This window comes from Chryseobacterium sp. T16E-39 (assembly GCF_002216065.1).
Taxonomy (GTDB): domain Bacteria; phylum Bacteroidota; class Bacteroidia; order Flavobacteriales; family Weeksellaceae; genus Chryseobacterium.
On the sequence record NZ_CP022282.1, the window covers coordinates 2710290 to 2825632 of the forward strand.

A 115343-nucleotide genomic window follows, 5' to 3' on the forward strand; every position below is an offset into this window, starting at 1 on the left:
TATGATGGAGATATTAAATATGTGCAAAAAGAACGTTGGAAGCTGGCTAGAAAAGCCTTTAAAAGGAGAGATTTTTCTTTGGCTAAAGCATATCTCAAAGGTATTATCGACGGAGTTTATTCAAAATTGTAAATTCAAATAAAGTTATTCATTAATATTAGGAACAAAAATATGATTAAAGCTGGTTATCTTTTATCTTATGACTATTCATACATTTTTACATCTATTAATCAAATTTATGATGAAGTTGATAAAATTGTTATAAGTTATGACTCAGATAATAAAACTTGGGCAGGCAATGATGTTTTCATTCCTGAAAGTTTTTTTACAGATCTTAAAAAAATTGATATCCATAATAAAATTATCTTTTATAAAGACTCATTTTATATTGCCGGCATGAAGCCTATGGAGCTTGAGACTAGGCAAAGAAATATGATGGCTGAAAAATTAGGCTTAGATGGATGGCATATGCAAATAGACAGTGATGAATATGCGTATGATTTCAAAAAATTGGCAAGTTTTTTAAGAAAAAACAATTTTTTACTTAAAAAAGCAGAAAAATATCCCATCAATTTCCAGGTAAACTTTGTAACATTATTTAAGAGTAATGACAATGGTTTTTTTGTGGTAGCTCCTTTTAAAGAAAAATGCATGCTCATTACCAATTATCCCAAATATGAATATGCTAGAAATACAAATAAAGGACAAACTCTTCCCTTAGACTATTATTTGATTCATCAATCATGGGCACGAGATGAAAAAGAGATTGTAAAAAAAATAAACAACTGGGGACATAAAAATGACTTTGACACGAATAAATTCCTCGATTTATGGAAAAATCTAGATGCCAATAATTATTCGGAATTTCAAAATTTTCATCCAATATATGATAGTCTTTGGAAAGAATTATCTTTTTTTCCATCAAAAAACATAGATGACTTTATCACTTTATTTTCAGAAAAATATCCCCAGGAAAAAATAAAACATCCTCTTAAATTCAAGAAAAGAATTAAACTTTATTTAAAGTCCCTTTTCTAACCTTATTCTATAAAAACATTCTTAAATTTTTCCATAATAACATTTGGATTAAAAAATTCAGAATAGCAGTCCCAGTTTAGATTTTTATCAGGATTAAAATTGTTTAATATTGCCGCTAGATCTTTTTTATCCTGATATAAAAATGCTTTTTTTCCTAAAATTTCAAGATGTGATTTTTCATCAGAACCTGCCCATGTTATTATAGGTTTATTTTTGATGGAAAATTCACCTATTGCCATTCCAAAGCTTTCACCCTGCCTTCTCGCATGTAAAAAGGCATCTGAAGTATTAATGAACTTTACCTTTCTTTCAATACTTGTTGTGGGAGGAAGGAAAATAATATTTTTATAAGGTCTGAAAAAGCCTCTCTTAACAAATTGATCAGTGCCCATAAAAATAAAATAAATATTTTTATTTCGAAGCGCTGTTTTTTTCACCACTTCATTGACAAAATCAATATCAAAAGTTTCAGCTCCTCCATATCTAGCAAATACAACTGCATCCTTTGGAATATTAAGTTCACCTCTTAAATCCCCAGCAATTTCCGGAAGATCTACTATATGTGGTACAAAAGGGAGCTCGCCATTACTCATCGTTTTTGCCAACCATTCTGATACATATGCATATACATTTCCATAAGGTTCATTATATTTAAAAACAGCATGGATAGCTGTTTTAATAAGATCAGTTGGAGCATCATCTTCTTTCTGCCCTGATTTTATGGCATAAAACAAATCAGCATTCGATTTTTTAATCAATAAATCCCGATGAGCTATATCAGTATATCCTAGTACATTAAATCTTTTTTCAAATCTTTCAATGGCTTCAGGGATATTATTACTGCTGTCTTTTGGATAGAGAATTAAAGATTCATTATTTAGGATTTCTTCATTATATCGCGCATAGTCAAAAATTGCGTTGGAAGTACCTCTATAACATAATTGGTTTTCGTGAAAGATAATTTTCATCTTATTGATAATATTTATTCATTGTATTCAATTCTAACATTTGCTCTGTTTAACTAAACTATTTCTTAGCAAAAAATATTTTACTGTTCTAAGATAAATGTTCAAATCAATTTATTTGATCATAAATCTGCAAATGTATAAATTAAGATTAACTAAGTAAAAAAGCCCAAGGTATCTTGGACTTTTTTTACTTATCTGTTTATGTGTTTATTGAATATCAGAGCCTATTATATACCCTCCTGTTCCATTAATTTTACGAACAGCATTATTGTTAAATCTATATTTATTATATATAGTAGAATTAGGTATCCATCTCAAAGTATTCCCTTCTCTCATATAGATCTTAAGTGTATAATTGTCCTGTTTAAGGTCATTATCAGGTGTTAAATCTTTACCTTTTTTCACTGTTGAAAGGTTAGTGGAGCTAACATCAAAAATATCTGCATTGCTTATGTTAAATAATCCAAAAAGGGTATCTGGGCTTTGAATATAACGTAACTGATTTTCAAACATAAAGAACACTTCTCCTGTTATAGGGTTTCTAACAAAGTTTCCATTAACTAGGTTTGCTGTATTAGTATATTCAATATTAACTCTATTATCTATAAGATACTGATCTACATAAGCTTTAAGTTGTGACTTTTTTACAGGATCTTTAACAACGTCATAAATAAGAATCAAACCATTCGAACCAAAATCCACCAAAACAGAATTATTTGCAGTAGAACTGTTTTGCCAGTTGGCTATATTAATTTTAGGATTATTTTGATCCAGATTTAATTCATTCATTAAACCTTTTGAAGGATCTCCTCCCCTTGTTTTATAAGATAATTTTTTTGAATAGTTTTGATTAGAACTTGATGTATTGACGTCATTTGTAACATCTACATCAAATATAGCCTTCATTCCAGCTTTAACCCCAACTCTAGCAGCATGCTCTCTATTTCTATTGGTAGTTTCAGATTGAAATAAAATATCCATTTTTGCTCCAGTATAGATATCTACCAATATATGGGTACCATAATCATTAACAATTTGTTGCGGGCTCTTTGTTTGAAGGTCTTGCACAAATTCAGGGGTTAAATAGTCTGACAAGGCAGAAGCCGTTGCATTAATCCTAAATCTTCTCTGCTTAATAGTTAAATTATAACTTCCGTAAATGTATTTAGCATCAAATTTATTCGAATTGGTAATCGTAGTATTAAAAGCAACTGAAAGTGTTTTTTTAAATAATGGTATTCCGGCAGTTACTCCTACTTTTGTTGAAACCATTTTAGAATAAGACTCTGCATTTTCACCATATTCTTCCACATATTCCTGAGAAAATGTATTATCAGTTACTAATCTTGAAGCCTGCTCAACTTTAAACCTTGCAATATCAATCACTTGAAATCCTGCGGAATTTGCATTAGCATATTCTCCTGCCGCATCAAATCCATGCCCCAGTACATCATATTCTCCATCTCCTGCGGATTTCCCTGCCTTTGAACGGCTCGTACGGCTCAAGTTCTCCGGAGCGCCCTCATTGTTAAGTTCTTCTGTAGAACATGAGGTTACAAAAAGCATCAGAATCATACTAATGCAAAACGAAAATTGTTTTTTTATCATATTTAAAATTTTTTGCGCAAAAATAGGTTTTTACCTATCATTTAAAAAAATAAAAAACATGATACAAATCACAAACTAAAGAATTGTTTATAACACATAAACCCTTTAAATAAAGAGATACAACATCCCAATATATTGAATTAAATAAATAAAAATCTATTTTTTAATTATTTATTCAAATCGTTTTCATCTATTGAATTATTAATTTCAATCACAACTATTTATTATAATAAATACTTTAGCCAATTCTAAGCATACTTTCTCATACCTAATTATAACAACAAGAATTTATTCAAAAGAAAATAACAGAATCACAAAATACCTGTTAACCATATAATTTTAACTAAATTTGCACAAAATTTAAATTGATAATGGAGAAAGTAAGAGTACGTTTTGCTCCAAGTCCTACAGGACCTTTGCATTTGGGAGGTGTAAGAACCGCATTATATGATTATCTTTTTGCTAAAAACCAGGGTGGCGAATTCGTTTTGAGGATCGAAGATACCGACACGGCAAGATATGTAGAAGGTGCTGAAGAGTATATTGAAGAAGCTTTAGAATGGTGCGGAATCATTCCTGATGAAAGTCCTAAAAAAGGAGGAAAGTATGCTCCTTACAGACAATCTGAAAGAAGAGACATTTACGACAGATATACGGAACAAATTCTAAAAACGGATTATGCTTATCTTGCTTTTGATACTCCAGAAGAATTGGATGCTATCCGTGCAGAATATGAAGCGAAGGGAGATGTTTTTTCTTATGATAATAAAACAAGAAATCGCTTAAGAAATAGTCTTGCACTTTCTGAGGAGGAGATTGAAGTATTATTACTTAACAAAACACCATATGTCGTTCGATTCAAAATGCCAGTTGACAGAACGCTTAATCTTGAAGATATTATCCGTGGCAGATCATCTGTAAACACCAATACTTTAGATGATAAAGTTTTAGTTAAACATGATGGAATGCCTACTTATCATTTTGCTAACGTAATTGATGACCATGAGATGAAGATCACCCATGTCATCCGCGGAGAAGAATGGTTGCCATCTTTAGGTCTACACACATTATTATATGAAGCAATGCAGTGGGATGCTCCCCAGTTTGCTCACCTTTCATTGATTCTAAAACCAGAAGGAAAGGGTAAATTAAGTAAAAGAGATGGTGACAAATTTGGATTCCCTGTTTTTCCATTAGATTTCAAAGATCCCGAAACAGGTAACATTTCAAAGGGATATAGAGAAAATGGATATCTTCCCGATGCATTTATCAATATGGTAGCTTTACTTGGCTGGTCACCCGCAAATGACAGGGAAATTCTTCCCCTGAAGGAAATGATTAAAGAATTTGACCTTCATAAAGTTCACAAGGCAGGAGCCAGATTCAGCAAAGAAAAATCCGAGTGGTTTAATCACCAGTATATCCAGTTAAAATCGGATGAAGAGCTTTTAAAAATTTTGAAAAATACCGGTTTAGAATTATCCCATGTTTCAGATGAAAAATTAATTAAGATTATTCATCTTATGAAAGAAAGAGCTACATTTCCTCAAGACATCTATGAAAACGGAAAGTTTTTCTTTGAGCCCCCTACTTCTTATGATGAAAAGGCAGCAAAAAAAGCATGGAATGAAGAAACTTCAACAATACTAGCTGATTTATCTGACACCCTGGAGAACACCCAGGAATTTAACAGCGAAGTATTAAAGCAAACTGTTCATGATTTTGCCGAAAATAAAGGGCTCGGAATGGGAAAAGTGATGATGCCTCTTCGTTTAGCATTAGTAGGAGAATTAAAAGGACCAGATGTTCCTGATATTCTGGAACTGCTTGGAAAAGAAGAAAGTATAGCTAGAATGAAGAATGCTATTAATAATTTTAAATAGAGTTTCATAATTTTTCATAAATTTGAACGATATAATTTACTTCAAGAATGGAATATTTAAGTTTCGAACTTCCTATAAAAGAATTAATGGATCAATACCAAACGTGTTCTTTAGTAGGAGAAGAAAGCGGTGTTGATGTAAAATTAGCATGTAGTCAGATTGAGGATAAGATCATAGAAAAGAAAAAAGAGATCTATGGAAACCTTACCCCTTGGCAAAGAGTACAACTATCTCGTCATCCCGATCGTCCTTATGCTTTAGACCATATTAATGGCATTGCTGATAAAGGTAGTTTTCTAGAACTTCATGGAGACAGAAATTTCGCTGATGATCCGGCTTTAATTGGTGGACTAGCTACATTGGATGGTCATAAAGTAATGATCATAGGAACCCAAAAAGGGAGAACGACAAAAGAAAGACAATACAGAAGATTTGGAATGCCAAATCCTGAAGGATATAGAAAAGCTTTAAGGCTAATGAAATTGGCTGAAAAATTCCATATTCCTGTTGTAACTTTAGTTGACACCCCTGGAGCATATCCCGGATTAGAGGCTGAAGAGAGAGGACAAGGAGAGGCCATTGCAAGAAACATCTTTGAAATGGTTCAGCTTAAAACTCCTATTTTCACTTATATTATTGGTGAAGGAGCTAGTGGTGGAGCTTTAGGAATCGGTGTAGGAAATAAAGTATATATGTTAGAAAACACATGGTATACCGTAATTGCACCTGAAAGCTGTTCATCGATATTATGGAGAAACTGGGATCATAAAGAAGATGCAGCTAATGCATTAAACCTTACTCCAAAGGATGCTTTAAGAGAAAAATTCATTGATGGTATTATAGAGGAACCTCTTGGAGGTGCTCATTATGATCCGGAAACTGCTTATTTGAATTTAAAGAGTTCTATCTTACAAAATATCAAAGCTTTCTCTAAGTTCACAGGACAAGAATTAGAAACCCAGCGACAAGAAAAGTTTATCGCAATGGGACAATTTAAAGGATAAAAGAAAAAGGTTAAGAGAAAACTCTTAACCTTTTTTATTTTTTTAATACATAAACAACACCCTACTCAGATACATTCAATTCTAATTCAATATCCTTATTTATTCTTTTTAGTGATGAGTATTTTGCATCACATACCATTGTAGTCAAGACATATTCTCCTTTATCGATTAGAATAAAATTTTGTCCTTTTGCAGGAACACTAAGATTATAGTATTTCTTTCCACTAATTTTCACAATCAGATTACAACTGGATCTGTTTTTAATATTAATATATGCCTCTTTTAGATTATCGTCATTACTAAAAATATGAGTCAACATTGCAGCTGTTCTTTTACTTTCTTCACTTGGCTCAGATTTCTTGCTACTACTATTATTACTATTGCTTAAACTTGTATTACTATTGCTTACACTTGCATAGTTCACTTTCTTCTCAATCGCAGCAGGCGAAGAGTTTACAGCCATTGTTTTAGCATTGTTTAATTCATTGTTTTTAACAATTTTTTCAATCTTCTCTTTACTAATAGGTTTAATAGTAGGCTTAGCTTCCGGAGAATTATCAGCCATAATGATCTCGATCAGCTTTCTTTTAAAATAATCTGTTTTTGCATGGTTAGGATTCTGCTTTAAAAAGCCAGCAATAATCCGTGCCTCCTTCGTGCTTTCTGCATCCTGCTCGGTATAGATGATAAGTGTTTCCTTTTCCACCACAGCTTTAGATTTGGTCTTTTTCTTTTTTTGGGAAAAGCCTAATGTAAAAATGCATAAAATATAAGGAGAAATTTTTTTTTCATTAACTAAATATTTAAAAATTATGAACTAACAAAATAACGTGAAAAGTCATTTTTTAGTTTATCATTAAAATCATTATCTTTGCAGTGCTCAAAAATAAACTAAAAAATCAAAACTAAATCTTAATAAAAAAAATAATAGATATTATGTCTTATACACCAGCTGCTGCAGACGTAGCAAAATTAAGAAACCAAACAGGTGCAGGTATGATGGACTGCAAAAAAGCTTTAGTTGAAGCTGAAGGAGATTTCGAAAAAGCGGTAGATATCCTTAGAAAAAAAGGACAAAAAGTTGCTGCTAATAGAGCTGATAGAGAGTCTAGTGAAGGGGCAGTTATCGCAAGAGTAAATGAAGATAACACTTTAGGTGTTGTTATTTCTTTAAACTGTGAAACTGATTTCGTTGCTAAAAACGAAGCATTCATTGAGCTTGCTTATGAATTAGCTGAAATGGCTATTTTTGCTGCTACTAAAGAAGAACTTCTTGCTACTGACTTCCACGGAATCACTGTTGCTGAGAAACTTATCGAACAAACAGGGGTTATCGGTGAAAAGATCGAAATCGGTTCTTTCGAAAGAATTCAGGGTCCATTCTTAGGGGCTTATATCCACGCAGGAAATAAAATTGCTGCAATCACTTCTCTTTCTTCTAAAGTAGATGGAGCTAATGAAGCTGCTAAAGCTGTTTCTATGCAGGTTGCTGCAATGAACCCTATCGCTCTAGACGAAACTAAGGTTTCTCAGGAAACTATCGATAAAGAATTAGAGATCGAAAGAGAACTTCTTACTAAAGAAGGTAAGCCTGAAAATATTATTGATAATATTCTAAAAGGTAAAATGCAGAAATTCTACAAAGAAAATACATTGGTACACCAGGCTTTTATTAAAGACGGAAGCCAATCGGTTGCTGACTATGTAAAATCTGTAAATGCAGACTTAAAAGTTACAGGATTTGTAAGAGTAAGCTTAAGCTAATTCGACATTTCAAAAAGAACATAAATCCCGATGAAAATTTTCGTCGGGATTTTTATTATACCTAAGACTTAAATAAATAATGTTTAAAACTTTGCCATTACAAAAAATGGAAAGAAGCCTGAAACAAAATTATAACTTTTATATCCCATTTCCATTTTAATAAAGAATTAAGGATTATTTTTTTATTTTCACTTGTAAATTATTAATAATATATCAAATATTATTTTAAATTTGTAGAAATCCTAATTCCCAAGTTTATGAAAAGATTTCTACTTAGTTTAGTATTGCTTTTTTTTACAATTAATACTCTTTTTGCTCAAAGAGATACCGAGCACTGGATAGCACCTTTTTATGCTAACGCCAATGTTGGCACATATACCAACGCACTTTATCTCTCTACAGACTCAGTGACTCCTTTTGATGTAAAAGTTTACAATAACAATGCTTTAGTGACCACTATTACAATCAGCAAGGGAGATCCAAAGGTCTATACACTGACTGATAATGGCTTAATTTCCGCCAGTACAACTGCAGATGGTTTTAAAGTTATTACCAAAGGATTATATCTTAAAGCAGACAAACCCTATTATTGTAGTTTAAGATTGGCACAGACTGCACATGGTGAAATCATTACAAGTAAAGGAAAAGCAGGTATTGGAAAGGAATTTTTTGTAGCAGCCAGCCCAAATACCTCAACCAATACACTCTATAATTTTACCGCAGGGGTCCTTGCCACAGAGGATAATACAACAGTAACCGTTTCCTGGAATGGTACAGGTGTAACATTTTTTGGAGGAACCGCCACTGGTAATTCACACACTTTTACTTTAAATAAGGGAGAATCCTTTTTATTTGCAGGTGATGGAGGAGTCAGCGCCAACCTTACCGGATTTATTGGTGCTAAAATTGTGGCCGACAAGCCTATTTCTCTAACCAATGGAAGTTGTAACGGGAATTTTGGAATTGGCGGATCAGATGGATCAGACTCTATTCTTGATCAATCAGTTCCAGTTGAAAGGTTGGGTAATACCTTTGCTATGGTCAAAACCAAATCGACTGTTCCCAGTGAAAATATGGAAGGCGGAATTATTATTGCAGTAGAAGATAACACAGACATATTCTTAAATGGCTCTTCAACAGCTGCTGCGACCATAAATGCAGGACAATGGTACAGGATTAACGAAACCGACTATGTCGTACAGACTGGTGCCGGAACGCATTCAAACATGTTCATTTCCACCTCCAAAAAAGTCTATTTATATCAATTTATAGGTGTAGGAGATAGTAATGCAACCTGTGGTTTCAACTATATACCTCCACTCAACTGTTTCTTACCAAGAAAAATTGATGAGATTGGAAAAATTAATGAAATGCCAAGCATCTCATCCCCTATTTCACTAAAATTAAATATCCTGACAGAGACTGGTGCAACAGTCTTAGTAAATGGAGTAGCTCCTACAGCAGCACAGGGACCTTATCCTCTAACAGGAAACACCCAATGGCAAACTTATGCTATTGACGGAATTTCGGGAAATATATCGATAACCTCTACAAAGGCGGTAACCGCTGGAGTTAATGGCGGATTTAACACCGCGGGATATGGAGGATATTTTGCTGGATTCTCATCTGTTCCTGTAATTTCTAAAAAAACTGGCGAATGTATCCCGGGTATTGTACTAGAAGTTGATGACGGATATGAAACCTATCAATGGTACTTGAATGGTGTTGCAATTCCTGGGGCTACAACGAACACCTATACTCCTACACAAGCCGGAAATTACACCGTAACGGTAGGAATGGGAACATGTAATCCGGTAACCACACCAATATATAAGGTTTTTAACTGTATTAAAAATACAACGAGCAACATCAATGCGTGTGCTACTAAAGTTATCACTCCTCATTTTTCTAGCTCAACACAAACTCCGGTTCCTAGTACTGTGTCTATCTTAACAGCACCTACCCATGGAACAGCTGTATTAAATCCTTCAACAGGTGTAATAACTTATACTCCAGTACCTGGCTATTTAGGCCCAGACGTCATTGTTTACACGTTCTGTGGAAACGCTCCTGAATTTATTGACTGCGAAACAGTAACTTTAAATCTAACGGTAGTTCCTTTTATTGTAAAGGATGCCACATTGGAAGCATGTCAATATGAAGATAAAGCTTATTTCAATTTAACGACAGCTAATGTTATTGACCTCAACCCAGTAGGTAAAAAGTTCTATCCAACTTTAGCTGATCTGAATGCAAATACCAATGAAATCACAACACCTCAAAATTATGGTTCTGCCGGAGGCGTGGTTTATGTTAAAATAACCAGTACTGAAGGATGTACAGGAATTGCAAAAATTACATTAATCGCGAAACCCATTAAAAAATCTCCGATACTGCTTGATAAGTATATTTGTATAGATGCAAGAACTAACCTGGATGCCGGCCCTGGATATGATTCATATCAATGGAATACAGGAGCTACTACACAAGCTATTGAAGGTGTTGGAGTGGGTGAATACACCGTTATTCTTGGGAAAGACGGATGTTTTGTAACGCAGACCGTAAAAGTATTTAAAAACCCGGATCCGGTTATTACTGAAATCGAAATTTCCAATACTACAGCAACAGTCCATGTAAGTGGAGGAACACAGCCCTATAAATATGCTGTAGATGGAACTGCAAACTGGCAGGATTCTAACGTATTCACAAACCTCACTAGAGGTCAGCATATTTTCTATGTAAAAGATGTCAATAACTGCGCTCCAATATCAGTGGAAATTACAGTACCTAATCTTATTAATGCAATCACCCCGAACGGTGACAACATTAATGATTATATAGATTATAGCGAACTTTCATATAAAGAAAACCTCAGCTTTGTTATTTATGACAGATATGGTAACAAAGTATTCACCGGAGATAAATTCAACAACTACAAATGGGATGGGAAACATTTCGACAAGAAAATTCTCACCGGAACTTATTGGTATCATATTAATTGGAATGAACCCAATAAGGATAAAACACCTATAAAATATACGGGTTGGATTTTAGTAAAAAACAGAAATTAGTATTAAATAATTATTAAATTATTAAACCACGATTATAAAATCGTGGTTTTTTATTGTTATAATACTATTATTTTAAAAAAGATATTAAATAATCTACTATTTTTGTATAAATTATAATTCCCTATACCATGAAAAAAATCATTTTTAGTTTTCTACTGGTCTTTTTTATAATTAATACACTTTTTGCACAACGGGATACTGATCACTGGATAGCACCATATTACAGCACTATTGAAGGATATAATAATGCTTTATATTTATCCACAGATTCCGTAAATCCATTTGAAGTTAAAGTCTACAATAACAATTCTGTTATTGGAACAGTTATCATAAGTAAGGGAAACCCACAAACATATACGCTTAACAATAGTCTAATAGTAGCTTCTAATCCAAATGATGGCTTTAAAGTTATTAATAAAGGACTATACCTTAAAGCAGATAAACGTTTTTACTGCAGTTTAAGAATGGCACAAAGTGCACATGGTGAAATCATTACAAGTAAAGGGAAAGCAGGTATTGGAAAGGAATTTTTTGTAGCATCCAGTCCAAATACTTCCAACAGTGCAATTTACAATTTCACAGCTGGTATTCTTGCCACAGAGGATAATACAACAGTAACCGTTTCATGGAATGGCACAGGCTTAGTTTTTTATGGAGGAGCATCTATCGGAAACTCCCATACTATCACTTTGAATAAAGGACAATCATTTTTATTTGCTGGCTCGGGAAGCACGAGTGCAAATCTTACCGGATTTATTGGAGCTAAGATTGTTGCCAACAAACCAGTTTGTCTCACCAATGGAAGCTGCAACGGAAATTTTGGAATATTAAGTTCAGGAGGATCAGACCCTATTCTTGACCAATCTGTACCAACGGAAAGACTGGGTAGTACCTTTGCCATGGTTAAAACCAAATCTACTTCTCCAGCTCAAAATATGGAAGGTGGAATTATTATTGCAGTAGAAGATAACACAGACATATTCTTAAATGGCTCCACAACGGCTGCTGCAACCATAAATGCAGGACAATGGTACAGGATTAACGAAGCCGACTATGTCGTACAGACTGGTGCCGGAACACATTCAAATATGTTTATTTCCACCTCCAAAAAAGTCTATTTATATCAATTTATAGGTGTAGGAGATAGTAATGCAACCTGTGGTTTCAACTATATACCTCCACTCAACTGTTTCTTACCAAGAAAAATTGATGAGATTGGAAAAATTAATGAAATGCCAAGCATCTCATCCCCTATTTCTCTAAAATTAAATATCCTGACAGAGACTGGTGCAACAGTCTCTGTAAATGGAGTAGTTCCTACAGCAGCACAAGGCCCCTATCCTTTAACAGGGAATACCCAATGGCAAACTTATGCTATTGACGGAATTTCCGGGAATGTGTCCATTACCTCTACAAAAGCTGTAACTGCAGGAATCAATGGAGGATATAGCACTGCAGGATATGGAGGATATTTCGCTGGATTCTCATCTGTTCCTGTCATCACAAAAAAAGCAGGTGAGTGCGTTCCTGGTATCGTACTCGAAGTTGATGACGGATATGAAGCATATCAATGGCATTTAAATGGCACTCCCATAGCTGGAGCTACAACTAGTACTCACACCCCACTTCAACCAGGAAATTATACAGTCTATGTAACTATGGGTAGCTGCCCAATAACCACACCGATATATAAAGTTTTTAACTGTATTAAAAATACAACTACCAGTATTAATATCTGTGCTCCTAAAATTATCACTCCTCATTTTTCTAGCTCAACACAAACTCCCGTTCCTAGTACTGTATCTATCTTAACAGCACCTACTCATGGAACAGCTGTACTAAATCCTTCAACAGGTGTAATTACTTATACACCAGTATCCGGCTATTTTGGTCCAGACGTCATTGTTTACACATTTTGTGGAAACGCTCCTGAATTTATTGACTGCGAAACAGTAACTTTAAACCTAATGGTAGTTCCTTTTATTGTAAAGGATGCCACTTTGGAAGCATGCCAATATGAAGATAAAGCTTATTTCAACCTAACAACGGCTAACGTTATTGATTTTCCCCAAGCAATTAAAAAATTCTATCCAACTTTAGCTGACCTGAATGCAAATACGAATGAAATCACAACTCCTCAAAATTATGGTTCTGCCGGAGGAATGGTTTATGTTAAAATAACAACCACTGAAGGGTGTACAGGAATTGCAAAAATTACATTAATCGCAAAACCTATTAAAAAATCCCCAATACTGCTCGATAAGTATATCTGTATCGATTCAAGAACCAACCTGGATGCCGGTCCTGGATATGATTCATACCAATGGAATACGGGAGCTACTACACCATCTATTGAAGGTGTTGGAGTGGGTGAATACACCGTTATTCTTGGGAAAGATGGATGTTTTGTAACACAGACTGTAAGAGTATTTAAAAACCCGGATCCGGTAATTACACAGATCGAAATTTCCAATACTACTGCAACAGTCCATGTAAGTGGAGGAACACCTCCTTATAAGTATGATGTAGATGGAACTGCAAACTGGCAGGATTCTAACGTATTCACAAATCTCACTAGAGGTCAGCATACTTTCTATGTTAAAGACACTAATAACTGCGCTCCAATATCAGTAGAAATTACAGTCCTTAATCTCGTTAATGCAATAACCCCAAATGATGATGGACACAACGATTATATAGATTACAGTGCATTAGCCTATAAATCAAATCTTAGTTTTGTTATCTATGACAGGTATGGCAATAAAGTATTCACCGGAGATAAATTCAACAACTACAAATGGGATGGGAAACATTTTGATAAAAAGATCGCAACCGGCACCTATTGGTACCATATTAACTGGAATGAACCCAATAAAGATAAAACTCAAGCCACCTATACGGGTTGGATTTTGGTAAAAAATAGAAATTAAATTTAATCCTAACATTTATAAACCACGATCTAAAAATCGTGGTTTTTATTATTTATTCATAAGTATTTTTTTAAAATATATGATGATATATTAAATAATCTTTTATTTTTGCAAACAATCCTAACTCCCATATCAATGAAAAAATATCTACTCAGTTTATTCTTTATTTTATTTACAATCAATCTACTATTTGCACAACGAGATACTGACCATTGGTTTGCCCCTTATTTCGACAGCTCATCAACATCGGCCACCAATTATGCGCACGGTTTATACTTCTCTACTGATTCTGTAACACCATTTGAGGTTAAGATATACAGTAACAATGCCGTAATCGGAACAGTGACCATAAGCAAAAACAATCCTCAGTCCTTCACGTTGGGCGCACAGTACATAAGAACAACAAGCTCTTCAAGTGCGGCCGTTCCAACCAATCTTGGTGTTTATACTAAAGGTGAAAAACCTTACTTTGCTTCATTAAGAATTTACAATATCTCTCACGGAGAAATCATCACTTCTAAAGGAAAGGCAGGTATTGGAACCCAGTTCTATGCTGCAGCCACTCCAATGACTGTGAATTCTACTTCTAATAACTTCACCACAGGTATAATGGCAACGGAAGACAACACTAGTGTTACTATTTCTGGATATGACCCTAACATACAATTCATTAACAATACAGCCCCTCCTCTATCTCTAACTGTAAATTTAAATAAAGGACAATCATATATCCTGGCAGGTATTGGAAATACAGCAGCAAATCAAACTGGATTTATCGGTTCTAAAATTGTAGCCACAAAACCTATTTCAGTTACAAATGGTAATTCCAATGGATTTTATGCGACTATTGGAACAGGCTTTCCAGATGGATCAGATTTAATTATGGATCAATCAGTACCTACTGATCGTCTTGGAAACGAATTTGCAATGGTAAAAAGTATCTCCACCAGTGGGGATAATATGGAAGGCGGAATTATAGTTGCTACTGAAAACAACACTGAAATCTATCTTAATGCAGGAACAACGCCGGTTGCAACTATTAACGAAGGAGATTATTACAGAATCCTGGCTAATGCTTATGCAACTCAGGCAGGAGGACATTCAAATATTTACATAAGAACTACAAAAAATGTATACTTATATCAATTAATTGGTGCTGGTTCCGCAAATAATACCGGAGGATATAATTACATTCCACCATTAAACTGTTTTTTACCTAGAAAAATTGACGAGATTGGCAAAATCCAGGAAATGCCAACTTATACCGGCACGGTTAATTTAAAACTTAACATACTCACCGAAGCAGGGGCTGCTGTAACCGTAAATGGAACAACTCCCACTGCTGCACAGGGACCTTTTCCTCTTACCGGAAACACACAATGGGTAACTTATGCAATACAAGGAATTTCAGGAAACGTTACGATCACATCTACCAAAGCTGTAACGGCTGGGATCAACGGAGGATACAGTACAGCGGGTTATGGGGGATATTTTGCAGGATTCTCTTCTATCCCTGTAATCGCCAAACAAACCGGAGATTGTATTCCAGGAATAGTATTGGAAGTAGATGACAGTTTTGAAACCTATCAATGGTCACTGAATGGAAATCCAATTCCAGGGGCAACCACTAACTCTTATACTCCAACTCAGGCAGGAAATTATACCGTAAGAATAACAGTGGGAAGCTGTCCTCCTGCAACAACACCAATATATAAAGTTTTCTCTTGCCTTCAAAAATCCACCAAGTCACTGATCATGTGTGAGGGCTTTCAAGCAATTGTACCTGAGTTTACAAACTCAACACAGGCCTACGTTCCAGGAACCGTAACTATTGTTACTCCACCGACAAATGGAACAGCAAGTATCGACCCCGTAACAGGTGTTATTACCTATGTCCCGAACTTCGGTTTTTTTGGTCCGGATAAAATTGTTTACAAATTTTGTGGAAATGCTCCCGAATTTATTGATTGCGAAGAGATAACTCTTAACTTAACTGTTTCTTCAACACCTGTTGTTAATAACGCATTACTAAGAACCTGTTTCCTTGAACAAAATCCAGCAACGGGTCTTTTTAACCTAACCTTAGCTTCTGTAACCACACAGACAGGGATAACAAAGAAATATTATCCATCACCAACTGATGCTGTAAATGGAACAAATGAAATCACTAATCCAACGACATATGTCGCACCAACCGGAGTTGTATATATCAAAGTAAGTAATGCAAATGGTTGCTATAAAGTTGCTGAAGTCACACTTATTGTTCTTGCTCCAGTAAAATCTGCTGTATTAGTAGACAAGATTATATGTATGGAAGACAAAACAACTTTGGATGCAGGGCCTGGTTTTGCTTCTTATTTATGGAGCACCGGCGCTACAACTCAAGCTATAACAAACGTCGGAGTTGGTACTTATTCTGTAAAACTGAAAACCGGAGAATGTATTACCACGCAAACAGTAAATGTATACGCTGCTGAACAGCCGGTTATTTCTAATGTTGATATAACCAGTAACTCCATTACTGCTTACGTCTTAGGAGGAACACCTCCTTACAAATATTCCATCGATAATATTAACTGGCAGGATTCTAATGTATTTAATAATATTCCGAGAGGTGATGCTATTGTATATGTAAAAGATGCTTATGATTGTGATCCAATCAGTGTTGCCGTTACTATTCCAAACCTGGTGAATGTAATTACTCCAAACGATGATGGTGTAAATGATATCATTGATTATTCATCTCTATCATTCAAACCTAATCTGACATTCAATATTTATGACAGATATGGGGCTAAAATTCATCAAGGTGATAAAAGCAACGGATACAAATGGAATGGAACAACCAATGGAACAAAAAAAGTATCTACTGGAAATTATTGGTTTGATATAAGCTGGAATGAGCCTAATAAGAAGCAAACACCAATAAAATACACTGGCTGGATCTTAGTAAAAAACAGAGAATAGTCATTTAAAAATATTTCTGCATAAACCACGATTTGAAATCGTGGTTTTTTTATTATTTTTTCAACACACTACTACTTTTTATTATTAAATTTGCGTTAAAAGCTAGCAGTATATGAAGAAAATTCTATCTTTTTTATTTATATTTTGTATTTTCATCTCTGCATTTGCCCAATTGGACAGAGAACATTGGTTTGCCCCAATGGTAGACCGAACCGGAAATCCAAATCCTTACCAAAAATTATATTTATCTACTAACCGGACTACATCATTTCCGGTAAGTATTTACAATAATAATGTTTTAATCGGAACCGTAAACATCAGCAAAAACAACCCTCAAAAATTTGATGTATTACGGGATTATATTATTACCACCCAACAGGTGGATTTATTTACTCCAACGACAAAGGGACTATACTTAAAAGCAGAATTCCCATTTTACGCCAATTTAAGATTCTCGGTGTTTAACCATGCCGAAATTATTACTTCGAAGGGGATTCCCTCTACCGGAAAAACCTTCTATGCTGGGAATGCCCCTATAAGCGTAAGTAATTTTATTTTAAATTTCATGACCAGTATTTTGGCAACTGAAGACAATACAACAGTTACCATATCAGGATATAAACCCACGGTACAATTCTCAAATGGAACAACAGGGACTACCAACCCCACCATGACCTTTACCCTAAATAAAGGTAATTCATATATTATTGATGGTATTGGTGATATCACAGGAAATTCCGATGGTTTTATTGGAGCCAAGATAGTTGCTAATAAACCTGTGAATATTACAAATGGTAATTTTAATGGGCAGTATGCCGGAAATCATCCTACAAGCTCAGACATTTTAATGGACCAGGCTGTTCCGGTTGACAGGCTTGGAAATGAGTTTGCTCTTGTAAAGGGAAATGGAAGTATTGGTGCAAATATGGAGGAGGCTATGATCATTGCAACAGAAGACAACACTCAGGTTCTCGTCAATAATGAAGTAGTTCCTATTGCAACATTAAATACGGGCCAATATTTCATTATTCCAGACAGTAAATATCAACTCCAGGGAACCAATCATTACAACCTCTATATAAAAACATCAAAAAATGCTTATGTATATCAACTGCTGGCAGGAGATTCTACTGCGGGAAATGAGGTCGCTACAGGTGGTTTTAATTTTATTCCGGCTTTAAATTGTTACCTGCCAAAGCAAATCAATGAGCTTGGTTTTATTAATGAAAATTTTGTCCATTCCAATAATAACCCAAATGGAATTCTTACTATCCCGACAAAACTTAATCTTATTACAGAAAGGGGAGCAAATGTAACTGTAAATGGTGTTACCCCTCCTACTACAACTGGTCCTTTTAATATGACAGGAACCAATAACTGGGTTACTTATGGAATCCCAAATGTAACCGGAACAATTACTGTCGTAGCTGATAAAGCAATCACAGCTGGGATCAATGCGGGAAGTGATGCAGTTGGATATGGAGGCTTTTTTGCAGGATTCCCTACCCAGCCGGTAATTCTAAAATCTGGTGGAGATTGTGTTCCCGGAATTGTTCTCACTGTGGACCCAACCATATACAATGGATACCAATGGTACAGAAATGGAATTCTCATTCCTGGAGCCACCTCTATATCATATACTCCTACACAGTCGGGAAATTATACCTGTGCGGTGATTATGGGAAGTTGTGCCCCATTAATAACTTTACCTTATAAAGTTTTAAATTGCACCAAACTTAGTACGGCAACATACGATGTCTGTACAACCCATACAATAGTTCCTAATTTTAGCAGTTCCACTCAAGTGCCAGTTGTTTCCACAATAGCAGTCACCACACCTCCTACTTTAGGGACCGCCACGATTAATCCAACAACCGGCGTTATTACCTATACTGTTACTAATCCCGGAACAGCAGGAACAGACACTTTCACCTATACGTTTTGTGGAAACGATCCTGATTTTCCAGACTGTGAAACTGTTACTGTAACCATAAATATCAAGGTCCTTACCGTAAATGATGCGACTTTATCCGCCTGTGATATTAACGGACAAGGAACTTTCAATCTTACTTTAGCGAATGTAACGACTAATAACCCGGTGATAATCACCTATTATCCAACTTTAATAGATGCACAAACAGAAAATGCAGCTGCATTGATAAGTACTCCCACCACTTACACTGCACCAAACGGAACCATTGTCTATGCTGTAGTGAAAAATGCAGCAGGCTGTAAAAGTATCGCTAAAATCACCCTCAATCTGTATCCTGTTGCAATCGTCCTGCAAAATTATACAGGAACCTTCTGTGATGATAATTTTGATGGCATTGTAACGGTCATCTTACCCAACATTACACCATTAGTATTAACCAATAGTACTTATTTTACCAATGTAAGATATTATGCAAACCTGGCTGATGCCGATGCCGGTAATGCAAATAATCTACCTAATGCATGGAGTTTTAGCGCTACAACAACCATTTATATACGAGTAGACTCTCCAGATGGATGTGCAAAAGTTATTCAGCCTTTGAATTTCACTTTAGGTGCGAGGATTCAATTAATTAAAAACACTATAACAGAAAGCTTTTGCGACAATGATTTAGATGGAATAAAGCAAGTTGATTTAAGCCAGTACCTGAGCCAGTTTACCACTGATCCATTGGTAACTGCAAGTTTTCATGCCTCCCTTAGTGATGCACAAAATGATATCAATCCCCTAAACAACCCTGTAACTCTAACTGGTACTCAAACAATCTATGTGAGATTTGAAAAACCCGGAGTTTGTCCTCAAATAGGAACAATTATTATTACAATAAAAACTCCGAGAAGATCTGATCTGCTTTCAGACCTGATCATTTGTCCCAAAACGACAACTACCCTAGATGCAGGTCCTGGTTTCGAAAGTTATCTTTGGAGCACTGGCGCAACCACTTCTTCTATTTCAAACATTCCTGCCGGAAACTATTGGGTAGATTTACAGTATAATGGCTGTATTTACAGACAATATGTAAATATTACTGAATCTCAATCCCCTGTTATAACCTCAATAGACATCAATGGAACTACAGTAACTATAGGAGTTAGTGGGGGTACACCTCCTTACGAATACTCCCTTGATGGAACTACATGGCAAACTTCAAATGTCTTTCAAAACTTGCCTAGGGGAAGCTACATTATTTATGTAAGAGATTCCAGAAGATGTAACGAGGTGCAAAGACCTTTTACCATTATTAATCTCATTAATACAATTACCCCTAACGATGACGGCCACAACGATGGTATAGATTATTCAGCATTAATGACGAAAGATAATATTGAGTTCAGGATATATGACAGATATGGTGCAGAGATTTTCAGAGGGACTTCATCTAACCGCTATACCTGGGATGGAAAATTAGGGGGCAGACCAGTAAACACAGCAACCTATTGGTACACCATAAGTTGGACTGAATATGGAGCAACTACAGTAGTAAAATATTCAAGTTGGCTATTAGTGAAAAACAGATAGGCAAATACCTCCGTTTTCATAAAAAGTGAGTATAAGGCTAATGTTATAACATTCATTAACAGTTATGAAGTAAAGTTTAATATAACTTTAACCTGTTTTCACTATCTATATAGGTATAAATTGTTGTAATTCTATGTAATTTTGCCCCAGTATATGAAGAAACTTATTACTCTCTTGCTATTGGTTTTTCTTGCAAAGATCAACGCCCAAGTTTATTCGGGGGAAGTATTCCTCAGAGATAATTCAATATTATATCTCAATCAGGTTTATGTTACCAATCTTAACACCCAGAGAACTGTACTTACAGATTACAATGGTGATTTTAATATTCAGGCAAATCCTGGAGATGTGATCCGTTTCACTTCTATTGTTACAGAAAGAAAGGATATCCAGCTAAGCCCACAAATGTTTGGTCCTAAAAGTTTAATTGAACTAAAAATTGCTTACCATGATATTCAGGAAGTCGTTATCAGCAGGTTTAAACCTACTGGGAACCTAAGGTACGACGTCAATGCAATTGCAAAAAAGGATAAGGCTCTTGAATTGAAAAAAGTGATCGGTCTTCCTGAACCTAAGGGAGATGGCAACCCGCCTCAACTTCCTGTGGCAGGTCTTCGGGATGGAGGATTAACTTTCAGTCTGGAAAGCATTTATGATATTCTATCAGGGGAAAGAAAGAAGAAACAACGGTATGTTGCTTATGAAAACATGAACAATTCTGTTACACAAATAAAAAATTATTTAGGAAAGGATTATTTCACGAAGTTTAAAATCCCGGAAAACCTGATTGATAACTTTTTACAGTTCGTTTATTCATCAGAAAACATTCAGCCTTATGTGCAGGTTGGTAATTTCGAGGCTGTAAAAATTCCAATAGAAAAATATTTACCTATCTATCAAAGACGATTAAGAAACTCTCACCTTCAGGATGTTATAAAATAATTAGTGATTATTATAGATATTATTTAAAATTTTTGCGTCAATAAACAATATATTCTTAATTTTATATCACGAGCCCGTGTTAAATAAAAACGGCACTATTTCGTTATTACAGTAAAAACTAACTCGCCTGAACACAAATTAAGGAGAAACACCAAATTTTTAACTTAATATTTGTTAGATGAAAAAGTTACTTTTATTCTTTTACACCGTTGTATTCTTTAGTCTTTCAGCTCAGAAAAAGGGAAAGGACTATACCAACATTATCAAAAGTAAGAACATTTATGAAATCAATGCCTTTTTAAGGGATGCTCATCCTGATGACCCACGCAGATCGGTTCTAAAACCTAAAGTGATGGACATGATGAGAGAATATATCAAAGATGCCCACCCAGAGGATCAAAAAGTAAAAGAAATGCAGGAAATGCTCGCTTTGCTAAAAAGAAGACCTTCTACAAAAATTACTTTTGATGAAATGAATGCTATCATCAAACAAAAACAGATCGCAAAATACAAAGCAGAATTAGCCGCTAAGCAATCTACCGTAGTCTATACTCCAAGTAACGCAAAAAATGCAGTGGTGATCAATACATCATCAAATACCGTAGCCATTCCCGATGCTGAAGCTGAGGAATTTAATATGCTAATGGCTGTTTCTCCTACTGAACATAAAAACAAAACCGTCCAGATATTAAATTCACTCTTCGATAATGATCCGATGAGTAAAGAATGTATTGTTCTTATTGAAAATAAATCTGATTGTAATATTATTGTAAGAATGGAAGGTATAGGTACCACTAAATACAGGCTGGCAGTACCTGCACATAACGAAAGTTCACTTGTTTTACAAAAGGGAGATTATCTTTTTACAAGCATTGTGTGTGGTGCCCAATATGCTTCTCAAAAAACCATCCAGAAACCACTCATGGTTGCCTTAGGTTCATCTGATAGTAAATAATCTAAAATCCAAAATGTCATTTCTTTTATGGCTAAATCAGCATATTGTAGTCAAAATTTGCTATTTTTGCCAGATTTTCATTTATACTCATGGGCAAAAATAAATTAGCAAGATTCGCAGAAAACAAAATATTACCTAATGTAATTCAACCGACAAGAGAAGAAGCTTTAACCGGTTTTAACCTTAAAGGAAAATGGAGAACAGATTTCTTTAAAAACGATAATCCCATTGTTCTTGAGCTTGGGTGTGGAAAAGGGGAATACTCTGTAGGTTTGGCTAAGGCTTTTCCTGAAAAAAATTTCATAGGAATAGACATAAAAGGAGCAAGATTTTGGTTCGGAGCTAAAGAAGCTGTCGAAAACAATATGTCTAATGTTGCTTTTCTAAGATCTCAGATAGAATTAGTAGATAACTTTTTTGCAGAAAACGAAGTAGACGAGATATGGATCACGTTCCCAGATCCACAGATCAAATACAGACGCACAAAGCATAGGTTAACTCATCCTGATTTTCTTGACCGTTATAAAAAATTCCTAAAACCTGGTGGTATCATCCATTTAAAGACTGATTCTGAATTTTTACACGGATATACCCTTGGTTTCCTGCAGGGAGCAGGCTATGAAATCATCACCGCACACCATGATATTTATGGTGCTCCGGAATATGATCCTGATACTAAATATTTAAGAGATATTAAAACATACTATGAAGCACTTTTTTCCGCTAAAGGAAAGACCATCACTTATATAAAATTCCGAATAAGTTGATCCCCTAAACACACTTGATGAAAAAAAAAATTTTAACACTCTTATTCTTCTCTTTCTTAATTCCCAATTTTATTCCTGCTCAAAAGAGCAAACAAAATATTCTAAAAAGCACAAACATTAAAGAAATTGAAGAATACCTTAAAAATGCACATCCGGAAGATCCCAAAAGAAGCGTTTTAAAACCTAAGCTTATTGCCTTAAAAAATCAGCAATGGACACTTGGCAGGAAGAATGCAAAACCCATGGAATCACGACCCGTTATTGCTGAAATACCTCGTAAAAATTCGCACGATGCTGAGGAATTTAAGCGACTTATTTTAGAAAGCTCACAAAAGCATAAAGACAAAACAGTCAAACTTCTCAATGCATTGTTTGATGAAGACCCTACACGCAAAGAATCTATTCTTTTATTCAAAAACAATTCTGAATGTAATTTAGTATTAAGAATTCAGGGGGATAATTTCTATCATATGGCCGTTCCTGCTCATGATGAAAACTTCATCGTTGTAAAAAAAGGAACTTATTCTCTTGAAAGCACCATCTGTGATTTAAAATATAATACTAAAAAGGATATCAGAAAGAACATTATTCTAACAATAAATAATACTGAACAGGTAGGGACTAATAATTTTAAAAATAAAAAGTAAAATCTTACATTTACCATTCAAAAATTTATATGAAAAAGAAATTGATATTTCCAAGCATTATCATATCATTGGTATTGGTCAGTTGTAGTGTTAATTATAATAATTATCCAATGAAGAGAACCTATCCTTCTAATTCAAATAATACCTCCTCACCGGCTAGTACAGAAAGAGAATATAATGAGTTGATAAAAACACATAAACCGGAGACCACTGATGTACTTAATGATTTACTCAATGACTCTTCAGGAAATACCAAAACATCATTCTCTGTAGAAAACAAATCTCCATGCAATATGGTTCTTACCATCAGTGGAAATAATTATTTCAAAAAACTTCCTATTGGTGCCGGTAAAATAGGGTATGTAATGCTTCCAAAAAACCAGAGTTATAAACTGTCAGGAATGCTCTGCAATTCAGTATATCAGTCTACAAAATTTATCTCAAGTTCGTATTCAATAACTTTATCAAACTAGACATAAAACAAAAAACCACTAATTAAAATTAGTGGTTTTTTTATAGTAAAGAAAATCCTTTAATTATTCTGCATCGAAATCAGCATCTGTATCAGCAGATACTTTTTCTCCTTCTTCTTTAGATTTTTCTTTGTCAGCTTTTCTTTGAGATTGACCATCTCTGATAGAATCAGAAACAACATTCAAAATCATATCGATAGACTTAGAAGCATCATCATTTCCTGGAATAACGAAATCTACTTTTCTAGGGTCAGAGTTAGTATCAACGATACCGAAAACTGGAATACCTAATTTCTTAGCTTCAGTTACTGCGATATGTTCTCTTAAGATATCAACTACAAATATTGCAGAAGGAAGACGAACCATGTCAGAAATAGAACCTAAGTTCTTTTCAAGGTTAGCTCTCTGTCTGTCTACCTGAAGTCTCTCTTTTTTAGATAAAGTTTCGAATGTTCCATCCTTCTTCATCTTATCAATAGAGTTCATTTTCTTAACAGCCTTTCTGATCGTAACAAAGTTTGTTAGCATACCTCCTGGCCATCTTTCTGTAATATAAGGCATATTAAGTTCTGAAGCGTGCTTAGCAACAACTTCTTTTGCTTGCTTTTTAGTAGCAACAAAAAGAACTTTTTTACCTGCAGAAGTAAGTTTTTCTAAAGCGTTACATGCTTCATCTAATTTTACTGCTGTTTTATGTAAGTCTACAATGTGAATACCATTTTTCTCCATAAAAATGTATGGAGCCATATTTGGATTCCACTTTCTAGTCATGTGACCGAAGTGTACACCAGCCTCTAGGAGGTCTTTTACATTTGCTTTTGCCATGTTTTCTGTTTTTGTTAGTTTACTTTCCGTCTTTTAAACAATCAACAACTTCTTTAGATGGGAGAAGCGTTTGGATGCTAAACGTAACGGGCAATTGGCGGTTGGCTTTTTGCTTGTCGCAATTGGCTTTTCGCCGAGATTAAGTTTAAATAAAATTTAATACATTTCTGTAGCCAATAGCGATAAGCCATTTGCCAACAGCAAATCTTAACGTTTTGAGAATTGGAATCTCTTTCTTGCTTTTTTCTGACCTGGCTTCTTTCTTTCCACCATTCTTGCGTCTCTTGTAAGTAAACCAGCTGGCTTTAATGCTAATCTGAACTCAGCGTTGATTTCGCATAAAGCTCTTGAAATACCTAATCTGATAGCTTCTGCTTGTCCTGTATTTCCACCACCGAATACATTTACGGTAACGTCATACTGACCAACAGTTTCAGAAAGGATAAATGGTTGATTTAATTTGTAAACCATTACGTCTGTAGAGAAATAATCTTTAGCATCTTTACCGTTTACTGTAATAGTACCAGTACCTGGCTTTACGTAAACTCTTGCTACAGAAGTTTTTCTTCTACCAATTTTATGAACTGTAGACATATTAATTATTTAAATTCGTTAATATTAATTGTTTTAGGCTGTTGAGCTTCATGCTTATGCTCAGTTCCTTCATATAAATAAAGGTTTTTGAATAAAGCAGAACCTAATCTGTTTTTAGGTAACATACCTTTTACAGACTTTTCTAATACTTTCAAAGAATCTTTCTTTTGAAGTTCAGCCGCAGTCATAGATTTTTGACCTCCTGGATAACCTGTATGCCAGATGTAAGTCTTATCTTCCCATTTGTTTCCGGAAAGCGTAATTTTCCCAGCATTCAAAACAATAACGTTATCACCACAATCTACGTGAGGTGTAAAGTTTGTTTTGTGCTTACCTCTCAAAATCTTTGCAACCTGAGAAGCTAGTCTTCCCAACGGTTGTCCTTCAGCGTCTACCACAACCCATTCTTTATTAGCAGTAGCTTTGTTCGCTGAAACAGTTTTGTAACTTAATGTATTCACACGTTTTAGTTAAAGATTAAACATAATTTTCCCTCTAAGGGTGTGCAAAGATACAAATTAATTTTGTAACAGGAAAACATATTTTATTTAATATGCAGGTTATGGCTTTTGCTTAAACGATTCGACAGATTTTATCTATGAATAATTATTCTTGGCACAGATATTGCAAAATCAAATACGATGAAAAAAAAGTTTTAGAAGATTCTAAAAACACAGGTGATAAAGTAAAGAGTTTAGTTGCTAAACTCTTACTTTATTAACTCTTCTACAAAAATTACCCAATACGCTTATCGAATAATCATTCGTAAAATTAGATTTTACATTAAATTCATGTAAAAAATTATTTTTCTTTCCCGAAATAATTATATTTGCCGCAAAGCCTTATTAATCATGAGCCACGGAAAAATAAGAGAAGAAAAAAACTGTCTTAATTGCGGACATACGGTAGAAGAAAGGTTCTGCCCCCATTGTGGACAGGAAAATATTGAACCCCGACAACCTTTTTATTTTCTTTTCACTCACTTTATTGAAGACTTCACCCACTATGATGGACAATTCTGGAAAACGATAAAATATCTTCTTTTTCAACCCGGAAAGCTAACCAGGGAATATCTTTCAGGGAAAAGACAGCTCTATGTCGCTCCAGTTAAATTATATATATTCATCAGTTTTATTACTTTTTTCGTTCCTACTTTGTTTCCTCATTCCGAAGATAATGATAATGAAACGACTGAAAAGCATTCAATACAAAAACAAAAAGAAGATAAAAAGGAGCAGATTGCAAAAATAGTTGACAGTATAAAAAGTGGGATTGCTTCAGATAGTCAGAATAAGAATGACAGTATCTTTATTGGCGGTAATGGTGTTTCAAAAATCCAGGTGCTTGAAGAGGTAATATCCAAGAAAAAAATACTAAGCACCCACAAGGATCAATTTGCCATCCTGGGAGCAACCTCTATGAAACAGTATGACTCACTGAGTAAAACAGGAGGACGAAACTATGCTTCTTTAAGACCTTTTGCGAAAAAAATATTCTATTTACAGGACAGGGGACTTAAAAGAAAAGAAATAGTCGGCCGTTTTGTAGAGACTTTTATACATACATTTCCTAAAGCTCTTTTTGTCTATTTACCCATATTCGCTTTTTTCCTCTGGCTTTTTCACAGTAAGAAGAAATGGTGGTATTTTGACCATGGTATATTTACCCTTCATTATTTCTCGTTCCTTTTACTAAGTACATTAATTTTTATCCTGGGAAGTCACTTGACCTCAACATTCCCGAGCTATACTATTTTAACAGTTATTACGGGATTATGCTATACTGCATTATTCTTTTATACCTGTGCTTATTTCTTTATCGCTCATCACAGGGTTTATGAAAACAGTAAGAGAATAAGTATTATTAAAGGATCAATACTGTTTATCGTCAATTTTATCGGACTACTTCTTATGCTTATGATCTTATCATATATAAGCTTTATAACCATGCATTAGTTCCGTAAAGACTTGCTTCCTCTAAAACTGGCAATCAGATAATACGCAACAAATACGGTAGAAAACTTAAGTATAGATGGAATTGCAAGTTTCAAATCAAAAATAAGTGCTCCAACCAGTACCAAAACACCCATTGCCGCAAATGACAATCCCAGTTTTTGTGGCAATGTAAAATTCGGTGTATCTAAATAATATGCTAATCCCCATGCAAACCCAAAAGCTATAGCATAATATAAATCAAGGGCTATATTTTCACTGCTCAGGAAGAAGTAATTAATAAGAAAACTGACGACAGTTCCTATTGCAAAATAAATTGAAGCTTTCTTCATATCATTATATATAATGCAAAAGTAGATAAATTACTTCTTATTTATCTATTGAATATTAATCAAACGGCGAATCTTCAATTCCACTAAAACACCTAACCAACTGAGTTAAAGAAGCATAAAGTTAAATCCTATGTTCCATATTATTGTTATATTTGGAAATTCAGAAATTTTCTAGATTTTTTTATGGAAACCCAAAAATATACTCCTAAAAACAAAGTAAGAATTGTAACAGCAGCGTCATTATTTGACGGACATGATGCAGCAATTAATATTATGCGTCGTGTAATTCAGGGAACTGGTTGCGAAGTCATCCACCTTGGTCACGATAAATCAGCTGAGGAAGTTGTAAATACAGCAATCCAGGAAGATGCTAATGCTATAGCTTTAACCTCTTATCAGGGAGGTCACAATGAATATTTTAAATATATTTATGACCTTCTGAGAGAAAAGAACTCTCCACAGATCAAGATCTTCGGTGGTGGGGGCGGTGTTATTCTACCGGAAGAAATTGAAGACCTTATGTCTTATGGAATAGACAGGATCTATTCTCCCGATGACGGAAGGGAGCTTGGCCTTCAGGGAATGATCGATGACCTGGTCAACAGGTCGGATTTTGCGACGGGAAAAGAGGTTACTGCCGGAGACCTGGATTCAATAAATTTTGAAAACTCAACCAGCATTGCTAAAATTATCTCAGCGGTCGAAAACTTCTCTGACGAAAAGCCCGAATTAGTAAAGGCAATCGATGAAAAAGCTAAAGATCTAAATATCCCGATTATTGGTATCACAGGTACCGGTGGTGCTGGAAAATCTTCATTGACGGATGAATTGGTAAGACGTTTTCTTCGTTCTAATACAGATAAGAAGATTGCTATTATTTCAATTGACCCTTCTAAAAAGAAAACAGGAGGAGCATTACTTGGAGACAGAATCCGTATGAACGCGATCAATGATTCAAGAGTCTATATGCGTTCAATGGCAACGAGGGAAAATAATGTCTCCGTTTCTCCATTTATCCACTCTGCACTGAATGTTTTAAAACTGGCTCATCCTGATGTCATCATTTTGGAAACTTCAGGAATTGGACAATCTGGATCTGAAGTTTCAGATTTTGCAGATGTTTCGATGTATGTAATGACTCCTGAATATGGAGCATCCACCCAGTTGGAAAAGATCGACATGCTAGATTATGCAGATTTAGTAGCTTTAAATAAATCAGACAAGCGTGGTGCTTTAGATGCATTACAAGCTGTAAGGAAACAGTTCCAGAGAAACCATCTTTTGTGGGAAACCCCATTGGATGACATGCCTGTTTACGCTACGAAAGCATCTCAGTTCAATGATCATGGAACCACTGAACTTTACAACAGGTTAATTTCTAAGGTTAATGACAAGTTCTCAGAACTAAAACTCAATACATTCGTAGAACAGGAAATTACAGATGAAGTAACGATTATTCCTCCAAAGAGGGTTCGTTACCTTTCTGAAATTGTTGAAAACAATAAACATTATGATGCAAATATCGTAAAGCAAGCTGAACTTGCCAGAAAAATGTATCATATTGAAGGAGTAAAAAACATTCTATCTAATGAAGTTCTTGATGCTGAATATCAAAAAGCTGAAAAGGATCTTCAACAGGAAAATATCGATTTCCTTAAAAACTGGGATGATACTAAAAAAGCTTTCCATCAGGAATTCTATTCCTATTTCGTTCGGGGAAAAGAAATTAAAGTGGAAACCTCAACGGAATCTTTATCTCACTTAAAGATCCCTAAAATTGCTTTACCTAAATATAATGACTGGGGAGATCTTATTTTATGGAAAGGTCAGGAAAATCTTCCTGGAAGCTTTCCATTCACTGCAGGAATTTATCCATTCAAAAGAACCGGAGAAGATCCAACAAGGATGTTTGCCGGAGAAGGAGGCCCTGAAAGAACGAACAGAAGATTCCACTATGTTTCCGCTGAAATGCCAGCTAAACGTTTATCAACAGCTTTTGACTCGGTAACATTATATGGTCAGGATCCTGCCCTTCCGCCAGATATTTATGGTAAAATTGGAAATGCCGGAGTTTCTATTGCGACTCTTGATGACGCTAAAAAACTGTATTCAGGTTTTGACCTTATCAATGCAATGACTTCAGTTTCTATGACGATCAACGGTCCTGCTCCAATGCTGTTAGCGTTCTTTATGAATGCTGCAATTGATCAGAACGTAGAAAAGTATATTGCTGAACATAAGCTGGAGGATAAAGTTGAGGCAGTTCTTAAAGCAAAATTTGATGACAAAGGACTGCAAAGACCTCAATACAATGGAGAACTTCCTCCTTCCAATAATGGTTTGGGATTAAAGCTATTAGGAATCACGGGAGATGAAGTTATTCCTAAAGAGGAATATGAAAAGATCAAGGCACACACTATTGCAACAGTTCGTGGAACTGTACAGGCAGATATTTTAAAAGAAGACCAGGCTCAGAACACCTGTATTTTTTCTACGGAATTTGCTTTGAGATTAATGGGGGATGTTCAGGAATATTTCATTACTGAAAAAGTAAGAAATTTCTATTCTGTTTCTATTTCAGGATATCATATTGCTGAAGCCGGAGCCAACCCTGTTTCACAGTTGGCATTCACATTGGCTAATGGATTTACTTATGTGGAATATTACTTAAGCCGTGGAATGGATATCAATGATTTTGCTCCCAACTTATCATTCTTCTTTTCAAATGGTATCGACCCTGAATATTCAGTGATCGGACGTGTCGCAAGAAGAATCTGGGCAAAAGCAATGAAAATAAAATATGGAGCAGATGAAAGAAGCCAGATGTTGAAATACCACATTCAGACTTCAGGACGTTCTCTTCACGCCCAGGAAATTGATTTCAACGATATCAGAACAACACTTCAGGCATTGTATGCAATCTATGACAATTGTAATTCACTTCATACAAACGCATATGATGAAGCTATTACAACCCCTACCGAGCAATCTGTAAGAAGAGCAATGGCCATTCAGTTGATCATTAATAAAGAATTGGGATTAGCTAAAAACGAAAATCCTCTTCAAGGTTCATTTATCATTGAAGAATTAACGGATTTAGTGGAAGAAGCCGTATATGCAGAATTCGACAGAATTACTGAGAGAGGTGGTGTACTTGGTGCCATGGAAACGATGTATCAACGCTCAAAAATACAAGAAGAATCGATGCACTACGAGTGGCTGAAACATACTGGAGAATACCCTATTATCGGGGTAAATACTTTCTTAGGAAAAGATGGTTCCCCAACCGTTCGCCCTGGAGAGGTTATCCGTTCTACAGAAGAAGAAAAACAGGTTCAGATCGAAACGCTTCATAATTTCCAGCAAGCGAATCAAGAAAAATCTGAAGCAGCATTACAGCAGCTACAGTATGCAGCTATTAATCAGCAAAATTTATTTGGTGTGATGATGGATGCTGTAAAGTACTGTTCTCTAGGACAGATTACCAATGCTTTATTTGAAGTAGGTGGTAAATACAGAAGAAATATGTAGTTAGCACAGAATATAATTAATAATAAAGCCGTAGAAATATTGATCTACGGCTTTTATTTTAAACTAATTAAAATTGACGCCTTACAGCGAGCGAAAAATAGCATTATTATTTAATGAAAAAACCTAAAGCCATATTCAACTGGAGCAGTGGAAAAGATTCTGCCCTTGCCTTTTATAAAACTGTAGCAGAAAACAAACTTGATGTGACCTGTCTGCTTACCAGTATTAATGAAGAGTATCAACGAATTTCAATGCACGGTGTTCACGTTTCTCTTCTGGAGCAACAGGCATTAAGTATAGGACTTCCTTTAGTTAAAATGGAAATTCCTAAAGAGCCTTCGATGGAGCAATATCGTAATATAATGAATAAAACCATGACTGAAATAAAATCACAGGGCGTTACTCATTCTATTTTTGGAGATATTTTTCTTGAAGATCTAAGAAAATACAGAGAAGATCAACTGAATGCTATTGGCCTGGAAGCTGTTTTTCCATTATGGAAGAAAGATACTCTGAATCTTATCCATGAGTTTCTTAATTTAGGTTTTAAAACGATCGTCACCTGCGTGAATGAAACTTATTTGGATAAAAGTTATGCCGGAAGAATTATCGATGAAAAGTTTATAGCAGATTTACCAAGCAATGTAGATCCTTGTGGCGAAAATGGAGAGTTTCATACATTTACCTTTGATGGGCCAATTTTTAAAACTCCTATTTCATTTGAAGTTGGTGAGATTGTAAAAAAAACATATCCAAAACCAAAGTCGAATGATATTGAAAACGATGAGGACTATGTATTTTGGTTCTGTGATCTGATTTCAAAATAAAACCCCGTGATTATTTGTCAACGGGGCTTTTGTATCCTATTGTTTTAAAGTTTCAATGATTTCATTCATCACATTAAATACCAGCTCAACATCTTTCTCAGTGGTTCTCCAGTTTACAAATGCAGCTCTTACTCCCTTATGCTTATTATAGAATGTAGGTGTCATAAATACTTTTCCCGTATTGTTAAGCTTCTCTAAGAATATATTGACTTTTTCCTGATCTGCTGTTTCTTTTAAAGTAAAACAAACTGTATTCAGCCGAACAGGAGCTAAAAGTTTAAAATTATTGCTATTTTCAATAAGTCTCCCAAATTGCCGGGATAAGGTTACATTACTTTCAATAATTTCCTGATATCCTTTTTTCCCATACGCCATTATCGAAAACCATGCTGGCAGCGCCTTCAGTCTTCTTGAGTTTTCGGGAAGAAAATTGAGATAACTAAAGTTCTCCAAAGGGTCTCCCAAATAAGGAGCATTAGAATTCTGAAAAGTTTCTACCTGTAGAAGTTTGTATTGCTCTTTTATAAAGAAAACAGCACTTTCGTACGGAACATTCAGCCACTTATGACAGTCTACCGTAATACTATCTGCAAATTCCCATCCTTCTACAAGGTGTTTGGTTTCGTCTGAACACGCAGCAAAACCTCCAAATGCAGCATCAATGTGCCACCAGAATGGATATTTATTCTTAAGCCTAGCAATAGCTTTGAAATCATCAAAGTCTACTGTATTTACCGTTCCCCCACTTGAAATCAAAATAAAAGGTTCTCCCTTTAATTCCTTAATCTGGCTTTCGAGATCTTCCATACACATAGCTTCTCTATTCCCTTCCATGATCTTAATTTTCACAATATTTCCGCTTCCTATTCCCAAAAGAGACAGCGATTTCAGACTTGAAGAATGGGGTGTGGCAGTAAGTATTTTAAAAGGTATTGAAATGCCATCTTTTGCAATGTCTTTTCCTTTTTCTTTTCCAATCCATTGTCTTGCAACCGCCAAACATGTAAAATTAGACATGGTTGCTCCTGTTACAAAACCTCCTAAAAACCTTTCCGGAAGGCCTAAAAGATCGAGCATAAGCCTTATCGTTTCAAGTTCTACGCCTGCAGAAATATCTCCCTGCCCTTTCGTAGATTGGGTATTCTGATCATATACTGAAGCCAGCCAATCCCCAGCAATAGAAGCAGGGGTAGATCCTCCGGTAACAAATCCCCAATACCTTGGGCCTGATGATCCAACAATAATGGGCTCAAATCTTTCATTAAAAATTTCCAATACTTTTTCCGTTCCGTAACCAGATTCAGGTAGTTTTTGTTTTTGCAAAGAGATCTCCTGATCAACAGATGTCTTTCTTTCAGACAATGCATTCAAATATGATAACCCCTGCACTTTTATAGTTTCTAACAAATTGCCAATTTCTGACAAGTCATTTTCAAGATGTTTTTCCATTTTTCAATTAATAATCTATTCAAAAATATTACTTTATAAGATACTTTATCTTATATAATTTAAAGGTTCTCGATAATATTATGGAACTTTAATCCACATTATGCGAATTCAAAAATTAAACCTGGACTTCCCGCATTATTTTTTCTAATCTAATTGCAGTTTTTGCATCCTTTTTGATGCTGTAGCATTAAACAAAAACAAATGCTGAAAATTTCCCACTTATTACTCTCTCTATCCGTCGCGGCCCTTTCTTTAACAGCGTGTAAAAATACAGCTGAGTCTTCTGTTAAAATTGTTGACAGAAATGCCATTGTAGATTCTACAATACTTGCATTCGAGAAAAAATTATTAGAAAAACAAATTGATTCTGTATTCAGCAAATATCAATTTAATGGAAGCGTAGCCGTTTTCAAAGATTCCATTCAACTGTATCAAAAAGAAAATGGGTTTTCAAATTTTGAAAACAAAACAAAAATTAATGACAGTACTATTTTCGCGATTGGATCGGTGAGTAAACAATTCACCTCGGTCCTGGTACTGCTTGAGATGGAAAAAAATAAACTGAATATCGAGGATAAAGCATCAAAATATCTGAAGGAATTTCAAAATAAAGAATATGAAAACATTAGTATTCATCAACTTTTAAATCACACCTCTGGTTTAAATACTTTAGGCGGAAAGTTACTTTTTAAAAGTGGCTCTGATTTTTTCTATTCAAATGATGGATTTAATACATTAGGAAAAATTGTTGAAAAAGTGTCAGGAAAATCTTATGACGAAAATGTTCAGGAATTATTTTCAAAAGTGGGAATGAAAAGTTCTTCAACGGGAAATATATTCAAAGGCAAAAATTTCGCAAGTGCCTATCTTGGAAATCCAAAGAATGCTGAAAAGATTCAAAACATGCCTAAAAGATTAGGAGGAAAAGAAATTGGAATTCCAGCCGGAGGTATACTGTCTACGATCGATGACTTGCATTTATGGAATGATGCTTTATATGGAGGTAAAATCTTAAAGCCCGAGACACTTCAAAAGTTTATTTCCAAAAGTTCAGAAAGACATCATGCAATTTTAGGAAAAATGGGTTATGGCTATGGAATTATGCTCAATATCGGGAAACCTCCTGCTTATTTTCATAGTGGTTATATAAAGGGTTCTCCGTCACTCAATATTTATTACCCCGAAACTAAAACTTCAGTGATCATTCTATCTAATATTGCTGATGAAGCGAAGGGTAAAGGTTTTATTTTTAAACCACATATTGAGGTAAAAAGAATTACAGATGCGATTGAGAATACAGTGGCCGATCTGAGAAAACAAATGATGAAGCCCAATAGTAACACCCAGCTATGAAAAAGTTATACTTTATAGCCATCTATCCTCCTCAACATATTATTGACGAGGTAAGAACTTTTAAGCTAGATCTGGCCAACAATTACAATAATTCAAAGGCTCTGAAAAATGATGCTCATATCACTCTATTCCCGCCGTTTTCAAGAGAACCTGAACGGGAAAGCGATATCACTGATGCATTTGGAAGAATAAATACTGATCTGGCTCCATTTGAAATTGAACTCAATGGATTTGGAAGTTTCCCCAATCCCAAGAGTCCTGTTCTGTTTGTTCATCCTGAAAACAATGAACAATTAATGGATCTTCATGATAGGGTAAAACAACAATTTAATTTTATAAAATATTCTTTTACACCTCATATGACCATTGGATACAGAGATCTTAGTTATGAGAATTATTTAAAAGCCTGGGAAGTCTATAAAAACAAGGTTTACAAAACTAAATTTATAGTCGATAGGATATTGGTTTTGCGTTATGATGGGAAATGGATACCTATAGCAGAAAAGAAACTCACATAAAAAAATCGGCTTTGCAGCCGATTTTTAAATAAGTATACTCTATAAATTATTCTTTCATAATTTTCTCAGAAATGATCAAACCTTCATCATCTGTTACGCTTAAAATATAGGTTCCTGTTGGGATAGTTGTGATATTAACACGAACTGTTGACGTATCTTTCATCTCAAATTTCACAGGAATTAACCTGCCAGCTCCGTCATACAACACCACTTTAACATTCTTTGAAAAATCCTGTTTTCCTTTGATGTAAAATTCATTCTCTGCCGGATTAGGATATATTCCAAATCTTCTTTCTTCAGCCTTAATATCAGACATTTTCAATGAAGATTTATTCAGTTTCCAGGTTACTGTAGCAAAATGAACAGTACTGTGACTATTGACTTTTATTAATGAGCTATTATCGGTTACTGAAAAGATCAGCGTATTAAGTCCGCTTGCTAACTGGCTTGGAGAAACAGTTAATGTATTACTTGTTGAAGAAAGAGCAGTTCCATTAAGTTTCCATGAGTTGACTAATGTATTAGGTATTGGCAACACTTCGTTTACAGTAAATGTGATGGCTGCGTTACCATTTAAATTACTGCTATTGGCCGGAGTGTAAGAATCAATTGGTGACACCAATGAATGTATTCTCTCAATAATTGCTTCTTTACAAACGGAGCAGAACTGTCTGTCAAGATATCTCATTTCACAGTTTTGATGTGGACGATACCATGAAGGGCTTTCAGTATAAGGATACACTCCTACACTATTCAAGCCTACCCAATTTTTCCATTTCACTGTAGCTGTATTGGAGTTCTGTGTTTTATTAGGAGACTCCCCTGTACCTGCAAACCAATATTCATCAGCAAGTTTACCAAAAGAATGTCCCAACTCATGCACGACAATTTCATTAGCCGCATTATTTAAAGATGCAAATGCATAAGTTCCCCCGCAACCACCATATTCTGTAGAATTTCCGAGAACATAGGTAATATCATAATCCGGTACGTTTGCTGCTAAAACCTGTCCTACGGTATTGGTAGAATTACTGTAAATACATCGGTGGACCCCAAAATCAAAAGAAGATCCCAAATAATTCGTAGGATTAGAAACAGGAATTACAGGCTCAGTCACATCGGTTGCCGTTCCCGGATGTTTCACACCGGTTTGCGTTGAAACAACTTTTACCGCATAAGCGTTAAAGTAATTTTTGTATTCTGTATAAGGACTTTTAGTAAAAAGATAGTTGATGGTGGATTGCGCTGAGGTAACAAAATTATTCTGTTGCGCCGAAGTAAACCCATCCCCTAAAACCGCAATATTGATCCGGTTGGCATTCGGTCCGTTATTTAGGAGAGATACAGTCTGAAAAGTCTGCGAAAAGCAGAACGAACTAATCAATAAGAGAAATAAAGTTTTTTTCATGGCTATAGTTTTTGGTTAAATAATAATTGATTTCCGGCAGTGGTAATTTTTTCTACCTTCACCACCTGGATTTCTGCGGAATGCGAATACCGAACACTGAACTCAGCATTCTCCGTAGAAACTTTGTGCCTGCTGATCCCTTCTTTGTCAAAGCTTTCGAGGTTTTGATTTAATGGATCTTCTACAATCTGTTTTACAAATTCTTTTCCGTTGGAATCAGTAAGAGAAACTATAAAATCTCCGACACCTCCGGAATTTCTATCAAAAGTAGGTGTTGATTTAAGTTTTCCATCAGTGATTTTCTTTGACTCTAAAGTAATTTTCTCCAGACCGGATTTGGTCTTTTCCACTTTAAAAAACAGGTAACCAATCTGGTTATTGTCCTTTGAGGAATTTTCAATCTTAAGCGATCCCCCAGGACTTAAGTCTTTAATTTGCAGAAAGCTACAAAAAACAAATACTGGAACAATAAAAAGGTTTAATAAGTTTTTCATAATCAATTTTTGATGAAGTTAAGAAGATTTCACTTAAAATAGATTTATTTTTATTATTTTTTTTACTCAGGAAAAAATTCAGAAAGTCATATCTTTGACCCAATGATTGCAGAAAAGATAATTTTAGGTATTGACCCGGGAACTGCCATAATGGGTTTTGGGATTATTTCCGTTAAAAAAGGTAAGATGGAAATGGTGTCCATCCATGAGCTTATTCTTAAAAAATATCCTAATCATGAAACGAAACTTAAATATATCTTTGATAAGACCTTGGCATTGATCGATGAGTACCATCCTGATGAAGTCGCTCTTGAAGCCCCCTTCTTTGGAAAGAATGTTCAAAGTATGCTAAAGCTGGGTCGTGCACAGGGTGTTGCCATGGCTGCAAGCCTCCATAGAAACATTCCAATTACAGAATATTCCCCGAAAAAAATAAAAATGGCAATTACCGGGAACGGAAATGCCAGTAAAGAGCAGGTGGCAGGAATGCTTCAAAATCTTTTAAAGCTGAAAGAATTTCCCACCAAGTATCTTGATGCATCTGACGGTCTTGCCGTAGCTGTCTGTCATCATTTTAATTCCGGAACTATTACAGATACTAAATCATATTCCGGTTGGGAGAGTTTTTTAAAACAAAACCCTGATCGGCTAAAATAATCAACAATTATTGTCTTTCATAAATATCTTCTATATCAGTAACTTTTCCAAACATGATATCACTATACATAATGGAAAATTTATTCTTTGAAATAATTTTAAATTGTTTACTCTCCTTCAGGTCTCCATCCATATATTGAAGGGAGCTTCCTTTTATGGTAAGCAAATTCCGTCTTGACGAGCTTTTTATTTCGCAGTTTTCACCACTTACAAAGTTCTTAGTGAAAAACATATTTTCTTTTTCTTTCTCAAACAACAAAGTATATTGCTTCATACATTTCTTAAGCGGGTATTCTTTGTTTACTTCGCCATCTTTGTATGTTTCCCCAATGAACTTCCATTTTCCTACAAAATAATCTTTTTCATTTTGTGGATCCTGAATTTTCACTGTTTGAGATTGTGACTGGCAGTTCAAAACGAAACCACAACATAGCATAAAAACGAATATCTTCATCATTCCAATATCTTTTAAGTTAAAATAAAAAAGCCCTTAAAAAAGGGCTTTTAATATGATTAGTTATTTACGAATTTCTTCGATTCTTTTTTATCAGAGTAGTTGATAATGTATACTCCTTTTGGTAATGTCTGGTCGATTTGAACCACATTCGTCTTAGAAGTACCTTTTTGCAATATCTTTCCACTCATATCGTAAATCTGGTAATCTCCAAATGCAGCATTCTTCCCTCCAACAAGTTGAAGTTTATTATCAGCCTTAGTGTACACGATCTTAGCATCAGAACTTTCTTTTACCTCAGATGTTCCTAATGCACTTACAATTCTTACAGCATAGTCTTCCATCTGACCATATTGTACTTGAGAACAAGCTGTAAAATCAGGAAGGTTTGTAGAAGAATACGTTGCCGCATCTACACCAACTCTCATTCTCAGATAAACATTCTTTACCGCAGTAGCCGGCACAGTAATATTATTGGTAACCGTTATCGAAGCTCCCGAAGCTAAAGGATTAGTAGATGTATTATTAACTACCAATTCAGAATCTTCAAAAGAACCATTGTTATTATAATCGATCCAAACTTTTGTCTTGAACTTTTCAGCCTGACCAAATCCATTTAAATAAGTTACTTTCAATGGAGTACTTGTTGTAGAAGAAAGATCAGTATAGTAAGCTGGTCTTATACATGTCGCTGTAGAATAATCAGCATAATAAATTGGGTTTGCCTCATCAGAATCATACCCGTTACTCATACTGTTTATATCTGCAAAATTAACCTTGTAAGGCCCAATTGCAAAATTGTTATTCGCAGGATGTGCTGTACCTGCTGGATTACACTGTGCTGCAACTATCGTTACAGGTGAAGGAATGACAACTGATGGATCTTTACCTGCCGTTGAATTAAGTAAGTTCTTTCTATATTCCATCATCAGTAAAACAGCACGATCTCTCTGACCAGCAGTAAACTTGCGATTCGTATTGCTATAATTCATGATGTTATATTGTACTCCCTGATAATTTTGGTTAGTACAAGGATTTATTTCAGAATTGGATGGTGCAGGGAATTGAGAATATGCAGCTCCAGATCTCTCTGTATCACAAATTCTATCATCATCCACTGTACAATCACCTGTAGTAGCAGGGCAATAACCCGGTGCACCACTCTGAATCGTATAATCAGCATTTCCAAAAGTGTGATATAATCCAAAAGCATGTCCAAGCTCATGAGTCAATGTAGTATCATTTTGATTTTTCACAGTTGCCACTTTCATAAAACTCTCATAATCGTAATCATAAGAATTCGGGAACTTTGCATACCCCATCAAACCATAAGATAACTGCTGTTGACCATCAAAACCAATAACAACATAAATATTAAAATATGAGTTTTCTGGCCAGTGATGTGCCAATTCATTTTTAATTTGATAATCAGCTACACCATTTGAACTCTGCATTTTCACTCCTCTTGTATCATAAGACGGAAGAGTACTTCCATTATATCTTATAATACCGGTCGTTGGTTCGCAGGTTGGTGATCTTTTAGCCAATACAAGCTTAAAAGGAATCACATTTCCTCCATCTGGTCCATTACCTTCTGCATAGAAACCATTTCCATAGGTTGTTGCATACATTTTATTAGCTCTGTCAAGCCAATTAATAATCTCCTGATCAGTAAGATGCAAGTTAGCGTTAGCAGTAGCCTGAGATTCAATAACATGTACTACAACAGGAATTTCGTAAATCTGACCTGTATAAAGTCCATTCCATGCAGTCGTTGCACCTGATTTATTAAGGAAAGATTGTTTATTCATAGAAGCTAATCTGGCTTCCATTTCTTCCCTATTTTTTTTCAATTGAGGGTTTCTGGCATCCATTTGTGACATGATTTGGTCAAAACCACAAATATTTTGCACATTTTGAGAAAATACACTAACACCAAGCATCAGTGCAAAACATAGAACAATTCTCTTCATATTATACTATTTTTTTAATTTATTCGATGCAAAACTATCAATTATTTTAAAAAATCAGTAAATAATATTCAATTATCTTTAAGAAATTTATTATGTTAATCCAAAAAAACAATAAACAACTGATATACAGATATATAATTAAAAATATTAATTATACTTGGTAAAACATAATACTATCTTTAACATTGGTATGGTTTTTAGTATTACTTTTGTATAAATTTTCGATAATGAAAAATCAACAACAAACTATAAATCAGACGAATCATAAAATAAATTGGTTCCAGAAGTTCCTGATGGTATGCTCCGGAGGAAACATCCATATTTTAAGGAAAACACCAAGCGAATGGAATAAATTTTCCGGGATTGGTGGTATTGTTTTATTTACCGCTGTTTTTGCGACCCTGTCTGCAGGATATGCCATGTATACCGTCTTTGATAATGTCTGGACATCCGTAGGGTTTGGGATTCTTTGGGGGTTAATGATCTTTAACCTGGATAGGTATATTGTCTCTTCTATTAAAAAAACAGGAACCTGGTGGAATCAGATCTTAATGGCCATACCTCGTTTGGTTCTGGCTACTTTTTTAGGAATTATTATCTCAAAACCTTTAGAACTTAAAATTTTCGAAAAAGAAGTAAACAAGCAATTGAATACGATTATTCAGCGAAATAAAAAACAGCTTCAGGGTGAGATGAGTGGAAGAATTCTTCAACAAAGCGGACCTTTTGAAACCGAGAAGAAACAAATTTCAGAAAAGATCGCTCAATATCAGAAATCATACGATTCGGCTTCTGTAGAGCTGGAAAAAGAAATTTTAGGAAAACAATCAGGTTTAACAAGTGGAAAAGTAGGTTTCGGATCAAACGCCAAAAGAAAACAGGAACTTAAAGAACAAAGAAGACAGGACTTAGAAACCTATCAAAAACAGGCAGCTCCAAGGTTAGAATACCTGGATAAAGAAATTTCAAAAGTCTACACCAACTTAGAAACTGAAAGAAAATCCACTGAGACCTTTGAAGATAAATTCAATGGATTTGCAGCACGATTACAGGCCTTGGACGAATTAGGAAAAAATTCAGCAATCATTGGTTTAGCCGCTACCTTTATTATGGGACTTTTTATCTGTCTGGAAATCTCTCCGGTATTGGTGAAATTAATTTCTCACATAGGACCTTATGATCATCTATTGGAAAAAACGGAAAACGATTTTCGTTTGTATTCAAAGGAAAAGATTGAAAAAGGAAATGCATTGACCGATTATAGAATTGATGACTTTAAAGAGAACCTGAATAAGTAATTTAAAAATAAATATAATGGAGACCTTTCACCAATCTGAAAGGTCTTTTTTATAGCATAAAAATTTAATATTTGAGAAATGTTAAAAAAACAATGAAAAAGAAAATAATCATTATAATTTGCCTTGCTATCTTACTATTGATATTCCTATACTTCCGGTGTATTTATGGATGGTATGAGTTTAAATTTTATAAAGAAACTCCTAGAGAATATATTAGCAATACTATAGTAACCAAAAAGGACTATTCTACAGATAGCACAGCTATTGTTCATCAAATTAAAGGTTTTGTAAAAAATCATCAAGAATCTTTTTACTCCGAAGAAAATGACGGATCTACTCAAATAATATTGGACACAATTCTATACAGTCCAGATCACAAAAAAATTGCAGCTTTCATAATATCAAAAAATTCTACTACTAAACAATTAATGCCGGATAAAAAAAATAAATGGTATTATAATGCCACATGCTATCTGGGTACAAAACAACAAAATTCTCTTATATTAAGTTGGATTGGTCCTAATTATACTTCTAATGATGTTGAAAGTATTTCAAAAAGAATAAGAAATTACTATTTAAAACAAAAATCCTCAAATACTCAAAATAATAAAGACAACTATAATATTGATGATATTCGTTATTGGAGTAAAAGCATAGATTGGGAAAACCTAGAACACAACAGAAAAATGCAAAAAGATTTTGAGGAAGAAAAACTAAGGAATCCTGAAAATGTTTACGATCCAAATGATAAAAAATAAAAAGAATATGAAACTGCGAATACGCCTATGTAAATATTTATCATCAGTTTTTTGTTTGCCCGCTGCTTTTATTTTAAAAATATGTATAATATCCAGGCCATGTTAATAGGAATATTTTTTGCATCTTCTCTACCATGCCCTCCTCAGTTGTACATAGTTATGAATACTTTCCCAAAACTGAAATATTACGAATTGTATATCAGTCAGGGGCGGTTTATGACTATCTGAAGGTACCCCCAATCATCGTTGACCAATTCAAAGCCTTCACCTCTAAGGGAACATTTCTCAATAAGGTTATCAAGAAGAAATTTAAGTATATTAAAATAAAATAGTCTGGACTCATTTATTTTAACAATAATTTAAGTCATCATCAGCTACGAATTGATTTCTTATTCCTAATTTTAGTTGATCATTTAGATGCTTTAATAACCAATCACGAAAATATGATACTAGAACAAGGAACCCCAGCCCCGGATTTTGAACTTCACGCTACTCCTGATCAGAAATTAAAACGTTCTGATTTTTTAGGCAAGAACTTAATTTTAGTTTTTTATCCTGCAGACTGGAGTCCGGTTTGTGGTGATCAGGTGAGTTTATATAATGAAATGCTTTCCATTTTCCATAAATACAATGCCGATATACTGGGTATTTCTGTGGACAGTGCGTGGTGTCATGATGCTTTCATGGAAAACAGAAAGCTACATTTTCCTTTATTGGCAGATTTTAATCCTAAAGGAGAAGTTTCAAAAGCATATGGGGTTTACAATGAAGAAAACGGAACTTCAAAAAGAGCATTGTTTGTGATCGATCCCGAAGGAACGATCCAATGGAGTTATTTATCACCTGACGGAATCAATCCCGGAGCGGATGGAATCATTGATGCATTAGAAAATTTAAAACAAAAATAATATTTATGTCCACTTTAAGAATTCCAATTGGTCCCAATGATCATGTACAGGGAAATCCGGAAACCGCAAGAATCGTTTTGGTTGAATATGGAGACTATCAGTGTCCTTATTGTGGCCATGCTTTCCCTCTTGTAAGACAATTTGTAAAGGAAAATCAAGATGACGTAGCTTTTGTTTTCAGGAACTTTCCGTTGACAGATGCTCATGAATATGCAATGGCAGCAGCAACCGTAGCCGAAGCTGCAGGGAAGCAGGGGAAATTCTGGGAGATGCATGACCTCATCTATGACAACCAGAATATATTAAACGAAGCATTGCTCAATGAATGTGTGAAAGTTCTGAAACTGGATGTGAATAAAATTGAAAACGAAATCAATACTGAAGAACTTCAAAATAAAATTGAAGCTGATTTTGAAGGTGGCGTTCGCAGTGGGGTAAATGGAACTCCATCATTCTTTGTAAATGGACAAAAATGGGAAGACTATGACGGAACTTACGATTCCTTTATTGACCTAATTTCTTAGTTTAACATTTATTTTTAATGGCTATCGATCTCATTTTTAAGCTATCTTGATGAAAAATGTAGAGAATACTAAGCAGATCTCGATACATTTTTCTCCATTTCATTGCGAAAAACACTCGATCTGACGACTGATATTCAAAGACAATTTACATTATTCAAAAAAAACATACATTTGAAAAGTTCTACAGAATATAAAAACAATTAATTATTATGAAAAATTCAAAAAAAATTTCAAGAGAAAATTTGAAAAGTATTAAGGGTGGATTTAAGGCTTGCAATGGTGAGTTACCCAATTATGGCTGTGGCGATGCATCAGTTTTTTGTTGTGCATCTCAAGGGTGCAGAAGAGTATCGGACCTTCCTCCAGGATCTTGCATTGTTCAATAGTGATAAGATCAAACCCCTTTGATAAAACATATAAAAAATAAGGCTATCTCAAAATTGAGATAGCCTTATTTTTTATTTTTAATGTATTCTTACAAAGAATAATTCGGAGCTTCCTGCGTGATGATCACATCATGAGGGTGAGACTCTTTTAGTCCGCTTCCTGTGATCATAACCATTTTAGTGTCTTTCTGTAAAGCTTCAATATCTTTTGCTCCACAGTATCCCATCCCAGCTCTAAGACCACCCGTCAACTGGAAAATAACATCTTCCAGTTTTCCTTTGTGTGGAACTCTACCTTCAATTCCTTCCGGAACGAATTTTTTAGCTTCACTTTGGAAATATCTTTCCTTACCTCCTCTCTTCATAGCAGAAAGACTTCCCATTCCCTGATAAGATTTGAATTTTCTTCCCTGGAAAATAATTTCTTCTCCAGGTGCTTCATCAGTTCCTGCTAAAAGGGATCCAAGCATCACAGCTCCTGCTCCACTGGCAATCGCTTTTACGATATCTCCGGAAAGTTTAATTCCACCATCTGCAATTACTGCTACATTTTTAGATTTGGCAAATTCGTAAACGTTGTAAATAGCAGATAACTGAGGAACCCCAACTCCAGCAACAACTCTCGTTGTACAGATTGAACCAGGACCAACACCTACTTTAAGAACGTTAGCTCCTGCTTTGATCAAATCCTTTGCAGCTTCAGCGGTTACAATATTTCCACCTACAATATCCAAATCAGGATATGTTTTTCTGATTTCAGAGATTTTATCTAAAACTCCCTTAGAGTGTCCGTGAGCAGAATCAATCGCTACGATATCAACACCAGCCTGTACCAATGCTGCAATTCTGTCCATTGTATCTTCTCCAACTCCAACTCCCGCACCTACGATAAGACGGCCTTTTGGATCTTTATTAGAGTTTGGATATTCCAATTGATTGTCGATATCTTTAATCGTGATCAATCCCACCAATTTATTTTCTTTATCAACGATTGGAAGTTTTTCTACACGATTTTTAAGAAGAATTTCTTTTGCTTTTTCAAGATTGGTATTTTTATCGGAAGTGATCAGATTTTCTTTAGTCATAATCTCTTCAACTTTCATATCCAGGTTCTCCTGATATTTTACATCTCTGTTGGTAATGATCCCGATCAAAATATTATCTTGATCTACAACCGGTAAACCTGAAATTTTATATTTAGACATCATTTCTTTAGCCTGCGCCAAAGTATGATCTTTTGAAAGGGTAACAGGATCAGAGATCATTCCATTTTCAGAACGCTTTACACGGTTTACCTGTGCTGCCTGTTCTGCAATTGTCATATTTTTATGAATGAAACCCAGACCACCTACTCTTGCTAATGCAATAGCCAGATCGCCTTCAGTAACTGTGTCCATCGCAGCAGATACTATCGGAACATTCAGGGTGATTTTATCAGTAAGTCTTGATTTTAATGATACCTGGTTAGGTAAAACTTCAGAATAAGAAGGGACTAGAAGAACGTCATCGAAAGTGATGGCTGTCTCTACAATTTTGTTATGAATAGACATCTTTACTTTCTTTGCAAAATTAGGCTATTTTCACGAGATATGAAAATCCTTTTTAATAGTTTAAATAAAAATTAATAATCAATAAGTTAAATCAAAAAACCGCTCTTAATTAAAAGCGGTTTTGTACAAAATAAAATGAGTTATATGACCTGAATATGATTTTTATTATTTGATTGTAGATTTACCATTTTCATCAACATCCTCGATATGCGTCTGATTATTCTTATCTACATAGATTTTGAGGCGGACACGACCCTTATCATCTCTTATAAAAAGCCCTACATCTCCATTCGCTGTTTTCCCTGCAAAAAAACGTTCACTTCCCAGTTTTCCTTCTTCTTTTAATTTTGCAAAAGCTTTTTTGGTGGCTACCGGATCATTTAGCTTTTGTAGAGAATCATCAAATTTCAATACTTTTTCAAGAGTAAAGTCATCAGGCCTGTCCCAAAGCTTTAAGCCATACGCCCGCCTTTTATCTGCGCCGGTACCTTCACTATATTGGAGCTGCATGATCTGATCTGTTTTCCTTTGGTCTACCGAATACACCATTCCTGAACCTTTTTCATCAGAATCATAAATCAATCCGCCACATTCATCGCCTAATGAGTTAAAGAAGATTAATCCTGCTTCTCTTTCTCTTGCTTTAAGCGGTTTATTATTTAATAATCCCGGGTGCTGGCGTTTTTTATTGCTGATCACCATTTTTAATGTTCCATCTTTCTCAATCACATTAATTCTTTCAACATCAATTTCCTGAAACCGCTGATGGTCGTTATTGGATTTAAAAGCTAATAAAAAGAGCAGAATGAATGCGATAGTAAGTGACGCTGCATATATCTTAAGCATGCGTACCTCTCTGATTAATTTTTCCATGATAATAATTTATTCAATAAAAATAAATTATTTATCTGAAGCTGAGTTAATGAATTTTGAAATATCATCTGCTGTAAAGTTTCCCTTTACATCTACAAAAACCAGTTCTTTATCAGAATTTACAGTAATCAACATATTCTTAATGGCCTCACCGGACTGTTTTACCCTTACATTTACATTATCTCCGTCATGTTTTATGGTTGCCCAGTCTTCATAATTATTGTTATTAAGATAGGCTGCATAATCAGCGAGCATCCCCGGGTCTCCATTTTCTACGGTCAGCACTTTTATTTTTGAGATCTTTTTCACAAGATCGGCAACCTCCTCATTCTCTCCGTCTTCCCTTAGAGCTTTTTTAATAAAGGGCTTAGCTAAGAACATCGGTACATTGATACTTTCAAACCTGGCTCCTTTAAAATCATAATTTGTATCTGAAAAGAAAGCCATATTGGGACGGCGGTGAGACACGATACAAGACTGAAGAAGAATCAATATACAGCTAAAGAGAAAAATGGTTTTTAAGTTTTTCATGGCGATTAGATTTTAATTGATTGCTTTCAAACTTCCACCAGACATTTTACTGATATTCGAATCAATCTGAGGATTTCCTTTATACTTAACTGATCCTCCAGACGATGCTTTTACTTTAAGTCGGTCTGTAACGTTTACACTAAGGCTTGCTCCTGATGTAGACTCTACCTCCAATTCGTTTAATTTTAAATTTTCAGCTTTACAAGATGCCCCGCTGCTTATATCAATCACTCCCGAAGTGGCCTGCCCTTCAATGATGGTATCTGAACCACTGGAAGCTTTGACAACGATAGCCGAAGTATTGACACTTACTTTAACACTTGCTCCTGAGGTTGAACTGACATCTGTAGTACTGGAAACATTAAACTTTCCTTTGACAGCAGCCCCTGACGAAGCATCAATATCCATACTGTTTTCTTTTACAGGATTCACTGCTATAAAGCTGGCTCCTGAAGAAGCTTTAATGCTGCGCATTCTCGGCGAAGAAACGTTAACACTTAGATTTTTAAATCTTATATTTCTTTCTCCTTTATTATCAACGTACACTTTTAAAATACCATTCTCTACTTTTGTAATGACATACTGAAGTTTATCAGCATCTGCAATCACTTTTACACTGGTCGGGCTCTCCTGCTTATAAATAAGATTTATTCCCGTACTTACCTGAATTCCTGAAAATTCACCTACATTCCTCGCTTCACCGTTCAGGTATGAAGTACTGTTCTCCGAGGTCATACTGCTCCTTGTCGTATTGGTAATCGAGCTTGTTTTGGTTTCACTGGATTTAATGATCTTGTTAAGATCATCCATTGAAAGTTTTCCATCCAGCATTACTAAAACATTCCCTCCATCTCCGCTGTCAATGCTTAACAATACGTCATCCAATATTCCTTCTTTAGCTCCTGCAGAAAGAAATTTTATTTTGCTGTCCTTACTATTCACGCTCATCACTTCGTTATAGTTCAGGTGGCTTAGATAGGAAGAAATGTCTTTATTAATCTGTGACAGGCTGTTCTGTAATTTTTTACCTCCTGCAGAATTGGCATTTTCGGGATTCTCTGTGATCAGGATCTTTAATCCATTGATCTTTGACAGCAATGGTTTGATCTGATCCAGCTGAGAGTCATCAATATTCAGACTGCTAAGCATTCCGAACATCGGCTTTGCAATTTTAATAGAAGTTACACCTTCTACCTGCTGGTATTTTTCAAAAAGTTTATCGAATTTGTCTTCCTGCCCATACACTGTAAAGAAATGGGAAAAAGCAAGTGCGAATATTATCAATATTTTTTTCATGAGTCAATTTTTAATTTTAAAGCTGATAATTAATACCTGATCAGGGAGTAATCTCTTTTTTTAGTTAATAGTTATCGTCCATCACTTTGGGTTGTACTAACTTTTCACTAACGTTATTTGCAAATATTTGAAATGAATATTTAGTTACATTAATCGCTTCGTCTACATTATCGATTCGTTTTCCGTTTACAATCACATAGTTGTTGTTGTATCCAGTGGAATCTTTCTTAGCGGCATTGTATTTTTTATAGGAAGAATTGTACGTGAATTTTGGTCTTACTTCTTTTTTCAACCTTCCTCTTTTTGGCAGGATCTCATCCATTACATCTTTTTCTGCAATTGTATTATCCTGAGAAACAGAATCTTTTTTTGCTCCTGCAATACTATCTGTATTATTTATGGCAACCTGCTGTTCAGGTTCATGATTTTCTTCAATGAAATCCTTTTTTTGCTGTTTCACCTGATGCTCTACCAATTTAGACTGATCATCTATTATAGAATGTTCCTGATTATAATTGACAATAAAGCCAATACTTAAAATAACCACTACACTTGCAGCCATCCAAAACCATTTTGGGAAAGAAGGTTTTTTCTTTTCAAGAGGAATGATCTTATCATCATCTATACCTTCTGCTTTTTGAAGAAAATCCTCAAAATCCCAATCCATCTTCTCTTCCTTTATATCCCGGAAGATTTCTTCGTATTTATCTTGAAATTGATCGTTGTTCATAATTCATCAGTTGTGAAATTTGTTCTTTTACTTTTTGTCTTGCACGCATAAGATTGACTCTTACTGCATTTTCTTCCATTTCCAACATTTCAGAAATTTCGGACACTTCATACTCTTCTACATCTTTTAAATGGATAACCATTTTTTGTTTTTCAGGAAGCTGATTAATAAATCCTATAATATGTTCCTTAAGATTATTAACCTCCATACTGTAGAGCTCTGACCGGTGAAGCTGCATATCGGCAAAACCAATTTTTACATCATGATGCTTCAGCCTGTTAAGACATTCATTGCGGACGGATTTCAATGCATAGGATTTTAAATTCCCAAATTGCTCCAATTCCTCTCTTTTCTGCCAAAACTTAACCATCAGATCCTGCACGACATCTTCTGCTTCATCACTGCTCATGACAAACCTTTTCGCAAAACGATACATCTCGTTTTTGAGAATAAACACCGTATTCTTAAAGGTTTCTTGGGTCATAAGTCTTGTTTCTATTAGTAAGACAATTAAAAATTGTATTCTATTACATTAAAAATAAAAAAACTTCAAAAAAAATGAAGTTTTTTCTATAATCAAGTTTAGTAGGTATCAAAAATATGTTTTAAAATCCCCTTATCATCGTCTGTCAGAGCCACTTTTCTTCTAGCCATTGCTCTCTCTGCCACTTCATATGCTTTATCTAATTTAAATCTTTCATCTCCTTTAAATCCACCCCATGAAAAATTTTCTATAAGGTTAGGAGGAAATCCTTCTTTGAAAATATTCGAAGCAACACCAATTACCGTTCCTGTATTTAATTGGGTATTGATTGCTGTTTTAGAATGATCTCCCATGATCAATCCGGCAAATTGTAATCCTGTATCCTCAAATGCTTTGGTTCTGTAGTTCCATAATTTCACATTACCATAATTATTCTTCATGTTTGATGAATTGGTATCCGCTCCAAAATTACACCACTCTCCAATTACAGAATTTCCAACGAATCCATCATGGCCCTTACTGGAATATCCGAACACAATGATATTATTGACCTCACCTCCAATTTTACAATTGGGACCGATTGTCGTCGCTCCATAGATTTTAGCCCCCAAATTAAATTTAGAATCATCACAAAGAGCAATAGGACCACGCAGGTGGCAACCTTCCATTACTTCCGTGTTCTTTCCAATATAGATCTTTCCGGTTTTTGTATTCAATGTTGAAAATTCAATCTGAGCTCCTTCTTCAATGAAAAGGTCTTTTTTGTCTCCTAAGAAACCATTTGTTGAAGAAAGTTCCTGTGAAGTTTTACCACTGGTAAGCAATTCAAAATCAAAGTCAATAGCTTTATGATTGTAGGTAAAGAGGTCTTTAGGTTTTTTAAAGAATACAAGCTCTTCTTTGATATCAGTCATCTTTTCAATCTGATTTAAAGAAAACCCTTTCATATTGATTTTCGCAGCGATCAATTCATCTTCGTACACCAAAGCTTCCCCTGGCTTAAGATCTTTTATTTGTTGTAAAACATTTTCTGTAGGAAGAAAATTGGTAACGAGGAACAGGCTTTCTTTTTCTTCAGGACTTTTAAATTTCTGCTGCAAATAATTCTCTGTGAAATAAGAAACTTCAGAATTCTCTAGCAACTTCTGCCATCTTTCGGAGAAGGTTAGAATCCCACAACGCATTTCTGCAATGGGACGGGTAAAAGTAAGTGGGAGAAAATCTTCCCAATATTGCGCATCTGAAAATACTAATTGCATTTTTAAGAAATTAGAGGTTAGTGATTAGAAGTTAGAGGCTGAAACAGGCTGGGTTGAATTAAATCATTCAAGCCTCTTTTCTCTTTCTAAATTCTACTTAAAAACAAAAATACAAATAGTAAAAATAATTTCTAACTTCTGCATCTTAAATTCTGCTTAAAAACAAAAAAAAGTCTTCCAAAAAATTTGGAAGACTTTAATATCTTTAGAATTCAAAAAATTACTTAGCGAATTTTTTGTATTTGTTCATGAACTTGTCTACTCTACCTGCAGTATCTACCAACTTCACTTTACCAGTGTAGAAAGGGTGAGAAGTAGAAGAGATTTCCATTTTGATCAAAGGATACTCTTGTCCTTCATACTGGATTGTGTCTTTTGTTTCTGCAGTAGACTTGCAAAGAAACACCTCGTCGTTACTCATATCTTTGAAAACAACAAGTCTATAATTTTCTGGGTGAATTCCGTTTTTCATAATACAATTTTTTAAAAAATTAAAGTTCTGCTTTCGAAATAGTAATGGATATTTCTCTGCTAATTTTAGGCTGCAAAAATACAATATTTTTTCTAATATCCAAATAGGGAATCCATTTTTTTTAATTGATAAGAAATTTAAAGTATTTTCGTTAAATTTGAAATCTACATTTAAACTTTAATTTCGATGAAATTCAAATTATTACTGGCTTTTTCTTTTTGGATGCTTCTCATGGCTGTATCATGTAACAAAGACGATATAAGCTTTGATGCTCCTTCCCAACAATTAAGATTCTCAAGAGACACGGTATTCTGTGATACAGTATACCATCAGGTTCGCTCTGAAACTTATGTGGTAAAAGTATATAATAATGAGGATAAAGACATTTCAATTCCAAGGATCAATCTGGAAAAGGGAGCTGCTTCTTTATATAAAATCAATGTAGATGGAAAAGCGGGATATGATTTTAAAGATGTCCCTTTAAGAAAAAAAGACAGTCTTTATATTTTTGTTGAAATTGCGCCACAGGCTACAGGGCCTGAAGCTATTGCTGAAGATCGTGTGGTATTCACAAGTCCTGCCGGACAACAGCATGTAACTTTATTTTCTGTCGTTCAGGATGCTGAATTTTTTATTCAGACCCCAACCAATCCAAATGTTATTACCAACCATACCACCTGGGATAATACTAAGGCTAAAATTATTTACGGTGATTTAACCATTAATCCTAATATTACCTTAGATATCCAACCAGGAACTAAAGTATATTTCCATAAGAACAGCGGAATGAAAGTGGCCGCGGGTGCTACTTTAAATATCAATGGAACATTGAATAATGAGGTTGTTCTTCGTGGAGACCGAAATGATCCTTACTATGATACCATTCCTAAGAACTGGAATTCTATCCGCATGGATGTAGGATCCACGCTTAACATGAATTATGGAAGACTGTTTGGAGGGACAAGAGGTTTGGAAATGAAACAAACAAATGCAACGATCAGTAATTCATTTATTCATACCTTTCAGGAATATGGAATCTATGCTATAAATACTACCGTAAATGCAAAGAATCTTGTTATGAATAATTGTGGTGAGTCTGCAATAGGTATTTTTAAAGGAGGTACCCACAACTATATCCACTCAACAATAGCCAATTATTCTGCACCTTATGTAATGTCACAGCTTAATAGGAATGGAATTTTCGCCACCAATGAATGGAAGAATGATGCCGGACAGACAGAGCAGGGAGCATTACAGCTGAATGTAAAAAACAGTATTGTATATTCTGACAGGGATAATTCAGTGAATTTTGAGCAAACACCGGGTCAGGTATTTAACTTCCAATTTCAAAACTGTTTATTAAAGTATTCCAATACTTCTGAAGCAGGATTTAATTTTGAAAGTAATCCCAATGTTATTCAGAGCTTAAAAAATGAAGAACCGATGTTTGTCAATCGCTTTACGGCGCATCTCAATTTAAGAGTTAAGCCAACCTCACCGGCAAAAAATAAAGGAAACCTTGGTGTTGCAGCAAGTGTCCCGTTTGATATTGCTAATGTATCAAGAACTACCAGTCCAACTCTTGGAGCCTATCAATAATGGAAATTACCAATTTACAGCAGCAGGTGGATGAATGGATAAAAACCATTGGTGTCCGTTATTTTAATGAGCTTACCAATATGGCAATGCTTACAGAAGAAGTGGGAGAAGTAGCCCGAATTATTGCAAGAAGGTATGGTGAACAGAGTGAAAAAGAAAGCGATAAAAGTAAAGATCTAGGCGAGGAACTAGCAGATGTACTCTTTGTAACATTATGTTTAGCCAATCAGACCGGGGTCAATTTGCAAGAGGCTTTTGATAAAAAAATGAAGATAAAAACAGATCGCGACAAAGATCGGCATCAGAATAATGAAAAATTGAAGTAGAGATAGGCAGAAAGGCTACATCGCGGATTTGTAAAATCGTAAAATTGTCAATCCAATAAACGGTTGTCCCTGAGAACAAAACGAAGCAATCCCTTATTACTCTTAACCAGAACCTTAATGGTTATTAAGAGTCAAGTTTGTAGCCCTATAACCTAATATCTACTATCTATAAACCTAAGAGAAATAATGAAGTTAGAGAAATCAAAATTAGAAGGAGATCAAACAATACAAATCAGCGGTTCGAAAAGTATTTCGAATCGTTTGTTGATTTTGGAAAGTTTATTTAGTAATATAAAAATTGGAAATCTATCCAACTCTCAGGATACGGAAATGCTTACGAAAGCTTTGTCTGAAAATTCTGAAGTTGTAGATATCCACCATGCAGGAACTGCGATGCGTTTCCTTACCTCTTATTTTTCAATCTTTGAGGGCAGGGATACTATACTTACCGGTTCGGGAAGAATGAAAGAAAGGCCAATTAAAAACCTTGTCAATGCTTTACGGGACCTGGGAGCTGATATTGAATATATGGAGAATGAAGGTTTTCCTCCTTTAAAAATTAAAGGAAAGAAGATTACAAAATCCAATGTGAATGTTCCAGCGAATATTTCAAGCCAGTTTATTACCTCTTTGCTTCTTATTGCAGGAAAATTAGAAAATGGACTGGAGATCAACCTTGTCGGTGATATTACTTCCAGATCTTATATTGAAATGACGCTGGATATTATAACAAAGTTTGGAATTAATGCGACCTTTAACGGAAACACCATCAAGGTAGAGCCTTTTACAAACCCATCTTCTGTTATTCATTATGAGGTAGAAAGTGACTGGAGTTCTGCTTCCTATTTCTATTCGATCTGTGCACTGGGAAGAAAGACTTTGCACCTGAAAAGTTTCTATAAGCAATCTACCCAAGGAGATTCAGCGATCGCAAAAATTTATAAAGAGTTTTTTGGAATTACAACGATCTTCTCAGAAGATGAGCATAAAATTACTTTACAGCCAGATCCCAATTTTTCTTTTCCGGAAAAAATTGAGTTGGATATGAATAACTGTCCTGATATTGCGCAAACCCTTTGTGTAACAGCAGCTGCTTTAAAAATCCCTTTCGATATTTCGGGCCTTGGAACTTTAAGAGTAAAAGAAACAGACCGACTTCAGGCTTTATATAATGAGCTGAAAAAAATAGGAACAGAAACTGAAATTACAGACTTAACAATCAAGTCTGTAAGCTTTGGAGAGCCGGAAGAAAACATTTCCATCAGCACCTATCAGGATCATAGAATGGCAATGAGTTTTGCTCCATTCTGCCTGATCAAAGAACTTAATATCGAAGAAGAAAATGTGGTTGAAAAATCTTATCCTATGTTCTGGAAAGATCTGGCCAGCATCTTAATTTCATAATGCAACAATACTTCTAAAATAAAAAAGAACGATCTCATGAAGAGATCGTTCTTTTAATATAAACCCCGACAGGTAATAATAATACCATCCATCGGGTTTTATTTATCGGTCTTCCGAAACAGGATTCATTAGAGGTCCTTTAAACCTCCATCCAGCAATAATTCTGCACCCAGCATAAAACTTGAGTCATCCGAGGCCAGATAAAGCGCTGCAGCTGCCAATTCCTCTGGCATAGCCACACGTTTAGCTGGTGTAAAATTTCCCATAGCTTCCATCATTGCTAAAGCTCCTTCTGCACTGTCTGTAACCGAAGCAAACACAGGGGTATCCACAGGTCCAGGGCTTAAAGTATTAACACGTATTTTACGATCAAGCAGTTCGGAAGAAAAACTTCTGGCTAATGAACGTACAGCAGCCTTTGTTGCTGAATAAGCCGCATGGTTAGGAACACCCTTTCTATTGACTGTAGAGGAAACCAATACGACCGATGCCCCATCGTTTAATACAGGCAAGGCTTTTTGTACAGAAAAGAAAGCTCCTTTGAAATTGATGTCGCTAACTTTATCAAACTGTTCTTCAGTAAAATCTACTAGTGGTGCTATAACATAAACACCAGCATTGACGATCAGCGTGTCTACCTTACCAAAATGGTCTGCTACCGTTTGATAGATTCGGGTAAGATCATTCAGTTTGGAAACATCTCCCTGGATACCCAAACTGTTAGGACCAATCTCAGCGACAGCCTGATCAATAGTTCTTTGATTGCGACCTGTAATAACGACTTGAGCGCCTTCCTCTGCAAAACGTTTAGCGATGGCTAATCCAATACCACTGCTACCTCCGGTAACCACAGCTACCTTGTTCTTCATTTTTTGTGACATAACATTAAATTTAGACCACAAAGTTGAGAAGAACAGCCCACCCAAAACGATGAACTATTTTATGAAAAATAGGTGAACTGGTTCACTTTTTCCGCACTTTATCATTACGGATCTTCGACAAAAACTCACGTGTCATATTAAGATAAGAAGCAAGTGCATATTGTGGCAGGCGTTGTACGACCTTTGGATATGTGGCAACAAAATCATTATATCGCTCCTCAGCACTTTGGGTCAAATTTGATACGATCCTCCGTGCAAGGTAAGCCGCTGATTTTTCAGCCATCAATCGAAAAAGTGTCGCCAATTCCCAATTGGCATCTTTGAGTTCCTGCTCCGCCTGATGATCAATTTGAAGAATGATACTGTTTTCCAATGCTTCTACAAATTGTGTGGCAGGTGTCTGATGGATATAACTGTTATAATCCGACAGCCACCAATCCTCAACCGCAAACTGTATCGTATGTTCATTGCCTTTATCATCAATTACATACGAATGGAAAGCTCCTTTCAAAACATAAATCCTGTATTTGGCGACAAAGCCAGGCTGTATGATCATTTGTTTTCTTTTGATCCTGACCACCTGGAATGCAGCAGTCAGCCGTTCCATATTTTCAGTTGAAAGATGGGTTTTACGTTTTATATTCTCGAAAAAAGGTGAAAGGTCTTCCATAGGACTAAACTACAAATTTATGCATTTTTCAACATCACCTGCATCAATCAATTTTAAAGTCATTCCTTACGAATTTACGCTCTCCTTTTAGAAAACACAGCTCCATAACTTAATTATATATTAAAATTCAATTAACTCCCTCAATATAGATATATGAGTATTTTTAAGTTTAAATAAAATACTTTAAACTATGTTCAAATTCAACATGAGATATCTGACGATTCTCTTTTTCGGCATTGCTACTACCTCAACCATGCTTTCTTCATGTTCAGAAAACGTCATTGGAATGGATTCTGAGGACAAAAACCTTAGTCTCCATGACAATAAAATCAGCAAAGCCTCTCTTGCCTCAGTTGGAATAGGCAACTGGATGTCCGGATTAGAGGACAATACATCAATTTCTAAAATCTCAATTCCCGGCACTCACGATTCCGGAGCGATGAGAGAGGTTCCTTCGAACAGTGGTACTGCAAAAACTCAAAATCTTACGATTAGAGAGCAGCTTAATGCCGGTATCCGTTTTCTGGATATCCGTTGCAGACATATTGATAATTCTTTTGCCATTCATCATGGTGCTATTTATCAGAATTTAAATTTCGATGATGTATTGAGTGCTTGTTATACATTTTTAGACAATCATCCGACAGAAACAATCGTTATGTCTGTAAAGGAAGAATATAATGCTTCCAATACAACAAGGACTTTTGAACAAACATTTGATTCTTATATTCAAAAGAATCCTTCAAGATGGGACCTAGGGGTTAACATTCCTAATCTGGGATCTATCAGAGGTAAAATCAAATTACTAAGAAGGTTTTCTGCCGGAACATCAAAAGGAATTGATGCAACTTCCTGGGCGGACAACACCACTTTTGAAATTAACAACCCTGCTGCCTCTTTAAAAGTTCAGGATTATTATCAGGTAGGCAATAATGATGATAAATGGTCTAAGATTTCGGCATTGTATAATGAAGCAAAAGCAGATACAAGCGGTAAACTTTACATCAACTTTACCAGTGGCTATAAACCTTTAATATTCGGAATCCCAAGTATTCCAACTGTATCCAATAATATCAATCCTAAACTTAAAACATTATTTCAAAGCAGTCCTCAGGGATCTTATGGTATAATGCCTATCGATTTCGTTAATGCAGAATTGGCAGAACTGATCATTAAAACCAATTTTTAGATTAATTAATTGTTAGATATATTCAAAAACGGCTGTCTCATTTTCTGAGACAGCCGTTTATTTTTTTAAGGATTTAAAAAATTAGCCTAGTGTTTTTGAATCCCATAAGCTTCCAATATCTTATTGAAGATCTCCGTATTTTCAAAAAGGCCTGTAAAATTTTTGGAATGTGGACCATAAGCAAACACGCTGGAAGGAATGGATGTATGATCGTTGGTACTAAAATTTCCAAACACCCATCCATCTTTAAGGCTTCCGTCAAGAAGTGTTAAGCCTCCGGTTTCGTGATCTCCCAGAACAATAACCAGTGTTTCTTTATTTTCATCGGCAAATTTCATTGCTTTTCCTACCACATGATCAAAATCTAATAATTCAGTGACAAGCTGTTCAATATTATTACTGTGCCCACCTCCATCAGTTTGAGAAGCTTCTACCATCATAAAGAATCCTTTTTTATTTTCTTTTAAATCATTAAGGGTAAGGTCAAAGGCATCAGCTAACCAATTTCCTCTTCCATTCGTTATTCTTTGTGAAGCTAATGGATCAATAACCAAGGTCCTGTTATTGATTTTTTTTACAGATTTCAGATCCTGATAGATATCTATTTTGGCTTCTTTAATTTTCTGAATGTTTTCCGGAGTTAATCCATTGGTAGGTCCTCCAATCAGAATTTTAGTTTTGGAGCCTACAAAGTCTTTCAGAATGGGTTCCGAACTGTTTCTGTTATCTGAATGTGCATAAAAATCTGCGGGCGTAGCATCCGTAACATCTCCTGTGGAAATCAATCCTGAAGTCATTCCGTGACTGGCAATAATATCAGGAATCTGTGCTATTTCTTTCCCCATTTCATCAACACCAACAAAAGTATTCTTTGTCTTCACGCCAGTAGCAAATGCTGTGGAACCGGGAGCAGAGTCTGTAATATAGGCATTGGAAGAATTGGTTTTGGACAATCCTGTCGCTTTCATATTGAACACATTCAATTTCCCTTTATTTGCTGTAAATGCCGCATAATATTGAGGTAAAGAAGTTCCATCCGGAATCAGAAGAATTACATTTTTGACATTTTTAATGATCCCATCAGTTTTGTAGGTAGGAGTGTATGTGCTGTACTCTTTTGTATTTTTATAAAAGTTTTTTGGAATGGTATTCAGGAATTTTTTGAGGTCAGGAATATGATCGGTATTGATATAATCCACTCCCAGATCTATAAAATTTACCCATGCATTAGGAAAATCAGGAGCTCCGTAGAAACGTACTGGCTTTTGCTGTTCATGTGCAATTGCAACTGCTTTTTTTATTCTATCCGTTTCTTCATCTCTTGGAATCCCCTTTCCATTCCATTTTACCAATGCTTGTAAATCTGCACTGAACAGCCCTACTCTTTTGAGCTCATCAGGAGTATACCTTTTATCAAGATCTCCATCAAAGAAAAAATAGTCCGGGTAATTTTTAAAATCACCGGGCTGAGGCCGTCCTCCCGTAATTACAATTCTAATCCCCGGGTTTCCTGTAATTTCCGGATATTTTTTTAATATGTTTATCAATGCTGTAAGCGTTGTTTTGTAATCCTGCTTAACATCAATAAGCAATTGTAATTTCTTTTTGGAATCAGGATAGATATTCCCTTTATTCAGCTTAATTTGTTTTGAAATATTATCCAGATAAAGGCTCTCTAATGTTCTATCGGGTGACAATTCTTTTTCCGTATGAGCAACCCAAAGCTTATCATTGACCAGAAAAACATCTGCTTCAATAGATCCAAAGTTTGCATAGTAAGCTTGCCAGAAAGGAACTTCCTGTTCGTAATCGTTGTGTGAATGTGCATTACTCACATTATAATGTGAATAATTCTGTGCCTGATTCTGTGAAAAAATGGCCATGGCCAATAACACCCCTATCTTTATTTGTTTCATAATATCCTGTTTAAAGGCTAAAAGGCAAAAGAGCTAAATCGCGGATTTGCTAAATTGTAAATTTGTAGGTTCAGATGATTATCTATTTTTCCCTGTTAGAGAAGAATTTATTAACAATTTGCCCCACCACTCTCAAATTTCGAATCTCGCATCCCGAACCCTAAATTTTACCAGCCTGCATTTTGTTTTATAATCCCGTGGCTATTGACAATTTCGACTTGTGGAACTGCCCATACATTATGTACTGACGGATTGAAATTTCTGGAAGCCCAAACCACTTGTCCGCTGATTCCATGTAACGGTTGTGCATAAGTACTTTGAGCATCCCCCCAACGTACAAGGTCTCTGTGTCTGTCCGCCCATTCACCTGCCAGCTCACAACGTCTTTCATGTTTCAGATCAGCTAGTGTACATCCATTTTTTGATGCTAAGCCTGCACGGGTCCTGATCATATTGATTTCAATATCAGCATTCTGTCCCATCATAATTTTCGCTTCTGCTTTGATCAGAATTACCTCAGCATAACGCATAATTGGAACAGCAAGATCGGTGCACGGATAATCTCCGTTGGCACTTACATGCCCACTGTTTAATGCATACTTAAATGCATCCATATATTTATTAAACTGGTAGCCTGTAAGAGAATTGGTGGAAGCATATGTTCTCGGGCTTCCATTAAAAGTAAACTGATCTCCTAATTTCAGAATCGTTGTATTCCTTCTAAGGTCTCCTGTTTCATATTCGTCATACAGTTCTTTGGTGGGTTGAAAATATCCCCAGCCATTATACAACCCCCAACCTTTATTTTCAAGCATAACACCTGGAAGAATACTTCCCACTGCATTAAATTTAGGCGTACTGGGTATAGACCAAATATATTCTGAACTGTAATTATTCTCAGCTTTGAAAACATCTGCATAATTGTTTAGCAAACTTCTATTTCCTTTAGTCATCACTTCATTAGCCCAAAATGCAGCATTTTGCCAGTCTTTCATAAATAAATAAACTTTAGCCAAAAGTGCCCATGCCGCAGCTTTATGAGGCCTTCCGTAATCTTTTGCTAAAAGTTGTTCCTGCGCAGGTAATAACTCAGCAGCTTTCTTTAGGTCAGCTACAATATAATTGTAATTATCCATTACATTTGCAGCTCTAGGAATAGGATTGGTATCCGGCTCTTTTGTACGGTCTATGATTGGTATACCAGCTTTTTCATTCCCATAATTATAAGCGAGTTCAAAATACATTCTGCTACTCATAAATAAAGCTTCTCCCAAGTATTTATTTTTTATTGCAGCTGAAGTTTGAATATTGTCTATGTTCCTGATCACTCGGTTTGCCACTCCTATTACATTATATCTTTTATTCCATTGGGTTTCAAGATCCCCTGCTGCAATATAGTTACTGCTGAAATTCTTCGCATTATCCGCTTCACTTTTTGCCCTTCCGGTCACCATATCATCACTGGCATTGATAAACCAGAAAAATCCTCTTCCGTAAAATTCGCTATCAGATAATGGTTTATACATGGCATTAGCTCCAGTAATCAAATCATTTTCAGTCTTCCAAAAGCTTGCTTCAGTAGGTGTACCTTCTGGTTGAACATCCAATTCGTTTGCACAAGATGAGAGCACTACTGCAATCCCTGATACCCAAAATATTTTTTTGAAAAAATTCATTTTTTTAATTTTTAGTTGTTAAAAAATTACAGCCCTATTTCTACCCCGAAAATGAATGAACGCGCCTGCGGATATCTTCCGGTATCCACACCATAAGTATCCATTCCTACTTCAGGATCAAAGCCTGTATACTTGGTGATGGTAAACAAATTGTTTGTTGTCACATAAATTCTCAGCTTGGTTACATCAAGCTTCCCATATAATTCTTTGGGTAAAGAATAACCGATCGTAAGATTTTTCAATCTTAAGTAAGATCCATTTTCTACATAGAAATCCGATACTTTTGAATAGTTTCCGCTCGGATCTCCCTGTACCAACCTTGGAATATCCGTGTTGGTATTTTGTGGTGTCCAAGCATTGAGGATCTCCCTGTCCATATTATAGTTCTGCCCCGTTCCGCCCGGATTTAACGAAATAAACTTCAGTCCATTGAATATTTTGTTTCCATATACTCCCTGAAAGAAGACGTTGAGGTCAAAGTTTTTCCAGGTCATATTATAAGATAGTCCATAGGAAAACTTAGGATAAGGATTTCCGAGATTAACGAAATCATCATTGTTCAATGTTCCGGTGTTCCCGTCTTTTTTCAGGAACTTAATATCTCCCGGTTTGGCGTTCGGCTGTATCAGATTTCCGTTAATGTCTTTATAATTATTGATTTCTTCCTGGCTATTGAAGATACCTCCAGTCTTATAGCCATAGTAAGAATATAACGACTCACCTACTCTTATACGTGTCGGTTTTAAAACTCCCCTAACTCCATTGCTGTTGATAAAAATCTCATTAACATCAGCCAATTGCTTCACCGTATTTTTTAGTTGACTAAATGTCGCTCCAATAGAATAAGAAAAATCTCCCGTCTTTTTGCTGTTATAATTAATCCCTAATTCATATCCCTTATCCTGGAAGAGTCCTGCATTTATATATTGATTATTATAGGTTGCTGTACTCGGTAAGCTTACATTAAATATCTGATCTTTGGAGTTCTTCACGAAATAATCGAATTGTAAGGAAAGACTGTTATGCAGAAAAGAAGCATCTAATCCAAAATTGGTCTGTTCTGATTTCCCCCATTTCAAATTTGGATTAGGCCGTGTGGTCGCATAATAAGCAATATTCTGAGAAGGATCCTGTCCGAAAATAATGTTATTCTCCCTGATCATCAGAGGATTTACTGCCTGAGGAGAAATCCCGCCCAGGTTTCCTAAGATCCCGTAACTTCCTCTCCATTTTAAATTTGAAAGCCATGAAATATCACTCATAAAATTTTCTCGTGACATCACCCATGCACCGGAAACTGCATAGTAATTGGCAAAACGATTTTGCTTTGCTACCAAGGATGACCCATCCCTTCTGCCTAATACACTTACCACATATTTACCGGCATAATCGTAATTTACCCTTGCCAGATAAGACACTAAGGATTGTTGGTATTTATAGCTGGAAACATCTTTATTGGTATCGGCTGCATTTTGAAGATGTTGAAAGACCTCTACCTCACTTCTAAAGTCATAAGATTTCGCCGCAAATCCTTCATCAATTGTTTTCTGAAAAGTAAAACCACCCAGGAAGTCAAAATTATGTTTGTTAAGAGCTATTTTATAAGTAAGAAGCTGTTCAGCAAGAGCCGTTGATGAATTGTTTGACTGATATTCAAGATTATTGGTATCAAAAATTTTCCCAACTTCCAAGACTCTGTAAGTAAAATTCTTAACGGTCCCTATTTTGAATGTCTGAGAAAAATTTGATCTGAATTTAAGATCTTTGGCTAAAGTAATCTCTGCATAAGGATTGATAAGAATTTCATGGGTAGGATTCCTGATGCTGATCCTTTGAAGATAGGCTACCGGATTGATCATATCTCCGTAGCCTCCTGCCACATCAATTGGCAATCCTGAAAAAGCTCCATTAGGGGCATATACAGGAACATTTGGTGGGTAATACATTGCCGCAACCAGTGCGCCGGTATAACCGCTTTTCGTATCTGCAGTATTCCCGTCAGAGTAATTGTAATACATATTTTCTCCGATTGTCAACCAGTCTTTGATTTTATGTTCCGAATTAACCCTGAAGTTATATCTTTTTGCCTGTGTATTTAATAATATTCCCTCAAGATTTCTGTGATTCATTCCCACAAAAAATCTTGATTTTTCACTCCCTCCACTCAGGTTAAGATTATATTCCTGAATCGTCCCGGTCCTGAAAATTTCTTTCATCCAGTCTGTTCTGGTCACTCTTCCATCTGCATATTTTTCAGCATTAAAAGCTAAAGGTAAACTTCCAAGCTTTCCAGCATTTTCAAATGCCTGATACATCACATCCTGAAACTCGGCAGCATTTAAAGATTCTTTCAGTCTCCATGCTTTGTTAATACCATATTTTACATCAAAATCTACAGTGAGTGCTCCTTTTTTTCCTCTCTTAGTCGTAATAAGAATTACCCCTCCTGAAGATCTTGCTCCATAAATAGCTGCAGAAGCATCTTTAAGTACAGAAATATCCTGGATGTCATTAGGATTAATAGCAGGGGTCCCGTTAAACACCACTCCGTCTACAACATAAAGAGGGGTTTCCCCATTGATCCCTCCCAAACCGCGGATATTTACTTTTGGAGAACCATTGGGGTCTCCACCTTCGTTTACCACAGTTACTCCGGGAGTTTTGCCTTGAAGTACTTCACCTATTCCAGACAAAGATCTTGAACTCAGTTTATCCAGTGAGACTTCAGAAACGGCGCCAGATACTTTACTCTTTTTCTGCGTTCCATATCCTACAACCACAACCTCATCTATGGATTTTTCTTTCAGGCTGTCTTTTTTCTGGGACAACAGTACCGGTGATATACACAGAGCACCAATTAATAGTCCCCGGCCTGTTAAATAGGCCACCGAGACAGGGGTTTTCAATACAGTCATTGCATGTCTTTGTTTTCGGATGCAAAATTAGAACAGCTTTATTGGTAGGGTCATTAACATTTTTTTATATTTTTATTAAGAAATAGTAATTACAGCAATTAAAAAACCCACACAAATAACTAAATATCAAACAGATAATAATAAAATAAACATTATTCTCATATTCCCTACATGGTTAAGATTAACTTTATTTTAAGTTTAATGATAGGGATCAATAATAGCGTTACGTGGCAGAATATGATCATTTATCTTTAAGGCTGTATTTTCACATAGAATAATTTATTGATAGAGTTCATTATTCTTTTTTTACATTTGCTGAAAATCAATTTCCATTGACTATAGATGAAGAATTAAAAATTGTGGTATTCGATAAAAGACACAGAAAATTTGTCATTAGCAGGAAAAAGAATAAAAACAATTCTAAAAAGAAATAAAAAGAAATGACCATTATCATCACCGGAACTTCATCAGGAATAGGTTTTGTTTTAGCAGAATATTTTGGAAAGAAAGGACATCACGTATATGGATTAAGCAGAAAACATACTGAAAGCCAATATTTCAAATCTATACCCACCGACGTTACTGACAACAATGCTGTTCAAAATGCAATTACTGAGATCCTGAAAACAGAAACAAAAATTGATGTACTGATCAACAATGCAGGAATGGGAATGGTAGGTGCAGTCGAAGATTCTTCAAAAGAAGATATCCTGAAGTTATTCAATCTTAATCTGGTGGGTTCTGTTCAAATGATGAGCGCAGTAATGCCGGCAATGCGTCAACACAAATTCGGAAAAATTATTAATATTTCAAGTATAGGAAGTGAAATGGGACTTCCTTTCCGCGGATTTTACTCCGCATCAAAATCAGCTTTGGATAAAGTAACTGAAGCCATGCGCTATGAAGTATATCCATGGAATATTGAGGTGTGCTCATTACATTTAGGAGATATCAAAACCAATATCGCTGAAAACCGGGTAAGAACAAAAGTTTCTGAACCCTATAAAACTATTTTTGATAAGGTATATGCTTTAATGAATTCTCATGTGGGAGATGGAACAGAACCTTTAGAGGTTGCAGAATATATTGAAAATCTACTGGGCAAAAAGAAATGGAAAGCTCACTATTATTTTGGTAAATTCGGACAAAAAATTGGAGTTCCATTGAAATGGATCCTTCCTCAGGGAACCTATGAAAATTTAATGAAAAAATACAATAAACTGGACTAGTTTCCGGTTAGTATGAGATGTGCGGGTTTTTGGGACGAAAGGCAAAAAGCAGAGAAGCAAAATTGTTGATTTGTTAAATCGTAAAATTGCCAATCCAATGAAGGTTTGTTTATTTCAAGGAAGGAGAATTTCATAATGGTTTAAATAGGTGTAGTATTGAAGTTATTTCTGAAAATATTTTTTGTATTATTTTGCGTTTTCGTTCAGGCGCAAAAGAAGATGTATTGGCTTACTGATCTACAAACCAAGCAGACAAAAAAAGTAAAAGACTCTGCCTCTGCGGTAAAGTTTCTTGATTCTTTGGCTCAAAGCAATTATTTTTTCACTCAATTAAAAGAAGTGAAAATAAAGGGAGACAGTACAGAAATCATTTATGATAAAGGCAAAAACTTTAATGAAACCTATGTGAATCTTTCAGATTCTATCGTTGGAAGGCTAAAGATCAAAAAGGATTTTTTTACCAAAAATTTAGATTCAACAAAAAAAAATATCAACAAAAAATATATTGATGACGGTTATTCTTTTAGCAGAATCAAATCCAAATACAAGGGTCAAAAAAATGGCTATCCCATTGTAGAACTGGAAATCAATAAAAACGATAAAAGAACGATCAATGGTTTTGTGATTAAGGGATATGAAAAAGTTCCCAAAAGGTTTATCAAAAATCTGGAAAAAGATTTTAAAGGAAAAACATACGATGACAAAAACCTGATCGCCATTAATAAGAATTTTCAGAGCCATCCATTTGTTTCTTTAGAACGCCCGCCGCAAACCCTTTTCACGAAAGATTCTACGCAGATCTATCTTTTTATGGAAAAGAAAAAGACGAATACTTTTGATGGGGTGATTGGTTTTGGGAATGATAAAACAGATAAATTTACACTCAACGGAACCCTGAACGTCAATTTCAGGAATATGTTTAATGGTTTTGAAACGGTCAATCTATATTGGCAGCGAAACCCTGATAAAGGGCAGACATTTGATCTGCAGACGGATATTCCTTACCTCTTTAAATCTAATGTAGGTTTGAATATGAAGATCAATATCTTCAGACAGGACTCTACTTTTGCCAATGTAAAATTACTCCCTGCACTTTATTATCATATTAACAACAGGTATAAGATTGGTCTGAGAGGAACCTTTGAAACCTCAAGCATCATCGATACTTTATATGTACAGGGTAAAGATTACAACAAAAAAGGGATTGGAGTATGGCTTGATATGACTGAGCCTACCGATATTGATCTTTTCCTTTATAAGACCAAAATTAACGCAGGATATGATTTCCTTACCACAACCTATACAAAGGATAATATCAAAGCCAATCAAAATCAGTTCTACTTCTTTGGGGAGCATAATTATCATATTTCAGGCAATCACTTTCTCAATATAAAAGCGGAAGGTGCAATGATGGATTCAAAAATTGAATTTTCGGCCAACGAACTCTATCGCTTTGGAGGTTGGAATTCTATGCGAGGATTTAATGAAAAATCCCTTGCAGCCGATTTTTATTATTATGGAGGACTGGAATATAGATATCTGATCGGAAGTCAGGCCTTTTTTGATTTCTTCGGACAATATGGACAGCTCAACAATAAATCCTTAAATGTAAAACCCAAGCTCTACAGTGTCGGCCTCGGATTTAACTTCTTTATTCCTATCGGACTGATGAGTTTCCAGATTTCCAATGGTAACGAATTTGGAAATCCATTCAAATTTAATGACATTAAAATTCACTGGGGGATTTTAAGTAGATTTTAAGCTCAAATCCGATTATCACTAAAAATTCAACCGTTTAAAATAAAGCAAAAAAAGTGATATAAGTTGTTTTTTCTGCTTTATTATTACATTAACATTCATTAAGTAAATTCATGAAATGATATTTTTATCTTAACATATCATTAAGATATAGGTAACAGTACAGCGCTAAATTTGTCCTCAAAAAAATGAAGAAGACTTTAGCTACTTTTGCAATTTTTTTGCTCCCCCTATATTTAACTGCTCAAGAAATTAATATTTCCGGAAATGTAAAATCCGAAAACGGAACTGGTGTTTCCGGAGTCAGTGTCACTGATAAAAACACAGGAAAATCAGCAACAACTGACGAAAATGGTAATTTCACGATTACCGCAAATCCTAAAGATATTCTGGAATTTTTCTCACCCGATTATTCTTCCTATACTGTTGAGGTTTCTTCAAAAAGACAATATTCGATTGTTTTAAAGAAGGTGAATGAAAAGCAAATTGAAGGAGTGGTAATCACTGCTCTAGGTATTGCCAAAAAGAAAGAAAAAATTGGATATTCCACCCAGGAAGTTGGGACAAAACAATTTGAATCGATAACGACTCCCAGCATCGGAAACTTATTCTCCGGTCAGGTTGCCGGATTAAATATTTCAAATCCTACCGGAATGCAGCAGGCACCTGAATTTACGTTAAGAGGAAATTCCAATCTGGTTTTTGTAATAGATGGTGTCATTGTTGAAAAAGAAGTTTTCCAGAATTTAGATCCTAATAATATTGATAACATCAATGTACTGAAAGGGGCTACTGCTTCAGCATTATATGGATCAAGAGGTAGATACGGAGCGGTTTTAATTACCACAAAAAGTGCTAAAAAGAAAGGCTTTACAGTAGAGTTCTCTCAAAATACAATGATCAGTGCGGGTTTTACCAATCTTCCGAAAACTCAGACTCAATATGGAAACGGATCGCACGGAAAGTATGAATTCTGGGATGGTGCCGATGGAGGGGTGAATGATGGAGACATGATCTGGGGACCTAAGTTTGTTCCCGGATTAAAGATCGCACAATGGAACAGCCCGATTCGGGATAAGACTACAGGACAGGTTATCCCATGGTACGGAACCGTTGCAGGAAGCCAGTATAATGATAAATCAAGATATGAAAGAGTTCCTATTGATTGGGAATATCACGACAATTTAAATACATTCCTAAAACCTGCTGTTATCAATAACAACAGCTTCTCTGTAAGTTACAAAAGTAATAAAGATATATACAGGTTATCGGGTAATTTCATGAATTATGACGACAGAGTTCCTGATGCTTCCCTAAAACGCTACGGGATTAATTTCTCCTCAGAGAATCACCTGACGGATAAATTAATTTTTGATACAAAATTTAACTTTACCCAAACCTTTACTCCTAACATCCCCAATTACGATTACAACCCAAGTGGACATATGTACACTATTCTTATATGGATGGGGGGCGATGTAAACGGAAAAGATCTAAAAAATCATATGTGGGTTCCCGGCCAGGAAGGAAGAACACAAGCAAACTGGAATTATGCCTGGTATAATAACCCTTGGTTTGGGGCAAATTATTATAAAAACCAAAACCGAACGGATGTAATCAATGCTCAAACCGGTCTGGAATATAAAGTAACCAAAGATTTCTCTGTAAAGGGTAAAGTATCCATTGTTGAAAATCACAATAAACAGGAAATTTTAAGCCCCTATTCTTATTTTAATTACAGTGCCCCAAGAAGCGGCGGGTATATTCTGAATGATGAAAAAACATGGAATCTTAACTCGGATGTTTTAGCAACTTATAAGAAAAAGTTCTCAGAAAATTTCGACATTGCTGTTAACGCCGGAGCTTCCACATTCTATTATAAAAATAATAAGGATAATGCTTCAACAGACGGATTGAAAGTACCGGAACAGTATGAATTATCCAACTCTGCAGGAGCCATAAAATACTACGATTATCTGAAGGAAAAACTGATTTACAGTACTTACGGTACTATAGATATTGGTTTGTATAATGCATTTTTCTTTAACGTTTCAGGACGTAATGACTGGTCATCTACTTTACCAAAGGCTAACAGGTCTTACTTTTATCCATCTGCTTCATTAAGTGCAGTTATATCTAACCTTGTTAAGATGCCAGAGTCTATTAACCTATTAAAGCTTTCTGCTTCGTGGGCGAAGGTAGCATATGATTTCCAACCGTATTCGATCAGGAATTATTATTTAAATAATGATGGAATAACTTTTAATGGAAACCCTACCAATTATTATCCAACAACGTTAAATTATGAGAATTCTCTAAAGCCGGAACAGACAAAATCGTATGAACTAGGTTTAAGCGCCGGATTGTTTAACAACAGAGTAACATTGGATGCTACTTACTTCAGGACTTTGGATTATAATAACATCCTTCAGTTTCCAAGTGCGGAGTCTTCAGGTTTTAAATCTCAATATGTAAATGGTAATGAATATACCACTAAAGGTTTTGAAGTCTCTCTGGGATTGGTTCCTGTAAGAACAAAAGATTTCACATGGAGATCCTTGATCAACTGGAGTACCTATGAACAAAAACTGACTTCTATCTATGATAATATGTCTAATTACAGAAATATCCAATTAGGAGAAAGAATGGATAGTTACTACGATTATACATGGCAAAAATCACCGGAAGGAAAAGTTATTCTAAATGCTGAAACAGGTATGCCTACCAAAGCTACTACTCCTACTAATTTAGGACATTTCAATCCAGACTGGACCTTCGGATTTAATAACACTTTCAAATACAAAAAATTCACTTTGAACATCGGTATTGATGGAAGCGTTGGTGGGGTGATGAGGTCTCAGGTAGTTGAAAAAATGTGGTGGGGTGGAAAGCATCCGAATTCTGTACAATACAGAGATCAGGAATACGCCAACCCGGGAACTTATTATTTCGTTCCTGATGGTGTTAATTATAATGCCGCAACCGGTACTTACACTCCACATACCAAGCCTATAAGCTTCCAGGATTGGGCGCAGAACTATCCTTACCAGGCAAGAGTAACCGAGGCTGAAAGTGAAGAATTTGCGAATGTATTTGACCGCACCTTTGTAAAATTAAGATCGGTGATTTTAGAATATGACTTCTCCTATTTACTTAATCCTAAGGGATTCGTGAAAAATTTCACGGTTAATATCTCCGGATATAATCTTGCAATGTGGAAAAAATCTAAAAACCTGTACTCAGATCCTGACTTTAAAATAGGGGTAGGAAATGATAGTAAAGACCCATCAAAAGTCGGTTCTGGAAATGATATCCAGGATCCTTCCAGCCGCTGGTTTGGAATAGGCTTTAACCTTAAATTTTAATTAAAATAATATTTCAGTCAAAATGAAAAACATTATAAAATCATTCCTCCTTATAGGAGCTTTCGCACTGACGTCATGTGAAACCAGCCTTGATACCATCAATGAAAATCCAAATGATCAGGCCAGTATTGATCCTAAATCTCTTCTAACCTATGTTGCAAAAGATGCTTTCCAGGTAAATGGAGATAATATGTATGCCTCTAGAATGATGATCGGAACAGATGGAGAAAACTCATACCAATATATGAAATGGAATGAAGCCTCTTTTGAAATCTACACTAAAGGGCTTTTAAACACGGGTAAGATCATACAGGAAGCGGAGAGGATCAATAATAAAAACTATATTGCTATTGGTAAATTTTTCAGAGCTTATTATTTTTATAATCTAAGTTTAAAATTGGGAAGTATACCCTATTCAGAGGCAGTAAAAGGAGAATCTGGAATTACTCAACCTAAATATGATAGTCAGGAAGCAGTAATGTCCGGAATATTAACTGAGCTGAAAGAAGCCAATGACCTCATCAATACGAGTGATAAAATAGAAGGAGATATTGTTTATAATGGTGATGCTACCAAATGGAAAAAACTTATTAATTCTTTTCGCCTGAAAATTTTAATTTCGCTTTCCAAAAAAACAACGGTAGGAAATTACACTATTGCCACAGAATTTGCTTCTATTGCAGGAAGCCAGCCTTTGATGTCTTCCATTACAGATAATGGAGAACTTAAGTTTGCAGATGCTGCAGACAGCCGATATACGATGTTCAATAACAGTGGGTATGGTTCAAGTTTATACATGGCAGATTATTTTATCAACTTATTTAAAAGCAGACAGGATCCACGCCTATTTACTTTCGCTGCTCAAACAACAGGAGCAAAAGAAGCAGGAAAACCAATCACTGATTTTACAGGATACAATGGAGGAAATCCAACATCTCCATATTCCGATAATGCGGCGTTAGTGGCTGCAAAAAACATTTCAAAAGTTAATGACCGTTTTTATAAGGATCCTACTAATGAGCCATCTTCAGTCCTTAGCTATCCTGAGTTAGAATTTATTTTGGCAGAGGCCACTGCAAGGGGGTGGATTTCAGGTTCTGCTAAAACGCATTATGACAATGCCATTAAAGGGAGCTTTAGTTTTTATCAGACCTATGTTAAGAATCCAAATCTCTATTTTTCAGGATTTAATGTCAATAACTATTTAACGACTCCTTTAGTTGTTTACGATAACTCCGCATCATTACCCAATCAGCTGGAGAAAATTATGACCCAAAAATATATGACAATGTTCCATCAGTCACAATGGACATCCTATTATGATTACTTAAGAACCGGGTATCCTAATTATCCTTTACAGACTGGGGTTGCAGCACCATTCAGATTCAGATATCCACAGAGTGAATATAATTATAACAATGCCAATCTTAAAGCGGCTCTGGCAGCTCAGTATGGTGGAAATGACAATATTAACTCAAAGCCTTGGTGGTTACAATAAAACTCTAACATTTTAATTTACTTGAAAGAAATCGCCGGAAATACTATTATCTTGCGGTTTCTTTCTTATTTAATTCAACATGAACAGAAAAGAATTTTTACAGAAGTCAAGTTTGTTGTTGGCTGGTTTAGGAACTTCAAGTGTCTTACATCCTTCCATTTTAAAAGCACTTACTATAGAACCCGCTGCTTTATCCACATTTTACGATGCCGAACATGTCGTTATTCTCATGCAGGAGAACCGTTCATTTGATCATGCTTTCGGTTCATTAAAAGGTGTAAGGGGCTTCCTTGATAAGAAAGCTTTCGTAAAACAAGATGGACAATCTGTTTTTTTTCAGAAAGGAAATGATGGGAAATATGCTTCTCCTGCCCGTTTAGATTTAAGAAATACAAAATCTACCTGGATGAGTTCATTGCCTCACTCCTGGTCCGACCAACAAAAAGCTTTTAATAAAGGAAAATACGACCAGTGGTTACAATCAAAATCTTCAGGAAATAAAGATTATAAAAACATCCCACTTACCTTAGGCTATTATAACCGTGAAGATCTACCATTTTATTATCAACTGGCCGATGCATTTACCATATTCGATCAATATTTTTGTTCTTCCCTTACCGGTACGACGCCGAACCGTCTTTTTCATTGGTCAGGAACTTTAAGAGAGCAGCAAACCGGTAAAGTAAAAGCCAATGTTTATAATGAAAATATTGACTATGATAAGAACCATCAGGCGAGATGGAAAAGTTTTCCCGAAATATTAGAAGATCAAAATGTTTCGTGGAAGATATATCAAAATGAAATCAGCCTTCCCAAGGGAATGTCCGGAGAACAGGAAGCCTGGCTAAGTAATTTTACAGATAATCCTATCGAATGGTTTTCATCATTTAATGTCAAATTCTCAAAAGGATATTATAAAAACATCCCTAATATTATCAATTACCTGAAACAGGAAATTGAAAAAAATCCCAATCAAAAAGAAAAATTAGAAGGATTGATTGCAGAACTCCAGGAAGATCTGATAAAATATCATCCGGATAATTATTCAAAATTATCCCAGAAGGACAGGAATCTTCATGAAAAGGCGTTTACCACTAATTCGGGAGATCCTGATTTTTGGAATTTAGAAATAGGAAATGATGAGCATGGAGAAAAATTAGTCGTCCCAAAAGGAGATGTATTATTCCAGTTCCGTAAAGATGTAGAAGAGAAAAAACTTCCATTAGTTTCGTGGCTGGTTGCTCCGGAACATTTTTCAGACCATCCCGGCTCACCCTGGTATGGAGCCTGGTACATTTCTGAGGTTTTAAATATTCTTACAAAAGATCCTGAAACCTGGAAAAAAACCATCTTCATTATTAATTATGATGAAAATGATGGATATTTTGATCATGTTTTGCCATTTGCCCCTCCATTAAATCCAAGCCAGCCTGTTGATATGAACGGGAAAGAGGGCTCGGAATATGTGAATAAAAACCAGGAGTATATGTCTTCTCCCAAGGTAAAAGATTATGAACGTATTGAAGGAACCGTCGGTTTGGGATACAGAGTACCTATGATCATAGCCTCGCCATGGACAAAAGGGGGCTTTGTAAATTCTGAAGTTTCAGATCATACTTCTGTATTGCAGTTTCTTGAGAAGTTTATTAAGAAAAAATTCAATAAGGATACTACTGTGGAGAACATCAGCGAATGGAGAAGGGCTATTTGCGGAGATCTTATTTCAGCTTTCAACTCTTCTAATGTTAAAGCACCACAGATGGATTATCTGGATCAGAAGGAATATGCAAAAACCATCAATGCTGCTAAAAATAAACCTGTTCCAGATCTAAAATGGCATTCGGAAAATGAGCTTAGTGATACCTTATTGGAAATTCAGGAAAGAGGGATAAAGCCTTCTAATGCATTACCCTACAACTATCATGTCAATCTGGAGGGTGAGCATATTACCATGACCAATCTTAAAGAGGCAGGAATTCCTTTACTGATCTATGACAGGACAAAATTTGAAAACGGGAATTATTATTTTTCATATGCCTTGTATTCAAAACAGAAATTATCACATTCTGTATCTTTTGACAGGTATGATTACGAAGTCTTTGGTCCGAATGGTTTCTTTAGGAAATTCAAAGGAACTCAAAAACCTGATTTTGAAATTCAATTAATAAATGATATCCAAAATACCGGGGTTCAACTGATCTTCAAAAAGAATACAAAAGAAAACATTTCTGTACTTCTGGAAGATCTTTATGAGAAAAACAGCAAAACAATCAGCTTCAACAAAAATGAAGAAAGATTACCTATCAGCCTGAATAAAAATAAAGGATGGTATGATTTAAAACTGACTATTCGGGATCATACCTGGCATTTTTCAGGGAGAATAGAAACAGGAAAAACCTCGATTTCAGATCCCCACTGGGTGTAATAAAAATTGATCTAAAAAATTGTATAGCCTTGCATGTTTGTGTGCAAGGCTTTTTTTGTAAAAGTATAATTGTAATACTCATCAATCCTTGAATTAATAGGTGAAATCAAGGTATTGACATAGATCTTTAAAATTATTATTTCTCTAATTTGTGACAAAAAATATACCATGCATCCCATCTAAAATAAGGATTTAATAAATCATAAAATTTATAAAATCTTTTATTCTTTACCTTAATTTTATTACCTTCACTTAGAAATTAACCATAACTAACTACCATGAAAAAATTTAAATTTCCATTATCCCTATCTTTAATTGCCTTCGCAATTTCGGCTAATGTAAGTGCACAAGACACAAACACAGACAATCACACAATAACGATTAGTGTTCCAGAGGTCGCTCTTGTCGACATTGAACCTGCAGCTACTAAAAACATTACTTTAGGATTTACCGCTCCAACAGAAGCCGGGCAACCTATTGTAGCAAGTCCTGCAAATACAACACTTTGGCTCAACTATTCTTCAATAAAATCAGTTGCAGATCCTACACGTAACGTTACTGTAAGATTAAATGCATTAATTCCGGGAGTAGATATTAACGTTACTGCAGCTGCAGCTACAGGTTCTGGAGGAGGGACATTAGGAACACCTTCAGCTCTATTAACATTAAGTGCCGCAGATCAAACCATTATTTCAGGAATTGGTAGTGCTTATACAGGGAATGGTGCCAATAACGGTCACAATCTAACCTATGCTTTAGCAGCAGGTAGTGGGCCTGGTGGAGTAGCGACCTATGCAGATCTACAAGCAACAGCAACTACTGTTGCGACTGTAACCTATACTATTTCGGACAATTAATATCTGAAAATACATATTTGAATAAGAAGAAATTGACTACGTAATTTCTTCTTATTCTCTATTGCCTGATATTCAACTCAAAAACCCTCAATGAGAATGATAAAGCGTATCTATATACTAATTTTCTTTATCCTGCCTTTTGTATTTTTAAATGCAAGTATTGTAGTCCTTAATGGACTTACCCACAGCTATAAAGTAGAAAACGGCCAGGTTTACAAAGGAAAAATTGCCTTACAAAATACAGGGAGTACCTCTCAAAATGTAAAAATATTCTTACAGGATTTTTCTTATCAGTCAAATGGCTCTATCTATTATACGACCCCACACACCAATGAAAAAACAAATGCAGACTGGATTAAACTTAATACCACTTTCCTTACGCTGAAAGCCAAAGAGAAAACTGAAGTCTTTTATGAAATCACTATTCCCAATAATCTTACCATGGCAGGTAGTTATTGGAGTGTAATCATCGTCGAGCCTGTAGAAGACATAAAACCAAGTGATAGCAAACAGGGAGTAAATATTACTTCTATTGTAAGATATGCTATCCAGATCATTACAGATTATGATTCTGAAAAGGTAAAACCCGATCTGAAATTTGAAAGTATAAAAATAGATAAAGAAGAGGGCAAGCGAATATTAAAGATCGCTATTGCTAATCACGGAGTAATCTACTGTAAATCCAGTGCATCTGTCGAAATATACAATCGGAAAAGCGGAGAAAAGGTAGGTACTTTTTCCACCCAGGCAATGGGATTATTACCTCAGACATCCAAATTATTTCCCATTGATATTAGTAAAATGCCCCCCGACAAATACAATGCGGTCATTATTGCAACTGATGAAGATGAAAATGCATTTGCTCTTAATGTGGAATTAGAAGTAAAAAATGATTAAAACTTGGGCTTTATATCTTATCATACTATTCCCAGCACTTATTTTTTCACAGCAACAATCTAGAGAAATTGTCAAAAAAGATAGTCTACTGCCGGGAACAGCTACCTCTATTTCCTTTTCTCTGGAAAACACCACCTCTCAAAAGAAAATATATGATATCTGGATTGAAACTTCAAATCAGTACATTATTCCTATTTTAAAGAAAAATGAGTTTTCAATAGAGCCATCTCAAACGGCCTTATATATTGTTCCTCTCCGTATTGCGACTGAAACACCCCATGGAAAATATACTGTAACATTACGCGCCAATGAAAAAAATACAGGTGAACAAATTGTAAAAAAGTTGGACATAGATGTTGTAGGAGTCCGCAAGCTCACGCTTACATCTATAAACTCTCCTGAATATGTAAAAGCAGGTGAAACGATTACTTCTACTTTCCTACTTAAAAATAGCGGAAATGTCACCGAAAAATTAATTCTGGAAAGCAAAAATGCCGTTGTAGATCACGATGCTACTTTATTTTTACCACCCGGTGAAACCAAAATAATTAATGTTACTAAAAATACGAATCCTGACTTAGGAAAAAACGAATATCAAAACCTTAATCTGTCTGTATATTCAACAGATAACCCAAAAGAAAACCAAACTGCCTATAGCAGTACTAAAATAATTTCTACCAAACCGAGTGAGGACGACATCTACCAACGCTTACCGGTTTCAGCCTCCCTGGCTTTTATTGGCATGAAGAACAGAGGAGAATATCATGACGGATTTCAGGGAGAGTTATATGGTAAGGGGACACTAGATAAAGAAAATAAGGGAACACTGGAATTTCACGCAGTAACTTCAAATCCTGTTCAATTTAATTCATTTACCCAGTACGAAGAATATTTCATTAATTACAGACGGGATAATTATTTTGTCCATCTGGGGGACAAAACCTACTCTTCTTCTTATCTTACAGAATACGCGAGGTATGGACGTGGAGGGGAAATGCGTTATAACTTTAAAAAATTCAGTATTGGTGGTTTTTATAACCATCCCAGATTTTTCCGTGATATTAAAGATGAATTCAATGTCTACTCCACTTATAAGCTGAATAAAGAATCTGAAATTACTGCCGGTTATCTGTATAAAATTCCACGATTAGATGAAACAGTATTAAGTTTTAGTGGTCTCAGGCTGGATTCAAATGCGCATCTCCCCTATGCAACCGGAAAGTTCAAAATTAACAAAAACCTGGATGTATCCGGAGAAGTGGCATACAGCAAAACCGACCAAACCGAAGGAAACGCTTATATGATTCAGGTCCTGGGAAGCTACGAAAGAATCAATGGGAATATCATGTACATGAGATCAAGTCCTAAATTTGCAGGTTATTTTAGTAATACGAGTACATTTAACGGAAATGTACAGTATAAAATTTCCTCACGATTTAACGTTTTTGCGAACTATGTTCAAGATGCCAGAAATTTCCAACGGGATACTTTATTTCTGGCTGCTCCTTATAGAAATTATCTTCAATATGGAGTCAGCTATAAGTATTCGAGAAGTGGCACGGCGATGTTTTATAATGGATATCAAAAATACCAGGATAGACTGGAACCAAGACAGTTCGATTATTATGAAAGGTTCTTCAGGTTAAGCATTGATCAGCAGATCGGTATATTTCTGGTAAATGTACAGGGTCAATTAGGAAAAACAGATAATTATCTTATTGGATTTACGGGCAATTCAAGTTTTTACAGTGCCAATTTATCTTTTGAAAAATTCAGAACTTCATTTAATGTATTTGGAAGCTATGCCATAACATCGCGCTATCAAATGAAGAATGAGAAACAAATTTATTATGGAGCCCGGATAGTAAGCCGGTTTTCTCCCAAAACCGAACTCAGTATTTTCTATCAGAACAACTATATTCCTGAGGAATACTTCAATGACAGAAATCTTTTTGAAGTCCTTTTTCGTCAACGCATTTTTCCTGGACATGAGTTTGATGTATCCGGACGATATGCTTTACAACGAGGTGAGTTAGGAAATAAAGATTTTATATTTTCATTACGCTACACCTGGCGCCTTAATGTTCCCGTAAAAAAAATAGCTGAATACACAACGCTTTCCGGAAACATTGGTAACCTTGGAGTAAAAAAGACAGAAGGTATCAGGCTTGTAATGGGCAGTCATCTTTCAGTAACTGATAAAAACGGGAATTTTATATTTAAAAATGTAAGCCCGGGAGATTACTTACTTGAAATAGATCGGTCTACTACTGAAATCAATGATATCTCAGACATCAGCCTCCCTGCTCCTGTAATCTTATCCAATAAAGAGAATGTATTTAATTTTGGGTTAACTACAGCAGCAAATATTCAGGGGACTATACAATTTAATGAAACGGCGGACAAAGATCAGATAAGTTTTGCTCAGCTCTCATTGAAGAAAGAGAAAAAGAAAAAAGAGAGTATTATTATCGAGGCTTCTAATGGTGAACAAATCTACAGGAAAGTTGCTTTTATAGGGGAAGGTTTTGATTTCACTTATCTGCGTCCGGGAGAATGGAATGTTAAGCTTTACAGAAATGGATTAGATAAAAGGTATAAAATTTCAGTCGATAACTTTCATTTTACATTGAAGTCATCAGAAACTAAAACCCTAACCGTTGAAGTCATAAAACAACAAACTGAAGTTAAATATCAGAAGGAAAGTATAAAAGTGGGCTATAATACAATAAAAAGACAAAAATGAAATTGCTATCAATCAGATTCTGTATAATTTTCCTGTTATTATCTGGTAAAATATTTTCGCAGATCACAACTGCTGTAACCTTACCTGTTGTAACTTTATTAGATATTGAGCCTACAGGAAGCATCGCAATGAATTTTGTAGCTCCTACCGAAGCGGGATTAGCCCTTACAAATCCAGCAGTGAATACCACCAAATGGGTCAATTACACCTCTGCCATTGCAGCGGGCGGTCTTACCAGAAGAGTCACAGCTTCCATTAATCAGACTATTCCCGGAATTGATATAAAATTGCAGGCTGCTGCTGCTTCAGGTGCCGGAGGCGGTACTTTAGGAACTCCTACTGCACAGGTAACACTCACCACAACCTCCGTGAATATTATTACAGGAATTGGAGGAGCATTTACTGGAAATGGGGCCAACAATGGACATAGACTTACCATCAGCCTGGTCCGTAATACGTATGCTAACTTATCAGCACGTACCAACACTCCCGTTGTCATTACCTATACAATCACCGAATAAAATGAATGAAATGAAATACAATATTGATCTTTTAAAAAAAGTAAAGTTTTCTGCAAGCAGTCTATATATTTTCTTATTCATATTATTAACAGGGCGTGCCAGCTCACAAACTTTAACGGTAGGGGGTACCAACTGGACGGTACCTATTCCGTCTATAACCGAGGCTGGTACCAATTATGCAGGACTTTATGAAAGTGCAACCAATCAGATTCTTTTAACAGCAAGTGTTCCTCTATTGTTAGGCGCAGCAAAGGTATCTGTACGCTATATCGCAAATCCAACATGGAATAATTCCTTAGTATTAAATATCAAAAGAACAGGAAATGGAACTACAGTATGTCTACTATGTACTATTACTGGAGGTACGACTTATCAGCCCATTACTTTATCTGATGTCGAATTGTTTAGAATCACAGCTGTTTTAGCACTAGCCTCGTATAGCAACATTCCATTGCAGTTGGAACTTACAGGGGTATCGGTAACAATTCCTGCCGCAGCCTATAATAGCAGAATCATTTTCACCATAGGCCCTCTTTAATTTTATTTAAAATAAAAAATCCTCATTCAGTATTGAACGAGGATTAAAAAATAATTTTTATTAATGTTTTGCCCACCACAGTGGAGTAAGCACCGCATCTTCTGTTCCTAAAAGCTGCACGGCTTTCTGATACCCATTAGGATCAGAATTTCTGAAACTGCTTGGATATCTTAACCTCTGAGGGAAATTCTTAATTGAGTTCGTCATATAATTGCCTGTTGTAATGGAGGGTAAATTAATCAAAGGAGTCTCTATAGCAGGATTTTCGAAAAAAGGAAGCCCTAATCTACGGTGATCATTCCATGATTCTAATGGAAGCCACGGCATATTAGCCAAATATTTCTGCGTAATGATCTTCGTTAATTTATCATTTTTAAAAGCTCCGTTTTTATAAATGGTATTAACCGGATAATTAATCGTAACTGAAACCAGGTTGTTATTAGCAGGATCTTTATATTTCATAATATGGGTCGCCCCAGGCTCTGCAGTATGCCCATAAGCAACAGAAGTTCCATCTCTGTTATAGTCATTTGAAACAATATACTGACCATAGAACTGAGAGACACCATTATAAGTAAAATTATCTTGTATCCCTTTATTATAAGCAGCTTCATCATTCATGGGAGTTGCCCATCCTTTCAAAGCAGCTTCAGCAATTAAGAAATAAGATTCCCAACTTGCAAAAAATATTCTTGAGCTGGCACTTTCCCTGTATTGCTTTCCGAGAGCAGGTGCACGACCAATTAAACCTCTCAATCCATTTCTTTGACCTTTCACCCCCCAATTTCCGATCGCAAATGCATTCCAGGTATTAACTGTACTAATGGTGTCAGTACTATTATTTGAAAATGTAAGAACCCCTGAATTAGTGGTTGCATCGTTCGTATATGAAGGATAATATGAATAAATCGAGTTCGAGAAATCTCCGGGAATATAAAATGTTTTATAGGCTCTCGGATCTATTTTATTTGGAAGACCATCAAGCCAATATCCGGCAGAGGGATCATTCGTTAACGTTGTAAACTGTTCGTCATACTTTACCCCAATATAATCACCAGCTTTTACGGCACTATGCTTATCTGCACTTAACTGGTCTGTAGAATTGATTCCCCCTAAGCCGATGTACATATTGTTTAATGTAGCGGATAACAATTGTGCATTCCATTCTCTGGACATGACTCCTGTAAGAGCATCCCATCCAGTTTTTTCAGCAATTGTAAAATTATCATCACTCGTACTGATAAACATATTGGAGTTCGCAGCCGCTTCAAATTCGGCTTTCGCTTTTGAAGGATCTACTTCGGATAGCCGCATAGCAATTCGCATACGCATAGAATTCCCGTATTTTACCCATTTAGTCCAATTCATTTTATATGCCATATCATATTTAGAGATACTCTCAGCAGGAATAGGCTGATTCAGATTCATTTTTGCAGTCGCATCTTTTAATTCATTTAAAATAAAATAATAGACATCCTTTTCTGAATTAAACTCAGGGTTGATTCCCTGAAAAGCCTGAATAGGCTGTGGTCCAAAATTATCTGAAAACTCGCTCATCAGATATGCTCTCCATATACGTGAAACCTGAATTAAATTATCATAGTGTGGCTGTGAATTTCCAGCTTCTTTTCTACTGTTTGCAATTTCAATGGCCGCATTTGCATTATTAAGCCACTCTGAAAGGTATTTCCAATATTCTACGGACCAGGCATCATTATCTGCTGCTCCGGCAATACCAGTAGTTAGATGCTGTCTTGCAGCCGTTTTCCAATAAAGAACAAAAACTCTTTCTGCAATATTGGGATCTTGTTGAGCCCCAAGAATTGAATTGTTTAAAAAATATTGCGGCTCTACCTGGTTGGCATTTGGAGATAAAGGGTCTACATTAATTTCGTCAAAATCTTTACATCCTGATAAAGTCAAAAATGCAATTAAAGTAGGAATTATATATTTTTTCATTGTATTAGTATGTATTAAAAACCTAAAGTAATGGTGAATAAATAAGATCTCATTGTGGGAAAAGCAAAGTTTTCAAAGCCCGTCGCATTTGAACTGATCGCAAAAACGGACTCGGGATCTATCCCTTTTGTTTTACTATAGATCATCCAAACGTTGTTGGCGGTAAATGCTATTTTCGCACTCTGAAGGGCAAAGTTTTCAAATAATTGTTTTGGAAAATTATACGAAATCTGAACGTTTCTTAAACGGATATTAGTTGCATCATAAACATTCTGTTCTGTTATTCCCAAATTTCCCGTTGTCACTGCAGCCCAATAATCCTGTTGAGTAATTTCTACATTATTCGCTGTATAATTTCCATTATTACTGATCACTCCATCTACGACAAATTTGTCACGCTTCCCTCCCGGAGCTGTTTCTTTTGCAAGCCCTGTTCGCTGTAATGCTTCTTGTGTTGCCGAAAAAAACTTTCCTCCTATACGGCCATCAATTTGGAATGACAATCCTATATTTTTGTACGAGAAACTGTTTGTAAATCCAAATAACGCTCTAGGAGATTGGTCTCCTAAAAAATAAGGACCTCTGTCTATTTGTGGTAAACCATTACTTCCTAAAATTAGTTTCCCATAATAAGGACTATTCTCATCCTGCACTCTTAAAAACCTGGAACCAAATATTGCTCCGTATCTTCTTCCCACTGCCGCAACGATTGAAACATCATCGAAACCTCCTAATCCATATTGTAATATTTTTCCATCCAGTTTATTAACTGTATTATTATTTTGTGAAAAATTAATATTGGCATTCCATATGAACTTTTCAGTTTTGAGAACATCAGAATTTAAAACAATTTCAATCCCTTTATTTTGTATTAATCCGGCATTCACTTTTCGGTTATCATATCCTGATAGCGGATTCATAGGCAGATCCAACAACTGATCTTCCGCACGGGAATCATAATAACTAAAGTCTACAGAAACTCTATTGAATAATTTAATATCAGCCCCAATTTCAAAAACCTTCAACTTTTCATTCGTAAGGTTAGCATCATATAGTGTTTTTTTTCTTTCTGCTGCTATATTGCCATTAGGATCTTTTTTAATTATGTAGGTATTGTAAAGTTCATAGGGGTCTAATGAATTACCAGTAACCGCATATGATGCTCTTAATTTAGCAAATGTGAGAATATCTGATTTTTTATCCGAAAGCTTTTCTATCATATCCGTAAGCACTAATGAGGTACTTACCGATGAATATCTGTAAGAACGATTTTCCAGGCTTAAAGTAGAGGACCAATCATTTCGCAATGTTGCATTAATAAACCAGTACCCGTTATAATTAATTTCAGCAGCGCCAAATAGAGAGTTTATTTTCTTATTTAAAATAACTTCTGCAATAGTAGGATTTCCGTCAGAATTATTAATATTAAAAAGATTTGGAATTACTAATTTAGGTGCTGACAGATAGATTGCTTTTGTTCTAGACTCCATCATCTGCCCATACACAGAAAGTGAACCACTCCATTTACCAAATATATTATCTTTCTTTGCAGTAATACTGCCTATATAGTTATTCTCATAAAATTTTTCCTGACTCGTATTATAAGAATTATCCATTTTAGAGCCTGTCCATGTTCTTGAATCAGTATTTAAAGAGTAGAAATCTGTTCCTACCCTGGTATCTGCACTCAACCAATCATTAAATTGATATTTTAAATAGCCACTTAACAAAAACCGATCTTTCTTATCTTCATTAAGCCTGTTATATGCCGCCCAGTAAGGGTTTATTCCATCATTTGTAATCCATCTCTGTTTTACGTTATTCTGATCCATTCCCTCCCTATATTCTTTAATATTAATATCACGAGGTAATAATAATATATTAGGATAATAATTGCCATCTCCTTGCCCAGCTGATGGTCTATTATTAGAATTTGTGCTTATGTACTGGACTTTAATATCCGACGTCCATCTCTTTTGAGCTCCAAAATTCGAATTTACCCTCGCCATGAAATTCCACCTTTCATATTTCGAATTGGGAATCATGCTATTATTATAAAGATAATTAGCAGAAGTATATAAGCTGGTTCCTTCTCCCAAACTTTCCTGAAAGCTTAAAGTATGCTGGGTATTTGTCCCGGTTTTAAAAAAGTTTTTTAAATTATTATTAACTTTTGATTCTTCAATAGCAGGACCCCAACTTAAAGTCGAATTGTCGCCGGCAGGATTAGCAAGCCCATTATTTCCCCTACCGAAACCACTTTGAAGTTCAGGTTTCATAAAGAGGTTTTCAAATCCTAAGCTGGTAGAATAGGTAATACCTATACCATTTCTCCTCTTTCCACTTTTTGTCGTGATAAGAATAACTCCATTACCAGCTCTAGCTCCATATAGTGCAGATGCTGCCCCTCCTTTCAAAACAGAAATACTTTCAATATCGTCTGGGTTAATATCACTTAATCCGTTACCCATATCAATATCCGGATTCCAGAAATCATTATTTTTAATGGCACTTTCCTGAGCCTTACCCTTCACCCCAGCAGAATTATTAATAGGCATTCCATCTATTACAATTAATGGCTGATTATCCCCCTTAATAGAAGTAAACCCCCGAAGGTTAATCTTTGAAGATGCTCCTGGTCCAAATCCTCCTTTGATAATCTGAAGTCCTGCAACTTTACCTGTCAATGCATTAGTAACATTGTTTTCCCTGGCATCCACCAATGTTTGCCCTTTTACATCCTGAAAGGCATACCCTAGGGCCTTTTTCTCTTTTTTCACCCCGTAAGCTGTTACAACTACTTCATCAATCTTAGCTGTTTTAATTGAGTCAGTAGACTGAGCATAAAGCCCATTGAAACAAAAGAATACGGATTGAAGTAAACCAATCCTAAATAGTGTTTTATTCATATTATATAATGCGATTTACCGCAAACATAACATTTTAATACTATTTAACAAAATAATATCAATAACATCAAGTGATATACGTTGATAATCAAAGTTAAAAATAAGAACTGGTGCGGTATTGGCATTATAAAATTTTAAATTATAATCTATTAGAGTAATTTGTTTAGGAAAAGTTGAAAGTTGAAAATGGAGATTTGAGAGTTTTGTATGTCCACAGCTAAGTTTTGGCTAAAGCCAATAAGCTTTTGCACTTTTTATTGAAGGCGGGCTAAAGCCCACCTCTAGTGATAAGGCAATCAGTAGTAGTAGTAGTAGTAGTAGTAGTAGTAGTAGTAGTAGTAAGGAATATATTAGAAGGGAGCATTGATCAATAATGACAGATTACTTCGCACTCATAACTCATAACTCATAACTCATAACTCCTGTTACCTATTAATCAACATTTATCTCTTGTCTCTTATCTCTTATCTTTTATCATTAATCATTGATCATTTATGATTGATCAATTATTGATTATTGATTGGGTATGTATGGATAATGATAATGTATGTACCAAAAAAAAAGTCTCATACAAATAAATGTATGAGACTTTTAAATAAAAACTGGCGGCGACCTACTCTCCCGCTTTCGCAGTACCATCGGCGCTGGTGGGCTTAACTTCTGTGTTCGGAATGGGAACAGGTGAGCCCCACCGCTAAAACCACCCTAAAGAAGGTATATAAGACTTTGAGATTTTAAGAGTCGAGACACGAGACTTTTAGTCTCTTTTCTCTTATCTTTACATCTCTTGTCTGTTTTAATCGATAAAAACAATCACAAAGAGGTAACCTTGCTGCACTTTCGTGCGCCTTATTAGGCTATAAATCTACGGGTAATTAGTACTACTCGGCTATGACATTACTGCCTTTACACCTATAGCCTATCAACGTGGTCATCTCCCACGACCCTTAAAAGATGTCTCATCTTGAGGCGAGTTTCGCACTTATATGCTTTCAGTGCTTATCTCTTCCAAACGTAGCTACTCAGCAGTGCACCTGGCGGTACAACTGATACACCAGAGGTTTGTTCAATTCGGTCCTCTCGTACTAGAATCAAGCCCTCTCAAACATCTAACGCCCGCAATAGATAGAGACCGAACTGTCTCACGACGTTCTGAACCCAGCTCGCGTGCCACTTTAATGGGCGAACAGCCCAACCCTTGGGACCTTCTCCAGCCCCAGGATGTGACGAGCCGACATCGAGGTGCCGAACCTCCCCGTCGATGTGAGCTCTTGGGGGAGACTAGCCTGTTATCCCCGGAGTACCTTTTATCCTATGAGCGATGGCCCTTCCATACGGAACCACCGGATCACTATGTCCTGCTTTCGCACCTGATCGACTTGTAGGTCTCACAGTCAAGCACCCTTATGCCATTACACTCTACGCACGGTTACCAAGCGTGCTGAGGGTACCTTTGAAAGCCTCCGTTACTCTTTTGGAGGCGACCACCCCAGTCAAACTACCCACCACGCAATGTCCTTCTAAAAGAAGTTAGGCTCCAAGTAAGTAAAGGGTGGTATTTCAACGTTGACTCCACAAACACTAGCGTGCCTGCTTCAAAGTCTCCCACCTATCCTACACATTACTTACTCAAAGTCAATACGAAGTTATAGTAAAGGTTCACAGGGTCTTTTCGTCCCATTGCGGGTACTCGGCATCTTCACCGAGACTACAATTTCACAGAGCTCATGGTTGAGACAGTGCCCAGATCGTTACACCATTCGTGCAGGTCGGAACTTACCCGACAAGGAATTTCGCTACCTTAGGACCGTTATAGTTACGGCCGCCGTTTACTGGGGCTTCAGTCAAACGCTTCGCTTACGCTAACGCCCTTCCTTAACCTTCCAGCACCGGGCAGGTGTCAGACCCTATACTGCATCTTTCGATTTTGCAGAGTCCTGTGTTTTTGATAAACAGTCGCCTGGGCCTCTTTACTGCGGCCACCATTGCTGATGGCGTCTCTTCTCCCGAAGTTACGAGACTATTTTGCCTAGTTCCTTAACCATGATTCACTCTAGCACCTTAGGATTCTCTCCTCGACTACCTGTGTCGGTTTTGGTACGGGTTGCTTCACTTCGGCTTTTCTTGGAAGCACTTTCCCTACAGCAGCTTCGCCCGAAGGCTAGGCCTTGACTATTCCGTCAGTCTCCAGTAAGTACGGCACTCCGTCCCCTTTTTAGTGTGAGCAAGTATGGGAATATTAACCCATTGTCCATCCACTACCCCTTTCGGGTTCGCGTTAGGTCCCGACTAACCCTCAGCTGATTAGCATGGCTGAGGAAACCTTAGTCTTTCGGTGAGGGGGTTTCTCGCCCCCTTTATCGTTACTTATGCCTACATTTTCTTTTCTATCCGCTCCACAATACCTCACGATACTGCTTCGGCGCAAATAGAATGCTCCCCTACCAGATACAACCCAACGGTTGTAAATCCATAGCTTCGGTAATATGTTTATGCCCGATTATTATCCATGCCGGACCGCTCGACTAGTGAGCTGTTACGCACTCTTTAAATGAATGGCTGCTTCCAAGCCAACATCCTAGCTGTCAATGCAGTCCAACCGCGTTGCTTCAACTTAACATATATTTGGGGACCTTAGCTGTTGGTCTGGGTTCTTTCCCTCTCGGACATGGACCTTAGCACCCATGCCCTCACTGCCGTAGAACATTTATTAGCATTCGGAGTTTGTCAGGAATTGGTAGGTGGTGAAACCCCCGCATCCAATCAGTAGCTCTACCTCTAATAAACTTATATACGACGCTGCACCTAAATGCATTTCGGGGAGTACGAGCTATCTCCCAGTTTGATTGGCCTTTCACCCCTACCCACAGGTCATCCGAAGACTTTTCAACGTCAACCGGTTCGGTCCTCCACTCTGTGTTACCAGAGCTTCAACCTGCCCATGGGTAGATCACAAGGTTTCGCGTCTAATCCTACTAACTATACGCCCTATTCAGACTCGCTTTCGCTCCGGCTCCGGACCTGAAGTCCTTAACCTCGCTAGTAAAATTAACTCGTAGGCTCATTATGCAAAAGGCACGCCGTCACCCAACTTGTGGGCTCCGACCGCTTGTAGGCGTACGGTTTCAGGTTCTATTTCACCCTTCTATTCGAAGTGCTTTTCACCTTTCCTTCACAGTACTTGTTCACTATCGGTCTTTCAGGAGTATTTAGCCTTGGAGGATGGTCCCCCCATATTCAGACAGGATTTCACGTGTCCCGCCCTACTCATTTATCACTTAAATATGCCTTTCATATACGGGGCTATCACCCTCTATGGCTGTTCTTTCCAGAACATTCTATTAAACATATAAAAGCTTTTGGGCTAATCCGCTTTCGCTCGCCACTACTTACGGAATCTCTTCGATTTCTTTTCCTCCGGGTACTTAGATGTTTCAGTTCTCCGGGTTTGCTCCTCCTAAGAGGTGACTGGTCTTCAACCAGCCGGGTTGCCCCATTCGGACATCTCGGGATCAATTCGTGTGTGCCAATCCCCCGAGCTTTTCGCAGCTTACCACGTCCTTCGTCGCCTCTGAAAGCCTAGGCATCCGCCATACGCCCTTAACGATTTCTTTCCTAATAATTATATTAGTTCAGTATTTTTTTTATCCAACAATTAATTGTTGAACTCTATTTTTATAAACTCGGCACTCGAAAGTGCTCGGTTATCTCTTTGTGATATTTTTACCGTTAATGTCAATGATCTTTATTCTATCGATGATATAATCCGCAAATATTGTATTTGGCTCTATCTGCTTTTTTAAGTTTAAACCATCTATAGTGGAGAATAAGGGAGTCGAACCCTTGACCTCCTGCGTGCAAGGCAGGCGCTCTAGCCAGCTGAGCTAATTCCCCCTCTAGTTAGACTTGAAGATGAAGAGATTTGAGAACTGAGACTATCATTTGTCTCACATCTCTTGTCTTTTTATCTCCCGTCTTTTCAATTAGTAGTCTCGGGCAGGCTCGAACTGCCGACCTCTACATTATCAGTGTAGCGCTCTAACCAGCTGAGCTACGAGACTTCATTAATTTTAAATTTTAAATTTTGAATTTTAAATTAATTTTCAAATCTAAAATCTATAATTTATAATCTAAAATCTCTCTCCCTCTGATACTAATTTCTAGTGGGTGTGTATTTTTTTTAATATATCAACCAAATAAAAAACTAAAGCTTCTCTTTAAGTAAGTGCATGGTACATTTAAGTACCTTTGTTTTTTTATCGTCTAAAGACGCTCTAAAATGAGATGTTCCAGCCGCACCTTCCGGTACGGCTACCTTGTTACGACTTAGCCCTAGTTACCTGTTTTACCCTAGGCAGCTCCTGTTACGGTCACCGACTTCAGGTACCCCAGACTTCCATGGCTTGACGGGCGGTGTGTACAAGGCCCGGGAACGTATTCACCGCGCCATGGCTGATGCGCGATTACTAGCGATTCCAGCTTCATAGAGTCGAGTTGCAGACTCCAATCCGAACTGAGACCAGCTTTCGAGATTAGCATCCAGTCGCCTGGTAGCAGCCCTCTGTACTGGCCATTGTATTACGTGTGTGGCCCAAGGCGTAAGGGCCGTGATGATTTGACGTCATCCCCACCTTCCTCTCTACTTGCGTAGGCAGTCTCACTAGAGTCCCCAACTGAATGATGGCAACTAGTGACAGGGGTTGCGCTCGTTGCAGGACTTAACCTAACACCTCACGGCACGAGCTGACGACAACCATGCAGCACCTTGAAAAATGTCCGAAGAAAAGTCTATTTCTAAACCTGTCATTTCCCATTTAAGCCTTGGTAAGGTTCCTCGCGTATCATCGAATTAAACCACATAATCCACCGCTTGTGCGGGCCCCCGTCAATTCCTTTGAGTTTCATTCTTGCGAACGTACTCCCCAGGTGGCTAACTTATCACTTTCGCTTAGTCTCTGAATCCGAAAACCCAAAAACGAGTTAGCATCGTTTACGGCGTGGACTACCAGGGTATCTAATCCTGTTCGCTCCCCACGCTTTCGTCCATCAGCGTCAGTTAAAACATAGTGACCTGCCTTCGCAATTGGTGTTCTAAGTAATATCTATGCATTTCACCGCTACACTACTTATTCCAGCCACTTCTACTTTACTCAAGACCCGCAGTATCAATGGCAGTTTCATAGTTAAGCTATGAGATTTCACCACTGACTTACGAGTCCGCCTACGGACCCTTTAAACCCAATAAATCCGGATAACGCTTGCACCCTCCGTATTACCGCGGCTGCTGGCACGGAGTTAGCCGGTGCTTATTCGTATAGTACCTTCAGCTTTCCACACGTGGAAAGGTTTATCCCTATACAAAAGAAGTTTACAACCCATAGGGCCGTCATCCTTCACGCGGGATGGCTGGATCAGGCTCTCACCCATTGTCCAATATTCCTCACTGCTGCCTCCCGTAGGAGTCTGGTCCGTGTCTCAGTACCAGTGTGGGGGATCACCCTCTCAGGCCCCCTAAAGATCATTGACTTGGTGAGCCGTTACCTCACCAACTATCTAATCTTGCGCGTGCCCATCTCTATCCACCGGAGTTTTCAATATCAAATGATGCCATTCAATATATTATGGGGTATTAATCTTCCTTTCGAAAGGCTATCCCCCTGATAAAGGTAGGTTGCACACGTGTTCCGCACCCGTGCGCCGCTCTCAGGTTTCCGAAGAAACCCTACCGCTCGGCTTGCATGTGTTAGGCCTCCCGCTAGCGTTCATCCTGAGCCAGGATCAAACTCTCCATTGTATGTTTGTCTGACTCACTCAAAGTTTTGACGCTTTAGTTTTTCCTTACTTGGTTGTTATATCTATTTTTCAATGATCTCTTTTCTTCCGCTTTATACTGTAGCTAATTTTTCTGTCGTTTTAGCTACCGATTTGCGAGTGCAAAAGTAATAAATGTTTTTAATATGACCAAATGTTTTTTAAGAAATTTTAAAGTTTATTGTTAACCCTAAATCCTAAATCATTCATTCAATCTTCTCTACTTCTGCGCTCCCTTAATTGGGATTGCAAAGATACAAACTTTTCTCACTTTTCAAAATAAATTCTCATTTATTTTTTAAAGTTTCTCTTTATTACTGTTCTTCTGCGCTACCTACTATCTCTCGTTTTCAGTGGTGCAAAAGTAGAGCTTATTACCCTACACTTCCAAATCTATTTAACATAAAATTTACTTTTAATTCATATTCACCCTTAACTAACTGAAAGGCAAGTGGAAAAATTTTAAGCTTTTAACTGGGGATTTATTATAAATGCGATAGAAACAGAGCAAAATGTAATAACTACGAGGAAAAACTAAGCAAGCTGGAGGAAAAAATACAGAAGAATAACTGGGAAAAAGATGAAAACTATGGTGGAAAGTGGAAATTTGAAAAGGGAAAGGAGGATATCCGAATGGAAAATAGTAAAAAGTAAGGGTCTTTATTTTTGATTTTGGGAATAAAAAAGAATATTCGACTTAAAAGGACCTATACTTACGTTGGGTTTTAGAAAAATAAAAAGAGTTTTACGATATAAGGAATGAAAATATTGTAACAGCTATAAAAGTATTTGGATGTATATTTCTTATTTATTATTAGCTATTATTTTATTCTTTATTCTTTATTCTTTATTCTTTATTCTTTATTCTTTATTCTTTATTCTTTATTCTTTATTCTTTATTCTTTATTCTTTATTCTTTATTAAATCTTTTTCTCTTTTCTCTTGCCAGGTGATTAATCGCCCTAATTATAAACCGGGTATATTCTTTACTGCTAAAAGTTGAAGAAAGGCTTTTTGTTTGGTCTTTACTGTACTGATGTTCATAGTCCATATCATTATGTCCAATATTGGAATAGATCATATTGTATTTTGTACTGGTCCAAATGATGGGGTAAAAACCCTGGGTCCATATTTCATGTTGTTTGGGTCCTGTTCCTAAGGGAAAACTTTTGGGATCGATAGCATATAATATTTGGATATCTTTATTTTTGGTAAGATCATTTTTCCAGGAATACCATTCATTGGCTGGTGCATGCAATAAAGGTAATGATCGGGTGAACTTATTTTTAGTGATCCGCTCAAGGAATGCTTTAGTGGGTCTCCAGGTATTACTCTTATATTCCCCGGAACCCAGGAAAGTATCATGATACCAGCTCCAATTATTATCATATGCGGATGAGTGTAATGAAAAAGCGGCGAAGTGAAATCCCATCCATCCCCCTCCCTTTTCCATATACTGTCTAAAAGCTTCACGTTGTTCTGGTTTTTCGGGACGGGTGTCTAAAAATAGGATGACATCATATTTCGAGAGGGTATCAATTACCATTTTCTCCCAATTATTTGTTGAAGTGTAATCTAGTTTTTTAGTTTGGGTCAAAGAAGTAAAATATTGATTCGCTTCGTCTACATAACTGATATGGGCAAGATCATTTTTAGCGGTATAAAAAGCCAGGACTTTAGGAACTATTAATGATTGGGCATAGGTATGCGATACAATGAGAAGGAAAAGGATGAATAGAGGAATTTGTTTTTTCAATGGGAATTAGCTTTTGATAGTTATTATTTAAGTCCGAGTTTTTTATGGGAGTTTTATTATCAAAAATAAGAAGAATCAAATGAATCTTATTCTTTAAATAACAGTATGGTTGTAAAATTGAAAGTTGAAAGTTGAAAATGGAGATTTGAGAGTTTTGTATGTCCACAGCTAAGTTTTGGCTAAAGCCAATAAGCTTTTGCACTTTTTATTGAAGGCGGGCTAAAGCCCACCTCTAGTGATAAGGCAATCAGTAGTAGTAGTAGTAGTAGTAGTAGTAGTAGTAGTAGTAGTAGTAGTAAGGAATATATTAGAAGGGAGCATTGATCAATAATGACAGATTACTTCGCACTCATAACTCATAACTCATAACTCATAACTCATAACTCATAACTCATAACTCATAACTCATAACTCATAACTCCTGTTACCTATTAATCAACATTTATCTCTTGTCTCTTATCTCTTATCTTTTATCATTAATCATTGATCATTTATGATTGATCAATTATTGATTATTGATTGGGTATGTATGGATAATGATAATGTATGTACCAAAAAAAAAGTCTCATACAAATAAATGTATGAGACTTTTAAATAAAAACTGGCGGCGACCTACTCTCCCGCTTTCGCAGTACCATCGGCGCTGGTGGGCTTAACTTCTGTGTTCGGAATGGGAACAGGTGAGCCCCACCGCTAAAACCACCCTAAAGAAGGTATATAAGACTTTGAGATTTTAAGAGTCGAGACACGAGACTTTTAGTCTCTTTTCTCTTATCTTTACATCTCTTGTCTGTTTTAATCGATAAAAACAATCACAAAGAGGTAACCTTGCTGCACTTTCGTGCGCCTTATTAGGCTATAAATCTACGGGTAATTAGTACTACTCGGCTATGACATTACTGCCTTTACACCTATAGCCTATCAACGTGGTCATCTCCCACGACCCTTAAAAGATGTCTCATCTTGAGGCGAGTTTCGCACTTATATGCTTTCAGTGCTTATCTCTTCCAAACGTAGCTACTCAGCAGTGCACCTGGCGGTACAACTGATACACCAGAGGTTTGTTCAATTCGGTCCTCTCGTACTAGAATCAAGCCCTCTCAAACATCTAACGCCCGCAATAGATAGAGACCGAACTGTCTCACGACGTTCTGAACCCAGCTCGCGTGCCACTTTAATGGGCGAACAGCCCAACCCTTGGGACCTTCTCCAGCCCCAGGATGTGACGAGCCGACATCGAGGTGCCGAACCTCCCCGTCGATGTGAGCTCTTGGGGGAGACTAGCCTGTTATCCCCGGAGTACCTTTTATCCTATGAGCGATGGCCCTTCCATACGGAACCACCGGATCACTATGTCCTGCTTTCGCACCTGATCGACTTGTAGGTCTCACAGTCAAGCACCCTTATGCCATTACACTCTACGCACGGTTACCAAGCGTGCTGAGGGTACCTTTGAAAGCCTCCGTTACTCTTTTGGAGGCGACCACCCCAGTCAAACTACCCACCACGCAATGTCCTTCTAAAAGAAGTTAGGCTCCAAGTAAGTAAAGGGTGGTATTTCAACGTTGACTCCACAAACACTAGCGTGCCTGCTTCAAAGTCTCCCACCTATCCTACACATTACTTACTCAAAGTCAATACGAAGTTATAGTAAAGGTTCACAGGGTCTTTTCGTCCCATTGCGGGTACTCGGCATCTTCACCGAGACTACAATTTCACAGAGCTCATGGTTGAGACAGTGCCCAGATCGTTACACCATTCGTGCAGGTCGGAACTTACCCGACAAGGAATTTCGCTACCTTAGGACCGTTATAGTTACGGCCGCCGTTTACTGGGGCTTCAGTCAAACGCTTCGCTTACGCTAACGCCCTTCCTTAACCTTCCAGCACCGGGCAGGTGTCAGACCCTATACTGCATCTTTCGATTTTGCAGAGTCCTGTGTTTTTGATAAACAGTCGCCTGGGCCTCTTTACTGCGGCCACCATTGCTGATGGCGTCTCTTCTCCCGAAGTTACGAGACTATTTTGCCTAGTTCCTTAACCATGATTCACTCTAGCACCTTAGGATTCTCTCCTCGACTACCTGTGTCGGTTTTGGTACGGGTTGCTTCACTTCGGCTTTTCTTGGAAGCACTTTCCCTACAGCAGCTTCGCCCGAAGGCTAGGCCTTGACTATTCCGTCAGTCTCCAGTAAGTACGGCACTCCGTCCCCTTTTTAGTGTGAGCAAGTATGGGAATATTAACCCATTGTCCATCCACTACCCCTTTCGGGTTCGCGTTAGGTCCCGACTAACCCTCAGCTGATTAGCATGGCTGAGGAAACCTTAGTCTTTCGGTGAGGGGGTTTCTCGCCCCCTTTATCGTTACTTATGCCTACATTTTCTTTTCTATCCGCTCCACAATACCTCACGATACTGCTTCGGCGCAAATAGAATGCTCCCCTACCAGATACAACCCAACGGTTGTAAATCCATAGCTTCGGTAATATGTTTATGCCCGATTATTATCCATGCCGGACCGCTCGACTAGTGAGCTGTTACGCACTCTTTAAATGAATGGCTGCTTCCAAGCCAACATCCTAGCTGTCAATGCAGTCCAACCGCGTTGCTTCAACTTAACATATATTTGGGGACCTTAGCTGTTGGTCTGGGTTCTTTCCCTCTCGGACATGGACCTTAGCACCCATGCCCTCACTGCCGTAGAACATTTATTAGCATTCGGAGTTTGTCAGGAATTGGTAGGTGGTGAAACCCCCGCATCCAATCAGTAGCTCTACCTCTAATAAACTTATATACGACGCTGCACCTAAATGCATTTCGGGGAGTACGAGCTATCTCCCAGTTTGATTGGCCTTTCACCCCTACCCACAGGTCATCCGAAGACTTTTCAACGTCAACCGGTTCGGTCCTCCACTCTGTGTTACCAGAGCTTCAACCTGCCCATGGGTAGATCACAAGGTTTCGCGTCTAATCCTACTAACTATACGCCCTATTCAGACTCGCTTTCGCTCCGGCTCCGGACCTGAAGTCCTTAACCTCGCTAGTAAAATTAACTCGTAGGCTCATTATGCAAAAGGCACGCCGTCACCCAACTTGTGGGCTCCGACCGCTTGTAGGCGTACGGTTTCAGGTTCTATTTCACCCTTCTATTCGAAGTGCTTTTCACCTTTCCTTCACAGTACTTGTTCACTATCGGTCTTTCAGGAGTATTTAGCCTTGGAGGATGGTCCCCCCATATTCAGACAGGATTTCACGTGTCCCGCCCTACTCATTTATCACTTAAATATGCCTTTCATATACGGGGCTATCACCCTCTATGGCTGTTCTTTCCAGAACATTCTATTAAACATATAAAAGCTTTTGGGCTAATCCGCTTTCGCTCGCCACTACTTACGGAATCTCTTCGATTTCTTTTCCTCCGGGTACTTAGATGTTTCAGTTCTCCGGGTTTGCTCCTCCTAAGAGGTGACTGGTCTTCAACCAGCCGGGTTGCCCCATTCGGACATCTCGGGATCAATTCGTGTGTGCCAATCCCCCGAGCTTTTCGCAGCTTACCACGTCCTTCGTCGCCTCTGAAAGCCTAGGCATCCGCCATACGCCCTTAACGATTTCTTTCCTAATAATTATATTAGTTCAGTATTTTTTTTATCCAACAATTAATTGTTGAACTCTATTTTTATAAACTCGGCACTCGAAAGTGCTCGGTTATCTCTTTGTGATATTTTTACCGTTAATGTCAATGATCTTTATTCTATTGATGATATAATCCGCAAATATTGTATTTGGCTCTATTTGCTTTTTTAAGTTTAAACCATCTATAGTGGAGAATAAGGGAGTCGAACCCTTGACCTCCTGCGTGCAAGGCAGGCGCTCTAGCCAGCTGAGCTAATTCCCCCTCTAGTTAGACTTGAAGATGAAGAGATTTGAGAACTGAGACTATCATTTGTCTCACATCTCTTGTCTTTTTATCTCCCGTCTTTTCAATTAGTAGTCTCGGGCAGGCTCGAACTGCCGACCTCTACATTATCAGTGTAGCGCTCTAACCAGCTGAGCTACGAGACTGTCTTTTAGACTAACAGATCCTAGATCCTAGACACAAGACTTTCGTCTTGATTCCTGGCTCTGGGCTCTTGTATCTCTTCCCTATACTAATTTCTAGTGGGTGTGTATTTTTTTTAATATATCAACCAAATAAAAAACTAAAGCTTCTCTTTAAGTAAGTGCATGGTACATTTAAGTACCTTTGTTTTTTTTATCGTCTAAAGACGCTCTAAAATGAGATGTTCCAGCCGCACCTTCCGGTACGGCTACCTTGTTACGACTTAGCCCTAGTTACCTGTTTTACCCTAGGCAGCTCCTGTTACGGTCACCGACTTCAGGTACCCCAGACTTCCATGGCTTGACGGGCGGTGTGTACAAGGCCCGGGAACGTATTCACCGCGCCATGGCTGATGCGCGATTACTAGCGATTCCAGCTTCATAGAGTCGAGTTGCAGACTCCAATCCGAACTGAGACCAGCTTTCGAGATTAGCATCCAGTCGCCTGGTAGCAGCCCTCTGTACTGGCCATTGTATTACGTGTGTGGCCCAAGGCGTAAGGGCCGTGATGATTTGACGTCATCCCCACCTTCCTCTCTACTTGCGTAGGCAGTCTCACTAGAGTCCCCAACTGAATGATGGCAACTAGTGACAGGGGTTGCGCTCGTTGCAGGACTTAACCTAACACCTCACGGCACGAGCTGACGACAACCATGCAGCACCTTGAAAAATGTCCGAAGAAAAGTCTATTTCTAAACCTGTCATTTCCCATTTAAGCCTTGGTAAGGTTCCTCGCGTATCATCGAATTAAACCACATAATCCACCGCTTGTGCGGGCCCCCGTCAATTCCTTTGAGTTTCATTCTTGCGAACGTACTCCCCAGGTGGCTAACTTATCACTTTCGCTTAGTCTCTGAATCCGAAAACCCAAAAACGAGTTAGCATCGTTTACGGCGTGGACTACCAGGGTATCTAATCCTGTTCGCTCCCCACGCTTTCGTCCATCAGCGTCAGTTAAAACATAGTGACCTGCCTTCGCAATTGGTGTTCTAAGTAATATCTATGCATTTCACCGCTACACTACTTATTCCAGCCACTTCTACTTTACTCAAGACCCGCAGTATCAATGGCAGTTTCATAGTTAAGCTATGAGATTTCACCACTGACTTACGAGTCCGCCTACGGACCCTTTAAACCCAATAAATCCGGATAACGCTTGCACCCTCCGTATTACCGCGGCTGCTGGCACGGAGTTAGCCGGTGCTTATTCGTATAGTACCTTCAGCTTTCCACACGTGGAAAGGTTTATCCCTATACAAAAGAAGTTTACAACCCATAGGGCCGTCATCCTTCACGCGGGATGGCTGGATCAGGCTCTCACCCATTGTCCAATATTCCTCACTGCTGCCTCCCGTAGGAGTCTGGTCCGTGTCTCAGTACCAGTGTGGGGGATCACCCTCTCAGGCCCCCTAAAGATCATTGACTTGGTGAGCCGTTACCTCACCAACTATCTAATCTTGCGCGTGCCCATCTCTATCCACCGGAGTTTTCAATATCAAATGATGCCATTCAATATATTATGGGGTATTAATCTTCCTTTCGAAAGGCTATCCCCCTGATAAAGGTAGGTTGCACACGTGTTCCGCACCCGTGCGCCGCTCTCAGGTTTCCGAAGAAACCCTACCGCTCGGCTTGCATGTGTTAGGCCTCCCGCTAGCGTTCATCCTGAGCCAGGATCAAACTCTCCATTGTATGTTTGTCTGACTCACTCAAAGTTTTGACGCTTTAGTTTTTCCTTACTTGGTTGTTATATCTATTTTTCAATGATCTCTTTTCTTCCGCTTTATACTGTAGCTAATTTTTCTGTCGTTTTAGCTACCGATTTGCGAGTGCAAAAGTAATAAATGTTTTTAATATGACCAAATGTTTTTTAAGAAATTTTAAAGTTTATTGTTAACCCTAAATCCTAAATCATTCATTCAATCTTCTCTACTTCTGCGCTCCCTTAATTGGGATTGCAAAGATACAAACTTTTCTCACTTTTCAAAATAAATTCTCATTTATTTTTTAAAGTTTCTCTTTATTACTGTTCTTCTGCGCTACCTACTATCTCTCGTTTTCAGTGGTGCAAAAGTAGAGCTTATTACCCTACACTTCCAAATCTATTTAACATAAAATTTACTTTTAATTCATATTCACCCTTAACTAACTGAAAGGCAAGTGGAAAAATTTTAACCTACTTTTAAGCTATAAGCATAAACAAAGGAGTAATTGCACAAAAGGTCAAGTATGAAGAAGGATAAAGGAGAGAAAGCGGTACTAACAATTACATTCTCCTATTAATATATTAGTATAATAAAAAAACGCCCGAACTGTCCCAGGCGTTTTGTATTGGAGAATATATCTCATTAAATTAGTAATTTAACTTAGTATATATAAGAGTTAAAAATTCAGCATACGATTTTTCCAATCCGATAATATCTCCTGACTTTAAATTAAGTCCCCCTACTCCTGTATCATCTGGCCTTACCTTTAAAGCTGACACCTGAAAGTATTGGTTTGTTTCATTTGCTTTAGGCTGCACTTTAATGGTGGCCCCCAGCAGCTTTTTCGTTGATATTGTATAAACTTCACCTGGCACAGCATTTATTATAAAAAAAGACCTTGGAGAAATTAAATAGTCTTTCTTATTCACACTGATTTTTTGTTCTTTGTCTGAGGAAGCAAACAAATACAAATGTCCGGTTTGTGAAACAAATTTATCTTTGGGCAGATAATACAAGCTCAATTTATAATTCGAGGCATTAAAAGCCTGAGGTGATCCATCAACATTTTCAAAGGGTTTTATAGAAATTGCATTAGCACCAATTTCTTTCGCTTTTTTTAAAATCAAAGAAAAAGTATTAGCATCATCTTTTGAAAAACCCTGTACTTCTACTTCTCCTAAATACTGGGCATCTTTTATTTCTTCTTTTATTGTAAATAAAAACTTATCTGAATTATCATTTGTTTTCTCAACTTTAGTCAGGTACACATTTTGTGCACTCATAGCCTGAGTGAGTAAAATTAAAATAGCAGTGGCAAGACTCTTCATATGATCGCTAATTATTGTAAAAGGATATTTACACATTCTTCCAAACTATTTTCCCAATGTTTAGGCTCGATTTTATAAATCTCTTCGATCTTATCTAAACACATTGTACTTCTCTTTGGTCTTTTTGCGGGAGTCGGATATTGTTCTGTAGTCAATGAATTCAGTTTAACAGAAGATTTTGAGAACTCAGCAATTTTCTTTGCAAATTCATACCATGTGGTTTCCGGATAATTCGAAAAGTGAAAAATCCCATAATTCTTGTGATTCGATGTAATGATCTCCATTATCGCTTCTGCAAGATCATTTGCATTTGTTGGCTGTCCATATTGGTCTGCTACAATTCCCAATTCATCTTTTTGAGAAAACAGATTCAACATTGTTTTCACAAAGTTTTTGTTAAACTCTGAATACAGCCAAGAAGTCCTTAAAATAATTGTTTTAGGATTAATATCCATAGCCAATTCTTCTCCTTTTAATTTGGATTCTCCATATACTCCGATTGGATTGGTAAAATCATCTTCAGAGTAGCATAAATTTGTATCTCCATCAAATACATAATCTGTAGAAACATGTACTAAAACAGTTTTATGATCATGACAAGCCTGGGCAAGGTGAGCAACACCCTCCGCGTTTACAGCAAATGCTTTTTCTTCTTCTTTTTCAGCTAGGTCTACGGCAGTATATGCAGATGCATTAATACAAAAGTCCGGTTTATTATCATGAAAGAAAGAGTCTACCGCTCCTTCATCTGTAATATCTAAAATTTGAGAATCCGTAAAAATGAATTCATAATCAATTTCAAAATTGGGAGCAATTTTCCTTATGCAATTTCCCAGTTGGCCATTACCTCCAATAACAACTATTTTTTTCATTATTAATCTTTTGTGTTTTGAGATCTTAAAAATTTAACTCGTGACTGAAAATCCTTTTGTTCTAAATCAACATAGAATTTATGGAAAATTTCTTTTATATCTTCAGGATGAAGATCAGATTTTCTGGTTTTAACATTGAAATAAATTACAGTAACCCACAAAACGGCATGAATCGTCTTTTCATCAAGACTTTTCATTAAGATTTCAACTTTTGCCGTTCTATCCTGAATATCGATGGTCTTACTGCTGATAACAACCTGAGTATTGTATCTTACTTCTTTCAAATAAGCAATTTCGTTTTGTATTGCAATCCAGGTACAACCCGTTTTTTTTGTATATTCTTCATAGGTGAAACCATAAAATGCTTCGACGTGATCTTCTCTTGCATTAAACATATAGTCCAAATATTTGACATTATTTAAATGTCCGATCGGATCGCAATCACTGAATCTAACCTTTACCGTGGTTGATACTTCTTTTTCCATTTGGCAAAAATAAAAAAACCACCTCTAAAAGAGGTGGTTAGTTTTATAAATGTTTGTTAATTTGTTAAATTATTGAACACCTAATTCTTTTTTCACAGCTGGAGTAGCATCAGGGCCTCCTTTGAAAACAAACGCAGAAGAGTTTGCATCCATAATAAAGTCATATCCATTAGCTTTAGCAACTTTAGATACAGCTTCGTTCAGTTTTTTCTCGATAGGCTCATAAGCTAGATCTTGTTTAGCCACAAAATCTTTTTGAGCTTTATCATTCATTTGCTGAATTTCTTCCTGCATTTTTGCTAATTCACCTTCTCTCGCTTTGTTTTCATCAGCAGTCTTTTTAGGAGCTTCCTCAGAATATTGCTTTAATTTAGCTTGTCCAGCGTCTGCTTTCTTTTTAATTTCTGCTTGCTTAGTATCTAAGAAAGTCTTTAAGTCAGCATCTGCCTTTTTCTTTTCAGGCATTGCATTAAGAACACCTATAACATCTAAAGTAGCAATTTTTTGAGCTTTTGCCATACCTACAGATACAACCATCATTACTGCTGCAAATAATACACTTAATTTTTTCATAATTGGTAAATAAATAATTTAATTTGTTTTTAGATTTTTAATTTCAGTAAAAGTTAATTTTAACAATTATTTCTTACTTCTTTTATTAGTTTTTTCTTTCTTTTCTGTTCCTTTTAAAAGAATGTCTAATACTTTATCCGTATAGTCATATCTTTTCTGAAGGAAAATAACACTAATATTATTGCTTTTATCAATAACTATGCCCAATCCATTTTTCTCTGACATGGTTTTCACAGCATTCCAGATTTGATCTTGAAAAGGCTCAACCAGATTTGATCTTAATTTTTTAATTTCTCCATTGGTTCCAAAGCGTAGACTTGTAGTGGATTTAATATTTTTATCAAGATCCGTCACTTCCTTTTCTCTCAGCTTTAGCTGTTCTCCTACCAATAAAACCCTTTCATTTTCAAATGCCGATCTTTTCTTTTCATACTCAGAATTTAAATTCTGTAGTTCTGATTCCCAAGTATCGATCTGCGAATTTAGCCTAGCTTCCGCTTCTTTATATTGTGGAAGCTTGTTCAGGATATATTCTGTATCTACTACTCCAATTTTTTGCGCATTGCTAAAACTGAAAAGCAAAAATAATACAAATGTGAAAATGAACTTAAATTTTTTCATATCATGGATTATAATGATTGGTTCATTAAGAAGTGTGTTTTCCAACCTGAAGGTTGTGATCCATTAATTGGTTTATCGAATCCATAAGCAAAATCAAATCCAATCAAACCAAATGCCCCCATATAAACTCTTACCCCAATACCAACAGATCTTTTCAACTGGAATGGATTATAATTCCCCCATGAATTCCAAACGTTACCTCCTTCTGCAAAAGTTAATGCATAAATTTTAGCTGTTTGATTCAACGAGATCGGATATCTTAATTCTAAAGTAAATCTATTATAGATTGTACCCCCTCCTGTTGGAGTAATATCTCCCTGATTTGGATCTCCTCCATAGTTCGAAGCATTTTCATAACCTCTTAAAGGAATTAATTCTCTACCATCATATCGGCCACCAAAAAGTCCGGTTCCTCCCATATAGAAACGTTCAAAAGGCGGTGCTCCTAACTGTTTGTTGTAGCCATCCATGAATCCCATTTCTGCAGAAGATCTCAATACAAGTTTTCCTGCAATTTCATTATAAACATCAGCTTTGAACTTTATTTTATAAAATTCCATCCACTTATATTTATCCGTTGGACTCATTGTAGAATAATTCTTATTGGTAAACAATGAATATGGTGGAGTAAATTTTGCTGACACTTCAATATTAGAACCCATTGTAGGGAAAATAGGATCTATCCCCGCTGAATTTCGGCTTAGTCCAACATTTAAACTTAAGTTATTAGCTGTACCGTAGTTCTCCTGTGTTCCCCCAAAGTCAAATGGGTAGTTTTTAAAGTCATACTTCTGATACTGAATACCAGTATATAGTGAAAAATAATCATCTGGCCATTTCAATAATCTGTTTAATCCAACAGAAGCCGAGAATATATTTAACCTAGAGGCGTCAGTACTCGTAGTCGTAATTGACGTACTGTATCTAACGATTGAGTTATTGATACTTACTGAAAGTGCAGTAGGTTTGGTTCCAAATAACCATGGTTCAGTAAATGAAACCCCGTAATTCTGGAAGTATTGTCCAGCCTGAGCCTGGATAGATAATGTCTGTCCATCTCCCTGAGGTACCGGTCTGAAATCTTTAAATTTCAAGAAGTTTCTAAGTGAGAAGTTATTAAATGTAAGTCCTAGTGTTCCGATAAAGCTATTTCCTCCATATCCAGCTTGCAGCTGAACCTGTGAAGATCCTTTTTCAACCAGCTTCCAATTAATATCTACAGTATTATCCTGCTGATTAGGCTGAATGTCCTGTCCGATCTGTTGTGGATCAAAGAATGACATTCCCGCTAAATCAAAATATGTTCTTTTAATTTCTGTTTTCTTAAACAATTCTCCTGGTTTTGTTCTCAGTGCTCTAAGAATAACATGGTCATGGGTTGTTGTATTTCCCTGCCATGTAACTCTGTTCCAGGTTGCCTGCTCTCCTTCATTTACCCTGATCTCTAAATTAATAGAATCACCGGATACAGATTTTTCAACGGGAGTTACATTGGAGAAAAGGTAACCGTTATTCATGTATACAGATTTAATATCTGAATCATCTTCTTTACCACCATCTTCTCCGACTTTCTTGTTGAACCCTACAGCATCGTAGATATCTCCTTTCTTATATCCTAAAAGTCTTTGTAAATATTCAGTAGAATATACGGTGTTCCCTGTAAAAGTAACATCTCCGATATAATACTTCTTACCCTCTTTTAATTTTACGTTGATTTCGTAATTATTTCTTTTGTTTCTCCAAACAGAATCAGAAACAATTGCAGCATCTCTATATCCCAAAGAGTTATAGTAGCTGATCAAGCTTTGTTTATCTTCCTGATATTTATCTTCAATAAATTTTGAAGATTTCAAAATACCACCAATACCAAATCTTTTTTGTTTAGTTTCTTTAAAGGCTTTGTTCCTTAGTTTGGAATCACTCACACTTTCATTTCCTTCGAACTCGATGTGATCGATTTTTATTCTTTTACCTTTTTCTACATTGATCGTCCAGTCTACTAAAGCGGGATCGTTCGCATTCACTTTATCCTGAATGGAAATTTTAGCATCTGCAAATCCTTTTTTAATATAATCTTTCGGAACATTCGTTTTAAGGCTTGAAACTAAATTTTGTGTAATTTTAGTTCCGGGCTTAAGGTTATTGTCTTTTGCAAGTTTTTCACTTTTTGATTTCCCAATTCCCTTTCCAGAAAACTTAACTTCTCCCAGTTCTTTTAAGTCCTGTAAGTAAAATTTCAAAACTACTGTTTCTCCTTCAATACTTTGAACATAAACCTCTACTTCAGAAAATGATTGAGTATCCCAAAGTTTTTTGATAGCATTGCTAACTTTTTGTCCTGGTATATCTACACTTTCACCTTTAGATAATCCTGTAAATCTTAAGATTTGCGCAGGCGTATATTTTTTAACCCCATCTACAACAATGTCTTTAAGAACGTAGGTTCCTGTTTGATTTTCTGCATGCACAGGGTTATTCACTTTTGTGCTATCCTGTGGAGTCACCTGTCCATAAAAATGTGCAGAAGCAACAAACATGATGATGGGTAATAGTCTAAACTTCATTTTATCGTAGTCTTTCTTTTTCTTAAAATTTTACTGGATTTTTATTTGCTCACCGGTTAGGCCATATCTTCTTTCTTTGTTTTGATAATCTACAATACATTGAAAGAAAATGTCTTTTGTGAAGTCAGGCCACAGAACATTTAAAAACTGGAGTTCTGCATACGCGATTTGCCAAAGGAGGAAATTACTGATTCTAGTTTCACCACTGGTTCTTATAAGCAAGTCTACAGGTGGGAAATCTTTTGTGTAAAGATAGTTTTCGAATAATTTATTATCGATATTCTCTACTTCTACTTTTCCTTCTTTTACATCAGAACTTATATTTTTCACAGCATTGAGGATCTCATTCTGAGATCCGTAGCTGATAGCCAATACCAGATTTCCTTTTGTGTTTTCTTTTGTTAATTCTACCACTCTCAGTAATTGGTCTTTTACGAGAGGTGGCAGTTTTTCTAAATTACCAATAACATGCATTCTTAAGCCTTTGCTAAAAATTTCTTCAGCTTCTAATAATAATGTTTCTGTAAGTAAATTCATCAGTGTATTTACTTCATTACTCGGCCTATTCCAATTTTCCGAAGAAAATGTATACAATGTTAAATATGGAATATTAACTTCATTACATGCATTAATAGCATTTCTTACCGCATCAATTGCATTTTTGTGACCAAAAGTTCTCTCTTCGCCACGAGATTTAGCCCATCTTCCATTGCCATCCATAATGATAGCAACATGTTGTGGTAAATTCTCTGAATTTATTTTATCTTTAATCAACGACATACTAATTACTCACAATAACATGGAGGTCTTCCGAAGGAGAATGTAAGACCTAGACTAAAGGTATTCATCCAATCCTTAGATTTTGTATCTCCAATGTTTCTTCCATTAATAAATTCCTTTTCTCTTTCTTTGGAAACAGCATAATAATCTCCTGTTTGCAATAAAGATCCTCCGGTTGCAGGACTTAAAATATCTCCGTTATAGGTAGATACTACATCTTTACTTAATATTTTGCTATGATCCAACTGATCTGTTAATGTATATCTAAATGTAGCTTCTGCAAATATTGCCCAGCTATGGTTGAATTTATATTTTAATCCAACTCCAAAAGGGATATGCATGGTTACTTTCTTACCCAGCGAATATTCTGCTTTTGTCGTAAAATCCATTTCATTAATTGGTGCCTGCGCCACTCCATCTTTATCTCTTTTAAAGTCATTGACCAGAGTTGCTTTAGGTGCATCAAACATTAAACCTCCAATACCCCCAAATATATATGGACTCACCATACTTATTTGCTCATTATTCACCGGGAAAAAATTATATTCAAACATTAAGCTCGCCTCATATACATTATTCTTTCCAAATGAATTTCTATTTCTTCTATAATCTTCTTTCGCTGCTTTATCACTAAACTGAACCTGATTATATCCTAAATCTAACCTAACAGTCTGGTAAGGGTTAAAATTAAATCTATAAAGTATACCTCCATAAAATGGGACTCCCCAATCTGATGCTCTGCTTAAATCCAACGGCTTTTGTAAAATATAACTCGTACTTCCTATATCACCCACTAGGTTACTCATACCTAGACGAACTCCCAATTCGTTTCTTTGTGCTTTCACGCCCGCCATTGTTCCAACGACGGCAAGGAAGCTAAATAATAATTTTTTATTCATAAAAGAATATGGATTTATGGTTATTTTAAAATTTAATTTTTGCAAATATAAAACATTTTTATATTAATGATATTCTTAATGTTTAGTTAAAAACAAAGAAAAAAACATAATTTGTTATAAAGTAAACGACAAACTGCCGAAAATATTCTTTTTTTAATAGAATCAATAATCCCGATATACAATAAACCCTCATTAAATGAGGGTTTAATGTTCTATTTTTTATTAAAAATTGACTGGACTTTATTTCTTATTTTAATTAATAAAGGCTCCTTATAATTTTTATCCTCATCAAAGTACCCATATCCATATCCGTAACCATAGCCATATCCGTAACCTTGCTTTATAACATAATCATTATAAACAAGCCCTAAGTTCTCAATTTCATTATTATGATATTTCTCTGTAATCATCTTAAGCATATACTTTTCCGTATACTCGTGACGAACAACATATATATTGGTATCTGAATATTTCATCAATTCGTAAGAATCTGCAACAAGACCTACCGGAGGGGAATCAATAATGATGAAATCGTAGATCTCTTTAAGCTCCTGTAAAAATTGTATGTTCTTCTTACTCATTAACAATTCTGAAGGGTTTGGAGGGATTGGCCCTGAAGTAGCAACATCCAGATTGGGAATCCTTGTTTTGTTAATGATTTGATCAATAGACACTTCGCCTGTTAAATAATTTGAGATCCCATATTTATTATCAATTTTAAAGTCGCCGAAAATTTTTGGCTTTCTAAGGTCCATCCCTAATAAAATTGTCTTTTTATCACTTAATCCAAGAACTGAGGCTAAGTTAATCGAAACATATGTTTTACCTTCTCCTCCGATCGAAGAAGTAATAAGAACGACTTTACTTTTTTCATTTTCTCCGGATAAGAATCTCATATTTGCCCTTATCCCTCTAAATGCCTCAGAAACTGAAGATTTCGGTTGATCTAAGACCGTAAGCATATTATCGTTACTATTATTTCCTACAACTCCAAGTAATGGAATTTTGGTAGCCGATAGCAATTCTTTAATATTTCTTACTTTATTGTCCAGTAGCTCTCCAATTAAAATAAATAATAAAGGTATAAGTAGCAAGCCTCCTATAATTAGCAACTTGGTTCCTTTTACATTTGGACCAATCGGAGATTGACCAACATTTTTAGCAGGGTCAATCACAGAGATGTCTGATTGATTGGTTGCCATTCTCATTTTGGTTTCGTTCTGTCTTCCAAGCAAGCTGTTATACGTTGCTTCAATCATATTATAACCTCTTTCAGCATCAAGATATTTACGCTCTTTTTCGGGATAGGCGTCAAGATCTGCATTGGCCTCTGATACCTGTTGATTAATTTTATTAATTTCAGTATTAAAGCCAGCATAATAGGCACCTAAAGAATTAGAAGAACTCAATTTAGCATCATTAATCAGCCTGTTGATCTCTTTCATAGGTTCAGAATTTGGCGTATAAATTGTAGCCATCTCTCTTCTCTTAAGATACAACGCCTTAAGCTCAGTAACAGATGCGGAAAACATTCCATCTTCAAATCCTGCAGCATTTGTGCTTATCATTTTATCGAAATTCTGTGTTTCAATAGTATTTTTAATAAGATTAAGCGAGTTTATTTTGCTTGTCAAATCTGCTTTCTTAGCTTCTAATTCTTTGATCTTCAATAAAGACTTCTCATCTCTATCTTTGATATCATATAGCTTTTCAGAAGTTTTCAGATAATTGAGAACTGTTGCACTGGAATCTAATTTTTTACGAACCCCCGTAAGGTTATCCTGAAGATAAGTTTCTGTATTTTTATCAACAGTCATTTTATCCAGCATACGCTTTTTTTGCAGCTCACTTACCGATTTATTCAGGAAATTAACTGTCCCATTAAGATTAAAGCCTGTTTTGGTAATAATCATAATTGAATTGATCTCCTTATCAAATTCTACTCCAATAGTAGAAACAATTTCGTTTACTGATTGGTTTACTGATTTTAAATTAACAATGATGTTATCCAGCTTGATAACAGGAGTAGTCGGGTTCTGGAGCAATCTAAATTTTATATTCGGAGAAGTAAACCATTCTCCTACTTTTATAACTTTATTTGCCGTTTTTTTGTAACTGCTAATATTTTGGAAGCCCTCTGCTTCATAACTATACAGATGAGTTGATTCGTCTTTCTCAGGCAAAATAACTTCATAGGTATTTCCTCCTTTAGGAATAAAAGTAATTGGATAATCAAGTTGTTGCAGATGTTTTTTATCAATCTGCATAAAAACCGGGGAATCATCTTTATCAAGGTAAGTTGATTTAATAGATCCTTTTGTAGAATAGTTCACGAAAAGATCCAGCTCCTTTACAAGGAATTCATTGTGGGATCTCGATAATAACATTTTCTTCAAATAAATTCCATCCTGATTACCACCCTGTCCCCAAATGAAATTAATCGACTGGTTAGGAGTAAAATAGCTGGAAGTGTTATTGGAAACGCTTAAGGATAAATTTGAAGCATAAATGTTCTGAGCATAGTACTTTCCATACAGCCAAGAGATACAATATCCTATAAGCAGCATTAGAGCAAACCAATACCAGTTCTTCAGAATCCTTCTTGAAAAATGTTCAATATCAAATAACTCGAAAGATCCATCTTTTTCCTTTGGGGAATTAGTTTTTTGTACAGTAGTTTCTTTTCCTGGAATCATGATATTAAAGTCTTGTTAGGATTAAATAAACTGACAACGCTGTCGTAATTAAAGAAATTCCAGTCGTTATAGTTTGTACCGGGTCTTTCCCTAATCCATTCAAGCTTTTCCCTCTTGTGTTGAGATAGATTTCATCACCATTTTGCACATAATAGTACGGCGAATTCATGACATCTTCACGGGTCAGATCAATTTTTGCAATTTTAATTCCTTCCGGCAACTTTCTATGAATAACCACTGTTTTCCGGTCAACACTTTTATTTAGTCCACCATTAATGGCCAGAGCCTCAGTAATGGTGAGTGTATTTTTATGAGCTACTTTTTCACCTGTAATTGCTACAGACTCTGTATCTCCGAGAATATAATAGGTAATACCATCCGTATTTAATCTCACCTGTGACTTTCCATCCTGGAAGTTCTCATTTACTTTATCTTGAATTTCCTTAGTAATATCTTCAATAGTACGTCCTTCGGCTTTAATATACCCAATACCAAAAACATTAATTTCTCCGTTGGAATCTACTTTCAACCCATTAAAATAGAAATTAGTGTTACCTCCACCACCACTGCTACCGCTGCTACCGTTACCACCACCAACACGCCCTATAGTACCTATAGTAGCAGGGTTAACACCTGGCGCTACTGTACTCCCGGAAGTATTTAATGTCGAATAAAACTGAGCTGCATCACCTTTTGGCGTTGTTACAATATTAAGATTTAGTATATCATTTTTTGTAATCCTATAAACAGGGATATTGTAGGGAACAAGACCTTCTTCATTAATCACAAGATTTTCATTGGGCTGCATATACCTCACATCTTTTTTTGTGATGCATGATGTAATGAAAAAAGGTAGTATTAAAAGGGATAAATATTTAAAATTTCTTATCATAATCAAATGTTGTTTACAAAAATAAAAATTTAATTGTTACTTTCTATTATTTCTCACACTATAAATAAAATCTGGTATATACGCGCCAGCAAAACCTAATATAACAATGACCAGTAAGAGTAAATTTACGTTTATGTGCCTTAAAAAATAAGCGACGGTTACTATGAATAAATAATAGACAATTATGTAAAACCCAGACCTCCTATGTGTAAGATCAAGTCTTAAAAGCTTATGGTGTATGTGATTTTTGTCTGCATCAAATGGAGATTTTTTATTCCAGAGTCTTACAATAATCACATTCAATGTATCTACAATGGGTAAAATCAAAATAGCAACCGCTATCGCTGGTGCTGACTGTAAATGATATCTTGGTACCTCCGGAAGTTTCTTATCGATAAATATATCAATAAAACAGATACTTGTAAATGCGAGTAAAAATCCGAGCAACATAGACCCTGTATCTCCCATAAATATTTTGTTGGTCCTGTAGTTCGAGAGATTATAATATAAAAATGCCAGCACAGCACCAATTATCACAACGGATAATACCACTAAGGGATAGTTATATTCTCCTAATCTATAATAACTTACCCCAAACAGGGCACTGCATATCACGGAATATCCACCAGCCAACCCATCAATTCCATCGATTAAATTGAAAGCATTTATCAGAACAATAAAGGTTACTATGCTAAATATCACACTGACCACATACTCCAGCTCGTAAATGCCAAAAATCCCAAACAAGCTTCTTATTCTGATATCCGATCCCGTAACAATAAGCCCCGAAACCACAATTTGCGCAACAAGTTTCTTATAGGCCCGCATTACTACGATGTCATCCATTACCCCAACGTAGAGAAGAATAAGTAACGAGGCAAATAGAAATTTATAGAGATCAAAGAGCTCATAAGCAAAAATAGAGGTACAAATACCTATGGAATAGAAAATAGCAATTCCGCCAAGATTAGGAATTTTTCTAAGGTGGGAGCTCCTTATTCCAGGTTCATCCATCAGATTCTTTCTTCTGGAGATCTTAATAATTGTTGGAATGGAGAAAAATGTGATTAAAAAAGAAAACAAGAACCCGAATCCTATTTTTACATAAAAAATAGAAATATCCATCTCGCTTAAGAACAATTCAAAATTCTTCATTTTTTTCTGATTAAGTACATTATGTTTTCGGCAGGAATCCTTATAACTCCCCTATGACATCACTCCATGGAGTCTTTAATACATCGAAACGATAGTACTTACATTTGTGTTTACATTAATTTTCTTATCAATTTTTTTTGCCCGGCAAAAAACAATAGATAAAATATCTTTTTTTTCAGTGGCAAATATAAAATATAATTCTTACCAAAACGACTATAGTACAATATATCTTTTATTTTAATATTTCTTTTTTTAATGAAAAGATCGAGCTGATGAGACATTTTATAAAAAATTTCAGTGTCTTTAACAAAAGCCAGATAAGCCAGAAAAGTATATACTCCTTCTAAAATCTGGAAGTTCTTTAATTCTTCCTTTTTGTCTGAATATATGGATTTTTCAAAGGCTGATTCTACATCATTTACCGCTCTTAAGATATCCAAACCTTTTTCAGTATGTGTTTTACTGATAGAGTCAAAGCGTTCTAAATACTGATAATGAAAATTTTGAGTTTGTGCGAGAGTCCTGCACTTCAATAATAATTGTGGGATAAGCTGAATATCTTCAAAGTGCACTCCTTTTTTAAACCTGATCTCCTTGAAAAGCTCTTTTTTGAACAATTTATTGCAAGCAAAATAACTCAGATCAGAAAAAACAGAAAAATGATGTTCCAGATCTATTTTCTCCGGCATATTCGGAATTTGTGTAAGCTTTTGAGTAATATTACCTGACTCATCAACTTTTTGGATATTGCAGATCACCATTTCTGCCTTATGTTTTTCGGCTAAACCCAACATTTCTTCAAACATTGTTTTCCCAACATAATCATCACTGTCTACAAATCCAATATAATCTCCATCCGCTTTGTCAATTCCAAAATTCCGGGCATCACTCAATCCGCCATTTTCTTTCCGATAGGCTTTAATTTTATCTGGAAAACGAAGAACATAGTTTTGGATAATCTGTTCCGAATTATCCAGGCTCCCATCATTCACAACAATAATTTCAAGATCCTGAAGGGTCTGACCAACTAAGGAATCAAGACATTTTGCCAAATAATTTTCAACATTATAAACAGGAACTATGATAGAAACTTTTGAAGGAACAGTGTTTGTCATACATTAAATTTTCGTCAACCGTGCATTCAGCCAGCCTTTCTTCGCCTCATCGAAATCTTTTCTGGAACATGGAATGCAGTTTTCAATATTTTCATGGTCTCCAAAATACCATAAATTGCTAAATGTATCTCTCTTAAAGGCGTACTGCTGATCATCTATCAGAACATAAAAAACTTCGTAATGCCTTTCTTTCGGATGTGATTTCTGAATATTAATCCCCTCGATCAAATACCAGATCATCTGTGCAAGTAGCTGATGGTTCAACTGGTTCTCAGAATATATATTATAATTAAATATACCAACGGATTTTAAATTTTCACTAAGTCCGATCTCCTTCATGTATGCACAAATTTCTCTTCTGTTCAGCCCATTTACCTGAGGGTTCATTGAAAATGGTTCGCTAAAACTTTCAATTGCATCACAGTTCACCGTTACCAAATCAGCTTTTCTAAAGAAGGGCTCCGTTTTTTCTGTAGAATTCATCATTTCGGCAAGACGAATAATATCAAATTCAACTTCTTTGATCAGTTTTACAGAATCCATCTCGTTCAGATGTTTCTGATATCCCAGATGGTGATAATTTTTAATGGAGAAATTTTTAGCCCCTAAGATTTTACTTAAAAAAGTATGTTCATTAATATGTTCTCCCTGCTGAAGGGAAATCACATTACTAATCTGCGTATAATTAATATTTTTCTGATGAAAATTTAATCCTGAAAATAAAGAAAAAGCAAAATCATTTGATCCTCCAACAATGATTGGAATTGCTCTTTTATAGTGGCAAGCAGAAAGAACTTCCTGCAGAATATAATGAGAATCCTGAACGGATTTACCCGAAACAAGATCACCGAGATCTACAACCGGGATTTCAAAATCCAATTGTGACAGTTTATAGAACTCCTTCCTAACAGAGGTAAAATCCTGTACTTCTGCATCTCCATTTGCTCCTCTATAATCTGATACAAAAAGTAAGACAATACTGTCTTCTTTTATTTCTTTAGTAATTTGATTTCCGATCTGCCAACTCTCACTTTTGAAATTCCGCGGGGAAATAATAAAATCTTCAAAATTCATTCTCTACTTAAGTCTTAAGAGCCAAAAATATTAAAATTAAATCATTTAACAGCCAAAAAAAAGCCATTAACATTGTTTGTTAATGGCTTTGTATTATAATTTTAATACTATTTCTTTTTTGTAGTAGCCGCTTTTTTCTTAGCAGCTGGCTTCTTTTTCTCTGCAAAAGCATTCTTATCCTGCGCAGTAATCCATTTTTTAACCTCTTCCAATGAGACTTCTTTTAATTCTTCAGCCTCATATTTTGTCTCATCATTTTTCTTTGGAATTTTAAACATTGCTTTTCCAAATTTAACAAATGGACCCCATCTTCCATTTTCAATGGAAATCTTTTCTTTCTCCCATTGCTGAATATATCTGTTCGCTTCCTTCTCCAACTTAGCATCAATCAATTCATTGATGTCACTTTGTGATAGGTTATCAAAATTATATCTTTTAGGAACATTTACAAAGATGCTCTGGTATTTAATAAACGGACCAAATCTTCCGGTTCCTTTTGTTACCGGTTCTCCTTTATAAGTAGCAATAGGTGCATCAGCTTTTTTCTTCTCTCCGATAATTTCCTCTGCCCGGTTTTGATTTACAGAAAGAGGGTCTTCCCCTTTAGGAATACTGATATACGTTTCGCCCCATTTTACATAAGGTCCAAATCTACCAACACCCACTGAAACAGTCTGACCTTCATAATCTTTCAGATCAAAAGGCAGTTTAAATAACTCTAATGCTTCTTCAAGACTAATGGTAGCAATATTCTGTCCACTCATCAATGATGCGAAAGTAGGTTTCTCCTCATCCTCTGTTTCACCAATTTGGATCATTGCCCCAAATCTTCCGATCCTTGCATGTACATTTTTACCTGTCTTAGGATCAGTCCCTAATAATCTGTCACCGTTGGCACGGTCTGCATTCTCTTCAACATCTGCAATTCTCGGATGGAATTTTGAATAGAAATCGGTCATCATTTCTTTCCATTTTTGATCTCCATTGGCAATTTCATCAAAACTTTCCTCAACTCTTGCCGTAAATCCGTAATCTAGAATTTCTTTAAAATGATCTATCAGGAAATCGTTTACAACTTCTCCAATATCCGTAGGAACAAATTTGTTTTTATCTCCCCCGAATTTTTCATCCAGTACTGCTTTTTTGATCTTATCTTTTACTAAAGACATTTTCACTACTTCACGAGTTTGCGGTTCGATCTCACGTTTATCAACATATTCACGATTCTGAATTGTCTGAATTGTCGGAGCATATGTAGAAGGACGTCCAATTCCTAATTCTTCAAGCTTTCTTACCAATCCGGCTTCTGTATATCTTGCACTAGGTCTGGTGAACTTTTCAGTAGCAGTAATTGATTTATAGTTTAAAACTTCTCCAACTTTTACTTTTGGAAGTAATTTTTCATTATTCTCTTCATCGTCATCTTCTGTCTTTACAATTCCATATGCTTTTAAGAATCCATCGAAAATAATTACCTCACCCTGCGCTTCAAAATGTTGAGGCAATCCAGGATTTCCTATTTCAATAACCGTTTTCTCTATTTTAGCATTCGCCATTTGAGAAGCCAATGTTCTTCTGTATACGAGCTGATACAATTTGTTTAATTGAGCATCTCCAATACTTTTTACTGCAAAATCCGTAGGACGAATTGCTTCGTGAGCTTCCTGTGCAGATGCCG

At 36.1% G+C, this 115343-nt stretch carries 82 protein-coding genes, 4 tRNA genes and 6 rRNA genes (2 of these 92 cut by a window edge); 40 read left to right on the forward strand and 52 right to left on the reverse strand.

Annotated features, from left to right (window positions below; all coding sequences use genetic code 11):
- A protein-coding gene (locus CEY12_RS12275; RefSeq protein ID WP_089027969.1) for a glycosyltransferase family 2 protein crosses the window boundary here: on the forward strand, positions 1-132 show its final stretch. It extends 732 nt beyond the left edge of the window; only the last 132 of its 864 coding nucleotides appear in the window; its start codon lies off the left edge, out of view; it ends in the stop codon at positions 130-132.
- Between the two features lie 39 nt (positions 133-171).
- The gene (locus tag CEY12_RS12280) at positions 172-1038 is read left to right on the forward strand and encodes a hypothetical protein (protein WP_089027970.1); all 867 of its coding nucleotides are present in this window, start codon (positions 172-174) and stop codon (positions 1036-1038) included.
- A 2-nt stretch (positions 1039-1040) separates the two neighbouring features.
- On the opposite strand, the gene CEY12_RS12285 is transcribed toward CEY12_RS12280, so the two are convergent.
- Entirely contained in the window at positions 1041-2006 is a 966-nt protein-coding gene (locus CEY12_RS12285; RefSeq protein ID WP_089027971.1) for a hypothetical protein, read from the reverse strand.
- Positions 2007-2213: 207 nt separating this feature from the next.
- The gene (locus CEY12_RS12290; RefSeq protein WP_089027972.1) at positions 2214-3614 is read right to left on the reverse strand and encodes an MAC/perforin domain-containing protein; all 1401 of its coding nucleotides are present in this window, start codon (positions 3612-3614) and stop codon (positions 2214-2216) included.
- 371 nt (positions 3615-3985) lie between these two features.
- On the opposite strand from CEY12_RS12290, the gene gltX reads away from it, so the two are divergent.
- The gene (gene gltX, locus CEY12_RS12295; protein WP_089027973.1) at positions 3986-5497 is read left to right on the forward strand and encodes a glutamate--tRNA ligase; all 1512 of its coding nucleotides are present in this window, start codon (positions 3986-3988) and stop codon (positions 5495-5497) included.
- Between the two features lie 47 nt (positions 5498-5544).
- Entirely contained in the window at positions 5545-6501 is a 957-nt protein-coding gene (locus CEY12_RS12300) for an acetyl-CoA carboxylase carboxyltransferase subunit alpha (protein ID WP_089027974.1), read from the forward strand.
- Between the two features lie 61 nt (positions 6502-6562).
- Here CEY12_RS12300 and CEY12_RS12305 read toward each other — a convergent pair whose 3' ends face one another.
- Positions 6563-7207 (reverse strand): DUF6759 domain-containing protein, encoded by a 645-nt coding sequence (locus CEY12_RS12305; protein WP_228409689.1) that lies wholly within the window; start codon positions 7205-7207, stop codon positions 6563-6565.
- 230 nt (positions 7208-7437) lie between these two features.
- Here CEY12_RS12305 and tsf point away from each other — a divergent pair, with 230 nt between their 5' ends.
- The 10 genes from tsf (at position 7438) to CEY12_RS12355 (ending at position 24528) form a co-directional block, all read left to right on the forward strand.
- A complete protein-coding gene (gene tsf, locus CEY12_RS12310; protein WP_089027975.1) occupies positions 7438-8265 on the forward strand; it encodes a translation elongation factor Ts in 828 nt (275 codons plus the stop codon).
- Between the two features lie 257 nt (positions 8266-8522).
- Positions 8523-11336 (forward strand): gliding motility-associated C-terminal domain-containing protein, encoded by a 2814-nt coding sequence (locus CEY12_RS12315; RefSeq protein ID WP_089027976.1) that lies wholly within the window; start codon positions 8523-8525, stop codon positions 11334-11336.
- Positions 11337-11464: 128 nt separating this feature from the next.
- Positions 11465-14266 (forward strand): gliding motility-associated C-terminal domain-containing protein, encoded by a 2802-nt coding sequence (locus CEY12_RS12320; RefSeq protein WP_089027977.1) that lies wholly within the window; start codon positions 11465-11467, stop codon positions 14264-14266.
- A gap of 135 nt (positions 14267-14401) precedes the next feature.
- Complete coding sequence (locus CEY12_RS12325; protein ID WP_089027978.1) at positions 14402-17233, forward strand: T9SS type B sorting domain-containing protein; 2832 nt, start codon at positions 14402-14404, stop codon at positions 17231-17233.
- A gap of 112 nt (positions 17234-17345) precedes the next feature.
- Positions 17346-20744: a T9SS type B sorting domain-containing protein gene (locus tag CEY12_RS12330; RefSeq protein WP_089027979.1), complete on the forward strand. Its 3399-nt coding sequence runs from the start codon at positions 17346-17348 to the stop codon at positions 20742-20744.
- Positions 20745-20897: 153 nt separating this feature from the next.
- A complete protein-coding gene (locus tag CEY12_RS12335; protein ID WP_089027980.1) occupies positions 20898-21686 on the forward strand; it encodes a hypothetical protein in 789 nt (262 codons plus the stop codon).
- Positions 21687-21864: 178 nt separating this feature from the next.
- Positions 21865-22641, forward strand: a complete 777-nt coding sequence (locus CEY12_RS12340) for a DUF6759 domain-containing protein (RefSeq protein ID WP_089027981.1) — start codon at positions 21865-21867, stop codon at positions 22639-22641.
- Between the two features lie 89 nt (positions 22642-22730).
- Positions 22731-23408 (forward strand): tRNA (guanosine(46)-N7)-methyltransferase TrmB, encoded by a 678-nt coding sequence (gene trmB, locus CEY12_RS12345; RefSeq protein ID WP_089027982.1) that lies wholly within the window; start codon positions 22731-22733, stop codon positions 23406-23408.
- A gap of 17 nt (positions 23409-23425) precedes the next feature.
- Positions 23426-24055 carry a DUF6759 domain-containing protein gene (locus CEY12_RS12350; RefSeq protein ID WP_089027983.1) on the forward strand — a complete coding sequence of 210 codons (630 nt, stop codon included), beginning with the start codon at positions 23426-23428 and terminating at the stop codon, positions 24053-24055.
- 29 nt (positions 24056-24084) lie between these two features.
- Positions 24085-24528: a DUF6759 domain-containing protein gene (locus CEY12_RS12355; protein ID WP_089027984.1), complete on the forward strand. Its 444-nt coding sequence runs from the start codon at positions 24085-24087 to the stop codon at positions 24526-24528.
- A 63-nt stretch (positions 24529-24591) separates the two neighbouring features.
- On the opposite strand, the gene rpsB is transcribed toward CEY12_RS12355, so the two are convergent.
- The 3 genes from rpsB to rplM all read right to left on the reverse strand — a co-directional run bounded on the left by rpsB (position 24592) and on the right by rplM (position 26408).
- Entirely contained in the window at positions 24592-25353 is a 762-nt protein-coding gene (rpsB, locus tag CEY12_RS12360; RefSeq protein WP_089027985.1) for a 30S ribosomal protein S2, read from the reverse strand.
- Between the two features lie 207 nt (positions 25354-25560).
- Entirely contained in the window at positions 25561-25947 is a 387-nt protein-coding gene (rpsI, locus tag CEY12_RS12365) for a 30S ribosomal protein S9 (RefSeq protein ID WP_089027986.1), read from the reverse strand.
- A 5-nt stretch (positions 25948-25952) separates the two neighbouring features.
- Positions 25953-26408, reverse strand: coding sequence for a 50S ribosomal protein L13 (rplM, locus tag CEY12_RS12370; protein ID WP_089027987.1), 456 nt, complete (start codon positions 26406-26408; stop codon positions 25953-25955).
- Between the two features lie 390 nt (positions 26409-26798).
- Between rplM and CEY12_RS12375 the strand changes: the two genes are divergently transcribed.
- Complete coding sequence (locus CEY12_RS12375; protein WP_089027988.1) at positions 26799-27902, forward strand: DUF3667 domain-containing protein; 1104 nt, start codon at positions 26799-26801, stop codon at positions 27900-27902.
- Here the strand turns inward: CEY12_RS12375 and CEY12_RS12380 are convergent.
- A complete protein-coding gene (locus CEY12_RS12380; RefSeq protein ID WP_089027989.1) occupies positions 27899-28231 on the reverse strand; it encodes a hypothetical protein in 333 nt (110 codons plus the stop codon). The genes CEY12_RS12375 and CEY12_RS12380 overlap by 4 nt on opposite strands.
- Before the next feature lie 183 nt (positions 28232-28414).
- Between CEY12_RS12380 and CEY12_RS12385 the strand changes: the two genes are divergently transcribed.
- On the forward strand, positions 28415-31762 hold the full coding sequence (locus CEY12_RS12385; protein ID WP_089027990.1) for a methylmalonyl-CoA mutase family protein: 3348 nt from the start codon (positions 28415-28417) through the stop codon (positions 31760-31762).
- Positions 31763-31875: 113 nt separating this feature from the next.
- The gene (locus tag CEY12_RS12390) at positions 31876-32589 is read left to right on the forward strand and encodes a diphthine--ammonia ligase (protein WP_089027991.1); all 714 of its coding nucleotides are present in this window, start codon (positions 31876-31878) and stop codon (positions 32587-32589) included.
- Positions 32590-32625: 36 nt separating this feature from the next.
- Here CEY12_RS12390 and CEY12_RS12395 read toward each other — a convergent pair whose 3' ends face one another.
- The gene (locus tag CEY12_RS12395) at positions 32626-34038 is read right to left on the reverse strand and encodes a pyridoxal phosphate-dependent decarboxylase family protein (RefSeq protein ID WP_089027992.1); all 1413 of its coding nucleotides are present in this window, start codon (positions 34036-34038) and stop codon (positions 32626-32628) included.
- A 201-nt stretch (positions 34039-34239) separates the two neighbouring features.
- Here CEY12_RS12395 and CEY12_RS12400 point away from each other — a divergent pair, with 201 nt between their 5' ends.
- Positions 34240-35391, forward strand: coding sequence for a serine hydrolase domain-containing protein (locus CEY12_RS12400; RefSeq protein WP_089027993.1), 1152 nt, complete (start codon positions 34240-34242; stop codon positions 35389-35391).
- Entirely contained in the window at positions 35388-35909 is a 522-nt protein-coding gene (locus CEY12_RS12405; RefSeq protein ID WP_089027994.1) for a 2'-5' RNA ligase family protein, read from the forward strand. Before CEY12_RS12400 ends, CEY12_RS12405 begins: the two co-directional genes overlap by 4 nt.
- A 46-nt stretch (positions 35910-35955) precedes the next feature.
- Here the strand turns inward: CEY12_RS12405 and CEY12_RS12410 are convergent, their stop codons facing one another.
- Both CEY12_RS12410 and CEY12_RS12415 read right to left on the reverse strand, forming a co-directional pair.
- On the reverse strand, positions 35956-37317 hold the full coding sequence (locus CEY12_RS12410; protein ID WP_089027995.1) for a M64 family metallopeptidase: 1362 nt from the start codon (positions 37315-37317) through the stop codon (positions 35956-35958).
- A 2-nt stretch (positions 37318-37319) separates the two neighbouring features.
- On the reverse strand, positions 37320-37811 hold the full coding sequence (locus CEY12_RS12415) for a hypothetical protein (RefSeq protein ID WP_089027996.1): 492 nt from the start codon (positions 37809-37811) through the stop codon (positions 37320-37322).
- A 102-nt stretch (positions 37812-37913) separates the two neighbouring features.
- Between CEY12_RS12415 and ruvC the strand changes: the two genes are divergently transcribed.
- Positions 37914-38468 carry a crossover junction endodeoxyribonuclease RuvC gene (gene ruvC, locus CEY12_RS12420; RefSeq protein WP_089027997.1) on the forward strand — a complete coding sequence of 185 codons (555 nt, stop codon included), beginning with the start codon at positions 37914-37916 and terminating at the stop codon, positions 38466-38468.
- A 7-nt stretch (positions 38469-38475) separates the two neighbouring features.
- On the opposite strand, the gene CEY12_RS12425 is transcribed toward ruvC, so the two are convergent.
- Both CEY12_RS12425 and CEY12_RS12430 read right to left on the reverse strand, forming a co-directional pair.
- Positions 38476-38925: a hypothetical protein gene (locus CEY12_RS12425; protein ID WP_089027998.1), complete on the reverse strand. Its 450-nt coding sequence runs from the start codon at positions 38923-38925 to the stop codon at positions 38476-38478.
- 56 nt (positions 38926-38981) lie between these two features.
- Complete coding sequence (locus CEY12_RS12430; protein ID WP_089027999.1) at positions 38982-40895, reverse strand: zinc-dependent metalloprotease; 1914 nt, start codon at positions 40893-40895, stop codon at positions 38982-38984.
- Positions 40896-41122: 227 nt separating this feature from the next.
- Between CEY12_RS12430 and CEY12_RS12435 the strand changes: the two genes are divergently transcribed.
- The 6 genes from CEY12_RS12435 (at position 41123) to CEY12_RS22865 (ending at position 44769) form a co-directional block, all read left to right on the forward strand.
- A complete protein-coding gene (locus CEY12_RS12435) occupies positions 41123-42193 on the forward strand; it encodes a DUF4407 domain-containing protein (RefSeq protein WP_089028000.1) in 1071 nt (356 codons plus the stop codon).
- A gap of 92 nt (positions 42194-42285) precedes the next feature.
- Positions 42286-42951, forward strand: coding sequence for a hypothetical protein (locus CEY12_RS12440; RefSeq protein WP_089028001.1), 666 nt, complete (start codon positions 42286-42288; stop codon positions 42949-42951).
- Between the two features lie 134 nt (positions 42952-43085).
- Positions 43086-43283, forward strand: coding sequence for a KTSC domain-containing protein (locus CEY12_RS12445; RefSeq protein WP_089028002.1), 198 nt, complete (start codon positions 43086-43088; stop codon positions 43281-43283).
- 111 nt (positions 43284-43394) lie between these two features.
- A complete protein-coding gene (locus CEY12_RS12450; protein WP_089028003.1) occupies positions 43395-43859 on the forward strand; it encodes a redoxin domain-containing protein in 465 nt (154 codons plus the stop codon).
- A gap of 5 nt (positions 43860-43864) precedes the next feature.
- On the forward strand, positions 43865-44383 hold the full coding sequence (locus tag CEY12_RS12455; protein ID WP_089028004.1) for a DsbA family protein: 519 nt from the start codon (positions 43865-43867) through the stop codon (positions 44381-44383).
- 209 nt (positions 44384-44592) lie between these two features.
- Complete coding sequence (locus CEY12_RS22865; RefSeq protein ID WP_410493845.1) at positions 44593-44769, forward strand: bacteriocin-like protein; 177 nt, start codon at positions 44593-44595, stop codon at positions 44767-44769.
- Between the two features lie 89 nt (positions 44770-44858).
- Here the strand turns inward: CEY12_RS22865 and guaB are convergent, their stop codons facing one another.
- From guaB to CEY12_RS12495, 8 genes are all read right to left on the reverse strand, one after another.
- Complete coding sequence (gene guaB / locus CEY12_RS12460) at positions 44859-46319, reverse strand: IMP dehydrogenase (protein ID WP_089028005.1); 1461 nt, start codon at positions 46317-46319, stop codon at positions 44859-44861.
- 165 nt (positions 46320-46484) lie between these two features.
- Positions 46485-47192, reverse strand: a complete 708-nt coding sequence (locus CEY12_RS12465) for a hypothetical protein (protein ID WP_089028006.1) — start codon at positions 47190-47192, stop codon at positions 46485-46487.
- Between the two features lie 27 nt (positions 47193-47219).
- On the reverse strand, positions 47220-47723 hold the full coding sequence (locus CEY12_RS12470) for a DUF4252 domain-containing protein (RefSeq protein WP_089028007.1): 504 nt from the start codon (positions 47721-47723) through the stop codon (positions 47220-47222).
- A 12-nt stretch (positions 47724-47735) separates the two neighbouring features.
- Positions 47736-49019, reverse strand: a complete 1284-nt coding sequence (locus CEY12_RS12475) for a DUF4252 domain-containing protein (protein WP_089028008.1) — start codon at positions 49017-49019, stop codon at positions 47736-47738.
- Positions 49020-49083: 64 nt separating this feature from the next.
- Positions 49084-49749 carry a hypothetical protein gene (locus tag CEY12_RS12480; RefSeq protein WP_089028009.1) on the reverse strand — a complete coding sequence of 222 codons (666 nt, stop codon included), beginning with the start codon at positions 49747-49749 and terminating at the stop codon, positions 49084-49086.
- Complete coding sequence (locus CEY12_RS12485) at positions 49724-50233, reverse strand: RNA polymerase sigma factor (protein WP_089028010.1); 510 nt, start codon at positions 50231-50233, stop codon at positions 49724-49726. The genes CEY12_RS12480 and CEY12_RS12485 overlap by 26 nt, the downstream gene beginning before the upstream one ends.
- Before the next feature lie 98 nt (positions 50234-50331).
- Entirely contained in the window at positions 50332-51492 is a 1161-nt protein-coding gene (locus CEY12_RS12490) for a GlmU family protein (protein WP_089028011.1), read from the reverse strand.
- Between the two features lie 220 nt (positions 51493-51712).
- Positions 51713-51964: a type B 50S ribosomal protein L31 gene (locus CEY12_RS12495; protein ID WP_034715439.1), complete on the reverse strand. Its 252-nt coding sequence runs from the start codon at positions 51962-51964 to the stop codon at positions 51713-51715.
- A 186-nt stretch (positions 51965-52150) separates the two neighbouring features.
- Here CEY12_RS12495 and CEY12_RS12500 point away from each other — a divergent pair, with 186 nt between their 5' ends.
- From CEY12_RS12500 to CEY12_RS12510, 3 genes are all read left to right on the forward strand, one after another.
- Positions 52151-53563, forward strand: a complete 1413-nt coding sequence (locus CEY12_RS12500; RefSeq protein ID WP_089028012.1) for a hypothetical protein — start codon at positions 52151-52153, stop codon at positions 53561-53563.
- A complete protein-coding gene (locus tag CEY12_RS12505; protein WP_034678907.1) occupies positions 53563-53889 on the forward strand; it encodes a nucleotide pyrophosphohydrolase in 327 nt (108 codons plus the stop codon). The genes CEY12_RS12500 and CEY12_RS12505 overlap by 1 nt, the downstream gene beginning before the upstream one ends.
- Before the next feature lie 186 nt (positions 53890-54075).
- Positions 54076-55293, forward strand: a complete 1218-nt coding sequence (locus tag CEY12_RS12510) for a 3-phosphoshikimate 1-carboxyvinyltransferase (protein ID WP_089028013.1) — start codon at positions 54076-54078, stop codon at positions 55291-55293.
- Positions 55294-55421: 128 nt separating this feature from the next.
- Here CEY12_RS12510 and CEY12_RS12515 read toward each other — a convergent pair whose 3' ends face one another.
- Positions 55422-56162, reverse strand: a complete 741-nt coding sequence (locus CEY12_RS12515) for a glucose 1-dehydrogenase (RefSeq protein WP_228409690.1) — start codon at positions 56160-56162, stop codon at positions 55422-55424.
- A gap of 94 nt (positions 56163-56256) precedes the next feature.
- On the reverse strand, positions 56257-56844 hold the full coding sequence (locus CEY12_RS12520) for a Crp/Fnr family transcriptional regulator (RefSeq protein ID WP_089028015.1): 588 nt from the start codon (positions 56842-56844) through the stop codon (positions 56257-56259).
- Positions 56845-57034: 190 nt separating this feature from the next.
- Between CEY12_RS12520 and CEY12_RS12525 the strand changes: the two genes are divergently transcribed.
- Complete coding sequence (locus CEY12_RS12525; protein ID WP_228409691.1) at positions 57035-58033, forward strand: phosphatidylinositol-specific phospholipase C; 999 nt, start codon at positions 57035-57037, stop codon at positions 58031-58033.
- A gap of 86 nt (positions 58034-58119) precedes the next feature.
- On the opposite strand, the gene CEY12_RS12530 is transcribed toward CEY12_RS12525, so the two are convergent.
- From CEY12_RS12530 to CEY12_RS12540, 3 genes are all read right to left on the reverse strand, one after another.
- Positions 58120-59949 carry an alkaline phosphatase gene (locus CEY12_RS12530; RefSeq protein WP_089028016.1) on the reverse strand — a complete coding sequence of 610 codons (1830 nt, stop codon included), beginning with the start codon at positions 59947-59949 and terminating at the stop codon, positions 58120-58122.
- 167 nt (positions 59950-60116) lie between these two features.
- A complete protein-coding gene (locus tag CEY12_RS12535; protein WP_089028017.1) occupies positions 60117-61625 on the reverse strand; it encodes a RagB/SusD family nutrient uptake outer membrane protein in 1509 nt (502 codons plus the stop codon).
- A gap of 26 nt (positions 61626-61651) precedes the next feature.
- On the reverse strand, positions 61652-64540 hold the full coding sequence (locus tag CEY12_RS12540) for a SusC/RagA family TonB-linked outer membrane protein (protein ID WP_089028018.1): 2889 nt from the start codon (positions 64538-64540) through the stop codon (positions 61652-61654).
- A gap of 440 nt (positions 64541-64980) precedes the next feature.
- On the opposite strand from CEY12_RS12540, the gene CEY12_RS12545 reads away from it, so the two are divergent.
- The 10 genes from CEY12_RS12545 (at position 64981) to CEY12_RS12590 (ending at position 80374) form a co-directional block, all read left to right on the forward strand.
- Positions 64981-65769 (forward strand): SDR family oxidoreductase, encoded by a 789-nt coding sequence (locus tag CEY12_RS12545; RefSeq protein WP_089028019.1) that lies wholly within the window; start codon positions 64981-64983, stop codon positions 65767-65769.
- A gap of 219 nt (positions 65770-65988) precedes the next feature.
- The gene (locus CEY12_RS12550; RefSeq protein ID WP_228409692.1) at positions 65989-67530 is read left to right on the forward strand and encodes a hypothetical protein; all 1542 of its coding nucleotides are present in this window, start codon (positions 65989-65991) and stop codon (positions 67528-67530) included.
- 185 nt (positions 67531-67715) lie between these two features.
- Positions 67716-70892, forward strand: a complete 3177-nt coding sequence (locus CEY12_RS12555; RefSeq protein WP_089028021.1) for a SusC/RagA family TonB-linked outer membrane protein — start codon at positions 67716-67718, stop codon at positions 70890-70892.
- A 22-nt stretch (positions 70893-70914) separates the two neighbouring features.
- Entirely contained in the window at positions 70915-72390 is a 1476-nt protein-coding gene (locus CEY12_RS12560) for a SusD/RagB family nutrient-binding outer membrane lipoprotein (RefSeq protein WP_089028022.1), read from the forward strand.
- A 79-nt stretch (positions 72391-72469) separates the two neighbouring features.
- Positions 72470-74815: a phosphocholine-specific phospholipase C gene (locus CEY12_RS12565; RefSeq protein WP_089028023.1), complete on the forward strand. Its 2346-nt coding sequence runs from the start codon at positions 72470-72472 to the stop codon at positions 74813-74815.
- A gap of 278 nt (positions 74816-75093) precedes the next feature.
- Positions 75094-75672, forward strand: coding sequence for a hypothetical protein (locus CEY12_RS12570; RefSeq protein ID WP_089028024.1), 579 nt, complete (start codon positions 75094-75096; stop codon positions 75670-75672).
- Between the two features lie 96 nt (positions 75673-75768).
- Positions 75769-76569, forward strand: a complete 801-nt coding sequence (locus CEY12_RS12575; protein WP_089029865.1) for a WxL protein host-binding domain-containing protein — start codon at positions 75769-75771, stop codon at positions 76567-76569.
- On the forward strand, positions 76562-79315 hold the full coding sequence (locus CEY12_RS12580; protein ID WP_089028025.1) for a hypothetical protein: 2754 nt from the start codon (positions 76562-76564) through the stop codon (positions 79313-79315). The genes CEY12_RS12575 and CEY12_RS12580 overlap by 8 nt, the downstream gene beginning before the upstream one ends.
- Positions 79312-79836: a hypothetical protein gene (locus CEY12_RS12585; protein WP_172821035.1), complete on the forward strand. Its 525-nt coding sequence runs from the start codon at positions 79312-79314 to the stop codon at positions 79834-79836. The genes CEY12_RS12580 and CEY12_RS12585 overlap by 4 nt, the downstream gene beginning before the upstream one ends.
- A gap of 10 nt (positions 79837-79846) precedes the next feature.
- Entirely contained in the window at positions 79847-80374 is a 528-nt protein-coding gene (locus CEY12_RS12590) for a hypothetical protein (protein WP_228409693.1), read from the forward strand.
- 60 nt (positions 80375-80434) lie between these two features.
- Here CEY12_RS12590 and CEY12_RS12595 read toward each other — a convergent pair whose 3' ends face one another.
- The 27 genes from CEY12_RS12595 to topA form a co-directional block, all read right to left on the reverse strand.
- Positions 80435-82333: a SusD/RagB family nutrient-binding outer membrane lipoprotein gene (locus CEY12_RS12595; protein ID WP_089028026.1), complete on the reverse strand. Its 1899-nt coding sequence runs from the start codon at positions 82331-82333 to the stop codon at positions 80435-80437.
- Between the two features lie 14 nt (positions 82334-82347).
- Positions 82348-85242: a SusC/RagA family TonB-linked outer membrane protein gene (locus CEY12_RS12600; protein ID WP_089028027.1), complete on the reverse strand. Its 2895-nt coding sequence runs from the start codon at positions 85240-85242 to the stop codon at positions 82348-82350.
- 600 nt (positions 85243-85842) lie between these two features.
- Positions 85843-85950, reverse strand: a 5S ribosomal RNA gene (gene rrf, locus CEY12_RS12605).
- Positions 85951-86097: 147 nt separating this feature from the next.
- Positions 86098-88856 (reverse strand): 23S ribosomal RNA (locus CEY12_RS12610).
- A gap of 206 nt (positions 88857-89062) precedes the next feature.
- Positions 89063-89136, reverse strand: a tRNA-Ala gene (locus CEY12_RS12615).
- Between the two features lie 93 nt (positions 89137-89229).
- Positions 89230-89303, reverse strand: a tRNA-Ile gene (locus CEY12_RS12620).
- Positions 89304-89519: 216 nt separating this feature from the next.
- Positions 89520-91036: ribosomal RNA gene (locus CEY12_RS12625) — 16S ribosomal RNA — on the reverse strand.
- The 16S, 23S and 5S rRNA genes sit together here with 2 tRNA genes alongside, the layout of an rRNA operon.
- A 927-nt stretch (positions 91037-91963) precedes the next feature.
- Positions 91964-92809: a ThuA domain-containing protein gene (locus tag CEY12_RS12630; protein WP_089028028.1), complete on the reverse strand. Its 846-nt coding sequence runs from the start codon at positions 92807-92809 to the stop codon at positions 91964-91966.
- Between the two features lie 599 nt (positions 92810-93408).
- A 5S ribosomal RNA gene (gene rrf / locus CEY12_RS12635) occupies positions 93409-93516 on the reverse strand.
- Between the two features lie 147 nt (positions 93517-93663).
- A 23S ribosomal RNA gene (locus CEY12_RS12640) occupies positions 93664-96422 on the reverse strand.
- A gap of 206 nt (positions 96423-96628) precedes the next feature.
- Positions 96629-96702, reverse strand: a tRNA-Ala gene (locus CEY12_RS12645).
- Between the two features lie 93 nt (positions 96703-96795).
- A tRNA-Ile gene (locus CEY12_RS12650) sits at positions 96796-96869 on the reverse strand.
- 211 nt (positions 96870-97080) lie between these two features.
- Positions 97081-98597, reverse strand: a 16S ribosomal RNA gene (locus CEY12_RS12655).
- Between the two features lie 661 nt (positions 98598-99258).
- A complete protein-coding gene (locus tag CEY12_RS12660; protein ID WP_089029868.1) occupies positions 99259-99939 on the reverse strand; it encodes a hypothetical protein in 681 nt (226 codons plus the stop codon).
- An 11-nt stretch (positions 99940-99950) separates the two neighbouring features.
- Complete coding sequence (gene rfbD / locus CEY12_RS12665) at positions 99951-100811, reverse strand: dTDP-4-dehydrorhamnose reductase (RefSeq protein ID WP_089028029.1); 861 nt, start codon at positions 100809-100811, stop codon at positions 99951-99953.
- A 2-nt stretch (positions 100812-100813) separates the two neighbouring features.
- The gene (locus tag CEY12_RS12670) at positions 100814-101296 is read right to left on the reverse strand and encodes an acyl-CoA thioesterase (protein WP_089028030.1); all 483 of its coding nucleotides are present in this window, start codon (positions 101294-101296) and stop codon (positions 100814-100816) included.
- Positions 101297-101365: 69 nt separating this feature from the next.
- Positions 101366-101869 (reverse strand): OmpH family outer membrane protein, encoded by a 504-nt coding sequence (locus tag CEY12_RS12675; RefSeq protein WP_089028031.1) that lies wholly within the window; start codon positions 101867-101869, stop codon positions 101366-101368.
- 66 nt (positions 101870-101935) lie between these two features.
- Positions 101936-102490 (reverse strand): OmpH family outer membrane protein, encoded by a 555-nt coding sequence (locus CEY12_RS12680; RefSeq protein ID WP_089029869.1) that lies wholly within the window; start codon positions 102488-102490, stop codon positions 101936-101938.
- 8 nt (positions 102491-102498) lie between these two features.
- Positions 102499-105054, reverse strand: a complete 2556-nt coding sequence (gene bamA, locus CEY12_RS12685) for an outer membrane protein assembly factor BamA (RefSeq protein WP_089028032.1) — start codon at positions 105052-105054, stop codon at positions 102499-102501.
- A 30-nt stretch (positions 105055-105084) separates the two neighbouring features.
- Entirely contained in the window at positions 105085-105834 is a 750-nt protein-coding gene (gene uppS, locus CEY12_RS12690; RefSeq protein WP_089028033.1) for a polyprenyl diphosphate synthase, read from the reverse strand.
- A gap of 5 nt (positions 105835-105839) precedes the next feature.
- Positions 105840-106733, reverse strand: a complete 894-nt coding sequence (locus CEY12_RS12695; RefSeq protein ID WP_089028034.1) for a DUF6089 family protein — start codon at positions 106731-106733, stop codon at positions 105840-105842.
- Positions 106734-106945: 212 nt separating this feature from the next.
- Positions 106946-109429 carry an exopolysaccharide transport family protein gene (locus tag CEY12_RS12700; RefSeq protein ID WP_089028035.1) on the reverse strand — a complete coding sequence of 828 codons (2484 nt, stop codon included), beginning with the start codon at positions 109427-109429 and terminating at the stop codon, positions 106946-106948.
- 4 nt (positions 109430-109433) lie between these two features.
- A complete protein-coding gene (locus CEY12_RS12705) occupies positions 109434-110321 on the reverse strand; it encodes a polysaccharide biosynthesis/export family protein (RefSeq protein WP_089028036.1) in 888 nt (295 codons plus the stop codon).
- Between the two features lie 36 nt (positions 110322-110357).
- On the reverse strand, positions 110358-111476 hold the full coding sequence (locus CEY12_RS12710; RefSeq protein WP_089028037.1) for a glycosyltransferase family 4 protein: 1119 nt from the start codon (positions 111474-111476) through the stop codon (positions 110358-110360).
- Between the two features lie 110 nt (positions 111477-111586).
- Complete coding sequence (locus CEY12_RS12715) at positions 111587-112591, reverse strand: glycosyltransferase family 2 protein (RefSeq protein WP_089028038.1); 1005 nt, start codon at positions 112589-112591, stop codon at positions 111587-111589.
- Positions 112592-112594: 3 nt separating this feature from the next.
- Positions 112595-113665, reverse strand: coding sequence for a formimidoylglutamase (locus tag CEY12_RS12720; protein WP_089028039.1), 1071 nt, complete (start codon positions 113663-113665; stop codon positions 112595-112597).
- Positions 113666-113772: 107 nt separating this feature from the next.
- Positions 113773-115343 carry the 3' portion of a type I DNA topoisomerase gene (gene topA / locus CEY12_RS12725; protein WP_089028040.1) on the reverse strand. It continues 961 nt past the right edge of the window, so the window shows 1571 of its 2532 coding nt (coding positions 962-2532); its start codon lies beyond the right edge, outside the window; it ends in the stop codon at positions 113773-113775.

What these genes read in the sequence shown, in the direction of transcription:
- CEY12_RS12300 (WP_089027974.1), top strand. Translation starts at nt 5,545, where the DNA reads ATGGAATATTTAAGTTTCGAACTTCCTATAAAAGAATTAATGGATCAA.
- CEY12_RS12590 (WP_228409693.1), top strand. Translation starts at nt 79,847, where the DNA reads ATGAAATACAATATTGATCTTTTAAAAAAAGTAAAGTTTTCTGCAAGC.
- ruvC (WP_089027997.1), top strand. Translation starts at nt 37,914, where the DNA reads ATGATTGCAGAAAAGATAATTTTAGGTATTGACCCGGGAACTGCCATA.
- CEY12_RS12720 (WP_089028039.1), bottom strand. Translation starts at nt 113,665, where the DNA reads ATGAATTTTGAAGATTTTATTATTTCCCCGCGGAATTTCAAAAGTGAG.
- CEY12_RS12540 (WP_089028018.1), bottom strand. Translation starts at nt 64,540, where the DNA reads ATGACTGTATTGAAAACCCCTGTCTCGGTGGCCTATTTAACAGGCCGG.
- CEY12_RS12395 (WP_089027992.1), bottom strand. Translation starts at nt 34,038, where the DNA reads ATGGAAAAACATCTTGAAAATGACTTGTCAGAAATTGGCAATTTGTTA.
- CEY12_RS12495 (WP_034715439.1), bottom strand. Translation starts at nt 51,964, where the DNA reads ATGAAAAACGGAATTCACCCAGAAAATTATAGACTTGTTGTTTTCAAA.
- CEY12_RS12290 (WP_089027972.1), bottom strand. Translation starts at nt 3,614, where the DNA reads ATGATAAAAAAACAATTTTCGTTTTGCATTAGTATGATTCTGATGCTT.
- CEY12_RS12405 (WP_089027994.1), top strand. Translation starts at nt 35,388, where the DNA reads ATGAAAAAGTTATACTTTATAGCCATCTATCCTCCTCAACATATTATT.
- CEY12_RS12600 (WP_089028027.1), bottom strand. Translation starts at nt 85,242, where the DNA reads ATGAATAAAACACTATTTAGGATTGGTTTACTTCAATCCGTATTCTTT.
- CEY12_RS12535 (WP_089028017.1), bottom strand. Translation starts at nt 61,625, where the DNA reads ATGAATTTTTTCAAAAAAATATTTTGGGTATCAGGGATTGCAGTAGTG.
- CEY12_RS12385 (WP_089027990.1), top strand. Translation starts at nt 28,415, where the DNA reads ATGGAAACCCAAAAATATACTCCTAAAAACAAAGTAAGAATTGTAACA.
- uppS (WP_089028033.1), bottom strand. Translation starts at nt 105,834, where the DNA reads ATGTCGTTGATTAAAGATAAAATAAATTCAGAGAATTTACCACAACAT.
- CEY12_RS12430 (WP_089027999.1), bottom strand. Translation starts at nt 40,895, where the DNA reads ATGAAGAGAATTGTTCTATGTTTTGCACTGATGCTTGGTGTTAGTGTA.
- CEY12_RS12580 (WP_089028025.1), top strand. Translation starts at nt 76,562, where the DNA reads ATGATTAAAACTTGGGCTTTATATCTTATCATACTATTCCCAGCACTT.
- CEY12_RS12660 (WP_089029868.1), bottom strand. Translation starts at nt 99,939, where the DNA reads ATGAAGAGTCTTGCCACTGCTATTTTAATTTTACTCACTCAGGCTATG.
- CEY12_RS12440 (WP_089028001.1), top strand. Translation starts at nt 42,286, where the DNA reads ATGAAAAAGAAAATAATCATTATAATTTGCCTTGCTATCTTACTATTG.
- CEY12_RS12710 (WP_089028037.1), bottom strand. Translation starts at nt 111,476, where the DNA reads ATGAAGAATTTTGAATTGTTCTTAAGCGAGATGGATATTTCTATTTTT.
- CEY12_RS12500 (WP_089028012.1), top strand. Translation starts at nt 52,151, where the DNA reads ATGAAATTCAAATTATTACTGGCTTTTTCTTTTTGGATGCTTCTCATG.
- CEY12_RS12695 (WP_089028034.1), bottom strand. Translation starts at nt 106,733, where the DNA reads ATGAATAAAAAATTATTATTTAGCTTCCTTGCCGTCGTTGGAACAATG.
- CEY12_RS12475 (WP_089028008.1), bottom strand. Translation starts at nt 49,019, where the DNA reads ATGAAAAAAATATTGATAATATTCGCACTTGCTTTTTCCCATTTCTTT.
- CEY12_RS12480 (WP_089028009.1), bottom strand. Translation starts at nt 49,749, where the DNA reads ATGAACAACGATCAATTTCAAGATAAATACGAAGAAATCTTCCGGGAT.
- CEY12_RS12390 (WP_089027991.1), top strand. Translation starts at nt 31,876, where the DNA reads ATGAAAAAACCTAAAGCCATATTCAACTGGAGCAGTGGAAAAGATTCT.
- CEY12_RS12575 (WP_089029865.1), top strand. Translation starts at nt 75,769, where the DNA reads ATGATAAAGCGTATCTATATACTAATTTTCTTTATCCTGCCTTTTGTA.
- tsf (WP_089027975.1), top strand. Translation starts at nt 7,438, where the DNA reads ATGTCTTATACACCAGCTGCTGCAGACGTAGCAAAATTAAGAAACCAA.
- CEY12_RS12530 (WP_089028016.1), bottom strand. Translation starts at nt 59,949, where the DNA reads ATGAAACAAATAAAGATAGGGGTGTTATTGGCCATGGCCATTTTTTCA.
- CEY12_RS12350 (WP_089027983.1), top strand. Translation starts at nt 23,426, where the DNA reads ATGAAAAAAAAAATTTTAACACTCTTATTCTTCTCTTTCTTAATTCCC.
- CEY12_RS12315 (WP_089027976.1), top strand. Translation starts at nt 8,523, where the DNA reads ATGAAAAGATTTCTACTTAGTTTAGTATTGCTTTTTTTTACAATTAAT.
- CEY12_RS12675 (WP_089028031.1), bottom strand. Translation starts at nt 101,869, where the DNA reads ATGAAAAAATTAAGTGTATTATTTGCAGCAGTAATGATGGTTGTATCT.
- CEY12_RS12485 (WP_089028010.1), bottom strand. Translation starts at nt 50,233, where the DNA reads ATGACCCAAGAAACCTTTAAGAATACGGTGTTTATTCTCAAAAACGAG.
- CEY12_RS12595 (WP_089028026.1), bottom strand. Translation starts at nt 82,333, where the DNA reads ATGAAAAAATATATAATTCCTACTTTAATTGCATTTTTGACTTTATCA.
- CEY12_RS12570 (WP_089028024.1), top strand. Translation starts at nt 75,094, where the DNA reads ATGAAAAAATTTAAATTTCCATTATCCCTATCTTTAATTGCCTTCGCA.
- CEY12_RS12375 (WP_089027988.1), top strand. Translation starts at nt 26,799, where the DNA reads ATGAGCCACGGAAAAATAAGAGAAGAAAAAAACTGTCTTAATTGCGGA.
- CEY12_RS12465 (WP_089028006.1), bottom strand. Translation starts at nt 47,192, where the DNA reads ATGGAAAAATTAATCAGAGAGGTACGCATGCTTAAGATATATGCAGCG.
- CEY12_RS12355 (WP_089027984.1), top strand. Translation starts at nt 24,085, where the DNA reads ATGAAAAAGAAATTGATATTTCCAAGCATTATCATATCATTGGTATTG.
- rfbD (WP_089028029.1), bottom strand. Translation starts at nt 100,811, where the DNA reads ATGAAAAAAATAGTTGTTATTGGAGGTAATGGCCAACTGGGAAATTGC.
- CEY12_RS12510 (WP_089028013.1), top strand. Translation starts at nt 54,076, where the DNA reads ATGAAGTTAGAGAAATCAAAATTAGAAGGAGATCAAACAATACAAATC.
- CEY12_RS12700 (WP_089028035.1), bottom strand. Translation starts at nt 109,429, where the DNA reads ATGATTCCAGGAAAAGAAACTACTGTACAAAAAACTAATTCCCCAAAG.
- CEY12_RS12280 (WP_089027970.1), top strand. Translation starts at nt 172, where the DNA reads ATGATTAAAGCTGGTTATCTTTTATCTTATGACTATTCATACATTTTT.
- bamA (WP_089028032.1), bottom strand. Translation starts at nt 105,054, where the DNA reads ATGAAGTTTAGACTATTACCCATCATCATGTTTGTTGCTTCTGCACAT.
- CEY12_RS12435 (WP_089028000.1), top strand. Translation starts at nt 41,123, where the DNA reads ATGAAAAATCAACAACAAACTATAAATCAGACGAATCATAAAATAAAT.
- CEY12_RS12450 (WP_089028003.1), top strand. Translation starts at nt 43,395, where the DNA reads ATGATACTAGAACAAGGAACCCCAGCCCCGGATTTTGAACTTCACGCT.
- CEY12_RS12325 (WP_089027978.1), top strand. Translation starts at nt 14,402, where the DNA reads ATGAAAAAATATCTACTCAGTTTATTCTTTATTTTATTTACAATCAAT.
- CEY12_RS12715 (WP_089028038.1), bottom strand. Translation starts at nt 112,591, where the DNA reads ATGACAAACACTGTTCCTTCAAAAGTTTCTATCATAGTTCCTGTTTAT.
- CEY12_RS12285 (WP_089027971.1), bottom strand. Translation starts at nt 2,006, where the DNA reads ATGAAAATTATCTTTCACGAAAACCAATTATGTTATAGAGGTACTTCC.
- CEY12_RS12515 (WP_228409690.1), bottom strand. Translation starts at nt 56,162, where the DNA reads ATGAAGAACAAGGTAGCTGTGGTTACCGGAGGTAGCAGTGGTATTGGA.
- CEY12_RS12520 (WP_089028015.1), bottom strand. Translation starts at nt 56,844, where the DNA reads ATGGAAGACCTTTCACCTTTTTTCGAGAATATAAAACGTAAAACCCAT.
- CEY12_RS12550 (WP_228409692.1), top strand. Translation starts at nt 65,989, where the DNA reads ATGTATTGGCTTACTGATCTACAAACCAAGCAGACAAAAAAAGTAAAA.
- CEY12_RS12505 (WP_034678907.1), top strand. Translation starts at nt 53,563, where the DNA reads ATGGAAATTACCAATTTACAGCAGCAGGTGGATGAATGGATAAAAACC.
- CEY12_RS12425 (WP_089027998.1), bottom strand. Translation starts at nt 38,925, where the DNA reads ATGATGAAGATATTCGTTTTTATGCTATGTTGTGGTTTCGTTTTGAAC.
- CEY12_RS22865 (WP_410493845.1), top strand. Translation starts at nt 44,593, where the DNA reads ATGAAAAATTCAAAAAAAATTTCAAGAGAAAATTTGAAAAGTATTAAG.
- CEY12_RS12330 (WP_089027979.1), top strand. Translation starts at nt 17,346, where the DNA reads ATGAAGAAAATTCTATCTTTTTTATTTATATTTTGTATTTTCATCTCT.
- CEY12_RS12490 (WP_089028011.1), bottom strand. Translation starts at nt 51,492, where the DNA reads ATGCAATTAGTATTTTCAGATGCGCAATATTGGGAAGATTTTCTCCCA.
- CEY12_RS12545 (WP_089028019.1), top strand. Translation starts at nt 64,981, where the DNA reads ATGACCATTATCATCACCGGAACTTCATCAGGAATAGGTTTTGTTTTA.
- CEY12_RS12565 (WP_089028023.1), top strand. Translation starts at nt 72,470, where the DNA reads ATGAACAGAAAAGAATTTTTACAGAAGTCAAGTTTGTTGTTGGCTGGT.
- CEY12_RS12415 (WP_089027996.1), bottom strand. Translation starts at nt 37,811, where the DNA reads ATGAAAAACTTATTAAACCTTTTTATTGTTCCAGTATTTGTTTTTTGT.
- CEY12_RS12410 (WP_089027995.1), bottom strand. Translation starts at nt 37,317, where the DNA reads ATGAAAAAAACTTTATTTCTCTTATTGATTAGTTCGTTCTGCTTTTCG.
- gltX (WP_089027973.1), top strand. Translation starts at nt 3,986, where the DNA reads ATGGAGAAAGTAAGAGTACGTTTTGCTCCAAGTCCTACAGGACCTTTG.
- CEY12_RS12380 (WP_089027989.1), bottom strand. Translation starts at nt 28,231, where the DNA reads ATGAAGAAAGCTTCAATTTATTTTGCAATAGGAACTGTCGTCAGTTTT.
- trmB (WP_089027982.1), top strand. Translation starts at nt 22,731, where the DNA reads ATGGGCAAAAATAAATTAGCAAGATTCGCAGAAAACAAAATATTACCT.
- rpsI (WP_089027986.1), bottom strand. Translation starts at nt 25,947, where the DNA reads ATGTCTACAGTTCATAAAATTGGTAGAAGAAAAACTTCTGTAGCAAGA.
- CEY12_RS12560 (WP_089028022.1), top strand. Translation starts at nt 70,915, where the DNA reads ATGAAAAACATTATAAAATCATTCCTCCTTATAGGAGCTTTCGCACTG.
- rpsB (WP_089027985.1), bottom strand. Translation starts at nt 25,353, where the DNA reads ATGGCAAAAGCAAATGTAAAAGACCTCCTAGAGGCTGGTGTACACTTC.
- CEY12_RS12555 (WP_089028021.1), top strand. Translation starts at nt 67,716, where the DNA reads ATGAAGAAGACTTTAGCTACTTTTGCAATTTTTTTGCTCCCCCTATAT.
- CEY12_RS12400 (WP_089027993.1), top strand. Translation starts at nt 34,240, where the DNA reads ATGCTGAAAATTTCCCACTTATTACTCTCTCTATCCGTCGCGGCCCTT.
- CEY12_RS12705 (WP_089028036.1), bottom strand. Translation starts at nt 110,321, where the DNA reads ATGATAAGAAATTTTAAATATTTATCCCTTTTAATACTACCTTTTTTC.
- CEY12_RS12335 (WP_089027980.1), top strand. Translation starts at nt 20,898, where the DNA reads ATGAAGAAACTTATTACTCTCTTGCTATTGGTTTTTCTTGCAAAGATC.
- CEY12_RS12445 (WP_089028002.1), top strand. Translation starts at nt 43,086, where the DNA reads ATGCCCTCCTCAGTTGTACATAGTTATGAATACTTTCCCAAAACTGAA.
- CEY12_RS12455 (WP_089028004.1), top strand. Translation starts at nt 43,865, where the DNA reads ATGTCCACTTTAAGAATTCCAATTGGTCCCAATGATCATGTACAGGGA.
- CEY12_RS12585 (WP_172821035.1), top strand. Translation starts at nt 79,312, where the DNA reads ATGAAATTGCTATCAATCAGATTCTGTATAATTTTCCTGTTATTATCT.
- guaB (WP_089028005.1), bottom strand. Translation starts at nt 46,319, where the DNA reads ATGTCTATTCATAACAAAATTGTAGAGACAGCCATCACTTTCGATGAC.
- CEY12_RS12670 (WP_089028030.1), bottom strand. Translation starts at nt 101,296, where the DNA reads ATGGAAAAAGAAGTATCAACCACGGTAAAGGTTAGATTCAGTGATTGC.
- CEY12_RS12680 (WP_089029869.1), bottom strand. Translation starts at nt 102,490, where the DNA reads ATGAAAAAATTTAAGTTCATTTTCACATTTGTATTATTTTTGCTTTTC.
- CEY12_RS12320 (WP_089027977.1), top strand. Translation starts at nt 11,465, where the DNA reads ATGAAAAAAATCATTTTTAGTTTTCTACTGGTCTTTTTTATAATTAAT.
- CEY12_RS12525 (WP_228409691.1), top strand. Translation starts at nt 57,035, where the DNA reads ATGTTCAAATTCAACATGAGATATCTGACGATTCTCTTTTTCGGCATT.
- CEY12_RS12470 (WP_089028007.1), bottom strand. Translation starts at nt 47,723, where the DNA reads ATGAAAAACTTAAAAACCATTTTTCTCTTTAGCTGTATATTGATTCTT.
- CEY12_RS12340 (WP_089027981.1), top strand. Translation starts at nt 21,865, where the DNA reads ATGAAAAAGTTACTTTTATTCTTTTACACCGTTGTATTCTTTAGTCTT.